Below are 111,418 nucleotides of genomic sequence, written 5' to 3' on the forward strand. Positions count from 1 at the left end.
CGCGTTTCCGTGGGCCGTGGCCACCAGCATCACGCCCCTTTCGGCGATGGTGCGCGCGGCCTGCGCCTCTAGCTCGGTGCCGATCTCATCGATCACAATCACCTCAGGCATGTGATTCTCGACGGCCTCGATCATCACTTGGTGCTGCAGCTCAGGCCGCGCAACCTGCATGCGCCGCGCACGACCGATCGCCGGGTGCGGAATGTCCCCATCGCCGGCGATTTCATTGCTGGTATCGATCACCACGACCCGCTTCTGCAGCTCATCAGCGAGAACCCTGGCGATCTCGCGAAGGGCTGTGGTCTTTCCCACACCCGGCCGCCCCATCAGCAATAGGGATTGATCACTGTCAAGCAGATCCCTCACCATGGCAACCGTGCCGAAGACGGCCCGCCCCACCCTGCAGGTGAGCCCCACAACATCACCCCGTCGATTGCGAATGGCACTGATGCGGTGAAGCGTGCGTTCGATGCCAGCCCGATTGTCCGCACCAAACTGTCCGAGACGATCGACCATCTCCTCCAGATCCTTTCGCTCAAGGAGTCGTTCCCCTAAGGCAAGTGAGCGACCTGGATAACGGGCTTCAGGGAGCCTGCCGAGATCCAACACCACTTCGAGCAACTGATCGCTGTGATCGTCCTGCTCCAGCACTCGACCCACCGATGCAGGAAGAAGCGACAGAAGTCGCTGCAGGTCGTCGGTAATGCGCTCGGTATTCATGTCCGTTTCAACCTGCCAACCGTCAGGCCCCGATCGCCTTCTAGCAGGGAGATGCCATGCAATGAGAGCAGCTCAGACCTTCTGCAACCAGGGTTCCACGAGAGAACGGGCCAGCGACACTGCTTCCTGCCAACCCGAGGGCCAATCCCGCAGCGATATCTGACGAGACTCCGCCTGCTGAAGCAAAGGCTGGAGGAGCGCCCGAGCCATCCCGCCAAACGCCACACCTGAGGGTCGTGCCTGTACCGATAGATCCAGCGTTTGCAGAAGGCTGATCGTCACATCGTTGGTGCCTCCGGCCAGCTGCAATGGTCCTGGAGGAGCGATCGTGCGCAGCTGCTGCCAGAGCCGCAGGGCGGCACGGGCCGTCCCAGCCCCCACATCCCCGCTCATCGGCCGGCCATCCAACTGCCAGAGGGGTCGCATGCCCTGTCGACGCAGAGCGCCATGACGATGCCAGAGCTCCCTTGCCAAAACAGCTGGGGTGACTCCGTGACCTTCCAGCCCACAGCTGACAGCCAGGCGACGAAGGGGAACTTGGGACGCAGCCACCGCAAGCAGCGTGCGTTCGAAAGCCGCGCTTCGCTCCGGTGCCGTGTGAATTTCCAGAGCATCCGGCTGCAGCTCCTGAAGCAATTGACTCAAACCCTCGAGTCCGACCTGGTGCTCCTCGGCGTGGATGAGCTGCTGGGGACAGGCAGGAAGACAGCGCCCACATCCATAACAAACGCTGGCCTCAACGCCTCTATCCGCAGTGATGGCGTCAGCGGGGCAGACCCGTTCACAAGGCCTCGGGCAGTCGGGGGGGCACAACGCTGGGTCAAAGACAGCCTTGCGAAAATGAACATCGGATCCGTCACTGACGCTGACCATCAACCAGGGAGAGGATCCAGTGCGCTCTCGGGCGCAGTTCAGTCCGAGGCGAGCCGCATGAACCACCGCCGAATCGGCCGCGACATCCACGCAATGCACACCCGCAGCCGCGTACACAGCACACAGGTCGCTGATTGAAGCCAGATCCTGATTGCTGGCACCACAGATCAACTTGACCCAGCACCCCTGACGCAGCGCTTCATCGCCGGTGAGACCGGCATCCCGTGGCAGAGAAACGATCAGGCCCCGAGCAGCTGGGTCATCGGCTGCCAGCGCAAACTCCTGGCTCCGCCCATTTCCACAACGACTTTGAGACGCGGCTCCCTTCGGCAGAGATCGCACAGCGTCAACAGTTCGGAGCGGGACAGAACCTGGCCTTCCAACAACCAGAGCACGACAGGCTTATCGCCAAGAAGAACCTCACCGAGCTGGGGCATCACTTCCTGAACCTCGCCAACGGCAGCACCACGACCAACGCTCTGGTGGCCCAGATGGGGCGGGCGCACCCCATGTTTCTGAAACAGAAACACCTCAGGATCTCCAAGCCCGCGGGCGGAACTTAAGTGGGTGCGATATCCAGCCGCGCGCAGGCGTCGGAGCAAACGTGTCTCCGCACCTCCCTCGAGGGGCGCATGAACAGCCATGCAACCCGCTGACTCCAGCTCACGGCGGAAACCCCGACCTGAAAGCAGAAGAGGCATGAATCCATCTCAGATGAGGAGGAGTCTGGCAGCTGATTAGGGATGAGTGGAAAGAGACACGCGCTGATGTAGTGTCTTTGTTTGCTCTGAAGATCTGTGCCCGTCCGCTAGCCGGGCCTCCAGTTCCAAGAGCAGATCCGGCGAGTGCGCCGGGTCCTAGGCCAGAGCAGCACAAGAATTCCGATTGTTGTGTTGCCGGGAAACTACCGATCCATCCGATCGGGCAAGTCCCAGCCAGCTGATTCGCTCGCTAGCCCCATTCCGAATCGATCCGGTGGTCATGCTGCCGGCCGTTTCGGCCATGACTGCGTCACTACGATCAGCGCCCACCAGGCCACCGTTCATGCGCCTTCGGCCATGCGAACGGGGTTGTCCACGCTGGCGTCATTACCTCCCATGTCCATCGGCATCCTTGGGAAGAAACTGGGTATGTCCCAGCTCTTCGACGAGCAAGGCAAAGCCGTCCCGGTCACTTTGATCGAGGCGGGGCCTTGCCGGATCACCCAACTCAAAACAACAGAAACTGACGGCTACAGCGCCGTCCAGATCGGCTTCGGGGAGACCCGCGACAAGCTGGTCAACAAACCAGCCAAGGGACACCTCGCCAAATCCGGTGAAGGTGTGCTCCGTCACCTCAGTGAGTACCGCGTCGACGATGTCGACGGCCTGGAACTCGGTGGCGCCGTCACCGTGGGTGACTTCGAAGCCGGCCAGAAGGTTGACGTCAGCGGCGACACGATGGGACGCGGCTTCGCGGGTTACCAGAAGCGCCATGGCTTCAGCCGCGGTCCGATGACGCACGGTTCCAAAAATCACCGTGAACCGGGCTCCACCGGCGCGGGCACAACGCCTGGTCGCATCTACCCCGGTAAGCGCATGGCCGGGCGTTACGGCGGCAAAAAAACCACCACGCGCGGTCTCACCATCCTCAGAGTGGACAGTGACCGCAATTTATTGGTGGTGAAGGGCTCCGTTCCTGGCAAGCCCGGTGCGCTGCTCAACATCCGACCCGCCAACCGCGTGGGTGCCAAGCCCGCCAAAGGAGGTAAGTGATGGCCAACTGTGTAGTCCGCGACTGGCAGGGCAAGGAAGCCGGAAAGGCCTCCCTGGACCTGAAGGTTGCCAAAGAGACCACAGCCCTTGATTTGATGCACCGTGCGGTCCTGCGCCAGCAGGCCCACAGCCGTCAAGGCACCGCAAGCACTCTCACCAGGTCAGAAGTCCGCGGTGGCGGTCGCAAGCCCTACAAGCAGAAGGGCACAGGTCGAGCACGTCAGGGTTCGATCCGTACGCCTCTCCGTCCCGGTGGCGGCATCGTCTTCGGACCGAAGCCACGCACCTACAACCTGGCGATGAACCGTAAGGAGCGTCGCCTGGCCCTGCGCACCGCATTGATGGCTCGCATCGACGACGTCACCGTGGTGAAGGACTTTGGAGCATCTCTTGAGGCTCCCAAGACCCGGGAAATCACCGATGCCCTCGGACGCCTGGGCATTGAAGCCGATTCCAAAGTTCTGATCGTGGTGGGGAACCCTTCGGAGGTGCTCCGTCGCTCCGTCCGCAACCTCGAGAAGGTGAAGCTGATCGCAGCGAACCAACTCAATGTCTTCGACCTGCTCCACGCCAATGCGCTGGTGCTGGGGGAAGAGGCTCTCGCAACCATCCAGGAGGTTTACGGCGATGACTGAGCGCTTCACCGGACGCCTGGCGGATGTGATCCGCCGGCCGCTGATCACTGAAAAAGCCACCCGTGCACTGGAACTCAACCAGTACACATTTGAGGTGGATCACCGAGCTGCCAAGCCAGACATCAAAGCAGCTGTCGAGCAACTCTTCGATGTCAAGGTCACTGGCGTCAGCACCATGAACCCCCCTCGCCGCAGCCGTCGGGTCGGCCGTTTCGCCGGCAAGCGTGCCCAGGTGAAAAAGGCCGTGGTGCGCCTCGCCGAGGGCAACTCCATCCAACTCTTCCCTGAGTCCTGAGGGGTCTGAAACGTCATGGCAATTCGCACTTTCCGCCCCTACACCCCCGGAACCCGCACCCGGGTGGTCACCGACTTCAGTGAAGTCACCGGCCGCAAGCCGGAACGCTCGCTTGTGGTGCCCAAACACCGCCGCAAGGGACGCAACAACCGCGGCGTGATCACCTGCCGCCATCGCGGCGGTGGCCACAAGCGGCAGTACCGCGTCGTTGATTTCCGACGCAACAAGCACGGTGTGCCCGCCAAGGTGGCGGCCATCCATTACGACCCGCACCGCAATGCACGGCTGGCGTTGCTTTTCTACACCGATGGAGAAAAGCGCTACATCCTTGCCCCTGCTGGGATCACGGTCGGACAGACAGTGATTTCAGGGCCTGATGCCCCGATCGAGGACGGCAACGCCATGCCGCTCTCCTCCGTGCCACTCGGTTCGAGTGTGCATTGCGTCGAGCTCTACGCCGGACGAGGAGGCCAGATGGTCCGCACAGCCGGTGCTAGTGCCCAGGTGATGGCGAAGGAAGGCGACTACGTCGCCCTCAAACTGCCCTCCACTGAGGTGCGTCTGGTCCGACGCGAGTGCTACGCCACGCTGGGCGAAGTCGGTAATTCCGAGATTCGCAATACCAGCCTGGGCAAAGCCGGTCGTCGTCGCTGGCTGGGACGTCGTCCCCAGGTGCGAGGCAGTGTGATGAACCCCTGCGACCACCCCCACGGTGGTGGCGAGGGTCGAGCACCCATCGGCCGCTCTGGTCCTGTGACCCCATGGGGCAAACCTGCCCTTGGTCTTAAGACTCGCAAGCGCAATAAGCCGAGTAACAAGTTCGTCCTCCGGAAGCGTCGCAAGACGTCCAAGCGGAGCCGTGGCGGACGCGACTCCTGATGTTCATCACCGTTTTGCTGTTCGCTTAATCCGCCATGGGACGTTCACTTAAAAAAGGCCCTTTCATCGCTGACAGCCTTCTTCGCAAGGTTGAAAAGCAGAATGCCGCCGATGACAAGTCGGTGATCAAGACGTGGTCCAGGGCCTCCACAATCCTGCCGATGATGATCGGTCACACCATTGCCGTACACAACGGCAAAACCCACGTGCCGGTCTTCGTGACCGAGCAGATGGTCGGTCACAAGCTGGGCGAATTCGCTCCGACCCGCACCTTCAAGGGCCACATCAAAGACAAGAAAGGAGGCCGCTGAGTCCATGACAACGTCATCCCCAACGGCAACCACCGCCCAAGCCCACGGCCGCTTCATCCGCGGCTCCGTGTCCAAGGTGCGGCGGGTGCTCGATCAGATCCGCGGACGCACCTATCGCGACGCGCTGATCATGCTCGAGTTCATGCCCTATCGCTCCACCGGCCCGATCACCAAGGTGCTGCGTTCTGCAGTGGCCAACGCCGAGCACAACCTCGGCCTTGACCCGTCCACCCTGGTGATCTCCCAGGCCAGCGCCGATATGGGCCCCTCCATGAAGCGCTATCGGCCCCGCGCCCAGGGACGCGCCTACGCGATCAAAAAGCAGACCTGTCACATCAGCATTGCTGTGGCATCCCAGACCGACTCCTGACCCCCGAGCACACCGACTGATGGGACACAAAATCCATCCAACCGGCTTACGCCTGGGGATCACCCAGGAACACCGGTCCCGCTGGTACGCCTCCAGCAAAAGTTATCCGACCCTCCTCCAAGAGGATGATCGGATCCGCAAGTTCATCCACAAGAAGTACGGCTCCGCCGGCATCAGTGATGTTCTGATCGCCCGCAAGGCCGATCAACTTGAAGTGGAACTCAAAACCGCACGTCCCGGCGTGTTGGTCGGCCGCCAGGGCAGCGGCATCGAGGATCTTCGCTCCGGCATCCAGAAAACTGTTGGTGATCCAAACCGTCAGGTCCGGATCAACGTGGTTGAAGTGGAACGGGTCGATGCCGACGCATTTCTGTTGGCCGAATACATCGCCCAACAACTGGAAAAGCGGGTGGCCTTCCGCCGCACAATCCGCATGGCCGTGCAGCGAGCCCAGCGGGCTGGCGTTCTCGGCCTCAAGATCCAGGTGTCCGGTCGCCTCAACGGAGCCGAGATTGCCCGGACCGAGTGGACCCGCGAAGGGCGTGTTCCCCTTCACACCCTGCGCGCTGACATCGACTACGCCACCAAGGTGGCCAGCACGACCTACGGCGTGCTGGGGATCAAGGTTTGGGTGTTCAAGGGCGAAGTGCTGGGGGATGAAGCCCAGCAGCAACTGCCTGTGGGGGCAACCCCGCGGCGTCGGGCCGGCCGCAGGCCCCAACAGTTCGAAGACCGCTCCAACGAGGGGTGAACAGGAGGCCTGAATCATGCTGAGTCCAAAACGCGTCAAATTCCGCAAGCAGCAGCGCGGCCGCATGCGTGGCGTCGCCACCCGTGGCAACACCATCGCTTTCGGTCAGTTCGCCCTGCAGGCACAAGAATGTGGCTGGATTACCTCGCGTCAAATCGAGGCCAGCCGTCGTGCCATGACCCGCTACGTCAAACGTGGCGGAAAGATCTGGATCCGAATTTTCCCGGACAAACCGGTCACCATGCGTGCCGCCGAAACCCGTATGGGTTCCGGTAAAGGCAACCCGGAATTCTGGGTGGCAGTGATCAAACCCGGTCGGATCCTGTTTGAAATGGGTGGTGATGAAATCACCCCCGAAATCGCAAAGGAAGCCATGCGCCTGGCGCAGTACAAGCTCCCTGTGAAGACCAAGTTCATCAGCCTCGATGAACAGGAGCAGTCCACGGGAGCCAATGCCCCGGCTGCTGCTGCCGCCACCGTGGAGTCCTGACCATGGCACGTCCCAATGCTTCCGAGCTGCGTCAGCTCTCCGACGCAGACATCACAGATCAAATCAACGGCCTGCGCCGTGAACTATTCGATCTGCGCTTCCAGCAAGCCACCCGGCAGCTGGGTAACACCCACCGTTTCAAGCAGAGCCGCATCAAGCTGGCTCAGCTGCTGACGGTGCAAAAGGAGCGTCAAAGCTCCACCGCCTCCTGATCCCCCGCTTCATTCCCATGGCACTCAAGGAAAGGGTCGGCACCGTCGTCAGCGACAAGATGGACAAAACGGTGGTGGTGGCGGTGGAAAACCGCTTCCCACATCCCATCTATCAAAAGACGGTGAGCCGCACCACCCGCTACAAAGCTCACGACGAGAACAACAGTGTTCGCGTCGGCGACCGGGTTCGCATCACCGAAACTCGTCCGCTCAGCCGTCACAAGCGCTGGGCCGTCGCCGAAGTGCTCAGCCACAGTCCCAAGGCTGAGGGAGCTCAAAAATGATCCAGCAGGAATCGTTCCTCACCGTCGCCGACAACAGCGGCGCCAAGCGCATCCAGTGCATCCGTGTGCTGGGCACCAACCGTCGCTACGCCCACGTCGGTGATGTGATTGTTGCCGCCGTCAAAGACGCCATGCCCAACATGGGCGTGAAAAAGTCCGATGTGGTCAAGGCTGTGGTGGTTCGCACCAAGGCGACCCTGCGTCGTGACACCGGCAATTCCATCCGGTTCGACGACAACGCCGCCGTGATCATCAACGACGACAAGAACCCCAAGGGCACCCGCGTCTTCGGCCCCGTGGCCCGTGAGCTGCGCGAGCGCAACTTCACCAAAATCGTGTCCCTCGCTCCGGAGGTGATCTGATCATGGCCACTGCAACCTCCCAATCCGCTCCAACCCAGCGCATCAAGATGCGTCTGCGCAAAGGCGACACCGTTCAGGTCATCGCCGGCAAGGACAAGGGCAAGACCGGAGAAGTGCTGCGCACGCTGCCCAACGAAAACCGCGTGATCGTGGAGGGCGTGAACATGCGCACCCGCCACGTGAAGCCAACCCAAGAGGGTGAGAGCGGACGGATCGTCACCGAAGAGGCATCGCTACATGCCTCCAACGTGATGCTCTACTCCACCACGAAAAAGGTGGCCAGCCGAGTCGAGCTGATCACCGAGAAAGATGGCAGCAAGAAGCGCCGTCTCAAGAAAACAGGCGAGGTGATCGACTGATCACCCCGATCCTCCTTCTGACCAAGCCCAGAAGTCCCATCCCCCAGCCATGTCACTGAAACAGCGCTATCGGGAGACCATTCAGCCCAAACTGCTGAAGGATCTGAGTCTCTCCAACATCCACGAAGTCCCCAAGGTGGTGAAAGTCACCGTCAACCGAGGACTTGGCGAAGCCGCCCAGAACGCGAAGTCCCTCGAGGCTTCGGTGAACGAGCTGGCTCAAATCACCGGCCAAAAAGTGGTGGTAACCCGCGCCAAGAAAGCCATTGCCGGTTTCAAAATCCGCCAAGGCATGCCGATCGGTTGTGCCGTCACCCTTCGTGGCGAACGCATGTATGCGTTCCTTGAGCGACTCATCAACCTGGCGCTCCCCCGAATCCGCGACTTCAGAGGAGTCAGCCCCAAAAGCTTCGACGGCCGCGGCAACTACACCCTGGGGGTGAGAGAACAAATCATCTTCCCTGAAATCTCCTTCGACAAAATCGATGCCATCAGGGGCATGGACATCACCATCGTGACCACTGCCCGCACGGATGAAGAGGGCCGGGCCCTCCTCCGCGAGATGGGAATGCCATTCCGCAGCAACTGAGCCCTCCTCGGAAACCACCATGGCCAACCACGACCCTATTTCCGACATGCTTACCCGCATTCGTAATGCGAGTGAGAAACGTCACCAGAACACCAAAGTCCCCGCATCCCGCATGTCCCGCAGCATCGCCAAGGTGCTGCAGCAGGAGGGTTTCATCGCTGAGATCAGCGAAGAAGGCGAAGGAGTTCACACCAATTTGGTGCTGGAACTGAAGTACAGCGGCAAGCACCGACTGCCCACCATCCGCTCCATGCAACGGGTGAGCAAGCCCGGTCTGCGCATCTACAAGAACACCCGAGGACTTCCCAAAGTCCTCGGTGGACTGGGGGTGGCCATCATCTCCACCTCCAAGGGTGTGATGAGCGATCGCGATGCCCGCAAGCAGGGCGTCGGCGGTGAAGTGCTCTGTTACGTCTATTGATCCGGAGCCAGAACCATGTCACGTATCGGTAAATCCCCCATTCCCATTCCCGACAAGGTGAGTGTGAGTCTTGACGGACTCGCTGTCACCGTGAAGGGACCAAAAGGCGAACTGAAGCGCACGCTCCCCGACGGTGTGAGCGTGAATCAAGTGGAGAACACCATTGTGGTGGCTCCCACCAGCGAGAAGCGCCTCTCTAGAGAGCGCCACGGACTGTGCCGCACCCTGGTCGCCAACATGATCGAAGGCGTCAGCAACGGGTATTCCAAGAAACTTGAAATCGTGGGCGTCGGCTCCAGGGCTCAAGTGAAAGGCAAGACCCTCGTGGTGAGTGCCGGCTACAGCCACCCGGTGGAGGTACAGGCCCCTGAAGGCATCACCTTCGCCGTTGAAAACAACACCAACGTCACTGTCTCCGGCACCGACAAGGAGCTGGTGGGCAATGAGGCGGCCAAGATCCGCGCCATCCGTCCGCCTGAGCCCTACAAGGGCAAAGGCATCAAGTACGCGGGCGAGCGCATCCTGCGCAAGGCAGGCAAGTCAGGCAAGAAGTAATTCCCCGCCAGACACTCCTCCGCATAACCCACCATGTCGACCCTCTCTCGCAAACAACAGACCCAGAAGCGCCACCGGCGCCTGCGTCGCCATCTCAGCGGCACAGCCGACCGTCCCCGGTTGGCTGTGTTTCGCTCCAACAGCCACATTTACGCCCAGGTCATCGACGATGCCGCACAGAGCACGCTCTGCTCGGCCTCGACGCTTGACAAGGACCTGCGCACGAGCATCAAGGACACAGGAAGCACCTGCAATGCTTCCGTTGCCGTCGGCGAACTCGTCGCCAAGCGTGCCCTGGCCAAGGGCATCCAACAGGTGGTCTTCGATCGTGGCGGCAACCTGTATCACGGCCGGGTGAAAGCCCTTGCCGACGCCGCCCGGGAAGCGGGCCTTCAGTTCTGATCCTGCTCTCAACATGACCGATTCCAACCCTCAAACCAATCCCAACGACATCCCATCGGCGGCTGATGTCCCGGCAGCGGCCGAAGGACAGCAGGAGCAACGCCGCGGTGGCGGCGGACGTGGTGACCGCGGCGACCGTCGCGGTGGCCGTCGCGGCGACCGTCGCAACCAGGAGCGCGACTCCGAATGGCAGGAGCGCGTGGTGCAGATCCGCCGGGTCTCCAAGACCGTCAAAGGTGGTAAGAAAATGAGTTTCCGAGCGATCGTCGTCGTCGGAAACGAGCGTGGACAGGTGGGTGTCGGCGTCGGCAAGGCCGGTGATGTGATCGGAGCCGTCCGCAAGGGCGTCGCCGATGGCAAAAAGCATCTCGTGAAGGTGCCGCTCACCCGTCACAATTCAATTCCCACCCTCTCCAACGGGCGTGATGGCGCAGCCAGTGTTCTGATCCGCCCCGCGGCTCCAGGCACGGGCGTGATCGCCGGTGGATCAATCCGCACCGTCCTCGAGCTCGCCGGCATCAAGAACGTGCTGGCCAAGCGCCTGGGCAGTAAGACTCCCCTCAACAACGCGCGAGCCGCCATGGTGGCTCTGGACAGTCTCCGCACCCACAAAGAGACCGCCAAGGAACGGGGGATCTCCCTCGAGCAGATCTACTCCTGACTCCCATGACTCTCCGACTCGAATCCCTTAAATCCAACAAAGGCGCCCGTCGCCGCAAACTGCGCAAAGGTCGTGGCATCGCCGCTGGCCAGGGTGCGAGCTGCGGCTTCGGGATGCGGGGTCAGAAGTCCCGCTCGGGCCGGCCAACGCGCCCCGGCTTCGAGGGTGGCCAAATGCCCTTGTACCGCAGGGTCCCGAAACTGAAGCATTTCCCTCTAGTGAACCCCAAGCAGTTCACTGTGGTGAATGTGTCGGCTTTGAACGACCTCAAGGACGGCAGCACGGTCAATCTCGACTCTCTTGTGAAGGGCGGCATCGTCACAAGCCCTAAACATCCCCTGAAAATTCTGGGGAATGGAGAACTAAAGACCAAACTCACAGTTCAAGCTGCCGCCTTCACTGCATCAGCTCGCACCAAAATCGAAGCCGCTGGTGGAACCTGCGAACTTCCGGAGTGAGACCTTTCAAGGCCGTAACGCCCAGCTCTAAGGTCTGAGCCGTCCGCAGGATTTCGATCCGCGGACGGCTTTCCTGCATCCAGCCCACACCCACGCTCTCTGTTTCATGCTCGTCAGTCGGGGACGCAACCCCAGTGCCGCTGAAGTCATCACCCAACTGGTACGGAATCCGGAGCTACGCAACCGGGTTCTGACCACTCTGGGTTTGCTGATGTTGGTGCGCCTTGGCATCTACATCCCCATGCCCGGCATCGACCGCGTTGCCTTCCAGCAGTTCATCCAGCAGGGAGGGCAGCTGATTGGATTCCTCGACATCTTCACCGGTGGAGGCATCTCCACCCTTGGAATCTTTGCCCTCGGGATCCTGCCCTTCATCAACGCTTCGATCATCCTGCAGCTGCTGACTGCGTCTCTGCCCCAGCTCGAAGATCTACAGAAAAACGAGGGAGAAGCCGGTCGACGCAAAATTGCCCAAATCACCCGCTACGTAGCGTTGGGTTGGGGACTGATTCAGAGCGTGATCTTTGCTGTAATTCTTCGGCCTTACGCACTTGAGGGTTTGTCAGACGGCGTATTCATTACGCAGACAGCTCTGGCTCTGGTCACCGGCTCGATGATCGTGATGTGGATCAGCGAAGTGATCACTGAGCGAGGAATTGGCCAGGGAGCCTCCCTGGTGATCTTCCTCAACATCGTGGCCACCCTGCCTCAGGCTCTCGGGTCCACCATTGAGAAAGCCCAGACGGGTGACCGAAGCGACGTGTTTGGGATCATCGTGCTGGTCTTGGTTTTCTTGGTCACCATCGTTGGAATCATTTTCGTGCAGGAGGGGGCTCGACGGCTGCCGATCGTGAGTGCCAAACGCCAGGTGGGTGGATCCGCTCTCCTCCCCAACCGTCAGAGTTATTTGCCTCTGAAGTTGAACGCTGGTGGCGTAATGCCGATCATTTTCGCTTCTGCGCTGATTTTCCTACCGATCACAATCGCCAATTTCAGTCAGAGCCCACTGTTGATTACCGCAGCGAGCGCGTTGAACCCAAGTGCATCAAACCCATGGCCGTACGCACTTCTGTTTTTCTCCTTGATCCTGGGCTTCTCCTACTTCTACGCCTCGCTCACTTTTAATCCAACAGAAGTCGCCACCAATCTCAAACGCGGTGGCGTGGCCATCCCAGGGGTCCGCCCTGGGAGCGCCACAGCCAACTATCTCGAAGGCGTCAAAAATCGACTCACTCTGCTCGGAGGCTTATTTCTGGGGGCTGTCGCCATCATCCCCTCCGCCGTCGAGCGCGCCACCAGCGTCACCACATTCCAAGGACTCGGCGCAACGTCCCTCCTGATTCTGGTCGGCGTCGCCATCGACACCGCCAAGCAGGTTCAAACGTACGTGATCTCACAGCGCTACGAGGGCATGGTGCGCCAATAGAGAGCACCAAAGCGTTACGCCTGAAGCACGAACTTGGTACGCCACCGTACCGCCCCATCGCTTTATCCCCTGACCCATCCCATCGACACCATGAAGCAACGTCTGCTGTTCATCGGCCCCCCAGGGGCAGGCAAGGGAACCCAGGCTTCACGCCTCTGCGACACCCACGGACTTCGCCATCTCTCCACCGGCGATCTGCTGCGCTCTGAGGTTTCAGCAGGCAGCGCCCTGGGCAAGGAAGCCGAAGCGGTCATGAACCGCGGCGAGCTCGTCAGCGATGACCTGGTTCTCGCCATCGTCCGTTCTCAGCTCACAGCGCTGAAGGGCCAGGGCTGGCTTCTCGATGGATTTCCTCGCAATGTTGCGCAAGCCGAAGCACTGGAGCCCCTGCTCGGAGAACTGCAACAAAGCATCGAGACGGTCGTTCTTCTGGAACTCGACGACGAGGTCCTTGTCGAGCGACTGCTTGCCAGGGGTCGAGCGGACGACAACGAATCGGTCATTCGCAATCGTCTCGAGGTGTATCGCAAGCAGACCGCCCCGCTGATCGACTACTACCGAGCCAAGGGACTGTTGATCTCCATCGACGCTCAGGGCAGCGTAGAAGACATCACCACAAGACTTGAAGCAAATCTGGCTTGACCCTCTGTGATAGGTTAGCTGTTTGGAATTTTGGAGAGCCACACCCAATGAAGGTGCGCGCCTCGGTCAAGAAAATGTGCGACAAGTGCCGGGTGATTCGTCGCCATGGTCGCGTCATGGTGATCTGCGAGAACCCGAAGCACAAGCAACGTCAGGGCTGAACGTCCTACGTCTGAAATTCTGATCGCTTATTCGCCGCCCAAGGCGGCAACTGTCCCCCTCGATTATTAGCTCAGTGGCACGGATTGCTGGTGTCGACATTCCCCGTGACAAGCGGATCGAAGTCGCCCTCACCTACATCTACGGAATCGGCCTCACCCGGGCCAAAACCATTCTCTCCAAGACAGGTGTCAACCCAGACATACGCGTCAAGGATCTAGAGGATGGTGATGTGCAGAAACTGCGTGGCGCCACCGAAGCCTTCACGATCGAGGGTGATCTGCGCCGGCAGGAGGGCATGGCCCTCAAGCGCCTGCAGGACATCGGCTGCTTGCGTGGCCGCCGCCATCGCATGAGCCTTCCTGTTCGCGGCCAGCGAACCCGCACCAACGCACGAACCCGTCGCGGCGCCCGCAAGACCGTGGCCGGCAAGAAAAAGTAAGCCTCTTGCAGTCGTTCGGATTGCTCCGTTCCTCCAGCCCCCATCACCCCCAGGCCCATGGCCAAGACCGTCAAGAAATCCGGCCCGAAGAAGGCCAAACGCAACGTCCCCAACGGCGTTGCGCATATTCAGAGCACGTTCAACAACACGATCGTCTCGATTACCGACACCACCGGAGAGGTCATCTCCTGGTCATCGGCCGGCGCCAGCGGCTTCAAAGGTGCTCGTAAGGGCACGCCCTTCGCAGCACAGACCGCAGCCGAGGCCGCTGCTCGTCGCGCACTTGATCAAGGGATGCGTCAAATCGAAGTGCTGGTTCGCGGCCCCGGTTCTGGACGAGAAACCGCCATCCGTGCTCTGCAGGTCGCCGGCTTGGAGATCACCCTGATCCGTGATGTCACGCCGTTGCCCCACAACGGCTGCCGCCGTCCCAAGCGTCGTCGCGTCTGATCCACGCGTTTCCGTTCAGGTCCCTCTCTCCCCCCGCCTCAGACAGTGTTGCAATACCAGATCGACCGTATCGAGCATCAGATCGCTGACGATCGCTCACAAACCGGTGTGTTTCTCATCGGCCCCTTAGAGCGTGGTCAGGCCACGACTCTCGGCAACTCGCTGCGTCGTGTGCTGATGGGCAATCTCGAGGGCACAGCGGTCACCGCCGTGAGGATTGCTGGTGTCAATCATGAATACGCCACCATCCCAGGTGTTCGCGAGGATGTTCTTGACATTCTCTTGAATTGCAAGCAAATCACCGTGAACAGCCGCACCAGCGAGCTGGAGATCGGACGTCTGGTGGTGGCCGGACCGGCAACCGTTAAGGCCCGTGACCTGCAGTTTTCATCTCAGGTGCAGGTGATTGACGGAGAGCGTGTGATCGCGACGGTGGGCGAGAGTTACAGCCTCGAGCTCGAGGTGCATGTGGAGCGAGGCATCGGCTATAGGCCGGTGGATCGCCACAACGAAGACACCAGCGCCATCGACCTGCTGCAGATCGATGCTGTGTTCATGCCGGTGCATCGGGTGAACTTCACCATCGACGAAACGGCCGTTGCCGAAGGTGGATCAGCCCGAGAGCGTCTGCGCATGGAGGTGGTGACCGATGGATCCATCACCCCAGACGATGCCATTGCCCAGGCTGCCAATCAGCTCATCGAGCTGTTTCAGCCTCTGGCCACGGTCACCATGGTCGAAGAGGTCAGCGCAGAACCCGAGCCCACTGCAGAGGCTCAGATTCCTCTCGAGGAACTCAACCTCTCGGTTCGTGCCTACAACTGCTTGAAGCGAGCTCAGGTGAACTCGGTTTCCGATCTCATGGGTTTCAGCTACGAGGATCTGCTGGAGATCAAGAACTTCGGATCCAAGTCGGCTGACGAAGTGATCGAGGCCCTCGAGCGCATCGGCATCCAGATTCCCCAAAGTCGCACCAGCGCCTGATCGTTCCTCACTCCATTCCAAGTCCTCACCCGAACCATGCGTCACCAATGTCGAGTTCCTCAGCTGGGCCGCCCAGCTGACCAGCGCAAAGCCATGCTTCGTGGCCTGACCACGCAGCTGATCCGCGAAGGCCGGGTCACGACAACCAAAGCCCGCGCCAAGGCCCTGAGGGATGAAGCCGAGCGCATGATCACGTTGGCCAAGGAAGGCAGCCTGGCGTCACGGCGACGGGTGCTCGGTTACGTGTACGACAAACAGCTTGTGCATGCTCTCTTCGAGAAAGCGCCCGACCGCTATAGCGATCGCAAAGGTGGTTACACCCGGATCACCCGCACAGTTCGCCGCCGTGGCGACAATGCCGAGATGGCCATCATTGAGTTGGTCTGAACCCTTCGGATCAGAGCACGATTCACGACCCCCGACCCGGACCTGAAACCAATCCCCCCCAGCGGATTGCTATCAGCCTCCAGTACGCGGGGTCGTTTTTTTGTGGCTGGCAGCGGCAACGACAGGGCACAAGCGTGCAAGGCGTACTTGAACAGGCCATCGCAGATCTCGACCCCCATCGTCCCGTCCATGCCGTGGCCGCTGGCCGCACTGACGCCGGTGTGCATGCAGCCGGACAAGTGGTGCATTTCGACAGCAGTGGTCCGATTCCCGCCAATCGCTGGGCTCCAGCACTGAATGGCCGGCTACCCGCCAGCATCAGGGTCCGTGAAGCCGTGGAACGGCCTCTTTCGTGGCATGCCTGCTACTCGGCCACCTACCGGCGCTATCGCTACACCCTTTACAACGGCCGGCGACCCAATCTCTTTCTCGCGCCCTGGAGCTGGCATCGCTATCAAGCGCGTCTTGATGAGCATGCGATGGCTGAAGCCTTGGGGGGAATGCTTGGCAGTCATGACTTCGCAGCTTTCCAGCGCGCTGGAAGTCGCAGAGCTCATTCGAGAACCACGATTCAGGACGTCTCCGTTCAACGGCGAGGCGATCTGATTGACCTGGAGATTCAGGCCACCGGCTTTCTCTATGGAATGGTGCGCCTATTGATGGGGCAACTGGTGGCCGTTGGTGAACATCGACTCACCCCAGAACAGTTCGAGCGCCGCTGGCGGGAACGACGGCGTGAGGAGGTCAAAGACGGTGCACCACCCCAGGGCTTGTGCTTGCTCAGAGCAGGCTACGAGGACACCATCTTCAGCAAGGGCGGCTGGTACGATTGTCAACCGACTTTTTCTCTAGCCACAGAAGATCCACCTCCGGATCCTCCAGGATGGTGATTCAGCACCTGAACCGCACCGACGCCAACCGAACTTTGAGGTTGGGGTCAGGCGACAAGGTAAAGTCGATCTTTGAGCTCTGGTTGGAACGCCACGGCGTAACCAATGCTCCCTGCCCAGCTTCGTCGCTCGCGACGGGGCATATCAGAACCGGCATGCCGGCGCGATGAACAAGACCTCTGTCCCCTCCATCGATTCGATCGACCGCCAGTGGTATCTGGTGGACGCTGAGAATCAAACCCTCGGCCGACTGGCAACCGAGGTGGCTTCCGTGCTGCGCGGCAAGAACAAAGCCAGTTTCACCCCTCACCTCGACACCGGCGATTTCGTTGTCGTTGTGAATGCCGACAAGATTCGGGTAAGCGGTAACAAGCCTCAGCAGAAGCTTTACCGCCGTCACTCCGGTCGCCCCGGAGGCATGAAGGTGGAAACCTTCGCTCACCTGCAGGAGCGCCTGCCAGAACGCATCGTGGAGAAGGCCATCAAAGGCATGCTTCCCCACAACGCCCTGGGTCGGCAGATGTTCCGCAAATTGAAGGTTTACAAGGGTGCCGAGCACCCTCACGCTGCCCAACAGCCCAAGCCCCTGCAGCTCGATCCCGCCGCCACCGCCCAATGAGCACCTCCAATTCTGTCGTCTACTGGGGTACCGGCCGCCGCAAAACCTCTGTGGCCCGTGTGCGCTTAGTGCCAGGAAACGGCACCATCACGATTAACGGTCGCCCCGGCGATAACTATCTCAATTACAACCCCGCCTACCTGTCTGCAGTACGTGCCCCACTGCAGACGTTGGGTCTCCTCACGGAGTACGACGTTCTCGTGAACGTCCGTGGTGGTGGACTGACCGGCCAAGCTGATGCCATCAAGCAGGGCGCCGCTCGCGCCTTGTGTGAGCTTTCAGCCGACAACCGCAAGCCCCTGAAGACCGAAGGCCATCTCAGCCGAGATCCACGGGCAAAGGAACGTCGCAAGTACGGCCTCAAGAAAGCCCGTAAAGCTCCCCAGTTCTCCAAGCGCTGATTTCTGTCATGCCCAAGCCCGAAATCCATCCCACCTGGTATCCCGATGCCAAGGTGATCTGCAACGGAGAAGTGGTGATGACCACTGGCTCCACGCAGCCCGAAATCCACGTTGATGTGTGGAGCGGCAACCATCCATTCTTCACAGGCACTCAGAAAATCCTCGACACGGAGGGGCGTGTGGATCGTTTCATGCGCAAATACGGCATGGGCGGAGCAGACAAGGCTGCAGATGACAAAAAAAGTGGCGAGAAAGCAGACGCCTGATTGGTGTTTTGCCATGAATGTTCCCCCGAAGGCAGTAACACCACTGCCATCGGGGGTTTTTGTTGACCCACCGTCCTTCGTTGCAGACCAGGCATCGGCACCATCTCTGAGGGAATGGATCCATCGACGTTGATCAGTCGCCTCGAAGCGGCACGCGACAGTTTCCACAACCTGGAGCGCCAATTGGCGGATCCAGATGTGGCCTCAGATCCCACGCGTCTGCAGTCAATCGCTCGAGAACGATCCAGACTCGAACCCCTGGTGAACGACTACACCAGCCTGCAATCGGTGCAAGCGGAGCGGGAACAGGCCAGAGAACTCCTGAGTGATAGCCGTGGTGATGAGGAGATGGCCAACCTTGCGCAACTTGAGTTGGAGGAGCTGGACAAGCGCCATGAAGTCCTGATTCAACGGCTCACACTGGCACTGCTGCCGAAGGATCCCCGGGATGAACGCAGTGTGATGCTTGAGATCCGTGCTGGTGCCGGCGGCGATGAAGCCTGCCTCTGGGCAGGCGATCTTGCACGGATGTATGAACGCTTCAGCAGCAGGCGCGGCTGGACGGTTCAACCGGTGAGTGCCAGTGAGGCCGACCTTGGGGGCTTCAAGGAGCTGATCCTCTCGGTGAAAGGAGATTCAGTGTTCAGTGAGCTGAAATTTGAAGCTGGAGTTCACCGCGTGCAACGTGTCCCAGCCACAGAATCGCAAGGACGCGTTCACACATCCACTGCCACCGTGGCCGTCATGCCAGAAGCAGACCCCGTCGAAGTGCTGATCGAACCCGCCGATTTGGAGATCAGTACAGCCCGATCCGGTGGAGCTGGAGGGCAGAACGTCAACAAAGTCGAAACCGCCGTGGATCTAATGCATCGCCCCAGCGGAATCCGTGTGTTTTGCACCCAGGAACGATCCCAGCTTCAGAACCGGGAGAGGGCCATGGAGATTCTGCGGGCCAAGCTCTACGAGCGCCAATTAGCGGAAGCCAACGCCCGGGAAAGCTCCGCGCGACGCGCCCAGGTGGGCACAGGCGATCGCAGTGAGAAGATTCGCACCTACAACGCCAAAGACAACAGGGTCACAGATCATCGGCTGGGCCGGAACTTCAGCCTTGATCCAGTACTCCAGGGACAAATGGAGGATGTGATCGGTGCTTGTATCGCTGAGGAACAGCGCAGCAAGCTGGCAGCGCTCAGTCAGCAATCGGACGACTGAATCACGCGCCGATCACATATTTGGCCCACTCACTGTGCCGACCAGAGTTGATCTGACGGACGGCATCGAAACTCAAACTGCTGAGCGGTCGTCTTGGCATTTTCCGGAGAGGCATGGCCGCTTCCTGGGGCGTGCGATTCCCCTTTCGGACGTTGCAGCGCATACAGGCTGTGGTCACGTTGTCCCAGCTGTCGCCACCGCCGCGACTGCGAGGCATCACGTGGTCGATCGAGAGATTCTCCTTGGCGCCACAGTACTGACAGGTGTGATTGTCTCTCTGAAACACGTTGCGACGGGTCAGTGGGACCTGCCTGAATGGAACACGAACAAACTGCCGCAACCTGATCACCGTTGGGACATGAACATCTCGGCGTACGAGCCGATGAGGATCATGTTCGAGGCTCTCAGCCTTGCCCTTGAGCATCATCACCAAAGCTCGACGCCAAGTGGTGATGTTCAGAGGTTCGTAGGACGCATTGAGAACGAGAACCTGGCCCATGCCAGCTCCCAGATTAAACGGCATGCTATCGGGGTCACAAATGACGCCTTGTGACCCCCACTACCAAGCCCCCATGTCCGACCTGTTCGTCGACAACCAACGATCTGCAGGACTCGTGCACCAGACCGGGGCCGACCCCCGTCAACGGGCCTGGATGGAAGTCTCCGCACAGGCTGTGGAAAAGAATGCACGAGCACTGAAAGGGATTCTGAAACCTGGCTGTGCCCTTATGGCCGTTGTCAAGGCCGACGGCTACGGGCATGGAGCTGAGACGGTCGCCAGAGCAGCCATTTGTGGAGGAGCCGCCAGCCTTGGCGTGGCCACCCTGCAGGAGGGGATTGAACTGCGACGGGCCGGGCTCGAACTCCCTGTTCTTGTGCTCGGCAACCTGATTCAGGCTGAAGACCTGCGGGCCTGCCTGCATTGGCAGCTGATGCCCACCTTGAGCAGCATGCGTGAAGCGCTGCTCTGCCAAAACCTTGCCAGCGGCAGCGGCCGTCGCTTCTCCGTTCAGCTCAAGCTGGACACAGGAATGACCCGACTCGGCTGCGACTGGCAGGACGGCAGTCGTCTCACGGCGGCCATCCAGCAACTCGACCATCTGATACTCCGTGGCGTGTACAGCCACCTCGCTATGGCCGATGGAGGTCCCGAGGGTGATGCTGAGCGCATCACTCGACTGCAGCAGGAGCGCTTTGACGCCGTGACGCGGTCCCTTCGCAGCGAAGCCCTCCAACTCCATCTCGCCAATTCAGCCGGCACGCTTCGCGACCCATCCCTTCACCATGACCAGGTGCGCGTCGGCTTGGCTCTCTATGGCCATTCACCCAGTCAGCATCTGAACCAAAGCGTGCATCTGGAACCAGCGATGGGAGTGAAGGCGCGGGTGAGCCTGATCCGCGTTGTGCCTGCAGGAGTGGGCGTGAGCTACGGACATCGTTTCATCACCAGCCGTCCCAGCCGACTGGCCGTGGTGGGCATCGGCTACGCCGATGGAGTGAGCCGTTCTCTATCCGGCCAGATCTCAGTGCTGCACGCTGGCCAACGCCTACCGCAGGTGGGTGCGATCACCATGGATCAGCTGTTGGTAGATGCCACACGACCACCCAGCTCTGGATGTGGGTGATGTGGTGACCCTTCTTGGATCTGATGGCGAGGAAGTGATTCATCCGCTGGAGTGGGCCGAACTGTCCCATACGATTCCTTGGGAAGTGCTGTGCAGCTTCAAACATCGCTTGCCCCGCTTGGTGGTCTGAAGGCACGACCTCTTGATAAGGTGGGCGAGCCGCTGGAGAGGTGGCTGAGTGTTGAAAGCGGCTCCCTGCTAAGGAGTTACAGGAGGCAACTTCTGTCGAGGGTTCGAATCCCTCCCTCTCCGTTGAATTAAACGTGATCAATCGCTGGGTGCGAAGAGCGCCAGATTGTGGGCGATAGCTGGGAGCAGAGCTTCGTCATTCGCCAGCTCTGCACCTTCGGTGAACACCACAAGCAGACTGGGAGGTTCATTGTTCAAACACCACCAGGCAGCATCGTGTCGCGCCTGGCTCATCCAACCGGCCTTGCTCCAAAGCGTGCTGACTGGGGACAGCCCTTCGCCGAGAAAGCCGTCAACCTGATTCTCTGGATCAGACGCTCTCGCCTCTGGATCCAGAGATCGCAGCAATCGATTCCGCAGGCGCTGGCAGGCCGGTGGAGAGAGGACTCCATCTGTCATCACAGCCTCCAACATGCGTGCCACTGCGGCCGTGGAGAGTGCATTTCGGTTGGAATTGCCCTCCCCGTAGAAAGCCTTTTCGCGGCCATAAGGTCCGTCACTCCAGGTTTTCTGGCAGCAGTTCACCTGGTCCAGTTCGGGCCATCCGAAATCCTTGAGCCACCGGTTCACAACCAGACGCTGTTGCTGCCACTGCTCCCAGGCCGGTGAGCGCAAGGCGGGACCACTTGGTGTCCGGTAAGAAAGTCCACAATCAAGCCGGTGGCATCGTTACTGGAGTCAGCCAGCATGTCGAGCAAAGCTCGGCGCAATTCCTCACTATCAGGAAGGACATCTCTCTCCAGCCAGTGCTCCGCTGCCACTGCATAAATCAGCTTGACAACGCTGGCTGGATACATGAGTTTCTGGTCCGCCCAAGAGGCCCCGCAACCACTGCCAGTCACTGGTATTGATTGGTCGTAGCGCACCCAGGTCACGGCGATCCGATCATGCAGACCGGGGCGGCCTTCGGCAGCGAGTCGATCGATCAGAGCAGCCAGATGCTCCTGCATCGTTGGCTCGGGGCGGTAGAACGCCATGGCACTGGCTTCAGTCAATGCCGACCCTAGGCACTCCATTGGCTCCAGATCTCATCACTCCAGGAAGCTGCTGGCAGCTCCTGAAGGACCTCAACGGTTATTCCCGTTCCCGTGGTGAAAGTCTTGCAACCCAGGCAGCTGCGGGCCGGAGTTTTCGCGTGATCACCCCTTTGGACACGCTCGGCGGCAACCGCATTCGGGTGAAACTGATTGAGGATGGCTATCCCTGCTGGCTGAATGTGGCCGATCTCGCCGGGCAGGCACGCACAACGGCTCTCCCCGGCCTCGACTGTTGACGAGTGACGCGATCGCGGCACGGATTCCTGCGGTCCTCGAATGGCTCAAGGTTGCCGCCGCTCGCCCGAATGAATACCTCTGGGGCGGAACGCTGGGCCCTGATCTCGACTGCTCAGGACTGGTGCAGTGTGTGCCTTCGCAAGTGCCGACATCTGGCTGCCCAGAGACGCTTATCAGCAGGAACGCTTTTGCGAACCCGTCGCGGTTCGGCCAGGCAATGACCAACTTCTGCGACCAGGTGATCTGATTTTTTTCGGGCGACCGCAACGCTGTACGCATGTAGCGATTCACCTCGAACGCGGCCGCTACATGCACAGCTCAGGACGGGAGCATGGACGCAATGGCATCGGCATCGACAGCCTCCATCCCAGCGACCGACACCCTGTGGCCAGTCACTACAGAGCCGAACTGCGTGGGGCTGGTCGGATCATGCGATGTCACGACGGCACCACCCTGGCTGATCTCAAAACGAATCCAAGCGCCGATTAAGTTGCTGCCATACGAGATTGATCCCCATGGCAGGGCTTGACCTTTCGGTCGTAGTGCCCCTCTACAACGAGGAAGAGAGTCTGCCAGAACTGGTCGAGCAGCTCCTCACAGCGCTGCGTCCGATCGGAGAATGCTTCGAGCTGGTGCTGGTCAACGATGGGTCGACCGATGCAACGGCTGCCGTGTTGGAGAGGATCAGCGCGGAGGTACCTGAGCTCGTAGGCGTGCTCCTGCGCAAGAACTACGGCCAGACAGCTGCAATGGCCGCAGGCTTCGATGTTGCGCAAGGCAAGGTCATCGTGAGCTTGGATGGCGACCTTCAGAACGATCCCGCCGATATCCCCCTACTGCTTGCAAAGCTTCGCGAGGGCTATGACTTGGTGAGTGGCTGGCGCCACGATCGTCAGGACGCAGAACTGCAACGCAAGCTTCCTTCCAGGATCGCCAATCGGATCATCGGGCGCGTCACGGGTGTGCGGTTGCATGACTACGGCTGTTCGCTGAAGGCCTACGACCGCGATGTGCTTGCCGACATGCGTCTCTACGGAGAGCTGCACAGGTTTCTGCCGGCGCTGGCCTTCATCGAGGGGGCAACGCATCACAGAAGTGAAGGTGAATCACCGAGCCCGCCAGTACGGCACAAGCAAGTACGGCATCGACCGCACCTTCCGGGTGCTCATGGATCTGCTCACGGTGTGGTTCATGAAGCGGTTTCTGACGCGCCCGATGTACGTGTTCGGCTTTGGAGGTCTGATTGCGATCCTGATGAGCCTGATTGCAAGCTCTTATCTGCTGGTGATCAAGCTGATGGCGACGACATCGGCACCCGACCGCTATTGATTCTGGCGGTGGTGCTTGGCCTGGCCGGCATTCAGCTGTTCTGCTTCGGGCTCCTAGGGGAACTGCTGATCCGCACGTATCACGAAAGCCAGGGACGTCCGATTTACCGCATCCGGGCCACGTTGCGAGGTGGACGAGCCTGCTGAGAGGGACTTGGACGGTTGCGCCGCGCTGCCGATCGATACCGGCGGCGGCGGCCAACACAACACGACGGTCCGAATCACGAAGGCCCCGGCGGAGCACAGGCAGCACCCGAGGGATGTCCCCAAAGCCCCGCCCGCTTGACGGCTACAAGACGCTGCTCGGGTCCGCCTTGATCCATGGCCTGGCGAAGCTCCTTCGTCAGAGCCAGCCGAGCCGCGGTTCCCAAAGGGGGCTCAAAGACCTGGTCTGCCGAAGACTCCGATACTTCGGCGGTGGCTGAGGGCTCGAGCGGCGCTGAGGCCTCACTCAGCACGGAGCCGCCGAGTTGTTGGCCCGATTGATCGCTGCAACCGAGCCCGCATCCGTACTGCGCAGCAGAGTCTTGCTTGGACGACGGCCAAGCAGCCAGAGCACAGCCACCAGCACGACTGCGGCACCACCGGCAAGAAGCTGATTCATGGAGCTTGAGCGACGGACGCGCAGGGATTGAACTTTTATGTCGCCGTTGCGGTCGGTGCGAGACCGACAGAAAGGCGCTCACTACAGTACTGGCGGACCTTTTGGCCGCTGCCATGACACGGAGAATTTGTTGCTGCCTGGATGCCCTCAGTATTCGTTCCCCTCGTAGGGATCATGGGCCCAGCTGTGGCCATGGCTTTGCTGTTCAACGTGATCGAAGCCACTGATTGATCGGCCGCGCGCCCTTCAGACCGCTTCAGAGCTCCGCACCTCAATTCATTTATCCCATGACCGTGACCCCCGTAGCCGACCCCACAGTTGGCAACCTGGCCACCCCGGTGAACAGCAGCTATTTCGCCAAGGCCTTTCTCAACGCACTTCCTGCATACAGACCTGCGCTTTCTCCCAACCGGTCGCGGTTTGGAAGTTGGCATGGCCACGGCTTTTCCTGTATGGCCCCTTCACAATCTGCGGCCCCCTGCGACTCACCGAGTACTACACCACAGCTGGATTGCTGGCCACCATTGGTTTGGTGTCTCCATCCTGACCGTGTGCCTCTCCATCTACGGAACCGCAGGCAACGGCCCCAATGTTCAGCCGGCTGACGCCACAATCGACAACCCTCCTGCCGACCTGTTCACCAAGGCCGGATGGGCCGAGTTCGCCAGTGGCTTCTGGCTCGGAGGTTGTGGTGGCGCAGCTTTTGCCTGGTTCCTCACCGGCACTGCGCTTGTCGCTCCTCTGGTGAACATCGCCGGCGGTGTCTGGAGCGTGAACTAAGCCGGTTAAGCCTGACCTCACTTCAAAATGCAATGCCCCGAATGCTCCTCAATGGCGCATTCGGGCATTCTGCTGTCAAGATCTTGACGCTTCTGAACCACTGCCGCCTTGCGGTCCATCTCCCAGCCGTTCCTGCGGCGGCCTGTGTTCACCGTCGTCTGCAGCTTGCTTGTGCTGCTGGCAGGCTCCGTTGCACTGGTGGGCCTCGGCCTTGAAGACCTTCCACAGCTGGCACCAACTCGAGTGAGTGTGAGCCCTCGTTCCCCGCGGCAAGTCCGGAAGTGGTGGAGCAGTGGTGAGCAGAGCACGGCCGTTCTCGAAAAACAGCTCAATGGTCTGGAAGGGCTTGAGAGCATGACGTCCAGCAGCCGTCAAGGCGGTGCCAGCCTCAGCCTGCGCTTCGAATCGGGCGATCCCGAGCTGAACGCGATCAAGGTTCAGAACGAAGTGAACCTGGCAAGCAGGCGACTTCTCAGGCTGTGACACGCCAAGGCCTGAACGTGAACCGTTCGACTGATGACCTCCTCCTGATTCTCGGATTCAGTGCTCCTCCAGGCCTCTACGAACCGATCTTCATCGGCGGCTGGCTCGATCAAAACCTGCAGGAGGCACTGAAAGCAACACCTGGTGTCGGCGACATCCGCGTGTTCGGCAGCAGCGAATTGCGCTTTCCGACTCTGGCTTGATCCAACCGTCTGGAGTTGTTCAACCTCTCCACCAACGACATCACCGCAGCACTGGCAGAGCAGAACGTGCTGGCCGCGATAGGGAGTCTGGGCGCGGCTCCAGCACCAGCCGGACAGCTGTTCAGCCTTCCCATCGACGCCGAAGGACGGCTCCGCAATCAAGCGGACTTTGAAGCCATGGTGGTCAAGCGCACTGAGGCGGGAGGCCTTGTGCGCCTGAAGGATGTCGGACGGGTCGAACTGGGCCAGCGCGCTTACGGCAGCAGCACCCTGAACCTTGAGGGGACAGCTCCTGTTGCGGTGGGCATTTTCCAGAGAGACGGTGCAAACGCCTTGGAGGTGAGCCGGGCTGTGATGGATGAGCTGACGCGCCTGGAGAGAAGTTTTCCTCCAGGCCTAACCATGCAGGTGATTGTGGATGTGGCCGAAACCGTACAAGCCAACCTGGATCGCACCACCGCCACACTTCGCGATGCGGTGGTGCTGGTGCTTGTGGTGCTTGTGCTGTTCCTTGGACGCTGGCGACTGGCGCTGATCCCTGGCATCGCGGTTCCCGTTGCCCTAATTGGCAGTCTGGTCGTGGTACGACTGAGCGGATCGAATCTCAACAGCCTGATCCTGTTCGGACTGGTGCTCGCCACAGGCATCGTGGTTGATGACGCCATCGTGGTCAGCGAGGACATCGCAGGGCGGATCGAAGAGGGGGCTGAACCGCAGGGTGCAGCAGAGGATGCCATGGCCGAACTGGCAGGGGCAGTGGTCGCCACATCCCTCGTCCTGGCCGCTGTGTTCCTCCCGGTGTTGCTCATACCAGGATCCATCGGTCGCCTCTATCAACCGATAGCTCTGGCCATCAGCGGGGCCATCTTGTTCTCCACATTCAACGCCCTCACATTCACCCCCATGGCCTGTGCGCGGGCGCTTGGTTCAGGGACCGGCCGCTTACCCGCGCCGATAAAACGCATCAGCCAGATGCTTCGCCATGGGATGCATCGCCTGCAGAGCTGGTATGGCAAAGCCCTGGCTCTCTGGCTCCCTCGAGGACGCATCGTTCTGGGCCTGATCCTTACGGGCTTGATGTTGACGGGTATCGGACTGGCAACGATTCCCACATCCTTCATCCCTAATGAAGATCAGGGTCAAGTGCGGGGTTATTTCACCCTGCCTGAAGGCGCCAGCCTTGAGCGCACTCAAGCGGTGATGGAACGCATCCGTCAGGTGATCGCAGAGGATCCATTGATCCGCAGCGGCAACTTCTATGCCGGCCGTTCGTTCGGCCAGAGCGGAGAAGACCGGGGTGCGTTTTATCTGCGCCTGGCCCCCTGAAGGAACGACCGGGACGCGAGAACAGCAGCGAAGCCGTGAAGAAACGCCTGAACAAGGCCCTCAGGCAACAAATCACGGATGCGAGGGTGATTGTCACCACACCCCCCACGGTGCGGGGATTCAGTAGCGAATCAGGTCTGCAGTTGGAACTTCTAGACCGCAGTGGTGGCCAGCTCAGTCTTCAGGACTTCGAAGCCCAGGCCCAACGGTTCATTCGATCAGCACGGGAGTCCGGCCGCTTCCAGAGGGTGAGCACCCGGTTTGATGCCAGTTCACCGCGATGGCGCCTCGAGATTGACAGAAGCCAGATGGCAGCTCTCGACCTGCCGGTGGGGCCGACCCTTCGCGACATCGGAACGGCCATCGGCGGCCGCTATATCGATGACACGTTCGAAGGCGGGCAGATCCGCAATATCTACGTTCAGCTGGAGGGATCCGACCGAAACACACCTGGTGACCTGACCAGCCTGATGGTGCGCAATCGCAGCGGCGAACTGGTGTCGGCGGCCAACTTTGTGACGTTGAAACGGGATTCCGGCGCCAACAGCATCACCCATTACAACCAGAACCGCTCGATCAGCATCACCGCCGTGCCGATCGATGCTGTGAGCAGTGGACAGGCGATCGACTTACTCCAAGCCCTGAGCGATCGCACAGGCGGAACCAATCTGGCCCTCACCTTCACGGGACTGGCCAAAGAAGAGACCCGGGCAGAAACCGTGACCTGGGTGCTGTTTGCCCTAGGCCTCACGGTGGTTTACCTCCTGTTGGCCGGGCTGTACGAAAGTTTCCTCGACCCTCTGATCATCCTGCTCACTGTGCCCATGGCCTTGCTCGGGGCCTTGATCGGCTTGAAGCTGCGGGGCCTCACTCTGGATGTCTATGCCCAGATGGGACTGCTCGTTCTGGTGAGCCTGGCGGCCAAGAACGGAATTCTGATCGTGGAGTTCGCCAATCAACGCCTCGAGCAAGGCATCGCCCTACTGGAGGCGATCGAAGAAGCCGCCATCAATCGGATGCGGCCAATTCTCCTCACCGCAGTCACCTCGCTGGCAGGCTTCCTGCCCCTGCTTCTGGCCAGCGGAAGCGGATCAGCCAGCCGGATCAGCATTGGAACAGTGGTCTTCAGTGGGCTACTGGTCTCCACGCTGCTGTCTCTGTTCGTGATTCCTGCGATCTATTTACAGCTCAAACGCTGGCGTGGCGTGGGGCCATCCATACCGGAACTGGATGGTTAGCAAGGTTCAAACTGATCATTCAGGGCCGGACCACCCGTCGGCGGGACGGCACAGGTCCCCCTCCCATTTGCAACGGCCACGTCCATCACGACAACTGGTGCTGGTTTCCTACTCATAGAGGCACGCAAGGCCGACGCAGAGTGAGTCGAGCGAGAAGCCTCCGAAGACTGAACGCGCTCCTGAATCTCCAGCTGCGCCAGATCAATGCGCTGGCTTGGCACGATCTGCATCATGACGTTGTAACCGGTCGCTGCAGCTGAGAGCAGAAGCACAAGTTCAAGACGGGGGGGAGTGTTGGCATGGTCTCGGCCCTGGAGAACGGAAGGGATGTATCAGTTCAGCGCCGGAAACCCGAATAAAGGTGACTAAGCCTCAACGAAAACATGACGCGGTGCATACCAAAGCCAGATCGACCGGTCCGTAATGTGGAATTTCTCTTAATACTTGAGTGATGAGCGCATGGTGAGCAGTGCGACCAAACGAGGCGCCTCATCGGAGCAAGCACAATTTTTCTCATACGGAGAAGCGGCCGATCCGATTCGCAGCGGCCTGACAGAGCTGGTGCCCTATCGGTGCTTCTCGCCTGACTTCTTCCAGGAGCCTGGCAGCTCGGTACTGCCACTGGATCTGAGTGACGTACTGGGCTGCTCGGGCCCAGCAACTGGCCCCACCCTCTGCGCCAATTTCATTCGCCTGGATCAAGGTGAATTACGAACCGCCGCAGTGGCCACCAGCCAGCTGTTCTTCGTGGCAGATGGCCGTGGTGAAACCACAGCATGCGGTCAACGCTTCGCTTGGAGCAAAGGCGACATGCTTGTGCTGCCAGCCGGTGGCGACGCCATTCACACCAGCTGTGATCGGGCTGCGATGTACTGGGTGCACGATGCCCCCCTGCTCAGACATCTGGGGGTCGCACCGAGCCAAGCTCGCTTCGAACCAACCTTCTACAGCCATCAGGACAGTCAGCAGAAGCTCGCTGAGATCGCTGGCAGCCCCAGTGGTGCGAGGGCCAACCGAGTGAGTGTGCTTCTCGGGAACAGCTCGTTTCCCCAGTCACGCACGGTGAGCCACACCCTCTGGGCCATGCTCGGCATTCTTCCGGCGAACCAGGAGCAGATGCCCCACCGGCATCAGTCCATCGCCTTGGACTTCGCAGTGGCTTGTGAACCCGGCTGCTACACCCTGATTGGGACAAAGCTCGATGAACAGGGGCGGATCATCAACCCGCATCGGGAGGACTGGGTCCCAGGTGCAGCCTTCGTCACTCCACCGGGCTACTGGCATTCCCATCACAACGAATCCGGTGCGGACGCATACGTGCTGCCGATCCAGGATGCTGGACTGCATACCTATCTGCGCACGCTCGACATCCGTTTCAGCGGCTGATTGCCATTAAAAAATCCCGTCCGGAGAACCGGACGGGAACGAACATGAGGAACGACTGCTGACTTAAGAAGCAGCTCTTTTGGATCAACCGAACTTGCCAGAGGTCGAGGCGATCAGGAATGCGGCATACGTGAGGATGTAGCCGATCGTGAAGTGGGCGAGACCCACAACACGGGCCTGAACGATGGAGAGCGCAACAGGCTTGTCACGCCAGCCAACAAGGTTGGCCAGAGGCGTGCGCTGGTGAGCCCAGACGATGGTCTCGATCAGCTCCTGCCAATAACCACGCCAAGAGATCAGGAACATGAAACCGGTGGCCCACACCAGGTGACCGAACAGGAACATCCAGGCCCAGACGGCAAGGTTGTTACTGCCGAACGGGTTGTAACCGTTGATCAGCTGGGAGGAATTGAGCCAGAGGTAATCGCGGAACCAGCCCATCAGGTAGGTGCTGGATTCGTTGAACTGAGCCACGTTGCCCTGCCAGATGGCGAGGTGCTTCCAGTGCCAGTAGAAGGTGACCCAACCCACGGTGTTCAATGCCCAGAAGACAGCCAGATAGAAGGCGTCCCAGGCTGAGATGTCGCAGGTGCCTCCACGACCGGGGCCGTCGCAGGGGAAGGAGTAGCCGAAGTCCTTCTTATCGGGCATCAGCTTGGACCCACGTGCATCCAGTGCACCCTTCACAAGGATCAGGGTGGTGGTGTGCAGTCCTAGAGCGATGGCGTGGTGAACAAGGAAGTCACCAGGGCCGATGGGCAGGAACAGATCATTGCTGCCGCGCACACCGTTAATGGCGTCCATCCAGCCACCCATGTAGGCAGCATTGGCATTGGCTGCAACACCACCGGAATTGGCAAGCAGAACGTCGAAGCCATAGATCGCCTTACCCGACGCGGCTTGAACGAACTGAGCGAAGACGGGCTCCACCAGGATCTGCTTCTCGGGGGTACCGAAAGCCACGACCACATCGTTGTGAACGTAAAGGCCGAGGGTGTGGAAACCGAGGAAGAGAGAAACCCAGCTGAGGTGGCTGATGATCGCTTCCTTGTGCTCGAGCATCCGAGCCAGGACGTTGTCCTTGTTGGCTTCGGGGTCGTAGTCACGGATGAAGAAGATCGCACCGTGAGCAAAGGCACCGCACATCAAGAAGATGGCGATGTACTGGTGATGGGTGTACAGCGCAGCTTGGGTTGTGTAGTCCTTCGCGATGAAGGCATACGACGGCATCGCATACATGTGCTGAGCCACCAGAGAGGTGACAACGCCAAGGGATGCGAGGGCCAGACCGAGCTGGAAGTGCAGGCTGTTGTTGATGGTGTCGTAAAGACCCTTGTGGCCTGCGCCCAGATCTCCAGGGGTTCCCTGAGGGGGGTTGTGGGCTTCGAGGATCTCGCGGATCGAGTGACCGATGCCGAAATTCGTCCGATACATGTGGCCAGCGATCACGAAGATCACGCCGATGGCCAGATGGTGATGGGCGATGTCGGTGAGCCAGAGAGCCTCGGTCTGAGGGTGGAAACCACCCAGGAAGGTGAGGATCGCGGTGCCGGATCCTTCTGAGGTTCCGAACACCTGGCCCATGGTGTCGGGATTCTGGGCATACACACCCCAGTTGCCGGTGAAGAAGGGTCCCAGACCGGCGGGGTGGGGCATCACGTTGAGGAAGTTGTCCCAACCAACGTGCTGACCGCGGGACTCAGGAATCGCCACGTGAACCAGGTGACCGGTCCAGGCGATGGAGCTGAAGCCGAAGAGAACAGCCAGGTGGTGGTTCAGGCGGGATTCCGCGTTTTTGAACCAAGCCAGAGAGGGGCGGAACTTGGGCTGGAGGTGAAGCCAACCGGCGAACAGGGCCCAAGCTGACAGGATCATCATGAAGATGGAGCCCTGATACAGCTCGGCATTGGTGGTCATGCCGATTGTGTAGAACCAGTGATACAAGCCCGAGTAGGCGATGTTCACCGGGGAGGAAGCACCCGCTTGGGTGAAGGCGTCAATGGCACCTTGACCGAAGTGGGGGTCCCAGATTGCGTGAGCGATGGGGCGCACGTGCAGAGGGTCGGCGACCCACTGCTCGAAGTTGCCCTGCCAGGCGATGTGGAACAGGTTGCCCGAAACCCACAGGCCGATGATCGCGAGATGGCCGAAATGGGTGGAGAAGAGCTTTTGGTAAAGCTTCTCCTCCGTCATTCCGTCATGGCTCTCGAAGTCGTGAGCCGTGGCGATCCCGTACCAGATGCGGCGGGTTGTCGGGTCCTGTGCCAGACCCTGGCTGAACGAAGGAAATTTCGTTGCCATTAGAGGGAAAGGTCAGGAGAGGTCAGCCGACCACAAGGATGTGGGCGTGGAAGAAGGCCCATGTGGTCGCAATGCCGCCCAAGAGGTAATGAGCGACACCCACGGCACGGCCCTGGGTGATGGACAGCGCACGGGGCTGGATGGCCGGGGCCACCTTCAGCTTGTTGTGAGCCCAGACGATGGACTCGATCAGCTCCTGCCAGTAGCCGCGGCCGCTGAACAGGAACATGAGGCTGAAGGCCCAGACGAAGTGAGCACCAAGGAACATCAGGCCATAGGCGCTGGTGTTGGAGCCGTAGCTGTTGATCACCTGAGCGGCCTGAGCCCACAGGAAGTCACGCAGCCAGCCATTGATGGTGATGGCGCTGTTGGCGAAATTGCCGTTAGTGATGTGCTGCACGGAACCGTCAGCATTCACCGTTCCCCAGACATCGCTCTGCATCTTCCAAGAGAAGTGGAAGATCACGATGGACAGGGAGTTGTACATCCAGAACAGACCCAGGAACACGTGGTCCCATGCGGACACCTGGCAGGTGCCACCACGGCCGGGGCCGTCACAGGGGAAACGGAAGCCGAGGTTGGCCTTGTCAGGGATGAGGCGGGAGTTACGGGCGTAGAGCACACCCTTGAGCAGGATCAACACCGTCACGTGAATCGTGAAGGCGTGGATGTGGTGCACCATGAAATCGGCGGTGCCCAGGGGGATCGGCGCTGCGGCGACCTTGCCGCCAACGGCAACGACAGATCCGTTGAACACCTCGCTCACACCTGCAAGGGCGTTGGGAGCGGTGGTGCCGGCAGCAGCGGCATGCAGACCCTGAATCCATTGAGCGAACACAGGCTTCAGCTGAATTGCTGAATCACTGAACATGTCCTGGGGACGCCCCAGAGCACGCATGGTGTCGTTGTGGATGTAGAGGCCGAAGCTATGGAAGCCAAGCCAGATGCACACCCAGTTGAGGTGGCTGATCAAGGCATCGCGAGCTTTCAAAACCCTGTCCAGCACGTTGTCGACATGCTTGGCAGGGTCGTAATCGCGGATCATCGCGATAGCGGCGTGAGCTGCAGCACCGACGATCAGGAAGCCACCAATCCACATGTGATGGGTGAACAAACCGATCTGAGTCGGATAGTCGATTGACATGTAGGCGTAGGGAGGCATCGCATACATGTGCTGAGCCACGATGATGCTCAGGGAGCCGAGCATGGCGAGGTTCACAGCCAGCTGGGCGTGCCAGCTCGTAGTCATGAACTCGAACAGACCGTCATGGCCCTTCGTGGCAGGGAACAGCAGGGGATCACCCTTCTGTCCTTCGAGAATCTCCTTGATGGAGTGACCGATGCCCCAGTTCGTGCGGTACATGTGACCGGCGACGATGAACAGCACCGCGATCGCAAGATGGTGATGAGCGATGTCGCTCATCCACATGCTGCCGGTGACTGGGTTCAGACCACCCTTGAAGGTGAGAAAATCGCTGTAGGCAGCCCAGTTACCCGAGAAGAAAGCACCGATACCGGCACCAAATCCGGGATACAGCTGCGCCAGCAGATCCTGATTGAAGAATTCATGCGGCAGGGGAATGTCCGCAACAGAAGCGATGGTCTTGCCATTAAGCACCAGCGGCTGGCCGGCGTCGATGGCATCCATCAGCTTGGTGGTGGGCAGGGACACATGGAGAAGGTGACCTGTCCAGGACAGTGACCCGAGGCCGAGCAGTCCAGCGAGGTGGTGGTTGAGCATCGACTCAACGTTCTGGAACCACTCCAGCTTTGGAGCTGCTTTGTGATAATGGAAAACGCCTGCATTCAGCATCAGGCCAGCCATCACCAGAGCGCCGATGGCAAGAGACATCAGCTGCGTTTCGTTGGTGATGCCCCAGGCACGCCAAACATGGAAGAGACCTGAGGTGATCTGGATGCCCTGGAAACCGGCACCCATATCGCCGTTGAGGATCTCCTGGCCGAACACCGGCCACACCACCTGAGCGCTGGGCTTCACGTGGGTGGGGTCGGCAAGCCAACCGGAGAAGTTGGAGAAGCGGGCGCCATGGAAGAAAGCGCCGCTCAGCCAGATGAAGATGACGGCCAGATGGCCGAAGTGAGCACTGAAGATCTTCCGAGAGACCTCCTCAAGGTCACTCGTGTGGCTGTCGAAATCGTGAGCATTGGCGTGGAGGTTCCAAACCCAGGTGGTGGTTTTGGGACCTTTCGCGAGAGCACGGTCGAAGTGTCCGGGCTTGCCGAACAGCTCAAAGGTTGCTGGATTGTCAACCTTTTCGACCTGAGTCTTCGCGGTGCTCCCACGCTCTGGTGGGCTGATGGTCATCGAGTCGTTCCTCGAGGGACGGGATCGAGGTGGTGGGCCACCCCTCCGATGAACAAATGTTCACCGGGGCCACGAACGCAGCTCCGCAGAGCGTCACCACGTCCGGGCGCCAATGGCGCCAGGGGCGCAAACCCCTGACGACCACTGGAGCGCTGGGCCCCAAAGAGGGGACCGCTGGCGGAAGCATAGGGGCGCAGATGCACAGAAGACCCCATTGAGTTACAAAGGTTCAATCCGGCTGCGCGCCTGTCTGGGCCTGACATCTTCACGCAGCTCGCTATCAACAGAAAGGTACAATTCACACCAAAAATTATTCACGCAAGGGCAAATAAATCCCACTAAATAACACAGACGACACCAAATCTCCCTGGTCCCGGCATGAGCATCCAGAATGATCTGAACTCGGATATGCCCCCATGACGGCTTCGGGCCGATTTCAATTCCGTCTCCGCTGGATCACTGCCCTCATTTGCATCCTGGTGCTGGTCACCAATGCAAAGCCGGCTTCGGCCTGGGGTTGGGGACGGATAGGGGCCATGGACGCAGGGTCCGCGAGGGATCCCGTGAATCCCACTGCCCCAGCCGGGCGCCTACAGGAAGTGGCTCCTCCAGGCGGGGTACAGCAGCTACAAGCAGCACTCTCTGACCGTCACCCTCAGTTGAAACTGATCAGCCCGGCCGATGGCACGGTGCTCCAGCCCGGCCAACAAACCCTGGAGCTGCAGGTGAGCGACTGGCCATTAGCGGAAGATCCTGAGCTCGGCCTGGGAGCCCATGTGGCGCTGCAGATCGATGATCAGCCCCCGCTTCGATTCAGCGAAGCTGGAAACGGACGCCTACACATTCAATTTCCAGCGCTCACACCGGGCAGCCATCGTTTCACGGCCTATGCAGCCACGCCCTGGGGGGAAGCAGTGAAAGCCCCGGGAGCCAGCCTGCAATGGCGGTTTGATCAGCTTCAAGGGCTTGCAGACACTCAGCCAGCTCCGGATTCCCCCTGGCTTGCCATGGTCAGCCCGGCAGACCTTGGCAGCGGGGAACCGCTTCTTCTGGACTGGCTGATTTGGAACGCGCCGCTGCAGAACCTGCGCGAAGGAGACGGTCGATGGAGGCTCCGGATCTCCGTCAATGGAGACAGTTTCCTGGTCGACCGACAGGATGCCCTCTGGATCAAGGGCAGCGGCAGCGGTCACGGACTCGTTCAGATGGAACTGCTGAATGGCCTGGGTGAGCCAATGAGCCCTGTGTTCAACAACCAACTCCGGGCGATTCCCCACAGCTCCGGATCCCGTCCCATCTGGATGCAATCCCGGCTCAGCGACGAGCAGGTCTCCCGCCTGCTGGGAGACATTGTCATGAAGGAAGAATCGCCCACCCCTGAGCAGGCAGCACAAGCGGTGCTCTCTGATGAGCCGGAGCCGGAACCCGCAACAGAACCGCAGGTTGCTCAGGAACCAGTCGAGCTCGAGCCAATGGTCGAGCGCATCAAGGAAGCGACCGTCCCGGAAGCCACCTCTGCAGAAAATCCAAGTTCAGAAGAGGCATACCCCGAAAAAGCCGCCCCCGAGGACGTACCCCCCATCGCCCAAAGCGCCCCTGAACCACCGCCGCAACAGGAAACACCGCAGGCAGCACCATCCAGCAGCCTGGGAGGATCAGCAAGGGAGCTGTTGAACGCTGATGGCACCCAGCGCTGACCATCCGAGGCTGCAATTCTGAACGACACGTCTTTTCGATCAAGCTCTGGTGCTGCATCGCTGGCCATCGGACTCTCACGGAGCGCATGGCCGCTGCTTCAGCGCCTTTCACACCAGGGCCTGAGCGATAGCGTCGCGCTGTCCCCCGGTGCCGCAGCATCACTCCCACACTGCCCAGATTCAGTTCTGGTGGCGACAGCCAGTGACCTTTTGCAGACCAACTGGATCGAGGGCAGACGGCTGATTGTGGTCGGAGCTCTGGGAGCCGTCACCCGACTGATAGCCCCTCTTCTCAAAGACAAGGAGAGTGATCCGGCCGTTCTGGTACTCGATGCCCAGGGTCTGCAGGTGGTCCCTCTGTTGGGAGGACATCGAGCCGGAGGGGAACAACTGGCCAGGGATCTCGCAGCAGCGCTTGGAGGCACCGCTGTGATCACCGGTGATGCAGCCACTCAAGGGCGGCTTGCGCTGGACTCCTTCGGAGAGATCTGGGGGTTTCGGCGCAGTGGCGATGCCGATGCCTGGCGCCGGTTGATGATCCACCAGGCCAAGGGACGTCCGATTGCGGTGAGGCAGCAAAGCGGCAGTGAACACTGGCGTGCTTGTGCCTCAGCCAGCACCTTGGCGTTCACCTCAGGGGCTGATGGCACGTCCGAGCTGGCGATTGGTCCTTGGATTGAAGCCGCACCCTGTCGCTGGCATCCGGCCACCTTGTGGCTGGGCCTCGGCTGCGAACGCAACACGAGCCATTGCCTGATCGAACGAGCCGTTCATCAAGCACTGGAGAACGCAGGGCTAGCCGCCGAAGCTGTTGCTGGCTTCGGCAGCATTGACGCCAAAAGCGATGAGCCGGCGTTACTCACCCTGGCGCAGGAATTCGACTGGAGATTTCGGCTGTTCAGCGCATCAACCCTCGCGGAAGTGCCGGTGCCTACACCTTCGGCCGTGGTTGAAGCCGAGATGGGCACAGCATCCGTAGCGGAAGCCGCGGCTCTGCTGGCCGCTGGCGAGGATGCCCAGCTCTTGCAGACCAAACGCATCCTCCATGCAGGGCCTGAGGAACAGGGCGCTGTCACCGTGGCGATCGCCGAAGCAGCGCAGCCCTTTGCACCGCAACGGGGAGAACTGCATCTCATCGGCAGCGGCCCTGGGGATCTCAGCCTGCTCACCCCCGATGCCCGCCGCACGCTGAGCCGCTGCGCGGTCTGGGTGGGCTACGGACTTTACCTAGATCTTCTCGAACCGCTTCGCCGCCAGGATCAGGTCCGCCTAGATGGTCAACTCACCCGCGAACGGGACCGTTGCCAGCAAGCTCTGTCCCTTGCTCAGCAGGGAGCCAAAGTGGCGCTGGTGTCATCTGGCGACAGTGGCATTTATGGCATGGCCGGGCTGGCCCTCGAGCTCTGGATGGAGCTGGCTGATTGCTCTCGTCCCTTATTCGAGGTCCATCCCGGGCTCTCCGCCCTTCAACTCGCGGCGGCCCGGGCGGGGGCTCCGCTGATGCATGACTTCTGCACCATCAGCCTCAGCGATCGCCTCACACCGTGGCCTGTGATTGAACAACGGTTGCACGCCGCCGCCACCGGCGACTTCGTGGTGGCTCTGTATAACCCTCGATCGAAAGGCCGCGACTGGCAGCTGCAACGGGCCCAGGAGATTCTTCTGGGCCATCGTCCCGATCACACCCCGGTGGTGATGGCGCGTCAACTGGGCCGCGCGGAAGAACAGGTGACCCTCCATTGCCTCAACGCTCTGCCCGTCAACAGCGTGGACATGCTCACGGTGCTGGTGATCGGCAACAGCAGCAGCACCATGGAAGGCGGGCGCATGGTGACACCAAGGGGGTACCCGGGAGCCGAACTCAGATGATGGGATCGCGTGCAGTCGGGATGACAGGATTCGAACCTGCGGCCCCTTCGTCCCGAACGAAGTGCGCTACCAAGCTGCGCTACATCCCGATGAATCGACTGTAGAAGATGACATCCGCCTTGAAACCCGAGTGGTTGCGCGTGAAAGCGCCGCAGCGGGAGCGCATCGGTGCTGTTGCCGATCTTCTGCTCGACCTGAAGCTGAACACGGTCTGCCAGGAGGCCAGCTGCCCCAACATCGGCGAGTGCTTCGCCGGCGGCACCGCCACCTTTCTGATCATGGGGCCAGGCTGCACCCGCGCCTGCCCTTACTGCGACATCGACTTCGACAAGAGCGTCCGTGCGCTCGACCCCACCGAGCCGGAGCGGCTCGGGGTAGCGGTGGCGCGTTTGGGTCTGAAGCATGTGGTGATCACCTCGGTGAACCGCGACGACCTGCCGGATGGGGGAGCCTCCCAGTTCGTGGCCTGCATCGAACAGGTGAAGCAACGCTCTCCGCTCACCACGATCGAGCTCCTGATTCCCGACTTCTGCGGCAACTGGGAGGCCCTGGCCACAGTGATGGCGGGAGCACCACATGTGCTCAACCACAACATCGAAACCGTGCCACGGATGTACCGCCTGGCTCGCCCCCAGGGCATCTACGAGCGCTCCCTGGAGCTACTGAAGCGGGTCCGCAACGACTGGCCCAGGGCTTACAGCAAATCAGGACTGATGGTGGGCCTGGGGGAGAGCGACGAGGAAGTGATCAGCACCCTGCGGGATCTGCGCGACCATCGGGTGGACATCGTCACCATCGGCCAATACCTCTCCCCAGGCCCCAAGCACCTGGCTGTAGATCGTTTCGTGACCCCTGAGCAGTTCGACACCTACCGCCGCATCGGCGAAGAGGAACTGGGCTTTCTGCAGGTGGTGAGCACCCCCCTGACCCGCAGCAGCTATCACGCCGGCGAGGTGCAGCGGCTCATGCAACAACACGCACGCTGAGAATCTCTGATTTACAAAAAACGAAGATGATCAAACAATAAGCTCATGAGATAATTTGCATACCAATGCAGCAACAAGAGAAATGCGTTCTTTCAGCAGCCTGGAAGAAAATACTCTTTACGTTTTCAAGCCTGAAGACAGCAAATCCCCCGAACTCATTGGTGTCACCAAAGGGGAAAACAACTCATCATTGTTTCAGCCTTTAACCGGCACAGAAGAAGACAAAAGAAAACTTCTCACAAAACTCTCAACAGCAAACAAAGACCTCACAGATGACTATGACTTAGTCCAATCACTGACATCCACACCCGAAGACGATTGCAGAATTTCAGTCAATGAATTAAAGGACTGGTCGATCGCAGGAACAGCAACCGCCGCCCTACAAATAAGTAACATTAAAAAACCCAGAATAATCCATATAATCAAATCTTTTTCAATCGAAGTCAACGTCCCTAAAACGCTCATCTTGGAAGGCTATCTTGCCTGTCACCGCGGTCAAGGATCGCTGACAATCGCATACGAACAGGGAGAAAGAACAAAAGAAGAGCTTATTAACTTCGACGCCAGGAAAAAGGGCGGCCAAGAGGTCAGGGGTTATTCACATTTTTCAATTCCGATCAAGGCCTATCAAGGCAAGATAACGATCAATGGCTACCTCACACATAAGCGCGAGACCGAGAAGAACACCAAGGACTGCTTTTATTTTATAGGTGGACTATCAATAAGACCCCAGGAACAGGATCAACAGACCTGCAAACCAAGGACCAATGGCCACCCTCCCGACAGCACAAATGCTCATTTATACAAAATAAAAGTCCCTAAATTCACGCATCAATCAGACGACTCTTTATATCTTGAATGGTCAGACGGAGAAAGAGAGAAGATTTTTTCCCCTGTCAAGGAATCAGCGACTTTTCAGGCTAATTTCAATCATACCGTCACAATCACCGCTGCGAAGGAAGACTCTTTAATGTGCTTATACGTCAACGAGAAGCTTGCCAAAATATTCAAGTTTTCAGGCCCGGAAATGCGACTTTCTCTTCCGCCAAAGTTTTTGAAAGGCGAGCCAGCCATTGCAAGCTTAACAGATGCGTGTGGAGCTCAAATTTACGATCAAATTGCAATCAGCCCGCCACGCTTGATGGTGGAAGAAGATTTTTTAATTGAAGAAGGCAGAAAAATCTTTCCCATGGATTTCAGCCTAAGGAATTCTCATCGACAAGAATCGATCAAAAACAACTTAATTCACGGCTCAAAAAAAGATTCAAATTCGCTGGCAACAGCAATTAAAACTCTTGACCTCAATCACAAGACACTAACACTTGAATCAATCACTTTTCCAGAGCGCACAGATAAGCCTAAAGCATCGATCATCATCCCCGCGCACAACAAAGTAGAAGTCACTTACTACTGCCTCTGCTCTCTCTTGTTATCCGTCAACAAACACGACTTTGAGATCATTGTTATTGACGATGGCTCCAGCGACGAGACGTGTGAACTGGAAAAAATCATCAAAGGAATCACTGTTCTTCACAACAAAAAACCTCTACGATTTATAGAGTGCTGCAATGAAGGTGTTTCAATTGCCAAGTCTGATTATGTTGTGCTTCTGAATAATGACACAGAAGTGACATCTGGCTGGCTTGACGCTCTCATCGATGGGTTCGAGCGCTTCGATCAGGTTGGCTTAGTGGGGTCAAGACTTCTCTATCCGGATGGAACCCTCCAAGATGCTGGAGGAATCGTCTGGAAGTCGGGTGATCCCTGGAATTATGGACATGGACAGAATCCTTGGGATCCAAGATTTAGTTACGCACGCCAAGTTGATTACCTATCTGGCGCAGCAATGATGACCACTAAAAAAATCTGGGATGAAGTTGGAGGGTTCTCTGATTACCTGAAACCAATGTACTTTGAAGACACAGATTTTTCCTTCAAGGTTCGAGAAGCAGGCTATAAAACATATTATATTCCTGAATCAACGATCTATCACTTCGAGGGCCTAACGAGCGGAACAGACACAAGTCAAGGTTACAAGCGTTATCAAGAAGTCAATCGCCCGAAATTCAAAAAACGCTGGTCGCAAACCTTTTCAACCCATAGCCCTATCGGCAATCAACCAGATCTTGAGAAAGACAGAAATATCGTAGGCCGAGTACTGTTCATCGATCATCAAATGCCACGGGGAGATCGCGATGCAGGGTCCTATGCGGCACTTCAAGAGATTAAACTCTTTCAATCGCTTGGCTTCAAAGCAACGTTCATCCCTGAAAGCCTTCAAGATCTTGGTGGATACAAAAGTGCGCTTCAAAATGATGGCGTCGAGGTTATCACAGCACCGTTTTATTTATCGACTGATTCATTCCTCGAAGCAAGAGGCTCAGAATTTGACGTCATATACGTAACAAGATATACAATTTTGTCCTCTTGCGTCGAATCAATTAAGCGTCATTGTGGCAGCGCAAAAATCATACTATGCAATGCAGATTTGCATTTTTTACGCGAACTCAGGGCTGCAGCAAGAACAAGAAACATAGAGCTCATCAATCAAGCAAAGGAAACACAGGTCAATGAAATGTTGATGATGATGCAGGCTGACATTGTTATAAGCTATAACGAAATAGAGCATAGCGTTATTTTCAGCCATTCCGAGGGAAATATTCAACCATTAGCATGCCCTTGGGTGGTAGAAGCACCAAAGCGAATCATTGATCCAAGCATCAAAAGGCAAGGACTTTCTTTCCTTGGAAGCTTCAACCATCCACCCAACAAGGAGGGAATTGAGTGGTTTATCAACACCGTATTTTGTCACCTTAGTACAAATATCAATCTTCACGTTTATGGAAGCGGCATGTCAGCAACAGACAAGGAAGATTTAACCGCTGACCATGTTTATCCAGTCGGCTTTGTTGAAGATATCCATAATGCTTTTGATCACCACAAAATTTTCATTGCACCATTGCTCAGTGGAGCTGGGATTAAAGGCAAAGTCTTGAGCGCAGCAGCACATGGCATCCCAACGATTCTTTCACCAGTTGCGGCCGAAGGCACTGGTCTGCGCAATGGCGAAGAGTGCCTTGTTGCTGAGACAGTAGATGAATGGGAAGAGGCGATTCATCATTTATTAAACGATGAAGAACTATGGCTTAAAATAACAGAAAAAGCACAAAAATTTGTCATTGACAATTACTCATTCAAAACAGGCAGGGAAAAGATGAGGAGAATACTGGAATCAATTGACATCTACTCTTCTTTGCCTTAGCACAATGCGTTCAATCATTTTACACTACCATTTGTTCAAAAACGCGGGAACCTCCATTGATGAGATTTTAAAAAGCAATTTTCAACAGCAATGGATCACAAAAGAATTTAAGTCTGCCAAAGACAACTCGGAAGATGTTAAAGCTTGGATTCTGGACAATCCTGAAGCCATAGCATTCTCATCACACACGATGACTGGACCAATACCAAAAATCTTAAACACCAACATTATTTCGATTATTATGCTCAGGAATCCGATCCGAAGAATTATTTCTGCATATAAATTTGAACGTAATCAAAAGGTCGATAATTGGGGCGCCAACCTAGCAAAGAAGGTCAATTTTGAAGATTACGTTGTCACACGTCTTTTAAAAGATGGAGATACGCAATGCCGCAACTTTCAGAGTGAGCGCTTAGCAACAATGACGCTCGCTCGAGCTCATCAAAAAGAGCGTGCTATCGCAGCACTTGATAGTTTCTCAATGGTTGGAATTGTCGAAGAATTCGAAAAATCCTTAACACTAATGGAATCGATGTTGCAAGATCAGTTCTCAGACTTCAAGGTTCACTTGACCCACACAAATAGATCAAATGATTTCGAAATAGATTTCAGCCCTGCTTTAAATCAACTGCTTCACGAATGCAATAAAAATGATAAGCAGGTATGGAAAGTCGGCCGAGAAAGACTGGCGGAATCTATGCGTCACTTCCTTAATACAAACGCGGCAACATCACATACCGAAGCCTAAGCAAAGGCCAACTAAAGCTTCAACCGCATTTATAAGAACAATCATTTGATTCACAACCAACAATCGATCGAGCACTGTAAAAAGCTCCGATCTTCACTGCAGTTGCGTCGATTTTTCTAACATTTATGCAAGCCTATAATCCGTTTTAAACCAATAGCGCAGAAGAGCCAATCAAAGCCAGATGAAATTAAGTTTATGTTTCACCGAGCCTCTTCGAGCATGGTAACATATGCTCAAATATGGCATCAAAAGTGAATCTAAAGCGTGTTATTCTACATATTGGTCGACATAAATCAGGAACAAGTTCTATACAACATTGCCTGAACAGAAACGTCGATTTACTCTCAGCGGCAGGAATTTTATATCCAAAGCATGGTCGCGGCGGTAGGGTAGCTCATCATGATATTGCAAAAGCACTCAACCCCAAATTACAACAAATACAAATAAACCCAACACAAATTGCCGAAAAAATTCTAGTCGAAAGACAGAAAGAAGAACACACGATAATCATTTCAAGCGAAGCATTTCAAAACATTTGCGATCTCGTAAATGTCAAGGAATTTCTAAAGGCACTCGGCCCTGAAAATATTACAATCATCTGCTATTTTCGCGAGCACCTTGATTACGCTATTGCAGCGTACAGACAGTTTATTCACGCTCAGACGATATATCAACCATTCGGAGCTTACCTTTCTGGCAAATTTGAAAGCCAAAAAAATCTGATTGAAAACTGGAAAAATTATGGAGACATGAAACTAAAATGGTTTGACCATCAATCGCTTGAGAACAACGATGTTGTGGTTGATTTTTTAAAAACTGCTAATTTAAACATCAAATTACCTTCTCTTCGAGTCAATCCCTCCATTGGAGGAGACCTTTTATTTTTAAAATTACTGCATAATTATCAAGGCAACGAATTACTTGATTACAATCAGCTCTCATCAATATCAACCATTGCCCCTGAATGGAGTAGACCTTTTCAAGTGGACGATTGTACAGCGTCTAAAATCAGAAGTCGTTCTGAGTACAATTCAAGCGTTGCAGATGCAATTGGTAGAGAGCCATACTTGAAAAGCTTTGCTGAATACGAACTGCCTCCCTCTCGGGATATAGATCATCAATTGTTGAGTTATTTAGAAGCCAATCATAACTTTTCATTGGACAAACAATTAAAGCAGCAAATTTTATTGGGAGCATTCAATAACCTCATGGATTGCCAAGCGCTCTCAATTACTTAAAGGGGGAAATTATTTTTAAGTTCATAATTTTTCATTATATAATTTTTCTTCAAGGCATGCATTAAAGGTTCATGCTAATTTTCCCTTTCTTATGCTAACTACTAACAAGCAAGCTATAATAGCAAACACTTAATAAGCTACACGAGCAATTTTGACGTTATCATGGCAAAAACCCGAGAATATCGACAATCTATAAATTCATGCCATCAATGGTGATTTATTGCACAAAATAGATCATATTAAGCACTACATGCGTTCCCAGACAGGGATTTTAAATCTTTTAGATTCCTCTCCTGAATAGCCTAATCTTGAAAAATAGCCTTGATCATATAAAGTTGAAAGCGCTTTCCTTTCATGCAAAAAGTCATGATTAGCGATTCCAATATTTAGTATATAATGATCAGTCAAATCAAATCCAGCAAGATGTAAATGAATCTCAGGATAGTCTTGTTGCAAAAGCATAAATAACATTGAACTTTGCCAGCCTTGTGATGGATATTTCAAGACCTCTTTGTTGTCCTTATTAAAGTAAGTACTTCGAGAATAATTTAATTTAGTGGCACGAGATATAACCTTAGGGAACCAATAAACATTATTTTTTTCGCAAAATTTGTATGACAACTTAGAGACTTTCGAACGTTCACTACCCCCTGAAAGGAGTAGCCATTGAAGACCCAAAGAAGAAATAGGAGAATAATAATACTCACCTGTTTTAGGGGCAACCAAAAATTGTTGACGACATATTAATGCTTCACAAAAGTTTCGGGACCAGAATTTTTGCAGTGTGCTCTTGATCCAAGGATTACCCTTATTCATGAAGACAAATAAGGGATTGGCAAAATGCTGGATCTTAGTTATATCAGCTAAGCTTAAGCGCAAAGATGGATTGTTGGCTATCAAAACAATATCCGTGTATTGTTGACACTTACTGAAAAATTGCTTCATTAACTTATCAGGTTTCAAAAACTTAGGCAATAAAGAGTCCGCATTTTCAATTGCCGGAGGAGATTCCGACATTGCAAAAGAATATTCCCTAAGCAAATGGACGTCATTCAGAACTTTGATATTTCGGCAATTCGAAGGTAAATTAATTTGGCTGATTGTTTGATTGGCAGACTCCATGTCACCCAATAAAACATAGTTTTTGGCTATTTTATGTAAGATTAGTTGTTTCTTGAGACCGTCTAAGTTATTATTTGAGAGGTGATTGCGATATATCCTATTAGCACTTCTCTCATCGCCTAGCATTTCGTGTAGCTCTGCAGAAGCAGGTGTACTTGCTATAGCGTCTGGTATTTGATTCAGTACGTCTAGAGCTTCATCAAACATATTTAACACAAGCATTTCCCTAATTGCATTTTCATAGCCAAATATATCTAATGGATTACATGCAATATACTGTTCACAGTAATACAATGATGTACGACGCTGTCCTCTTAAACGTGTAAGACGCAGAATTTCTTTAAATAGTGGCAAAGAAAAATTTTTTTGTTGTAATTCACCTTTTATCAAGTCGGCTAGATTTTTGGAATTCACCCCGTGAGTTAAATGAAACAATAATCTTAGCAAGCGATCACTCAGTTAGCGCCCAAGGAAGCAAATAGCCGATCTGATTCGGCCCAAAACACTGAGTTATTCATTTAAAGCGCTTCCTATAAAATTTTAACTTTACCGGTAGCCAATCTAAGATAGAGTATAATGATCCAAATCATAAATGCTAAAGAGCCTTTTCAACAAAAGTATTGCAACACAGATTTATTTATTATGAGAAAAATTTTTCTATTTGGTAACCACTCTAATTGCCACTGCGGATCTAAAGCTGTATGGCAAACTTTGAAGGATTATTTAGTAAAAAATAAATATTTTATCGTAGAAAACTTAGATAAAGCCGACATGGTCATAATTAATGGCGAAGGCTCGATGCATCATAACAGCAGAGATTGCAGAATCAAACTAAATATGATTGAGACTGTGGCATCACTGGGAAAAAATATATCTTTAATTAATACCGTTTGGCAGGACAATTCTGCTTCCAATGTTGGCGATAGACTGAAATATATTTCGAAGATCGTTACAAGAGAGGTAATGTCTTGCAAAGACTTAGAGCAAAATCACAATATATATTCAACAGTAGCCCCAGACATTGCATGCTTTGCTCTCAATGATTTTGAGAAAAAAGAAATCTCTATCGCTAAGAAATCAAGTTTACATAAAAATGTCGCTATTACTGACCTCTATAGTCATGAATTCAAATGTTGGGTGCAACTGCAAGGACGATTCAAGCAACGATATAAGATGCACATGTTGAATAATTATCAATGGTTCGAATTGATTAAATCCTTTGCTGCCTCAAAAGCAGTCATTACCGGTAGGCATCATGCTATCTGCGCTTGTCTACTGGCAAAAACCCCTTTTGTTCCAATCAAAAGTAATAGTCATAAAATAGAAGGACTTCTCTTGTCGGCCAATGCTAATATTCCGATTGCAAGTACTGCCAATCAAATTGAAAACATACTTTCTGAAGTCCTAGAGGGAAAATACAATTACGAATACGAAAAATGCTATCAATGGCTAGATAGTTTTACAATTAATGATGCTATTCCATTGCCATAAGTCTGTGCACTATATTGACCCGCTCACAAGTCAAAATTTCGCGAGGACACGAAAAAGAGCCACTTAATTCTATTTCGTTAATCAAAAGCCCTTTTCAGCAAGACGTGTTATAGTGATTAAACCAAATTATGCACCAAGGCATACTGCTGAATGGCGAGAATAAAACGTGTTCTCCATATAATTAAGATCATTTAGTCTCACCCGAAGCTCTCAAACCGACGCAATCGGCAACCTTAAGGCGGCGGTGGTTAAGTAAATTCCTTTATTGAACGCTGGGTAAATAACAGAACCACTAAAATCGGAATAATTAAATCTAATACTGGTCAATTTTAAGCCGCTTGTGGAAGCCTATCGGCACGAATTCAGCAATTGGGTTTCAGCCGGGCCGGGCCGAAGCTGCAGACAGGATCGCCATCAACGGTGACCCTGCAACAGGTATCCACTGCTGAAGGGTCCAATCCACAAGGCCACGGGCAATCATCGGATCACCCCGCAACAACGCAAGAGCCTGCGCATAACTTTCGGCCTCGACCATTAACAGACCACCCCCACCAGGTAGGCCCTTCCCGTCCACCAGAAACCCCGTGGTGATGACAGTCCCAGACTCCAGCTGCTCCTCAACCCAGGCCCGGTGAGCCTCCAGGTGAGACCGCCTCTGCTCAACAGACAGGGCGGCCGTTTCAGGCGTGAAGGTTTCGTGTTTGACGAACCAGGGCATGGAAAACGACCCGTTCAGGCGGCCACTGCTTGCTGATCGACAAGCCCCATCACCGCCCGTTCACTCGGCGGGATCAACACCTTGAAGCGTGTTTTCGCAGCAGCCCAGTCGGCCAACAATGCCGAAGCCTTGGTGCTGCCGGTAGCAGCCACGTGGGCTTCCAGCAGCTCTTTGAGCGTGGATTCCTGCTGCGCCGTGGTGAGACTGCACACCTCAACAATCTCAGGATTGACCCGAGGAAGGACGCGGTCTCCCTCATCCAGCAGGAAGGTGACACCACCGGTCATACCAGCCCCAACGTTGCGGCCGGTGCTGCCCAGCACCACCACCACACCACCGGTCATGTACTCGCAGCAATGGTCGCCAGCTCCCTCAACCACGGTGCGTGCCCCGCTGTTACGCACCCCAAAGCGCTCACCAGCGCGACCAAGAGCAAACAGCTCACCGCCTGTGGCGCCATAGAGGCAGGTGTTGCCGAGAATCACCTGATCGCCAGGATTGGAGCAGCCGTCGGACGGCACCAGGCTGATGCGACCGCTGTTCATACCCTTGCCCACGTAGTCGTTGGCTTCCCCTTCCAGTCGCACGTTCATGCCTTTCACCAGGAAGGCACCGAAGCTCTGGCCGGCAGCGCCTTGGAAGGTGAGGTTGAGCTGGCCATTGAAGCCACGGTTGCCATGGCGCTGGGCGATCTCACCGGCCAGACGTGCCCCGACACTGCGGTCGGTGTTGATGATCGTAATCGTGCGGCTCAGAGACTCGTGGCGCTCCACCGCCTCCATTAGCTCGGCATCAGCCAGCAGCTCATCTTCAAGGATCGGCCCATTGCCATGGGCTTCAGCGCTGTGGCGGAGCCAAGAGCGGTCTTCTGAACCCTGGATCGGTGCCAACAGGCTGGAGAGATCCACACCCCGAGTTTTGGCCAGATCCACCGCACGGGGTTGAAGCAGATCGCTGCGGCCGATCAAATCTTCGATTTTGGCCACACCGAGGATGCTCAGCAGCTGACGCACTTCTTCCGCCACATACCAGAAGAAATTCACCACGTGCTCGGGCACACCGCTGAAACGCTTGCGCAGGGCCTCTTTCTGAGTGGCCACACCCACCGGGCAATTGTTGGTGTGGCAGACGCGGGCCATAATGCAGCCCTCGGCGATCATCGCCACTGAGCCGAACCCGTACTCTTCAGCGCCAAGCAGGGCTGCGATCACCACATCCCAGCCGGTCTTGAGGCCGCCATCCGCACGCAGCAGCACCCGATCCCGCAGGCCGTTCTCGAGCAGGCTTCGGTGCACCTCGGTGAGGCCCAGTTCCCATGGGCTGCCGGCATGCTTGATCGAACTCAGCGGCGAGGCCCCGGTACCACCGTCGTGGCCGGAAATCTGAATCACATCGGCATTGGCCTTGGCCACCCCGGCGGCGATCGTGCCGATGCCGATCTCGGCCACCAGCTTCACGCTCACAGGCGCCTTCGGGTGCACCTGGTGCAGATCGTGGATCAACTGCGCGAGATCCTCGATCGAATAGATGTCGTGGTGCGGCGGCGGTGAAATCAACGCCACACCGGGTTTGCTGTTGCGCAGCCAGGCGATGTACTGATCCACCTTCGGGCCGGGCAGCTGACCGCCTTCACCGGGCTTGGCCCCCTGGGCCACTTTGATCTCCAGTTGCTTGCCGCTGCGCAGATACTCGGCCGTCACACCGAACCGTCCGGAGGCGATCTGCTTGATCGCCGAACAGGCGGTGTCGCCGTTCCGGAGGCCGCCGATGCTCGGAAATGCTTGCGAACGTCCATCGGCGTCCACATCGTGAAGAATCTGGAAACGGGCCGGGTCCTCACCACCCTCGCCGCTGTTGCTCTTGCCGCCGATGCGGTTCATCGCCACCGCCAGCACCTCGTGGGCTTCCCGCGACAACGCTCCGAGGCTCATGCCACCGGTGCAAAAACGCTTGCAGAGGCTTTCTGCGCTTTCCACCTGATCCAGGGGGAGCGGCGCTGGAGCCAACTTGAATTCCAGAAGATCCCGAAGCGCCGTGACCGGCCGGTTCTCAAGAAGGGTTTTGTAGGTGGAAAAATGGTCGTATCCAGGCCCGGTCTTGACCGCCGCATGCAGGGCCTTGGCCATGTCGGGACTGTTGAGGTGGTATTCACCGCCGGTGCGGTACTGCACAAAGCCCATGAACTCGAGCTTGCTGCGGTTGAGCTCCGGGAAGGCCTTGGCATGGAGTGACAGCGTTTCATTGGCCAGCTCTGCCAGAGTCATTCCCGCCACACGGCTGGTCGTGCCGGTGAACGCAGTGCCGATCACATCGGCCCCGAGGCCGATCGCTTCAAAAATCTGGGCGCCGTGATAACTGGCCAGGAGCGAAATGCCGATCTTGGAGAGGATCTTGCGCAGGCCGTTTTCCAACGACAGCCGCACATTCTCCTGCACCTTGTTGGCATCGAGGGCGGGCAGCTTTCCCTGCTCGATCCGCTTCTGCGTTTTGGGGTGGGCAAGCCAATGGCGGGTGGTCTCCCAGGTGAGCCAAGGGCAGACCGCACTGGCGCCGTAACCGATCAGGCAGGCCATGTGGTGGGTGCTCCAGCACTGGGCGGTATCGATCACCAAGGAGCAGCGCAGACGCAGCTTCTGCCGCAGCAGGTGGTGATGCACCGCCCCCACGGCCAGGAGGGCCGGCATCGCCACGCTGGTGGCGGTCAGCTGGGCAGCTGCACCGGAGCCATCAACACGATCGGAGAGCACCAACACCTGGGCACCGCCGCGCACAGCCTCCTCAGCCGCCTGGCACAGCCCTTGAAGGGCCGATGACAAACCACCAGCGCAGGCCTCGACGGCTACCTGGGTCGAAAGGGTTGCAACAGGCAGTCCCTGCTCGCCGATCGCCGCAAGCTCGGCTTCATTGAGAACCGGAGTGTCCAGGTGGATCACGGAGGCGGCTTCTGCCTGGGGCTTCAGCGCCGGCCGCCGCTCACCCAGATGCATTTCCAAGCTCATCACCAGCTTTTCCCGCAGGGGATCAATCGGCGGGTTGGTGACCTGGGCGAAGCGCTGTTTGAAGTAGTCGTAGAGGAGGTGGGGTTTGTCCGACAACACCGCCAGGGGAATGTCGTCTCCCATGCAATAAGTGGGCTCCTTTCCAAGTCCCGCCATGTCCTCGATTACCAAATCGAAGTCTTCGGCGGTGAAGCCCATGGCGGTCTGAAGCCGCAGCAGATCAAGCTCGCCGATCTGACGCTCCTGGGTCCAGGGTTGGGCCGCCACACTGCGTCGATGCTGCTGCAGCCAGTCGCCATAGGGGAAGCGTCCAGCCGCGTCTTCCTTCACGGTCCAGTTGTCGAGCAGCTGGCCGTTCTCCAGATCCACAGCCACCATCTGGCCGGGGCCGAGACGGCCTTTCTGAACAACCGTCTTACCTCTGAGATCCACCACACCGGTCTCCGATCCCATGATCACGAAACCGTCGGCGGTGGTGCACCAGCGCGCGGGTCGCAACCCGTTGCGATCAAGCGTGGCTCCCACCCGTTTACCATCCGCGAACACCAATAGGGCTGGACCGTCCCAGGGCTCCTGGATGCCGGCATTGAATTCATACATAGCCGTCACCTCAGGACGATCCTCCAGATCCGGCTGGTTGCGGAAAGCCTCGGGCACCAGGGTGATCAAGCTGTCGGTGATCGAGCGACCACTGCGCACCATGAGTTCCAGGGTGGCGTCGAGGTTGGCCGAATCACTGAACGCAGGGTTAACCACGGGATTCAGATCATCCGCGGCTTCACCCCATACGTCTGCAAGGCTGGCTTCTGAGGCCTTCGCCCAGTTGAGATTCCCCAACAGCGTATTGATTTCACCGTTGTGGCCCAGCAGCCTCATCGGCTGAGCCAGGGGCCAGCGGGGCAGGGTGTTGGTGCTGAAGCGGCGGTGATACACCGCAAAGCTCACTTCAAAACGGGGATCGCGCAGATCGGCGTAGTACTGCGCCAGCACTTCGGAACGCACCATCCCCTTGTACACAACGGTGCGGCTGCTCAGGGACGCCACATACAAGTCACGGGATCCCTCAAACCCCCAGGCCTTGCGGGAGCGGGCGCCGATCCGACGACGCAGTCGCAATAACAACGCCTCAAAAGCATCACCCTCGGGACCGCCCGCGAGGCTCCACTGCTCGATCACCGGGGCGGTGTCCCTTGCCATGGGGCCCAGCACGGATGGATCTACCGGTACAGCCCGCCAGCCGGCGGATATCAGTCCGAGAGCCTCGGCTTCCTCATTGCAGAACCGGCGAGCCAGTTCCCGCCTCTCGGGGTCCCGGGGCATGAACATCATTCCGAGCCCACGGGCCGACGTCGCCTCGGGCCAAACCGCTTTCAGATACGTCCAGGGGATCTGGCAGAGCACGCCGGCACCATCGCCTGAATCACCGTCTCCCCCACAGCCACCACGGTGCTCCATACAACCGAGACCGCGCAGGGCCTGCTGTAGTACCCAGTGGCTGGTCTCACCTGACAGCTGCGCCAGGAAACCAACGCCGCAGGCATCCTTCTCACCGGCCACCGACTCAGGCGCAGCACTGTCGCTGTAGGGCCAGAGGGATCCGGTGGGATAAGACATGACCTTCTTGAATTCGGACAATCACCCCCGTGGAATCGGCATCCAAGGCGGGATAATCTCAGATCCTAAGGATTGATCACCCCGGCTAGCGTCCGGTTCATGCCCATACCGCTTCCTCCGCCACCTCCTGTCGCCGAAGTGCGACAAGTGGATCAGAGCATCGGCAACAGAATCAAGATTGGAGAGATCTCCCAGAAAAGCGCCTGGTTGTGGATTGGAGGCGACGGAATGTCTCCCAAACAACTCTGGCTGCCCTTAGACGTCCTGACCGGCCGCCTTGGATTCCGCAGAACAACAACGGCTTCAGGCGAGCAACTCGAATGGTTCGGACGTGATCAACTCCTGAATGATCTCGAGACCCGCACCCTCGAGGACGAGGTGGCGGTGGATGCTTGGCCCTGGTTCCGCGCCATCGGCGTCTCAGTGCAACGACGGGACACCACCCTCGACCTCTCTCTGGAATCACCGAGGATCGTGGCGATCCGTCAAGGCCGTGGAAGTACAGCTGGCCGCGTGGTACTTGACCTTTCAGCTCCGGCACTGATCCAGCGCGATGAGCAGGGACTGGTTGTGAGTGTGCAGAGCAACCGATCCCAAACCAATCTTTTACGCCAGCTGGGCCTGTCCCCGCAGAGGTTTCAAGAGGCCCTACGACTGAAGCACCGGGATGGAGATCTCGACTTTTTCACCCTCAAAGCCCCCTGGCGCATCGTCATGGACGGGACCCAGCGCCGATCGGTCTCCAAGGGGGGAACGCGCGCCTCGCCTTTTGTGGCAGCGCGTTTCACCCCCGAGATCCAGACCGCAATCCGCAAGGGTCTGATCCTGGACATGCGGGTCGTGCAGGTCGGGGTCAAGCCCCTGCGGATCTATCGCGCAGGATTGCCTCTGGGCAACGAAAGCCTCCTGCTGCGACCACTGGCCCCACTCAGGGCTCAGACCGGGCTTCGATTCCTCAACCAACTCGCCCAGCCAGTGAACTCCCTCGCCGCCATCAACGGCGGCTTCTTCAACAGAGTGCGTCAACTGCCTTTAGGAGCTGTACGCCTCGATGGGGTCTGGCTTTCAGGTCCGATTCTCAACCGTGGAGCCGTGGGCTGGGATGGACCAGGCCCGCTTCTGTTTGACCGGCTTCGCCTCGATCAAGAGATGCGCGTGAACGGTGGACGTCGCTGGGGACTTGGATTTCTGAACAGCGGCTACGTGCAGCGGGGCTTGAGCCGGTACACCCGGGCTTGGGGCCCTATCTATCGGTCTTTGAGTGGAGAGGAACTAGCGATCCTGATCCGCGACGGGCGGGTCACTGATCAGTTTTCCAAGACTGAACTCGCTCGCGGAGTCCCACTGCCAGAGGGTGCATCCCTCGTCGTGGCCCGTGCCAGAGCGCCCCTGCCGGCCAAGCCCGGAGACGAGGTTGCAATTCGTTTGAAGGTGTCGAGCCCGGTGGGAGAACGCCGTCAGGTCATGGCTGGCGGCCCTCTGCTGCTGAAGGAAGGACAGGTGGTGTTAAGAGGTCGACAGGAAGGATTCAGCTCCGGGTTTCTCGGGCAAGCCGCGCCTCGGACCGTGGTGGGGCAAGACCCCAAGCATCGCTGGATGCTGACTCTCGAAGGACTAAGCGGCAGCGATCCAACCTTGCTCGAAACCACGCTGGCCCTGCAGCAACTTGGCCTGAGCGACGCTCTCAATCTCGATGGTGGAAGCTCCACCACCATGCTGATCGCCAACAGAACCGTGATGACAGGACGAGGAGTACCGCCGAGGATTCAGAACGGTTTGGGGTGGATCAAACCCTGACTTGAGAAGCTGCGACACTGAATTCACTTTTAAACACACGACGGTGGGCGCAATCCTTCAGATCACCGCAGCTGCCGCTGCCGAACTCGGGCGCCAGGCTGCGGTGGCGGGGACGCCAGGACTGATGCACCTCGATCTTCAGAGTGGACATTGCGAACGGCACGTCATCCGTTTGCGACCGGGGCACCTCTCAGGAAGCCCGATCGCAAGGGCTGACGGAGTCACCGTCCATGCGCCTGAACCCCAGATCGAGCTGCTTGAAGGACTGACCCTCGATTACCGAAGTGACATCAGCGGCGGTGGATTCCTGATTCTCAGCACTGATCAGGTGCGGTGTTGCGCCTGTGGAAGCGCTTTCAGTCGCAGTTGACTGAATCGGGGAGGTCGACCCGGTAATGTGGTGGATTGTCGAACCAGGTCGGGTCCCCGGCCGCATACCGACCGTCGATGCCAACCATCCAGCAACTGATCCGCACCGAGCGCCAAAGCTCTAAAGCGAAGACCAAATCACCCGCGCTCAAATCCTGCCCTGAGCGTCGCGGAGTCTGCACCCGTGTGTATACCTCCACCCCAAAGAAGCCGAATTCGGCACTTCGCAAAGTGGCGCGTGTTCGCCTCACATCTGGCTTTGAAGTAACGGCCTACATCGGCGGCATCGGTCACAACCTTCAGGAGCACTCGGTTGTGTTGATCCGCGGAGGCCGCGTCAAAGACCTGCCAGGAGTTCGCTACCACATCATCCGTGGAACGCTCGACACTTCCGGCGTGAAGGATCGCCGTCAGTCCAGGTCCAAATACGGCGCCAAGACGCCTAAGGAGTGATGCCAAGCGATCCACTCATCGGATCGCCAGCACACGTCCTCCATCCCACCACCCTTCATCGTTCCCTCCCACTGACAGTCCATGTCACGCCGTAATGCCGCCGTCAAGCGTCCGGTTCTGCCGGATCCCCAGTTCAACAACCGCCTGGCAACAATGCTCGTGGCCAGGCTCATGAAGCACGGCAAGAAGTCCACGGCGCAACGCATTCTTTCCGATGCCTTCGGCCTGATCGGAGAGCGCACTGGTGGTGATCCCATTGAACTGTTCGAAACAGCCGTCAAAAATGCCACCCCCCTTGTGGAGGTGAGAGCACGACGCGTGGGCGGTGCCACTTACCAGGTACCGATGGAGGTGCGTCAAGAAAGGGGGACAGCCATGGCCCTTCGCTGGCTGGTGAGTTTTTCCCGTGCGCGCAACGGTCGCAGCATGGCCCAGAAGCTGGCTGGTGAATTGATGGATGCGGCCAATGAGGCGGGCAGCGCCGTGCGCAAGCGCGAAGAGACTCACAAAATGGCCGAAGCCAACAAGGCCTTCGCCCACTACCGCTACTGATCAGCAGTCGCCCTAACGGCCTCATTGGCCGGGGGCTGACCTGTAGAGTCTCACCCGCCTTTTAACGCCCCACCCCGGAGTTTCCTGTGGCTCGCGCCTTTCCCCTGGAACGCGTCAGAAATATCGGTATTGCCGCTCACATTGATGCTGGCAAAACCACTACCACCGAACGGATCCTGTTTTATTCAGGTGTGGTCCACAAGATCGGTGAGGTGCACGACGGCGCCGCAGTAACCGACTGGATGGCCCAAGAACGGGAACGTGGTATCACGATCACTGCAGCTGCCATTTCCACGAGCTGGAACGATCACCGCATCAACATCATCGACACCCCTGGGCACGTCGACTTCACCATTGAAGTGGAGCGCTCCATGCGCGTGCTGGATGGTGTGATTGCAGTGTTCTGTGCTGTAGGAGGCGTCCAGCCCCAATCGGAAACCGTATGGCGCCAAGCCGATCGCTATTCCGTTCCCAGGATGGTGTTCGTGAACAAGATGGACCGCACTGGTGCGGACTTCCTCAAGGTTCATGCTCAGATCAAGGATCGACTTAAAGCCAATGCAGCCCCAATCCAACTCCCTATTGGTGCTGAAGGTGATCTAAGCGGAATTATCGACCTGGTCGAGAACAAGGCCCACATTTACAAGGACGATCTGGGTCAGAACATCGAGATCACGGATGTTCCCGACGACATGAAGGATCTGGTCGCCGAGTGGCGCAACTATCTGATGGAGGCCGTCGCCGAGACCGACGAAGCGCTGATCGAGAAGTTCCTCGAAACAGGCGAACTCAGCGTCGAGGAACTCAAAGCTGGCATCCGTAAGGGCGTGCTCAAGCATGGCTTGGTGCCGGTTCTGTGTGGCTCAGCCTTCAAGAACAAGGGTGTGCAGTTGGTGCTCGATGCTGTTATCGACTACCTTCCGGCTCCGATTGATGTACCGCCGATTCAGGGTGTGCTTCCCAACGGAGAAGAAGCGGTTCGTCCTTCCGATGACAAGGCACCCTTTAGTGCACTTGCCTTCAAGGTGATGGCTGACCCGTACGGCAAGCTCACCTTCGTTCGGATGTATTCCGGTGTGCTGCAAAAGGGCAGCTACGTCATGAACTCCACGAAAGATTCCAAGGAGCGCATTTCCCGTCTGGTGGTGCTGAAAGCAGACGACCGTGAAGAGGTCGACGAGCTGCGCGCCGGCGACCTTGGTGCTGTGCTTGGCCTCAAGGCCACCACCACTGGAGACACCCTTTGCTCTGCTGAAGATCCGATTGTCCTTGAGACCCTGTTCGTTCCTGAACCGGTGATTTCCGTGGCCGTGGAGCCCAAGACCAAGGGCGACATGGAAAAACTCTCCAAGGCACTGGTTGCTCTAGCCGAGGAAGACCCCACCTTCCGCGTAAACACTGACCAAGAAACCGGTCAGACCGTGATTGCCGGCATGGGAGAGCTTCACCTAGAGATCTTGGTAGACCGGATGCTCCGTGAATTCAAGGTCGAAGCGAACATCGGTGCACCTCAAGTGTCCTACCGGGAAACCATCCGCGCGTCCTCACGAGGCGAAGGCAAGTTCTCCAGGCAGACTGGAGGTAAAGGTCAGTACGGTCATGTGGTGATCGAGATGGAACCCGGTGAGCCGGAATCCGGATTCGAATTCGTCAACAAGATCGTCGGTGGTGTTGTTCCCAAGGAATACATCAAGCCCTCCGAAATGGGCATGAAAGAGACCTGCGAATCAGGCGTGATTGCCGGGTATCCGCTGATCGACGTAAAAGTCACGATGGTCGATGGTTCATATCACGATGTGGACTCGTCCGAAATGGCCTTCAAGATCGCAGGATCCATGGCCTTCAAAGATGCAGTCAAGAAGTGCAACCCTGTACTTCTTGAACCGATGATGAAGGTCGAGGTCGAGGTTCCCGAGGATTTCCTTGGCTCGATCATCGGCGACCTGTCCTCCCGTCGAGGACAGGTTGAAGGTCAGGCAATTGACGATGGAACGTCGAAAGTCTCGGCCAAGGTGCCCCTGGCCGAGATGTTCGGCTACGCCACCGAGCTCCGATCCATGACCCAGGGTCGGGGTATTTTCTCGATGGAATTCAGCCACTATGAGGATGTTCCTCGCAACGTGGCAGAGGCCATCATCTCCAAGAATCAGGGCAATTCCTGATCTCTAAACTCCCCTAATCCACTCCCTCGATTCTTTACAAAAATGGCACGCGAGAAGTTTGAAAGGAACAAGCCTCACGTCAACATCGGCACCATCGGCCACGTTGACCACGGCAAAACCACACTCACCGCCGCGATCACCAACGTGCTGGCCAAGAAAGGCCAGGCCAAGATTCAGAATTACGCTGACATTGATGGCGCCCCTGAGGAAAGGGAGCGTGGCATCACGATCAATACTGCACACGTCGAATACGAAACTGACACCCGTCACTACGCCCACGTCGACTGCCCCGGTCACGCGGACTATGTGAAGAACATGATCACCGGTGCCGCCCAGATGGACGGTGCGATCCTGGTGTGTGCCGCCACCGACGGCCCCATGGCCCAGACCAAGGAGCACATCCTCCTGGCCAAGCAGGTGGGCGTTCCCGCTCTGGTGGTTGCTCTGAACAAGTGCGACATGGTCGATGACGAAGAGATCATCGAACTGGTGGAGATGGAGATCCGCGAACTGCTCTCCAGCTATGACTTCCCCGGCGACGACATCCCCGTGGTTCAGGTCTCTGGCCTGAAGGCCATCGAAGGCGAAGCCGAGTGGGAAGCCAAGATCGACGAGCTGATGGCAGCTGTCGATGCCAATATCCCCGAGCCAGAGCGGGAAGTTGACAAGCCCTTCCTGATGGCGATTGAGGATGTCTTCTCGATCACGGGTCGAGGCACTGTGGCCACCGGCCGTATCGAGCGTGGCATCGTCAAAGTCGGCGAAGAAATCGAGATCGTCGGCATTAAAGACACACGCAAAACCACCGTTACCGGTGTTGAGATGTTCCGCAAGCTGCTCGATGAGGGCATGGCCGGAGACAACGTCGGCCTGCTGCTGCGCGGCATCCAGAAGGAAGACATCGAGCGCGGCATGGTGCTTGTGAAGCCAGGCTCCATCACCCCCCACACCAAGTTTGAGGGTGAGGTGTACGTGCTGAAGAAAGAAGAGGGCGGTCGCCACACTCCTTTCTTCGCTGGCTATCGCCCGCAGTTCTACATCCGCACGACGGATGTGACCGGCCAGATCACCGCCTTCACTGCCGATGACGGTAGCGATGTGGAAATGGTGATGCCTGGTGACCGCATCAAGATGACCGGCGAGCTGATCTGCCCGGTGGCCATCGAGCAGGGAATGCGTTTCGCCATCCGTGAAGGCGGCCGCACCATTGGTGCAGGCGTGGTCTCCAAGATCATCGAGTGATCTAATCCCCTCCTCGTTAGGGGATGAACCGGCTGAGGTCGGATCATCCCCTAATCTTTTTAAAGGAGTCAGCTGTATTCCTAATCAGCTGAACCGCACCTCGACAATCCACCTTTCGTGATCTCCTTAGGAGATTCCAAATTGCTTCATGTCAACTGCCATTGCTCAGCAGAAGATCCGCATCCGTCTCAAGGCGTTTGACCGCCGCATGTTGGATCTCTCTTGCGACAAAATTATTGAAACGGCCGACAACACGGCAGCGACTGCCATCGGCCCAATCCCCTTGCCTACCAAACGCAAGATTTACTGCGTGCTGCGTTCCCCTCACGTGGACAAGGATTCCCGTGAACACTTCGAGACCCGCACGCATCGGCGCATCATCGATATTTATAGCCCTTCGGCGAAGACCATTGACGCGTTGATGAAGCTGGATCTTCCCAGTGGCGTTGATATTGAAGTGAAGCTCTGAAGACAGCTCGTTGAACCGGTCAGCTTCCTAGGATCAAAAACCCGATTGATGCATGCGTGGCTGACCTGTCCGTCAGAGAACTTCCTCTTTTCCCTCTGCCGGACATCGTGCTCTTCCCGAGCGATGTTCTCCCCTTACACATCTTCGAGTCCCGCTATCGGATGATGCTGCAGAGCGTCTTAGAGACCGACAGGCGTTTCGGTGTCGTCCGGTGGGACCCACACACCCAGAGCATGGCCTCTATTGGCTGCTGTGCCGAAGTGATCCAGCATCAAACCGGTGAAGATGGTCGAAGCAATATCGTCACGCTTGGGCAGCAACGCTTCCGGGTTCTGAATGTGACCCGTGAGACGCCCTTCCGCACGGCCATGGTCAGTTGGATCGAAGACGATCCAGTTGAGGACATGAATTCGCTCCACTCCCTGACCGAGTCTGTTGCATCGGCTTTAAAAGACGTTGTCGAACTCACCGGCAAACTCACCGACTCACCGACTGCGCTCCCCGAAGATTTGCCTGATCTCCCCAGAGAACTCTCCTTCTGGATCGGTGCTCACCTGGGAGGCCCCGTTGCCGATCAGCAACAGGAACTTCTTGAGCTCACTAGCACCCGCAGCAGACTGGAACAAGAGTTCAGCATGCTCGACGAGACCCGCCGTCAACTGGCAGCTCGCACCGTGCTGCGTGACACCCTGTCGTCCTCCAATACGGACAACGGCTGATGCCACTGCCTGCTTTTCTCGGACCAGCGGCGATCGGTGTGGCGGCTGCCGCGGGCGCCTATGTGCTTTGGTCTCGGCGCAATCGCGCTTACCTCTCCAGCGAGAGTGTTGCTTCGGCATACGACGCCTGGACGGAGGACAGGCTTCTTGAAACTCTTTGGGGCGATCATGTTCATCTCGGTCACTACGGAGCTCCCCCCCGCAACAAGGATTTCCGTCGTGCCAAAGCCGATTTCGTCCATGAATTGGTTCGCTGGAGTGGCCTAGACCAGCTGCCACCTGGAGCGAAAGTGCTGGATGTGGGTTGCGGCATCGGCGGCAGCGCCAGGATTCTGGCCAGGGATTATGGGTTTGACGTTCTTGGAGTCAGCATCAGCCCAGCCCAGATCCGCCGGGCCACCGAGCTCACCCCGGAGGGGGTGACCTGCAGGTTCGCCGTTATGGATGCCCTCGATCTAGAGCTGAACGATGAGGAGTTTGATGCGGTTTGGAGTGTGGAAGCCGGTCCGCACATGCCGGACAAGCAGCGTTATGCCGATGAATTGCTGCGCATGATCCGTCCCGGTGGAATGCTGGCCATCGCGGATTGGAATCGTCGCGACCCGCTGGATGGACCTTTGAATCGCCAAGAGCGCTGGGTCATGCATCAGCTGCTCACCCAGTGGGCGCACCCTGAATTCGCCAGCATCCGTGGGCTGCAGCACAACCTGGAAACCAGCGTTTATTCGAAAGGTCCGATCGCAGTGGCCAATTGGAATCAGCAGACATTGCCCTCCTGGAACGATTCGATCCTTGAAGGATTAAGACGGCCCTCAGCCGTTCTGCGACTTGGCCCCTCAGCCATCGTTCAGGGTTTGCGCGAAACACCGACACTGCTGTTGATGCGCTGGGCCTTCGCCCGGGGAATGATGCAGTTTGGTGTGTTTCGCCTGAATGGAGATCAGGAGAGATCTGAACTCGGATAAGCCCCGAACTGAGCCAGATGTTCACAGAGGGGGTGAAGCTGGTCCTCCAATGCATCGAGAACGCCTTCAACGTTCGCGCTCGGGAGCTCCACATCCACAAAGAACACGTATTCGCCGAGCTCCCGTTTGGAGGGACGGGATTCGATCCGACTCATGTTCAGTCCCAGCCCAGCGATGGCCTGGAGCGCCTCGATCAGCGCCCCAGGTGCATTGCGATTCAAGGAAAAAGCCAGGCTGGCAACATCTCCCTCCCGCAGCCGTTCACCCCGTTTCAAGAGAAGAAAACGGGTGCAGTTCCCTGCAACGTCATTCACAGGAAAGGCAAGCTGTTGCAACTCCAGGCGTTCCCCAACGGAACGATCAGCAATCGCCGCACGGAAGCGACTGCCTCGCACCATGCGAGCGGCTTCTGCCGTCGAGCTGGTGGGAAGCTGCAAGGCCCCGGGAAGATTGGTGGAGAGCCATCCGCTGCATTGCGCCAAGGCCTGGGGATGCGACAGAACCTCCGTGATGTCTGCCATTGATCCGCTGCTGAGCAGGGCATGGCGAATCGGGAGCACCACGGCTCTCCGAACGCAGAGATCCCGATGAGACCAGAGGGCATCCAGGCTTGCGGTAACCCCGCCCTCCACAGAATTCTCCACGGGAACCACGGCACCATCGCAGCGGCCATCCGCCACATGGTCCACAACCGCGCGCAATCCGGAGCACGCCACCAACTCTCCGTCGGGGATGCCTTCAAGCGTGAGCATCTCCCTCGCTGCCCGTTCTCCGTAGGTTCCCTTGGGCCCTAGAAAGGCCAACCGCATCGGCATGAATGACCGTCCCTTGCATCGATAGGATCATGCCGCGTCAGCAGAAGGTCCATGGCTCTGGCCTTCCACGCCAGTCAAAAGCTCGATCTGCCGGTCGTGGCCCAAAGCACGCTCCTAGAGGCTTACCTGCAGGAAAAGGATCGCGTCATCAAAGCCCTACTCGATCCCCGTCAGCTCTCCAAAACAGGCGAAGGAACTTACACCTACACAGTCACCACACTCCAGGTGTTTCAACTGCAGGTGCGACCCGTCGTTTCCCTGGCCGTCAGCCTCAGTGAAGGTGTCCTCTGCATCCAGGCGACGGAGGCGACCCTCGACGGACTGGGCCTCGTTGATGATTTCCAACTCAGCCTCGAGGCCCTGTTGGAAGCCACGGATCGTGGCCTGCAAGGTGAAGCAAACCTCGCTGTCAACGTCAGCCAACCCCCGCTGCTTCGATTGATTCCGAAGCGTGTTCTGGAAAGCACCGGAGAATCCATCCTCAACGGCATCCTGATCACGATCAAAGGCAGGGTCGGCCGCCAGCTGGTCAACGATTTTCAAGACTGGTGCGTGCGTTCCAGTGATGGAGCCCAAACCACTCCGTCAGCTTTGGGCTCCATCACTGGGAAACAACCGGGTTAAAAATGAACGCCGATGCATGGACGTTGGACCTGCAGCGAGCAAGGACTGCCGGTGCAGAACCGTGCCATAGCCGGCATGGCGTTCCAGGCCATAACCAGGGAAACGTTCTGCAAGCCGTTGCATCAACCCATCACGGGTCACTTTCGCCAGAACACTGGCTGCAGCAATCGAGGCCTCTTTGCTGTCTCCACGCACTATTGAGCGCTGATCACCGGCCCAGAGGCGCAAGGGAAGCACGCCATCGACAAGCACAAGCTCAGGGTGTTTCGGAAGCTTCTGCAGGGCCCTGAGCATGGCCAATTCCGTGGCCAACCTGATGCCATGCGCATCGATTTCCCTTGCTGATCCCTGGCCAAGAGCCCAGGCCGAAGCCTTGGCTTGGATGTGGGGAACCAGGTCTACCCGCCGTCTGGCGGACAGAGCCTTGCTATCAGTAAGCCCCAGCGCCGTGAGCTCCGCAGCGGCCGATTCAGTAAGACTCACCGCAGCAGCAAAAACAGGCCCGAACAGACAACCGCGGCCGACCTCATCGACACCGACGATCACCCGTCGGTTGCGGAGGAGCGTCGACGACGGCGACCAAGCCGGGTCTCCTCCCCATTGCTGTTGGTGTCCTGTGGTGCTTCATCTTCCGAGGTCTCAACATTGGGAAGGGAGATGGAAACAGCCGATTCTGGCACTGGAGCCATCTCAAGGGGAGTGATCTCCACCAAGAGCGGAGGTTCAGGTTCCGCCGTCAACGAGTCCTGACCCTGCTGCTCAGACGTCTGAGGAGCCATGGTGGATCCACCCGTGCTCCTGCCACCGCCTCTCCCCCCACGGACACCACGGCGACGACGACGACCAGAAGAAGCGGCCAGCTGCTCGCGGGCTTCGTCCAAAACAGCTTCAGCGTCCTGCCCCGGACGAACCACACGCACGAGGAGATTGTCCTGGTCGGGCGGAGGATCAAGAAGCAACACAGGATTCAGCCCAAGCCAGCCATAGACCCTTTCCTGTTCTTCATCCATGGGAACAGCCACCAATTCAGGATCTTGACGCCGTGTCGCCGGTGCGGGCTCTGTGGCTTCACTCGAAGACTCACCTGATGCAGCGGGCGCCAAACTGTCATCCAGGACTGAAGGATCCGCCGTGGCCTGAGAGCGCCCACGACCACTGCGTCGCCGCCTGCCGTTGGTGGACTCTGCGGACAAAGACACCTCCGCTCGAGCCGATGAGGCCGAACGGACGAGCCCCGTGGCAGTGGCTAACGGCTGGAGAAGATCTTTACCGGGGAGAACAGCAACATGGCCGAGACCGCCACAGCTGGCACAAGCTCGGCCAAACAATTCATAAATGTTCTGACCTTGACGCTTACGAGTCAGCTCCACCAGGCCTAGCTCGGTGAGCTGAGCAATCTGAGGACGAGCTGAATCGTCACGAATCGCCGTCGTGAAATGCTCCAGAAGCTGAAGCTGATCGCGACGCGAATCCATGTCGATGAAATCGATGATGATCACGCCGCCGATGTTGCGCAGTTTCAGTTGCCTTGCGATCTCAACTGCCGCCTCACAGTTAGTCCAGAGCACCGTTTCCCTGGCATTCGCGGAGCGGGTGAAGGACCCCGAGTTCACATCGATGACCGTGAGCGCCTCGGTGGGTTCGATGATCACGTACCCGCCAGAAGGTAGATCCACTCTGGGCTTCAGGGCATCGCGGATCGCCGCATTGACCTTGAAATGCTCCAGAAGCTCGTCAGGCTCGCCGTGAGCTTCCACACTGAAATGGGTCGCCTCTTCACCGAGAAATCCGGTCACTCTCTCAACAGCTGCCGGATCATCGACAACCACACGACTGAGCTCTGGAGCGATGTGATCTCGGAGGATGCGGTGAATGAAATCCTCATCACGGTTGAGAAGCACCGGCGGTGACGCGGTCTCAGCAGCCTTCTGGATCGCTTCCCACTGCCGCATCAGTGACTCCAGATCATCGATCAGGAGTTCTTCGCTCACCTCGTCTGCTTCGGTACGAATCAGCAAACCCGCGCCCGGTGGTTTCACAAGAACCCCCAGGGCCCGGAGGCGGTTGCGCTCACCTTCGGAGCTGATTCTCTTGGAAATATTCACCCCCTGGCCACTGGGTTGAAGCACGAGGTAGCGCCCTGGGAGAGCCAGATTTCCTGTGAGCCTTGGCCCTTTGGTGCCGGTTGGCTCTTTCATGACCTGCACCAGCACCTTCTGGCGAGGTTCAAGCAATTCGGTGATCCCTGCGGAACCTTTCTTGAGGCGCAGGGGACCGAGATCAGTTACGTGGATAAACCCGTTCTTCTCGCTTTCGCCGATATTGACGAATGCTGCATCAATTCCCGGAAGCACATTTTCAACTGTGCCGAGATAAACATCACCAATCTGATAGCGGCCTTGGGCCACAATCAGCTCATCCACACGGTCATCAGTCAGAACCGCTGCGATGCGCAGCTGTTCAGCGATGACAATTTGCTGGGGCATAAACAGAACTGACGACGCCCGTCAGGACAGAAGCCGGTTGATGGGCTTAACAGCTCATCGAACGGAAGGAAATTGATCGAGATGCCCGAAGGCAGAAATGATTTGGAGTGAATTACTCCTTTCAAAACAATCAACGTAAAAACGAAGATCGATGAAGACGCGATGGGCCTTTCTTTCCAACCAATCTGGACAAGAAGACCGGGACAGATCTGTGGCGTAAGCCCTTGATGTGATGTCCTGAACGAAACCTAGCACTGCAGGAGTCCCAACTCCATGCGCCGTACCTGGGAGAGCGTTAGCTCATCATCCAGTCGCTCAGACAGCCAGTGGCAGAGCTGGGCAGGTTTGAGACTGCGCCCCTGTTCATCCACAGCTGCTATCAACTCCAATTGAGCTGATGACGATGAATCAGCAGCATCAATAGAGACCAAGCGCAGCGTCTTCAGCAGGACCCTGACATCACGCCGACGAGGCCGCCCCTTCTTGTCGGTGTCCTCCCAGATCAGTTCATCTTCGCGGAGCATCTCCGCAATCGCGCCCTCCCAATCAGCTTTGGAAGAATGCTCTTTGGCGGAGTGAGCACTCAGGGTGAAACGCCAGCGACTAAACACAATCCTTTGGGAGAGGCTCGGAGAGGACACAGGAACCTCTTCTGCGGACAGAAGGCTCAACCCAGGAGGCAAGCGGGCCTGCCAGGACTCTTGAGCGACTTGTGGATCAACAGGTTCAATGAATTCCAGATCCATCCACTCGCCCTCGGCCTCGACACCAAGAGGAAGCGCCAGTGCCAGCTGCAGGCGGGGAAGAGGATGGAATCCTCCTGTGAAGCTCACCGGCAGGCCCGATCGCCGCAGTGCTCTCTCAAACAGACGCACAAGGTCGAGATGACTCAGCAGTGCCATGGCTCCGGTTTTACTGAAGCGGAAGCGGAGCCTGCAGACACGCTCACTGGCCGGAGACCGTTGAGGCCGGGTCTCTGGGACCGCTGGAGGCGGCACCACAACGTTGTGACCCAGGTCAGGGCCACAGACACCGCAGCTGCTGCAACCATCAAAGGAGCAGTCAGGAACGACTGTGGCGGCAAGCGCATGCTGGAGATCATCAGCAAGCCACTGCTTCTCGATGCCGCTGTCGATGTGATCCCAGGGGAGTGGCTGACGGCAGAACGCCTGCAGATCGCGCCGCTCAAGCGCAGCCACAGCACTCCAGCTCCCGAGTTCCATGGCTCGATAGCGCCCCTCCAGGCCGGCTGCAGCGATGGCCCCGGTCCAGGCCTCATAGGTGCGATCAAGAGCCTCGAACCAGGCATCCATCCCTGCCCCTGCACGCCAGGCCGATTCGATCACCGGTGCCAAGCGACGGTCTCCACGGCCAACGAAATCCTCCATGGCCGAAAGGCGGACATCCGTGAAATTGAAACGCACCCCGCGCAGCCTTCTCCCTGCCTCCCGAAGCAACTGCTGACGACGCAGGAACTCCTCCGTGGAGACGCTGTGCCACTGGAACGGCGTGTGCGGTTTGGGCGTGAAGTTGCTGATCGTGATGTTGAGACTGAGGCGTCCAAGATCTCGGCAACGCTCCTGAAGCATCCGACAGGTTTCGGCGACACCGAGCACATCCGCATCGGTCTCGCCTGGCAGCCCGATCATGAAATAGAGCTTCACTTTGCGATAACCGTTCTGCATAGCCGTGCGGATGCCCTGCAGCAGGTCTTCATCCGTGAGCCCCTTGTTCACGATGTCCCGCAGCCGCTGGGTCCCGGCCTCAGGAGCGAAGGTGAGACCGGCCTGCCTTGCACCGCCGAGGATGTGAGCGATGTCTTCGTCGAAGCGGTCCACCCGCTGGCTGGGTAGCTGGAGTGTGACGTTGCGGTCGGCCAAGCGGTTGCGCAGCTCCACCCCCACCGCCGGTAGAGCGAGGTAATCGCTGCAGCTGAGAGACAGCAGCGAAAAATCGCTGTATCCGGTGCGTTCCATGCCGGTTTCAACGGCCTCAATCACAGCCTCCGGCTCAACATCCCGGGCAGGGCGCGTGAGCATCCCCGGTTGACAGAAACGGCAGCCGCGGGTGCAGCCGCGCCGAATTTCCACAGTGAGGCGGTCATGGACCGTCTCCACGTGGGGAACCAGCCCCATGGCGTAATGGGGCATCGGTGTGGCCACCCGACGCAGGACACGTGGGGGCAGCTCAGGATCAACCGGCTGCAGGGTGACGCCGTCCTCTCCCACCTCGTACAGGGACGGCACATAGATCCCAGGCACCTGAGCCAGATCCCGAAGCAGCTGTGAGCGGGTCAGGCCATGGGCCTTCGCCTCAGCCACCACCAGTCCGATCTCGGGGAGCAACTCCTCACCATCACCAAGGGCGATGAAATCAAAGAAAGGGGCATAGGGCTCAGGATTGCTGGTGGCTGTTGGGCCTCCCGCGAAAATCAGCGGCGGAGCTCCTGGGGCATCCAGGGGAAGATCCCCGCGGTCGCCCGCACGGATCGGCACGCGACACAAGGCCAGCATCTCCAGGATGTTGGTGGCACCGAGCTCGTAGCTGAGGCTGAATCCCAGGATGTCGAAGGCATTCAGAGGCCAGCGGCTCTCCACCCCGAACAACGCCTGCTCCTTCTCTCTTAAACGTTGCGCCAGATCGGATGCCGGCAAATAGGCCCGGTCACAGACCTGGCCTGGAACGGCATTGAGAATCGAATAGAGAATGATGTGGCCGAGATTGCTGGCTCCGACCTCGTAGACCTCGGGGTAGGTGAGTGCCCAGCGGACCCGCGCTCCAGCCCAGTCTCGGGGGACAACACCCAGTTCATGGCCGATGTAGCGGGCGGGCCGGTTGATGCCCGCATCCACGAGCTCATCGAACGGGACAGTCTGGAGCGTTGTATTCAGGGAGACGGTCAAGACGTCCCGACCCGGCTCACTGCATCGTATGTAGCAGGATGCCTCCAGAAATCGGTTTCCCTGTGGTTCAGGTCAACGGCAATTACCTCAAACTCAAAGCTGGATATCTTTTCCCAGAAATTGGCCGCCGTGTAAAGGCCTTCAGTGCCGCCCATCCCGATGCCGCCCTGATCCGCCTCGGTATTGGTGATGTGACAGAACCCCTGCCCCAGGCCTGCCGAGAAGCGATGAAAACCGCCATCGATGCGATGGGAACGACCGAAGGCTTCCATGGCTATGGACCTGAACAAGGCTACGGCTGGCTGCGTGAGGCGATCGCGACCCACGATTTCAAAGCCCGCGGCTGCGACATCAGCGCTGAAGAGATCTTCATTTCTGACGGTTCCAAATGCGACAGCAGCAACATCCTCGACATCCTGGGCGAAGGCAACCGTGTAGCTGTCACGGATCCCGTGTATCCGGTGTACGTCGACAGCAACGTCATGGCCGGCCGCACCGGTGAAGCCGGCGATGAAGGCCGCTACGCCGGACTGACCTATCTACCAATCAGCGCCGACAACGGTTTCGCTGCCCAGATCCCCACGAATCCAGTGGATCTGATCTATTTATGCTTTCCCAACAATCCCACCGGGGCCGTTGCCACCAAAGAACAATTGAAGGCCTGGGTGGATTACGCCCGCGCCAACGAGGCTCTGATCCTGTTCGATGCGGCCTATGAAGCCTTCATTCAGGATCCAAGCCTGCCCCATTCGATCTTTGAAATCGAGGGGGCCCGTGATTGCGCGATCGAATTCCGCTCCTTTTCCAAGAATGCCGGATTCACCGGCACCCGCTGCGCCTTCACCGTCGTGCCAAAGGGGCTAAGGGGCAAGGCAGCCAACGGTGATGCCGTGGAGCTCTGGAACCTGTGGAACCGCCGTCAAAGCACCAAGTTCAACGGCGTGAGTTACATCATTCAACGCGGTGCCGAAGCGGTGTATTCCCAAGCCGGCCAGGCCGAGGTGAAGGCTCTCGTGAGCTTCTACATGGAGAACGCCGCCATCATCCGCCGCGAGCTCAGTGCGGCGGGCCTCACGATTTATGGGGGTGAGCACGCGCCCTACGTGTGGATCAAGACTCCAGATGACATGGACTCATGGGGCTTCTTCGACCACTTGCTCCACAAAGCCAATGTGGTGGGCACACCCGGCAGTGGCTTCGGTGCCGCGGGCGAGGGCTACTTCCGACTCTCTGCGTTCAACAGCCGGGACAACGTCGACACTGCTATGGCCAGAATCCAGGCACTCTGACCAGGCATGTTCGGATTCGCTTTAGATTTGAATCAGCAGAGCTCGAAGGTCATGGCCGTGGAGACCCCCAGCCTCACCCCCGGAGGAGCAGCAGTCCTAGACAAAGCCCCTGAGCGCGTGCGCAAGCAGTCGCCTCGCTACAAAGTGCTGCTCCACAATGATCCTGTGAACTCCATGGAATACGTGGTGTCCACGCTCAGGCAGGTGGTACCGCAGCTCAGTGAGCAGGACGCGATGGCGGTGATGCTCGAAGCGCACAACACCGGCGTGGGTCTTGTGATCGTGTGTGATCTCGAGCCGGCAGAGTTCTATTGCGAAACCCTGAAAGGCAAGGGGCTCACCAGTACCCTTGAACCAGACACCTGATCTTCAAATCCATCGTCGCGCTATGGAACGCCCTGCTTAGGGCACGACCACGTTGGGTTGCCACGATGGTTTTAATCCCAGCTCTCTATGGGCTTGGATGGGTTGCTGTGCAGCCTTTGGGTCTTCTGCTCGCTGATGACCCCACATCGTTGCGACTGTCCCTGATTGGCACTTTCGCAAGTCTGTTGCTGTTTGTGCTGGTGCTGCCGAGCTGGGTGAGGAATCGCTGGAACCAGCCTCATCCCTGGCTAACCCTTGGTCTTCGCAGTCACAGGCATGCCCCCTCGTCCGGTCGATGCCTGATCGCAGGCCTGCTGCAGTCGCTATCACTTCTCACCTTGATCAGCCTGTCGCTGGTGCTCGGATCCTGGGGACGCTGGCTGGGCGAACTCAACGCTGCAGATGCACTCAATGCCCTGGCACTGTGTTTCGGCGTCGGACTCGCAGAAGAACTGCTATTTCGCGGATGGCTTTTGGGTGAACTCTCTCAATTCACAGGGCCTCGCACCGCCGTCGTGTCACAGGCACTGATCTTCAGCTTGGTGCACACCCGGTTCAATCTGGGTGTTCTTCCCATGCTCGGTTTGCTGATTGGACTGACGTTGCTCGGCCTGGTCCTAGCCATTCAGAGACGACTGAATGAAGGCTCTCTCTGGGGATGCATCGGCTTACACGGCGGACTAGTTGGCGGATGGTTCGCTCTGCAGGGAGGCTTGCTGCAGATCTCACCAAGCGCACCGCAGTGGCTCATCGGACCTGGAGGCGCCCATCCCAATCCCATTGGAGGGCTGGTGGGAATCGCAGCTCTCACCGTGCTGCTCAGTCGTCAGCTGACGGCCTTAGCAAGAGCGCCGCGCCCCTGAACCGGAGCCCGCAGGGCTTCATTCAGGCTTGAAGTGCCGTAATCGCGCTCAAGAAGATCCATCACGGTTCGTCCGAAATCCGATGGATTTAAGTCGAAGGCTTCCAAACACACGCGTCCAAAAGTGCTGCCCATGGGCTCTGGGTTCCAGAGAAGCTTTCTGGCCGTCCAGGGCATCATGCTCATCGGGTTGTAACCAGGCTTGATCAGTCCTTGATCAAATCCGTACTGCTCGAGGTGGGTGTGGGGTTGCAAGCCGATGAAAAAGATCGCAGGCTCGACTCGATCAGGGCCGAAGATGGCCTCGAGCTCACGGTGGTAAGCCACGGTCTGACGGATCGTCTCGGGACGCTCATCGATCACGTTGAACGAGTAGTTCACGGACACGTGATCCTTGAATCCCGCTTTCGCGAGCATCCTGCAACTATCGAGAACAGTGCGGAGGTTGTAGCCCATGCGCATTTTGCGCACGAGCTCCTGGGAGCCTGATGTGATGCCGATTTCGAAATAGCTCATGCCCGTGTCCACCATCAGCTGAGCCAACTCGGGGTCAAGGTTGTCGGCACGGATGTAAGCAGCCCAGCGAATGCCAGTGAGACCTTCGGCCTCGATCGCCCGCAGCAGTTCCTTGGCATCTTCGATGTAACGCCGTGCCGGAATGAATTGAGCGTCGGTAAACCAGAAACCTCGCACTCCGCGGTCGTAAAGCTGGCGCATTTCCTTCACCACTTCGTCCACCGGATTGAGGCGCACCTGCTTGCCCTCCACCACGGTGTAAATGCAGTAGCAGCAGTTGTGGGGGCAGCCGCGCTTGGTTTGAACCCCGACGTAGAAGTCACCGCCTTCGAGGTACCAGTCGAGCTGTGGCCAGATAGAGGCAATGTAGTCGTAATCGCAGGCTGTTTTCGGGCGGCTTTCCGGTTGTTCGTGAATCAGACCGGCACGCGGCGAAGCTCCCACAACGAAGCAGCGTTCGCCTTCGAGACTCTGGCCGTTCAGAAGTTTCTCAAGCAGGGGTTCACCCTCTCCAATGGAAACGATGGTTCCCTTTGGCAGGGAGCGACCAAGTTGCTCATAAAACACACTCACGGCTCCACCGCCAAGGACGGCTCTGGCTTGAGGCTGATAACGACGCGCACGATGCAGCCCCTGTTTCACAAGCAACTGATTGCGACGCAGCTCTCCGTAGTGACTGGTCATCAATCGCAGACCACCAAGAGCACCATGGAGGCGTTTCACGGGATTCCGCGAATAAAACACCTCGAATGAGTTCTGAAGAGGATTTCCTCCTCGGCCATCCACCGGCGCGTAGATCTGAATGTCTCGCCAGGAGAACACCAGAAGAGTGGGCTGAAACTGATCAATCGTGATCCGAAGAACACGATGAACGTCCAAAACAGGCAAGGCGGCCAGGTCGAGAATGCGTTGAGGCAATCCTGGAAAACATTTATGGAGATGGTCTGCCAGGTAGATCGGACCGATCGGGAAGATCGGGTTGCAAGGAAGTCGCACCAACAACACCCGCTCTCCCGCGGCGAGGCCCGAGGCTGAGAGCGGTGACGGCTGCGAGAAATCGTCCATGAATCGGACGCTAACAAGCACTCCCCAGATGGCGGGACGGGCTGGAGCTCAACGCTTCTTCACAACGACTTCATAAAGCACTGGATATCTTTCGCAATGTTGCTTTACACTGCGGGCTGGCAGGGCATTCCTGCCCTTCCGTAACCGCTCTTCGGAGCCTTCTTTTCCGTACTCATGACCACCACCATTCAGCAGCGCTCCGGCGCCAATGGCTGGCAGTCCTTCTGCGAGTGGGTCACCTCCACCAACAACCGCCTGTATGTGGGCTGGTTCGGTGTGCTGATGATCCCCACCCTGCTGGCTGCCACCACCTGTTTCATCGTTGCCTTCATCGCAGCACCCCCCGTCGACATCGACGGCATCCGTGAGCCCGTCGCCGGCTCCCTGATCTACGGAAACAACATCATCTCTGGTGCTGTTGTTCCTTCCTCGAACGCCATCGGCCTGCACTTCTATCCCATCTGGGAAGCTGCTTCTCTCGATGAGTGGCTGTACAACGGCGGTCCTTACCAGCTGGTTGTCTTCCACTTCCTGATCGGCATCTTCTGCTACATGGGTCGCGAGTGGGAACTTTCCTACCGCCTCGGCATGCGCCCCTGGATCTGCGTTGCTTACAGCGCACCTGTGGCTGCTGCCTCCGCCGTGTTCCTGGTGTACCCCTTCGGTCAGGGTTCCTTCTCTGACGGCATGCCCCTCGGCATCTCTGGCACCTTCAACTTCATGCTGGTGTTCCAGGCAGAGCACAACATCCTGATGCACCCCTTCCACATGATGGGCGTCGCAGGTGTGTTCGGTGGCTCCCTGTTCTCCGCCATGCACGGTTCACTGGTGACCTCCTCCCTGGTGCGTGAAACCACCGAGAGCGAGTCCCAGAACTACGGCTACAAGTTCGGCCAAGAGGAAGAGACCTACAACATCGTGGCTGCCCACGGTTACTTCGGTCGCCTGATCTTCCAATACGCCTCCTTCAACAACAGCCGCAGCCTTCACTTCTTCCTGGCTGCCTGGCCTGTGGTCGGCATCTGGTTCACTGCCCTGGGCGTCAGCACCATGGCTTTCAACCTGAACGGTTTCAACTTCAACCAGTCCATCCTTGATGGTCAGGGCCGCGTCCTGAACACCTGGGCTGATGTGCTGAACCGCGCCAACCTCGGCATGGAAGTGATGCACGAGCGCAATGCTCACAACTTCCCCCTCGACCTGGCTGCTGCTGAGTCCACTCCTGTGGCTCTGCAAGCACCTGCCATCGGCTGAGGCTGAAGTCTCTTACCCAAAGATTCAGCGTCAGTTGAATCGGAAAGCCCTCACCTCACGGTGGGGGCTTTTTGTTTTGGGCTGAAATCCATTCACTTAACCTGCTTCACCTTTCACACTTCGCGTCCATCGACCTTGATCGAACTCATTCTTTCGGTCGGCCTGGCTTTCATCATGCTGAGCCTCGGTCTATCCCTTCAACCGGCTGATTTCAGCAGGGCTCTTGGCCAGCCGCGCGCCCTAATGGGAGGAGCTTTAGCTCAGCTCATTCTTCTGCCTCTTGTGGCCTTCGGTCTTCTGAGCTTGTCAGGACTGGATGGCGACCTTGCCCTGGGGATCATGATCCTGAGCTGCTGTCCGGGAGGAATCACCTCCAATGTGATGACGAGGCTCTCCCGCGGAGATGTGGCACTGTCCATCTCTTACACAGCCCTGGCCAGTCTGGTGACAGCGTTCACTTTGCCGGTGGTTCTCAGTCTCACAGCACCGTTGTTGCTTCCGAGCCAAACCCTCGAGCTGTCTATCCTTCCCCTCAGTCTCAAGGTGTTTTCCATCTCCACCGTGCCGGTGGTGATCGGGGTATGGACCGCTCAGCAGGCACCTGGCTTCTGCAAACGCAATAGACAAAAGGCGGAACGGCTCGCCAATCTGTTGTTCGTTCTGATCGTGGCGGGCACGCTGATCAGCCAATGGTCTGTTTTTACGAGCAACCTGAAGTCGATTGGCCCAACTCTTTTGGCCCTGAATTTGTTGATGCTGGCCATCGGACTGAGCCTCGGCAAACTGCTGCAGATGTCGACTGAACAGACCACAAGCTTGTCCATTGAAGCGGGATTTCAAAACGGCACCGTGGGCATCGTCGTGGGATCGTTGCTCGGGCCAGACCTGATGCAAAGCCAGCTCAACAGCTTCAGCCTTCCGTCTGCTGTTTACGGCGTTCTGATGACAGTCACCATTCTTCCCTTCATCGCGTGGAGACGAAGCATCAAGCCCATGACAACACAACCCTGAGGCTGGATATCACCCAGCGGCGATCTGCCCTGTGGTCCAGTAGCGAACGCGTGCGGGATGGGTGTCGAGGTATTCGTCGACAGCGATCTCAGCTGACCGGTCATTGGCCTTGAGCAGCAGGTCTGACATCTCCTGATCCGGGAGATGGAAACGGGTCAAGAAGTCAGCGAGATCGGGAGCATCCAAATCAAGACTGGGCCGACCCAGCGCATGAATCCACTCAATGCCACCAAAAACACGCTTCGGGTCTTCGAGAAAGCGCAACTTGTAGCGGGCGAACATCCAATGCGGCATCCAGCTGGTGACAATCACCCATTGCTCTCGGCGAATGGCCTGGTCAAGCACCGCCGTCATCGCCGCACTGCTCGACGCCACCAAGTCCAGGTCATTGAGTTGGTAGCTCTTGAGCGCCTCTGCAGACGCCTGATTCAACCCTGAACCGGGATCGATCCCTTGCACGCGGTTCTGAAAACGAGAGGCCAGAGCAGGGTCCCGCAACTGCTGGATCGACGAGAGCTCAGCCTTCGGGATGTAGTTGGGAACCACCCAACCCAGACGGCCGGAATACATCGACCCGAAATCGAGCACGCGGTCGCGCACCCGTTGCCAGTAGTCACGATGGGTCAGTGGCAACCAGGCCATCAGCATCATGTCGAGATCGCCGCGAGCAACTGAGGCGTATTGAATGCCGATGTCAGCGAGAACTCTCTCCACCTCGATGTTGTAGGCCTGCTGAATCACCTTCTGAGCGATCAGGCTGATGACCTCGGCATCAGCCCAGGGAGACCAACCCAGTCGTAGAGGAGATCCAGTTAATGCTGAGGTGGGTTGCGGTGTACGTCCAGTCTCCGGACCTGCCACCTGGGACGTCCGAGCAGAAGGTTGACTGAGATTGACCAAGCTGGCCATCGAAGCCCCCGCAAGCCCCAGGCCTCCAAGCAACACCGCGCGTCGACGGATGCGGTTGTAATCACTCATGACGACCTCCAGGGAGACATCCACGCGCGCCAGCGCTGACGAAGGGGTTGCACTTCGCGGGCTGTGAAGCTCTGACTGAGACGGTCGAGGATCACGGCAAGGATCACTACAGCAATTCCACCCTCGAAACCCAGACCCACGTCGAGCTGCTGAATGCCACGCAACACCACATCGCCTAAACCGCCTCCGCCAATCATGGAAGCGATCACCACCATGGACAGAGCCAGCATGATCGTCTGATTGACGCCCGTCATCACCGTGGGTAGTGCACTCGGCATCTGAACTTTCCAGAGAAGCTGGCGTTCACTGCATCCGAAGGAGCGTCCTGCTTCGATCAGATCAGCAGGGACCTGTGACAATCCGAGCTGCGTCAATCGGACGACAGGAGGCATGGAAAAGATCAGGGTGGCCAGGATCGAAGGCACCTCACCGGTGCTGAACAGCATCACAGCAGGAATCAGATAAACAAAGGCCGGCATGGTCTGCATCAAGTCGAGGCAGGGCCTCACCAGACGCCAAACCGAGCGGTATCGGGCCGAGAGGATTCCCAAGGGCAAGCCGATCACGAGGGCCAATAGCGAGGCCGTGATCACCAAAGCCAGAGTGGCGATCATCTCGTTCCAGAGCTGGAGGGAAAGCACAAGGTTGAGGCCGAGAAGCACGAAGAGCGCGAAGCCTCCACTCACTCTCCAGAGACCGATCGCAGCCACGCTCCAGGCGAGCAACCAAGCCGGAGGACTGTCTAGAAGCATCTCGGTGAAGGAAACCACGGCGAGAACCGAGACCTTGATCACATCAAAAGCACCCTGAGCATTGGCGAGCAGCCAGGCAACGATGACGTCGACACCTTGACCCAGCCATCCAGCCTGATGTGCCGCTGCGAGGAGAGTCATGAACCCAATCCCTCCATCGATCTGAGCAGTTGATGGGCGCTGATCACACCAATGAATTGCTGCCCAGAATCCAGCACAGGCACTGGATCAGAGCACAGAGCCACCGATTGGATTGCATCCTTGACGCGAGTTCTCGACCGCAAGACGGTGGTTTCTGAAGCGTCAAGCCAACCCCGTTGCGCGGTGACCATCCCCAAGAACCGGCGCTGTGAGTCCATGACATAAAGCGTGTCCTGAGATCGCTCAGGACGGGGGTCGCCGTCCTGAAGCACAAGCTCACGGTTGGTAGGCATCGCCACACGGTCGACGGTCAGCACCGATGTCACATCCACATCCCTGAAGAAACGCCGGACCTCCTCGCTAGCGGGTTGATGCAGGAGGGTTTGGGCCGTATCGCACTGGAGCAGTCGCCCTCCCTGCATCAGAGCGATCCGGTCACCGATCCGAATGGCTTCATCAAGGTCATGGGTGATGAAAACAACCGTGCGGCGCTGCTCCGCCTGGAGATCGAGAAGCAGATCCTGCATGTCGACACGAATCAGAGGATCGAGGGCTGAAAAGGCCTCATCCATGAGCAGGATCGGGGGATCGAGCGCCAGCGCTCGCGCCAGGCCCACGCGCTGTTGCATCCCTCCTGAGAGTTGCGCGGGTCGCTTGCGCAACTCCTGTCCCAGTCCCACCCGCTCCAACGCCTCGATGGCTCGGGATTGCCGAACTCTGCGTGGAACGCCAGCAACCTCAAGGCCGAAGGCCGCGTTGTCCAGAACGCTCCGATGGGGGAACAGCGCAAACGATTGAAAAACCATCGCCATCTGATGCCGGCGCAAGTCAGCCAGCTCGGAGGGCGTCAACGCAGCGAGCGAACGCCCCTGCACCAAGACATCACCAGCAGAGGGTCGAATCAGTCCGTTGAGCAGTCGCAGCAATGTGGACTTACCCGAGCCGGACAGGCCCATCACAACAAAGATCTCGCCAGCGCAGATATCGAGGCAGACATCTTGCACAGCAGCGCGAGCACCCAGTTGCTGATGGAGCTGATCGGGGTCTGCGCCGTTGCGCAATTGATGAACTACCTCAGAGGAAGAACCACCGAATACTTTCCACGCCGACCTTATGGAGATCTCTGACCGCACTTCAGAGCCCTCCGAGAACCTTTAAGGCTTATAGCAAAAACAAGAAGAGGCATGAGGAATATCAATCCAAAGACCTTGAATGAGCACAGATTTAAATTCATGAGACCAACTGCAGCACAGGGCTTCTCGCGAATATGCGTATAAATCTAAAGCGATTAATTTCACCGGAAAGCTGACAGCTATCCAGTTCATGGTTAGCTTGCAAAGGGAGCGTGAATCTTGTTCATCGTTCACATCAATGGTGTTGCGTGCACTGCAGTCAAAGGGTCTGCGGCATCGCTGCCATTTCCAGTGCAGTCAAGAGCGAATTCGGCATGACCTCAACCAAGAGCCACCCTTCAGCGGAGTCCGGTGATGCTCAGCGGTTCGGCGAGACCCCCGAAAGCGTGAGGGAAACGGACCACTACCAGCAGGAGTACATCGAGCAATTCGCTGACCGGTGGGATCGTCTCATCGATTGGCAAGCACGGGAAGAAGCGGAGGGGGATTTCTTCGTGAAGCTGCTTCGAGAGCACGGAGCCAAGTCCATTCTGGATGTGGCCACGGGGACCGGATTTCATTCCGTGCGGCTACTTCGCGAAGGCTTCGAAGTGGTGAGCGTGGATGGGAGCCCGAACATGCTGGCCCGGGCTTTCAAGAATGCTCGCAGTCGTGACCTGCTGATGCGGACGGTTCACGCCGACTGGCGTTTTCTGAACCGCGACATCCATGGCGAATACGACGCCGTGATCTGCCTGGGCAACTCCTTCACCCATTTGTTCCGGGAACGGGATCGGCGCAAAGCCCTAGCGGAGTACTACGCCGTTCTTAAGCACAACGGCATCCTCATTCTCGACCATCGCAACTACGACAGACTCCTCGAAGGAACCTCAACCAGCGGCAAAAGCAACGTGTATTGCGGCAAGGATGTGGAGGTTGGTCCTGAGCATGTGGACGACGGACTCGCGCGGTTCCGCTACGCCTTCAGCGATGGGAGCACTTACCACCTCAACATGTTCCCCTTGCGTCATGGCTACGTGAGGAGGTTGATGCGCGAGGTGGGCTTCCAGCGCATCACCACCTACGGCGACTACCAACGCGGCCACGACGACCCTGATTTCTACGTGCACGTTGCCGAAAAGGAATACCTCTTCGACACCGATGTGACCGCGATCTAAACCCCATGACGCAAAGCACCTACTCCGATGCCGCGGCCACGGCTGCCAGCTACTACGACAGCACCGATGCCGACCACTTCTATGCCGACATCTGGGGAGGCGAGGACATTCACATCGGCTTGTATGCCGAACCCGATGAAGCCATCGCCGCGGCCAGCCGGCGCACAGTCGACACCCTGATCGACTTGATTGGCAGTGAGGGGCTAGGCGATGGACAAGCTGAGCGCCTTGTGGTGGATTTTGGCTCTGGCTACGGGGGTGCTGCTCGCCGTCTCTGCCAACGGCCCAACATGCGGGTCGAAGCCATCAATATTTCCGCCGTTGAGAATGATCGTCATCGGCTTCTCAACCGCGAAGCCGGTGTCGACCAGACCATCACCGTTCACAACGCCTCCTTTGAATCGGTTCCTCTGGACGATGGCTGTGCTGATGTGATCTGGAGCCAAGACGCAATCTTGCACTCAGGTGACCGTCAGAAAGTGATGCATGAGGCGTCGCGCCTACTGAAGCCTGGCGGTGTGATGGTGATGACCGACCCCATGGCCGCCGATGGCGTTCCAGCCGAGTCGCTCTCAGCGATCCTGCAGCGGATCCACCTCCAAGACCTCGGCTCCCCGGAGCGCTACAGAACCTGGGCTGACGTGGCTGGGCTTGAACGAACACATTGGGACGATCGAACTCCCATGCTGATCAAGCACTACAGCCGCGTGCGTGAAGAGCTCAAGCAGCGCCGTGAGCTGCTGACCCGCACCATCAGTACCGACTACCTCGAGCGCATGGATGCTGGCCTCGGCCACTGGGTGGAAGGAGGTGAAGCCGGCCGACTGTGTTGGGGCCTGATGCGCTTCCGCAAACCACTGCACTGATGGAAACACCTGACAACCAAGCGCAATCTTCCGACCACACCCCCCGCGAAGTGGTTGAGCAGCTCATCCAAGACTGGAATCTGCATCCCCATCCCGAGGGTGGCTGGTACAGGGAAATGCACCGCAGCCCGGAACAGATCACCCGCAGCGACGGTGCGCAGCGCAGCAGCATCACCGCCATCCTCTTTCTCCTGGATGCCGAATCCAAAAGTTGCTGGCATGCCGTGCACGGTGCCGACGAAATCTGGATCCATCTGCAGGGCTCACCCCTGAGCCTCTGGACGCTGGAGCCGAATGGCAGCGAAGCTCTCCAACACGTTCTGTCACTTCACCAGCCTCTGCACGCCGTTCGGGCAGGTCACTGGCAGGCAGCCCGCACGGAAGGGCAGTACAGCCTGGTGAGCTGCTGCGTCGGCCCAGGGTTTCAGTTCGAGGATTTCGAGATGCTGAGATCTCGACCCGCTGAGCAGCATCCACCGGGGGCGCTGCCTGACCTGCTCTGACATCTACGCTTTGGCGATCGATGGCATTCCATGGGCAGCAGTTTCGGCACCCTGTTCCGCATCAGCACCTTCGGCGAGTCCCATGGCGGCGGCGTGGGGGTGATCCTGGAAGGATGCCCGCCAAGACTGGAACTGGACCTGGTGGCCATTCAGGCTGAACTCGATCGGAGACGCCCTGGGCAAAGCAAGATCACCACACCCCGAAAGGAAGCCGACCAGGTGGAGATCCTCAGCGGTGTGATGGATGGGATCACCCTTGGCACACCGATCGCCATGGTGGTGCGCAACAAAGATCAACGTCCGCAGGATTACAAGGAAGTGGAGGTCGCCTTCCGCCCTTCCCATGCCGACGCCACTTATCAGGCGAAGTATGGGATTCAGGCCCGCAGCGGTGGAGGGAGAGCCTCGGCCCGGGAAACCATCGGACGAGTGGCGGCTGGAGCCATTGCCCGGCAGATACTGCAGCGATCCCATGGCACAGAGGTTGTGGCCTGGGTGAAACGCATCCACGATCTGGAGGCCCAGGTGGACGCCAGTGCCGTGACGCGTGAAGCCGTGGAGGCCAACATCGTGCGTTGCCCGGACGCGACGATGGCTGAACGCATGATCGAACGGGTCGAAGAGATCGGACAGGAAGGTGACTCCTGCGGTGGCTTGATCGAATGTGTCGTGAGAAGGCCGCCCGTTGGCCTCGGGATGCCAGTGTTCGACAAGCTGGAAGCGGATCTGGCCAAAGCCGTGATGTCCCTGCCCGCCACCAAAGGCTTCGAAATCGGCTCAGGCTTCGCCGGCACCCTGCTTAAAGGAAGCCAGCACAATGACGCTTTTCTTCCCAGTGACGACGGAAGGCTGCGCACGGCCTCCAACAATTCCGGGGGAATCCAAGGAGGAATCAGCAACGGTGAGCCGATCGTGATCCGCGTGGCCTTCAAACCAACTGCAACGATTCGCAAGGAACAGCAGACCATCAACGACCGTGGCGAAGCCACCACCCTTGCCGCCAAAGGGAGACACGACCCTTGCGTCCTGCCGAGGGCCGTTCCGATGGTGGAAGCGATGGTGAATCTCGTTCTGGCCGATCATCTACTGAGACAGCATGGCCAATGCAGTTTGTGGTGAAGGAGTCCAGCCGCGATTAGCTGCGGGCAGGCGAATCGATTCCATTGACGCTGACCAGCGGCGCTGCTGCTTTCGCCATCCGCCCAGCCACAGTGCCGGAAGCGGCCGACGATTGAGTGCGCTTGCGAGCCCTCTTGGCAGGTCGGGGGTTGGCAGCGGTCCCTGTAGACGCTTTGGCAGCAGGCTTCGGAACAGCCTGCTTTTTGACAGCTGATGGCTTGGCTGACGAGGGTTTGGCCATTGATTTCGACGCTGCTTTAACAGGCCTAGCGGACGTGGCTTTCTTGGATGCAGTCGCAGGTTTCTTGCGGGCTGGTCTTGTCGACGCAGCTCGGTTGCGATGGCTCAGCACCATCACCCACTCCTCGTCCGTCAAAGATGCAGGCTTGCTGCCATGGGCGTTGGCAAGCTTGGCCGCTTTTTCGATGTCCTTAATCAGATTCACCCAAGAGGTCGCGAATCGCTTGTCGGACTGCGAACGGGCACCGCTTTCAACCAGCGTTTCCACAACCCCTGCGGCCGTGACCTTCTTACGGCGACGGTTGAAGATCTCTTTCTGAAGCTGAGCGACGAGAGCATCGGCTTTGTCGCTCAGCTTGATGGATAACTGAGACATCGGCACAGAAACATCTCTCTCATCTGTAGCAGATGAGTCTCAACTCATCCACCGAGCCATGGCTTCATCCCAGGATCCAGGGCATCGTCGACGAACACGGTCCGGCCCAGAGCGACGGCGTTGTAGCCGGCCGCTAACCAAGGGATCAGATCGGTGCATCGCAGTCCACCGGCAGCAATCATGAACGGGAGATCACCCATGGGAGCCGAGATCTGACGCCGATAGTCGACGCCGAGTACCGAAGCCGGGAAGAGCTTCACCAAGCTGCAGCCAAGCGCTTGGGCTGATCGAATCTCAGAGGGCGTCATGACTCCAGGAACCAGAACACAGCACAAATCTCTCGCCTTGGACTGCAACTCGGGATCCAGAAGTGGAGACATGGCATAACCGAGACCCAGGTTGGCGACCTGTTGCAGAGCCGGCAGTGTGGACACGGATGCCGCACCCAGCCTGACTTCTGGGTAACGCTCCCTGATCGCGTCAACGAGCATGGGCCAACGGGGATGAAACGCCCAGGCCAGCTCAACATGCAAAACACCCGCCCCTACCAGCTGATCCAGCTGATGGCAGAGGCGGGTGCTCTCAAAGGTGTTTTGGTAGTCGTTGGATCCTGGTCGCAGAACGACAAGAAGAGGCTGATCGGTTAATGAGCTGATCAGACACTCCGAAGGATCAGACGTATTCGGCAACCCGGACGTCACTGCGGATCAGAAGCTCTTGCAATTCTTCTGCATCAACAGTTTCCTGCTCCACAAGCATCTCTGCGATCTCGTCGAGAACACTCCGATTGCTGACGAGCACCTTGGTCGCGCGCTTGTAAGCGACATCGACCAGATCAGACACCTCTTCATCGATCGTGGCAGCAGTGTCCTCAGAAAAATCACGCTCAGCGGCGATATCCCGACCTAGGAACATCCCACCCTGGGATCGGCCCAGAGCGACCGGCCCGAGTTTGTCACTCATGCCGAAACGGGTCACCATTTGGCGGGCAACCTGAGCCACCTGCTGGAGGTCGTTGGAGGCTCCAGTTGTGACCTCGTCCTCCCCGTAGACGATTTCCTCGGCCACCCGACCACCGAGTGCCACGGCCATCTGATTTTGGAGGTAGGTGCGTGAATACAGACCCGACTCCATCCGTTCCTCGCTAGGGGTGAAGAACGTCAGTCCACCAGCATTGCCTCGGGGAATGATCGAAATCTTCTGAACAGGGTCGTAATCGGGCATCAGCGCTCCAACCAGGGCGTGACCAGCTTCGTGGTAAGCCACCAGACGCTTGCGACGTTCGCTCATTACACGGTCTTTTTTCTCAGGACCGGCCATCACCCGTTCGATGGCATCGCTGATTTCATCGTTACTCACCTCACTGAGATCGCGGCGGGCCGCAAGAATTGCAGCCTCATTCAGAAGATTGGAAAGATCAGCACCGGTGTAGCCAGGGGTGCGGCGCGCCACTTTGTCGAGATCGACGTCCTTCGAGAGGGTCTTACCTCGGGCATGCACGTTGAGAATCTGCAGACGACCGGCGTAGTCAGGACGGTCCACGACAACCTGCCGGTCGAAACGGCCTGGACGCATCAGTGCTGCGTCCAGCACATCGGGACGGTTCGTGGCAGCGACGATGATGATCCCCGTATTGCCCTCGAAACCATCCATTTCGGTGAGCAGCTGATTCAGCGTCTGTTCGCGCTCATCGTTACCTCCACCGAGACCAGCGCCACGCTGGCGGCCAACCGCATCGATTTCATCAATGAAGACGATGCAAGGAGCATTTTTCTTGGCCTGCTCGAACAGATCACGAACGCGGCTGGCACCGACACCCACAAACATTTCCACAAATTCCGAACCGGAGATGGAGAAGAACGGAACACCAGCTTCACCAGCCACAGCCTTGGCGAGCAGAGTTTTGCCAGTTCCGGGAGGGCCAACGAGAAGGACTCCCTTCGGAATCTTGGCGCCAACCGCCGTAAAGCGATCAGGGTTCTTGAGGAAATCCACCACCTCAGTCAATTCAAGCTTGGCTCCCTCGATTCCAGCCACATCTCCAAACGTGATCTGAGTGGAGGGCTCCATTTGAACTCGGGCCTTGCTTTTGCCGAAATTCATGGCCGGGTTCCCACCGCCACCGCCGGATTGAGCGCGGCGGAAGAGAAAGAAAAGACCTCCAAGCAGAAGAACCGGAAAGATCAAGCTCGAAGCAGCCTGTTGCCAGGCTCCCGGTTGCCTGGACGGCTGAACAGCGATGTCCACGTTGTGATCCGTGAGCATCTTGAGCAAATCCTTGTCTGGAGCCAGATTCACTTCAGATCGACGGCCATCAGTTGCCACAACCTGTGCTGTTCCGCGATCGGGAGAGAGCAGAACTCGACTGACCTGATCCTCCTGAACCTGCTCAACGAAATCGCTGTAACGGAGGTTCTGAGCCGTCGCCGCGGGATCTGGACGGTCAAGGAAAGCCGTTCCGACCACGATCACCACGACTACTAACAGGACATAAAGCCCTACGTTGCGCCATCGCTTGTTCAAGGTTTTCTCGCCTTAGATGAAGGAATGTTAATGGGATCCTGAGGGGTCAGGAGGCTCGCAGAACCTCGACCACGCTACGGAACGCGAACCATTCCGGAATCTCCTCACCACTGCGAAGCATCTTGCGGAACTGCGTGCCGCTGAGTTTCCTCACGTGCAGGCCACGGGCTTCGGCGTGTTCGGCCGTCACGTAACCCTCTTCCTCTGTGTAGACCAGGTTGAGGGATGGAACCGTCTCCATCGTGAGTTCCGGCGCACATTCCTTAGCGAAGTTCTGTGCGTCATACGCGCCATAGAAGTCATCTCCGGTCAGTGATGACTTGCAACCAGCCATATCGCGCCCAATGATGAAGTGAGTGCAGCCGTAGTTGCGGCGGATAATCATGTGCTGCAGGGCTTCACGAGGTCCTGCCATGTGCATGGCATAGGGGAGATAGGCCCAACGAATGCGCGGATTGTCCACCTCATCAGCAAGACGTTCATAGGTCTGGAACCGCACCGCACCGGGGATGTCGTCCTGCTGGGTGGGACCGCATGTGGGATGAACCAGCACCACGGCCTTCTCACTCACATTGCTGGCATCCAAAGCTCGCGTGAACAGTTCGTAATGAGCACGGTGGATGGGATTGCGGCACTGGAAGGCGACCACGTCTTCACCAGCAGGCAACCCGGCACGCACTTCCGCAGGGGTCTTGCAGGGAAACACCCGCTTCGGGAGCTCAAGCCCCTGGATCACCCCTCCGAGATAGAAGCGACGGCGTTCCGTAGCAATCATCCGAACTGCGGGATGCTCGAGGGATGTGGTGCCATAGCAGCCTTTGGCCTCCACAACCTTGTCGGGCTCCCACTTGTCCTCAACCGTGAGAACGGCAAGATCCTGACCCTTGTAGGTGAGCAGCACCTTGTCTCCGACCGTCACATCGTCTCGATCGGTGTCCATGACGATTGGCAGGCCGAACAGATGACCTGAGGTCGTGCGATGACCTTCCACAACAGCGGCATAGTCCGCCTGATGCATGAATCCGCGCTCAGGAGAGAAGCCACCGACGATGAGGAGCTCCACGTCGCAGGCGTTGCGGTCGGAGCATTCGATACTTGTGGTTGCTGAAGCTTTCACAGAAGCCCGATCGGACTCAGGCACCATCAGATCAACCAGGGTCCCTCCATAGGGGGCAATCACGCCTGAGGACTGTGTTGAGGTGGTGCTGGCAGTCATGACAGGCCTTCATCGAAACGGGAAGCTCGAGAATTGTCCCAGATTGCACAAAAAAAGGGGAGCGCATGCTCCCCCTTCGGTCGGGTTGGCGAGGAAGAAGCGACGAAGCTCAGGCTTCCTCGAGTCGACCGTAGAGCTCACCATTGATCTTCACATCAACGATTTCACGGCCACCCATATCGGAGTCTGAAGGCTGAATGGCTGAGAAGACTCCGGCGAATTCTCCGGTTTCAGGATCAACTTTGGTGATGGACATACTCATGACACCTTGACCATCGATGTATCGCTTGACGTTCTCGGTCTCCAGCTCCTTGTAGTCGCCACCCAGGCCAATCAGTCCTTGTGGGTAGTCCACACCAGTTGTGAGAGCGCGGCCCTTGGGATCAATGAAGTTGCTCGTGCGGTAGCTGGGGGTCCGATATGTTCCGTCGAAATCAGTGCTGGTTGTAATCGCGGCACCGTTGGCCGAGGCACTCAGACTCTTACTGGAGAACGTAAAGGGAAACTCCTCTCCTCCGGGAATCAGCACAGTGATCGGCTGAAAATCAATGCCACCTTCTTCCTTGAAGGTCAGGCTGTCTTCTCCGACTTCAAGTGTGCCGTAAACCTCATCGAGACTGGAGGTGTAGCGCGTGAGGATTTTGCCTTCGACAAATTGTGCTTCTTGTCGTTTGTTGGCAGGCTCACCCTTAACGAAGACTTGCGTGGGGTGCATGCAGATCCCTCTGAGCTCGTAATCAGCACCAGGGGTCAGCGCAATGGAACCGCGAGCCGAGTCTGAAAGGGTTGGGCAGTCGTTGGCCTTACCCGTATTGCGGATGTCGTCGTAAGTGACATTGGAACGTTCAACGGCCTGTGCACCGCCGCTGCAGGCGGTGACAACCGTGAGACAGAAGGCCAGCACCAGGGCCAGCAGAGGACGGAAGCGCATGGGAGAGTTGCCGAATGGCCGGGTGGTGACAATGTCCACCGATGAGGCGGATCCTACAGAAGCTGATCGGCCACTCCCGCTAGGTTCGCAACCTCTCAACAACGTGAAGCGATCGGCGTGCAGCGCAACGATGAATCCATGATCCAGGCTCAGCTTCAGCCAATGCTTGAGCAGCTTCGGGCGCTTGCCGACGACCAACGCGATAAGCCTGAGGCACTTCTCCTCTTCCTCAGAGAGCTTGAAGCCCTTCACCGCGACGTTCAAGAGGGAGCGTTTCGCAACAGCCTTCCGGAAGATCGCCAGCAGCTCTTTAGCTTTCTTCAGACCCTTGAGCGCAGCGGTGGCTGGCCCTATATCCCTCGGCTGCAACTCAAAACCTTCATCGCACTGCTCGATCAGGGACCTGCTGATATGGCGGCCTAATCGCCAAGCTGGCTGAGCCGATCCAGCAGATCGTGTGCCAGAGAGAACTTGTGCATGGCAGGCATTTCCTCCTGGCGTTCACCGGGGCCGATGAGCCAGCCACCGTTCAGGTCGCAGTCAAGACCCTGATTCGGGCGATCGATCGGATTGACCATCAACAGGTCACACCCTTTGGCCTGATACTTCTGATAACCGCGCTGGAGCAAGGTTTTATCGTCTCCACCTAATGCAGCAAAACCCAGCAGGCGTTGCCGGGAAGGACGTCTTGACCGCAGCAACTGAAGCAGGTCCGGCACCTGCTCCCAGCCCTCAGCAATCGTCTTCATGAGCTCGCCTTTGGGAAGTTTGGAGGAATCCTCCAAGCGCTTGCGCCGCAAATCCGCAACGGCTGCGCACATCAACACGGCATCGGCGCGTGGTTGATGCTCCAAAAGGCAGAGCTCCATTGCTGCGCTGCTGAAAGCCGGCAGACAGTTCAGACCCTCCAGCCAGGCCTCTGGAACCTTCAGCGGACCATGCACCAAATCAACGTAAGCACCACGGAAGCGTGCCGCTTGCGCGAGCAGAACGCCCATGCGGCCGCTGCTGCGGTTACTGATCAGGCGCACAGAATCCAGCAGTTCCTGCGTGGGCCCAGCACTGATCAGCACACGCTTGCCGCGCCAATCGCAACGCAGCCTCCCCTGCTTGTCAGCCTGCAAAAACATGCTGGCGGCAGCCAGCACGAGGCACTCCGGAGCAGCCATCCGTCCGGTCCCGACGCGGTCACACGCCAGCAATCCGGCCTCCGGAGCCAAGGGCAGCACCCGAGGATCTCCATGGAGCGTGAGCCAGTTGCGCTGAACCGCCGGGTGTTGCCACATGGCGGTGTTCATGGCTCCTGCAGCCAGAACCGGGCACTCACAGGCCAACAGAAGACTGGCAAGCAGTCCTTCGCCCTCACCGTGCACCCATCGAGAGAGGCTACTGGCGCTCAGCGGTGCCACGATCACCAAATCGGCCCATTCCGCGAGCTCGATGTGCAGAGGTCGCGAGCGGGACGGATCCCATTGATCAGCGTCCTGAAGACAGGAATGACGACTGAGACAAGCCAGAGCGACAGGACTGACAAGCTGGGCAGCACTGCTGGTCACTAAGCAACGGACCTGCGCACCCTCCTTAACAAGAGCACTCACCAGCAGTGGTGTCTTCACAGCGGCGATGCTTCCGCAGGCCGCAACAACCACTCGCCGTCCCTGCAGCAGCCCGTCCATCGGTCAGTCCTCGTCGAAGGGTTCCTGATCGATCAGGTGCACATAGGGACGCGTGAGCTCAGGGCGATGAATCGCCAGAGCACGAAGCAGGTGCCAGTCGCTAAGGCCCTCAAACGGGGTTGGGTAGTCGTCGTCTTCAAGACGACGGGCCAGGGAGGCCACCGAGGCTTCATCAAAGGAAGCCAGACGCTCCGGCGTGATCGTCATGCAGAGCGTGGACGCTTCCTTCATTGTGCCTGGAGTCTTCAACGAAAGACAGACGCTAGGTTTCGGTTAAGGGGGGTTAGCTCAGTTGGTAGAGCGCTGCGATCGCACCGCAGAGGTCAGGGGTTCGAATCCCCTATCCTCCATAAGTCATTTAAGAATGGACGTTATGAATTGGACGTCCGACGCCGAACAAGCGCTTCGCGAAGTTCCCTTCTTTGTTCGTCCAGCGGTCCGTCGCAGGATCGAATCATTAGCAATTGAGCAGAAGCGTGATCTAATCGACAGCACATTCTACGAAAAGGCGAGATCCCAGTTCGCCCGCGGTTCGTGATGAATTTTCGGATGGTCACACGCCGAACCTTTCGACCGCTTCTCATGACCGTGCTGGGGTGTGCCGTGTTCGCTTCAATTCCGGTGCGCCCGTCCGCACTGCTGACTTACCTGCTGATTCTCATGGCCGGCGGCCTGGCCCGCCGCTGAAGACACCCCAAGAATGCAGTGCTGCGGGGTCATGCGGTAAAAGAGACGTTGAGAAGATCTCGGTAAATGTCTCAGTCAAAACGCGAACAGGTGGTGAGTCATCTGCGTTATATCCGTCAGGAATTGCGCGAAATGCACCAAGGCGTCATGGAAGACGGCCTCTTACCAGAAGCCGGCGAAGTGCGTGGTGTGATGGCGCAGATGGAAGCCCTGCTTGAACTGCTCGAAGGCAAGAGCTCTCGCAAGGCCAAAGCTGAATCCGACTGATTTCGACGGCCCTCTTGCCAAATCGCTAGGAACAAGCTTTCCTTCGCCAGTCCCCATCATCCGACCCAGGCCATGCCTGGGTTTTTTATTTTCAGTCCAAGATGTAGGGCTTGATAAAGGCAAAAGCACTAGGAATGGTGTAAACATCGTTCGGCAGGGTCTGGGTCGGGTGATGGGGATCACCAGTGCACCTCCCTGCCTCTTCTCTGAGCGGCTTCCCTCATGACCGCCCGTCTTCAGTCAACCCAGCTTCAGCAGAGTCTTGGAGAAGCCTCGACTCGGCTCGACCGTTGGGCGAAGAATCCCTGGCGTCGTGCCTCCCTCCTCCTGATCGCCCTGACGGGAAGCTTCATGCTCGGAAACGGTATTCCTGCCATTTCCGGTTCCCTCAATCTGATGGATCCGCTGGCATCCATGTTGAGCGTTGGGGTTCTAGAGGTGATGGTGCGCGTGAGGCGTCACTGGGCCAGGGATCACAACAATCATCTGGGCCGTCAGCTTCTGGACATGATCCGTATCGGTCTGTTGTATGGGCTCCTGCTGGAGGGTTTCAAGCTTCTCTGACGCTCCTGACTGCACTGCAGAGCACGGACAAAACTTCTGTCGATTCATACCCTACGGACAGACCTGCTGAAGTTCTGGCCATGGCTGGTGAGCGTTTCTACCTCGAGCTTGAGCCCCCAGAGGAACGCCTTCGTCATGCCCCCCACGTGGTGATCGTTGGCGGTGGATTCGCTGGTGTCAGAGCCTGCAAAGCCTTGGCCAATGCCGACGTTCGCATCAGCCTGATCGACAAACGAAATTTCAACTTGTTTCAGCCACTCCTGTACCAGGTGGCCACTGGTCTGGTCTCCCGCGGCGATGTTGCAACGCCTCTGCGACAAATGGTTGGACGCCAGCGAAATGTGCAGGTGCTGCTGGGTGAAGTAACCCAGATCAACCCTGAAGGCCAGCAGATCGTTTTCAACGGCAAGGCTTATGGCTACGACTATCTCGTTCTTGCCACCGGTTCAGGCAGCACATTCTTCGGGCATGAAAACTGGCGCACCTTTGCGCCACCGATGAAGATCCTCGAACACGCTGAAGAGATCCGCCGCCGCCTGCTGATGGCGATGGAGCAAGCAGAGCAGACCCCTGACCCAGAAGCGCGTCGATTCCTTCAAACGGTCGTGATTGTGGGCGGCGGACCCACAGGCTGCGAAATGGCGGGCGCCACTTCTGAATTGATGCGCAATGCCATGCGCCGTGAGTTCCGCCAGCTCAACCCATCAGATACCCGCATCGTTCTGGTGGATCCGGGCGATCGTGTGTTGAGGGCCATGCCGGAGTCGCTATCTCAAGCTGCCCAGGAAACCCTTGAGGCCCTTGGCGTGGAAATGCTCTTCAAGGGGCGGGTGCAGACAATGCAGCCCGGCGAGGTGACCGTGGGCACTCCCGATGGAGACCGACGCCTTCAGGCCGCCACTGTGATCTGGACAGCCGGTGTCCGCCCTTCCCATCTCGGGAAGAAACTGGCCGACGCCATCGGCTGCGAAACCGACAGGAGCGGACGCGTGATCGTGGCACCGGACTTCTCGGTGCCAGGCCACCCGGAAATCCGCGTGGTCGGGGACCTCTGCTCCTACAAGCACACCCGGGACGGCAATCCCCTGCCTGGAATGGCGGGACCCGCCACCCAGGCCGGCGGCTTCGTGGGCAAAGACATTGCTGCCGTGGTGAGTGGACGATCACGTCCAACGTTCAGCTGGTTTGACTTCGGCAGCATGGCCGTGCTCGACCGGGTGGACGCTGTCGCCGATCTGCGCGGTTTCAAGTTCAAAGGGGGCATCGGTTGGCTGCTCTGGGCTGCCGCCCACCTCGCCTTCATGCCCGATCGGGAAAACCGCTACACCTTGCTGATCAAATGGATCTTTGCAGTGGTTTCGCAGTCGAGAGCATCGATGCTGCTCACGGGGATGCCCAGTCAGCACATGGGACTGGATGCCCCAGATGCTGCATTTCCAATGCAGTCTGGCTCCGGCCCCTCGATCGCCGAACCCGGTGCTGCACTAAGGGCCGCAATGGATTACTACTCCAATCAGGTGTCTGGGCTGCCCACTCAGAGCGGAAGCGGAGACTCAGCAGCCGCCATCAAATAAAGCAGCGCCATGCGGATCGGGATGCCGTTGCGCACCTGATCCTCCACGAGATTGGCGCTCAGATCATCGAGAAGGGCACCGCTCATCTCCACACCCCGGTTCACCGGGCCAGGGTGAAGCACGGGAATCGCAACCTGGCAGGCCTCTAGCCGCTCATGGCTGAGCCCGAAGTCGCGGTGATAGCGATCCAGACTGGTGAGCATGTGCTGACGCATGCGCTCCTTCTGCAAACGCAAGGTCATCACCGCATCGGCTCCGGCCAGCGCATCATCAAGGTTGCGCACCACGGTCAACGAGCCCCGATCGGCAACGGGGTCTGTGGCTTGTCCCGGCGGCGGCTGGGCCACGAACTGCGCAAAGGCCTCAGGCACCAGGCTTGGCGGACCGCAGAGAATCACATCCGCGCCACAGGCGGTGAGGGCCCAGAGATTGGAGCGCGCCACCCGGGAGTGGAGAACATCGCCCACGATCACAATGCGGCGTCCGCGCAGAGCCTCCGGCAACGGGTGACTGGGGTTGAAATGCTGCGCCAGGGTGTAGAGATCGAGCAGCCCCTGGCTTGGATGGCTGTGCAGGCCATCGCCGCCATTGAGCACCACGGTGCGCTCACCCGTGCGTTCGAGGGCTTCGGCCAACTGCCTGGGCACCCCTGTGCAGCGGTGTCGCACCACCAGCACATCCGCACCCATGGCCACATACGTGCGTGCTGTGTCGAGCAGGGACTCTCCCTTGCTGAGCGAGCTGCTGGAAGGCGAGAAGCTGGAGACGTCGGCAGACAACCGCTTAGCCGCCAGCTCAAAGCTGCTGCGGGTGCGGGTGCTTGGTTCGAAGAAGAGTGTGGCCACCAGCCGCCCCTGAAGCGCCGGCAGCCTCCGCGCGCCAGTGACCGGCATTGCGCTGAACCGATGAGCCAGCTCCAGAACAGCCGCGTAATCCTCCCTGGAGAAGGTGGAGAGATCGAGGATGTGGCGGTGGATCCACGCGCTCAACTGGGCGTCCGCTCACTCTCTTCAATTTTAAAGGGAGGTGATCCATTCGCACAGGATGCACTGGGTTTGTAGGCATCCTCCAGCTGCGGCTTTCGGTCTCCCTTGGCCCTTTTGCTCACGCTGCGACTCGCCTGGAGATACCAGCGCCACGGCAGCTCCTGGCCTCTGGCAATTCCAATGCGGGTGGTCGTGAACAGCGCTGGCTCCCGCAGATTTGAAGGACGCGGGGCGATCCAGAGATCCTTCCCAGTGCAGGCTGCACAACCATCCATCTGCCGATCAATCCCGAAGCGACGGGCCAGCAGCCCGGGTCCCGCTGCCACACGCTCTGGCTCACCAGGCAGCGCCACGGCCCTGAGCAACACACCATTGGCCCAGTCCGCCCGATCGGTGACCACATTCACGCAGTGGTGGATGCCATAGCTCACATAGACGTAAAACCGCCCTGGCTCACCAAAGAGCGTCTCGTTGCTGGGGGAGCGGCGGCGATAGCCGTGGCAAGCGGGGTCGTCTTGGGAATACGCCTCCGTTTCCACCACCACACCCCAGAGCAGGCTGCCGTCTGTTGGGCCTTTCACCAACCGGCAGCCAATCAGTTCAGGGGCAACGACCTGCGCTGGACGGCAGAAGAAGGCGTGGGGCAGGGCTGGGAGGGTCTTGGAGGCTATGGGAGTGGCTTTGGGATGAACAAAAGGCTACGGAGCTTGTGTTAAAGATTCAGCACAACCCAAAGCAGAAACGTGCATCAGTCATCTCTACTGCGAATGCAATGGTTTCGCAATACATTTGCGCCCCACAACCAAAAACTCAAAGTCATTGACGTCGGAAGCTACGACGTCAATGGCTCCTACAAGCAATTCTTTCCATTACCCGATTTTGAATACACAGGACTGGACATGTCTCCAGGGCCCAACGTTGACATTGTCCCAAAAAATACTTACAACTGGAGAGAAATAGAGACCGAAGCCTTTGATATTGTTATTTCAGGTCAAGCATTTGAGCACATAGAGTTTTTCTGGGTAACGATGTCCGAAATGGTAAGAATCCTCAAGCCAGGCGGACTGATTTGCATCATCGCACCCAATGGGTTTGGAGAGCATAGATACCCTGTAGATTGCTGGCGTTTTTTCACAGATGGTCTTGTAGCCCTAGCGAGATACACCAGCCTAGAAGTTATACATTCACACACGAATTGCACCCCAGCAGCAAACCCAATCAACACGGATTGGCTAAGTAACGGCTATGCCGATTCAATGCTTGTAGCCAAGAAGCCATATGCGGGAATCACAAGAATACTTGGCCTTGATTCATACATATGCACTCCAGCCAATCATAAAGAGCTCATGCAGGGAATGTTAACCTACAAAGAGGCAGCAAAAAAGCCGCAGCCAACAAATCATTCTGACGGCACTTCAAGGTGCTAGCAATCGCCTTGTCGGAGCGAAACAAAACATGCTCCCTAAGATTGCTCTATCAAAACCCACTCACTATCGCCCAGACTTGAAATATTCCTGCCTTTTTTTGCTGGCATAACATTTGCTGAAAGCCCCTAAACTGCTTATTTCTCTTCTAAATCTCCACCAGCATTGCCGCTTCCACATCAGGCAGGCGAATAGCAATGGTTTTCATTTGTTTTTCTCCAGTCGCTCCAACTTCTCAGCAATCGCCTCTCTACAGAATGCTGAGATATTGAGATGGCGACTTCTCTTCAGGAGCAGCAGCGCCTGATGGAGTTGCTGGGCGCCACCTTCTGGGTAGGTGATGGTGAGTTGGTTTCTTCTCATTTCTTTTTTGGTGATAGGTCGCTATTGAATGGGTCAAGGGCAATCAGCTCCAAGCTGGTCTGTTTTCCCAAATAATTGCTGATGCGTCTGTAGTCATCATCCTGTGGGTTGATGCGTTGAATATCTATGGATTTCCATTTAGACAATGCCTTGACCTTATTGGGAAGTCGCTTGCGAAACAGGGCTTCCATCTCATATTGGGTATTTAGGCTCTCTGGCATCTTTTCTGTGATGAGGTGCGTGTGAAACTGACCTGTGCCTTAGTGGCTGGTTTCGTGGAAAAACAGCATCCGTGGATAGGGATATTCACCAGCACCCTTGATGGTCTTATCACGGCTCTTGTAGATGATGCGGTGGAGTTTCCGCATCAGGTCAGCCACATCCAGGAGCAACTCATCTTCCTTCGTGTGGTGGTCTCGGTAGTGAAAGCTGATGAGCCACCAGGGGTTGATGCTGTGGAGCTCACCTTTGATGAGGTGTTTGATATTCCGTTTCAAGCGTTGGGCTTGCCTGCGCTCTTCTTGTTGTATTGATGTCATTTGAGTTTCTCCTGTTTCTTCTCACGCAGAGATACTGACACCAATTCCTTGGCATCCAGCACATCTCTTCTGTTGTATGGCTCGCAGCTGGCGCTTCTCATTCCACCGAGTAAGCACTGCAAGCGTTAGTTATTTATGCAAGTTGCACCTTTTACAGGGTCGCCACATGAGGATTGACTGACACTCCAATATCTGCAGGCAAAGCCAACAAGAGCGATGCATCACGCAGGCTTGTTTTTATTGCTATTTCCGCCGTATATCAAGCCCTGACGCACCCACTTTTATAGCTTGGCTCATAACATCTTTTTTTGGTTTTTGTTTCAAGCTGTCTGCCAAGTCGGCATCTTCAATCTGCCTGTTGGCTTGGCATAGGTATCAAGCAGCATCTTGGTGGAGTGCCCTGCTGCCGCTGCCAAGTCAGCTGGGGAGTTTCCCATCGCTAAAGCGTGAGACAGGAAGCTATGGCGTTGGGCATAGAGACGGCGGGGCTTCAATCCACAACGCTGCAGGCTGCGATGCCATACCCGACCCACCAGATGGTCGTAGATATTCGTGTGGCTGGTGGGGGCGACAAACACCAGCCCATAAGGGTCGTAAATCTCCAGCAGCTCCATCGCAGCCTTGTGCTGTCTCAACACCTCCAGCACCTGTGCGGTCAGTGGCACAACCCGCTCTCTCCCTGTCTTCGTCGTTGCCCAGCTGTGATGACCTGAGGAATAGCCATCACGCCTCAAGCTCTTGCAGACCAGCACCTCGCCTTCTTCCCAGCGGATGCAGTCCCAGGTCAATCCCCTGATTTCGGCATTTCGCATCCCTGTGCTGAGCCACAGCAGAAACAGCGGGTAATACCAGGGCTCGTTGGTCTCCAGGTCGCTCAGCACGGCTTGGATTTCTTCCACGCTCAGCACATCGCTCTGCACTGACCGCCGCTGCTACTTGAGTTTGTGAGAAAACAAATGGCGGTTGCCACCGCTGCATTGGCGGTAGTGGGTCATCAACCCAGCAATGGTGCAGTCGCTCAAGCCACGCTCCTCTCTCAACCAACGCAAAAACTCCTCTGCATCGCTTCTGGTGCGGATGGGTTGTCCATAGCGCTCCAGCAGCTTGTGGGCGTGGATGGCGGCTGCCTGGCGTTTGCTCTCTGCCCGCACCCGTAGCGCCTCCAGCAATCCCACCTGCTTGCCGTTGATGAGAGGTTGATACGCCATCAGGGAGCGGTCAAAGCACCCCTGCTGGTAGTCGCTCCAGATTTGGGCGGCAATGGCGTGGGCTTTAGCCACTGCCACAGGGTCATCCCAACGACCCAGGCGGTTGATAAACGCATCCCTGCCGTCAATTCTCACCCTCACCTGGAGAGTGCCGTTGTTGTTGCGTAGAGAAGGTGGTTTCCTCAAGCTGTGCCGCCGCTGCTGAGACCACGGCTACGGCTGCACCACTGATTTATCCAACACAGCCCATCAAGGTCGTAGCCCTCCGTAGCCATTGGAGGTCTGCAAGCAAGACAAATCGCTCAAATCAGCTGCAGTGGCTTGAGTGTTGGCTGGCTGACCCAGGGCAACCACTCAACAATCAAGCCCAGCCTGGGGTCCTTGAAGTCAGGGCTCGCTTCACGCAGTGGTGAATGCCGTAGCTCACATACACATAGAAGCGACCTGGCTCACCAAAGAGCGTTTCGTTTTGAGGGCTCCTGCGCCGATAGCCATGACAGGCAGGCTCCTCCTGGGAATACGCCTCCGTTTCCACAATCTCGCCCCAAAGCAGGCTGCCGTCCTCTTGGCGTTTCACCAACCTGCAGCCAATCAGGTGGGGGCCCACCTCCTCGGCAGAGCGGGAGAAAAAGGATGGGGGCAGAGGAGAGAAGTCAAACGAGGCGATGACCATCCCTCCATCGGATCGTTTCCAGTCTTCTGGAGTGGTGACAGGAGAGCAAACTGCCGCCAGGCTGCAATCAATCCCAATGCTCGCAGCGATGGACGCCTCAATCCAGGCACGCCGCGACTTTGTCTTTCTGGTTCTGGCGGGGCTGTTTCTCGGCACCTTGGGGATGCTCAACATCCTCGGGCTCACTCGCTTCCTCGAACTGGGACACATCGGGTCGTGGCCGATCGTGGTGGCCGTTGGCGCCTTGCCCTATCCGATCACATTTCTGTGCACGGATCTGATCAGTGAGTTGTGGGGTGAGAAGAGAGCCAGCCAGGTGGTGTGGGTTGGTCTGCTTCTCAACGGCTGGGTCGTGCTGATCCTCTGGCTGGGTGGCTTGCTCCCCGGTGTTGAAGGAGCCCCGGATTCCACATTCTTCGAAATCCAGAGGCTGGCCTTCGGCTCGGTGTTGGCCTCCATGGCGGCATATCTCACTGCACAGTTCGTGGACGTGCGCCTCTTCCACTTCTGGAAACAGTTCAGCGGTGGACGGGCGCTCTGGCTGCGCAACAACGGCTCAACACTGGTGAGTCAGCTGGTGGATACCAGCGCTGTGGTGCTGATCAGCCACTACGCCTCCGGCGTTCTGCCCGTTCGCCCCGGTGAACCCGTGGCTCCGCAGCTGGTGTCGTTCATCGCCAGTGGCTATCTCTTTAAGGCCATGGCCGCACTGATCGACACCATGCCTTTCATCTGGCTCACCGGCTGGCTGCGCCAGTGGTTGGCCGTGCCTCGCACGGGCAGTGAGATCGGCGGAGATCACGATCCCACCATGCAGGGCATGACACCTCGCTCATCCCTGCCAGGCTTAGAGAAATAGATGTGATCAGATGGACGCCGCCCTCTCCGGATTCAACCTGGGCACGGTTCTGCTCTTTGGCAGTGGTTTGTTCGTGCTGGCCACGCTCTTCTTCGGAACGAGAGGTGGCTACTACAACACCGATCAATACGACGGCAACGGCACCGCCCACTGAGCGCCAAGATCAACCTCAGTCGTTAGGAAGGCATGAACTTATCGCTCCCCGGCCCGGCGGACAGTACCGATGCCATTCGCCTGGCTCTGCAGAGCTGGCCGGACGTGGACCGCTACCTACAGACCTGCAAGGGCGTGATCATCCCCCTGGGTTCCACAGAGCAGCATGGGCCCACCGGCGCCATCGGCACCGATGCTCTCACCGCTGAAGCAGTGGCTCTCGAACTGGGACGACGCAGCGGTGTGTTGGTCACGCCGGTTCAAGCTTTCGGCATGGCTGAGCACCACCTCGGCTTTGCCGGCACAATGAGCCTTCAACCCGCCACGCTCCTGGCGGTGCTCCACGATCTGGTGCTCTCTCTGGCCACCCATGGATTCGAGCGGATCCTGGTGGTGAATGGGCACGGAGGCAACATCGCCACCACAAGGGCCGCCTTTGCCCAGGCCTACGGCACGGCTGCCAGCCGTGGCCTCGAGGTGGCCCCCAGGCTCCGCTGCAAGCTTTCCAACTGGTTCATGGCCGGACCTGTGATGCGCCGCGCCAGGGAGCTCTACGGAGAGCGTGAAGGGCAACACGCCACCCCCAGCGAAATCGCCGTCACCTTGCATCTGCACCGCTGCCTGCAGGAGAAGCAACGCCCCCTGCCCGAAGCCGCAGCCTGCGGGGCCATTCATGGTCCGCAGGACTTCCGCCGCCGCCACCCCGATGGCCGCATGGGATCCGACCCCTTTCTGGCCAAGCCTGAGCATGGCCAGGAGCTGCTGAATACAGCCGCGGAGACGTTGCGCGAGGATCTCAGTACTTTCCTCACTGCCGAATGAGCAACATCACGGCCGACGACGTGCGCAAGGTGGCCCATCTGGCCCGGCTCGATCTCCCTGAGGAGACCATCGCCACCTACACCGGTCAGCTGGAGAGGATCCTTGATTACGTCGACCAGCTGCAGGCCGTTGATACGGAAGGAGTGCCGGCAACCACCCGCGCCGTGGAAGTGGTCAACGTCACTCGTGAAGACACCGTCGAAGCGACCGAAGTGAGAGAAGCACTGCTGGATCAAGCTCCACTTCGGGAAGGGGACTTCTTCCGAGTCCCGAAGATCCTGGCCGATTAGTCAGTGTGAGTGCGGCCGGCGTGGCTGGGTTTTGATGGCGATGCGGTCCACAAAACCCAGCCAGCTGCGCTGCAAAGCGCGGCCAGGAATAAAGCGGGCAGCTCTGCGCATCTTGCCTCTGCGGTGATTGTGACTGCGCACGCCCACAAGAATGTCGTAGAGGAAATTGGCACCATCAGCACGGGTTTCAAAAATCCCGAGCCGTTGCGGTGAACCTTTGGCGTCCAGAAGGGGTTTGGTGGCCTCATAAGCAGGCTTGTACTCAAACCAAGGCACCGATGGCCAGAGATGGTGCACAAGGTGATAGTTCTGTCCCATGATCAGCCAGTTCATCAGCCTGCCTGGGTAGATCCGAGCATTCGTCCAGCGATTCCTGGACGTGAATGGACGATGGGGCAGGTAGTCAAAGAAGAGCCCGAGGGTGACGCCCACCATCAGTGCCGGTGCAAACCAGCAGTTGAAGATGAACGGCAGAAAATCAAAGGTGACCGCAGCGGCAACGATCGTGAAGAACACGGCACGCTCGAATCCCCACTGCATCAGCTCCCAGCGCTTCCAGAGTTTGCGCTGAAAGAAAAAGACCTCGTGATAAAAAAATCGTGGAGCGATCAGCCAGAGCGGGCCGAAGGTGCTCACAATATGGTCCGGATCGTTCTTCGGATCGTTGACGTGGGCGTGGTGTTCGAGGTGCACCCGCGTGAAAACCGGAAAACTGAAACCCAGCAAGAGAGCCGACCCATGGCCCATCAATTGGTTCACCCACGGCACGGGATGAGCCGATTTGTGGCAAGCGTCATGTACGACGGTTCCCTCAAGGTGCAGCGCCAGAAACCCCGTGATCAACATCACAGGCAACGGCCAACCGGCTGAAAACCAGCCCCAGATCGTGAGAGCAGCCAGGGCATAACCGCCCAAAAACAAGCCCACCGTGGGATTCCAGGCTGCGGGTGGATCAACGAACTGTTTTGGAACAGAACGCAAACGAACCTCCGCGGCCGGCATTTCAGGTTGGACGAAAGCCTGGGTCATTCAGCGAAGGTGCGACAGCCGACTGCTACGAGCCACCAAATTAGGGAAAGGGATGCCCACCGGGGGACTTGAACCCCCACGACCGAAGCCACTGGTACCTAAAACCAGCGCGTCTACCAATTCCGCCAGATGGGCAATGTTGCAATTTTAGGCAGCCACCCAGAATGGGTTCATCTGTGGATCCCGCGATGCTGGCCACCCTTGCAGGAGATCTCTGTCTGGTGGTGGGGCTGGCGGTTCTGCTGCTTCCGCTTCTGGTGACGGAACTGAGCCGTCCTCGCGATGGACTCTGGGGTGCCGTGGTTCTGCTGCTCGGACTGGTGCTGGTGACCAGCAGCGACCGCCTCCGGGGAGCACCGATGCTGGCGGTGGCTTGCGCAGGGCTGCTGATCAGTCGCCTTGGAAGCGAAGTGGCTCAGTCCCGCTGGAATCAGCTGAACCCTGAGGAGCAGCAGCGATTGAAATCCAGTGAGCGCTGGTCCACCAGCCTGAAGCAGTTCAGTACAACATTCAGCACATTGCTGAGCAACGCCGGCCAGGCCCTGGGCAGCCTCAAGCCCAAAGCCCCTGCCGCTGAACGCCCTGAAGGCAGCAGCCGCACCGGCAAGCGCTGGGTCAGACCCGAACCGGAGACTGAAGCCGACAAAGCCAAAGCACCTGAACCGACAGAGCCTGATCCAAAAGCCACACCCCCAACCAGCGAAGACGGATAATTCCGGTTGCAGCTGCCCCAACGTGAGCAAGGAGACCCGCGACGCCGCCGAGGGACGTCCCTCCTACAAGGACACGCTCAACCTGCTGCAAACAGGCTTTGGCATGCGCGCCAATGCCGTGAAGCGGGAACCGGAACTGCAGGCCTTCTGGAATGAGAACGGCATCGATGGACAGCTGGGTCTCAAAAACAGCGGCCCTCCATTCACCCTCCACGACGGGCCGCCCTATGCCAACGGTGCCCTGCACATGGGCCATGCCCTGAACAAGGTGCTCAAGGATGTGATCAACAAATACCAAGTACTGCAAGGCCGCAGGGTGCGCTATGTGCCGGGATGGGACTGCCACGGCCTGCCGATCGAACTCAAGGTGCTGCAGTCGATGGACCCGGAACAGCGCCAGGCGCTAACGCCGATCAAGCTCCGCAAGAAAGCCGCTGCCTACGCCCGCAAGCAGGTGGATAGCCAGATGAAGGGCTTCCAACGCTGGGGCATTTGGGCCGACTGGGAACAGCCTTATCTCACGCTGCAAAAGGAGTACGAAGCCGCCCAGATCAAGGTCTTCGGCGAGATGGTGCTCAAGGGGCACATCTACAGGGGCTTGAAGCCGGTGCACTGGAGCCCCAGTTCCCGCACTGCCCTGGCCGAAGCCGAACTGGAATATCCCGACGGCCACACCAGCCCCAGCGTGTATGTGGCTTTTCCAGCGGAGGAGCTCCCCAAAGCCCTGCGGGACACCCTCAAGGGCGATGGGATTGACCTTCCCACTGAGGCTGCTCCCCTAGGCGACGCCTTGCAGGTGGCGATCTGGACCACTACTCCTTGGACGCTTCCGGCCAACCTGGCGGTATCGGTGAATGAACGTCTCGACTACGCCCTGGTCGACGATGGCGAGGGCCGGATGCTTGTGGTGGCAGCCGATCTGATCGAGTCGCTCTCCAAAACCCTGGAGCGCCCCCTCAAGCGTCGCGCCACGGTGAAAGGGGCTCAGCTTGCCGGACTCACCTACCGGCATCCGCTGCTGGATCGCACCAGCGCAGTGGTAATCGGCGGCGAGTACATCACCACCGAATCCGGCACAGGCCTTGTGCACACCGCCCCAGGCCACGGCGTCGACGACTTCCACACCGGCCAGAAGTACGGCCTGCCCGTGCTCTGTCCGGTGGATGAAGCCGGCACCCTCACCGCAGAGGCAGGCCCCTTCAAGGGTCTGAACGTCCTCAAGGACGCCAACCCAGTGATCATCGAAGCCCTCGAGCAAGCCGGAGCACTGCTCAAGCAGGAGGCCTACGGCCACCGCTACCCCTACGACTGGCGCACCAAGAAACCCACGATCTTCCGCGCCACTGAACAATGGTTCGCCTCGGTGGAGGGCTTTCGCCAGCAGGCTTTGGAAGCCATCGATCATGTGCAATGGACCCCCGCCTCGGGCCGCAACCGGATCGAAGCGATGGTGAAAGAGCGGGGGGACTGGTGCATCTCCCGCCAGCGCACCTGGGGAGTGCCGATCCCCGTTTTTTACCACCGCAGCAACGGCGAGGTGTTGCTCAATGCCGACACCCTGGCCCACATCGAAACGCTGATCGCCGCCCACGGCGGCGATGTTTGGTGGGAAAAGGCCGAGGTTGATCTGCTGCCACCGGCCTATGCCGACCAGGCCGATCAATGGCGCAAAGGCACCGACACGATGGACGTGTGGTTCGACTCCGGGTCCAGTTGGGCGGCGGTTTCAAGCCAGCGTGAGGCACTCAGCTATCCAGCAGACCTCTACCTCGAGGGATCCGACCAGCATCGGGGCTGGTTCCAGAGTTCTCTGCTCACCTCCGTCGCCGTGAACGGCAAGGCGCCTTACAAGCGGGTGCTCACCCATGGGTTCGCGCTCGATGAGAAAGGCCGCAAAATGAGCAAATCCCTCGGCAATGTGGTCGACCCGATGGTGATCATCGAAGGGGGCAAGAACCAGAAGCAGGAGCCTCCCTTCGGCGCTGATGTGCTGCGGCTTTGGGTGAGCTCAGTGGACTATTCAGCCGATGTACCCATCGGCGCTGGAATCCTGCGTCAAATCGCGGACGTGTACCGAAAGGTGCGCAACACCAGCCGATACCTGCTCGGCAACCTGCACGACTTCTCCCCGGAAAAAGACGCCATTGCCGTGGCGGACCTGCCGCTGCTGGACCGCTGGATGCTGCAGCGCACAGCTGAAGTAATGGATGAAATCACAGAGTCCTTCGAAAACTACGAATTTTTCCGTTTCTTCCAACTACTGCAGAACTTCTGCGTCACCGACCTCTCGAACTTCTACCTCGACATTGCCAAAGACCGTCTTTACGTGAGCGCCCCATCCGACCAGCGCCGGCGTAGCTGTCAGACCGTAATGGCCTTGATCATCGAACGCTTGGCCGGCTTGATTGCGCCTGTGCTCTGCCACATGGCCGAAGACATCTGGCAAAACCTTCCCTACCCAGTGGAGGAAACCTCGGTCTTCCAACGCGGTTGGCCAACCGCTCCGGACAGTTGGCGCGACGCTTCCGTGCAGGAACCGATGCAGCAACTGCGCGAGCTGCGGGCATCCGTGAACAAAGTGCTGGAGGACTGCCGCAGCCGTCAGGAGCTGGGCGCCTCTCTAGAGGCATCGGTTCGCCTTGAGGCCCACAGTCCCAGCTTGCAATCTGCTCTGCACTGGCTCAACGAGAACGGCCAGCCCGAGGTGGATGGCCTACGCGATTGGCTTCTGGTGTCGCAATTGCAAATTGGCGGTGAACCCTGGGCGGAACTGCTCGCCAACCATGACGACAGCGTCGCGCTTATCGAGGTTGCCCGTGCCCGCGGCACCAAATGCGAGCGCTGCTGGCATTACGAAAGTGATGTGGGCCAACATGCCGACCATCCTCATCTCTGCGGGCGTTGCGTCAGCGTGCTGGAGAGGCTTTGACCCAGTGCGCTTCATTCAGAAGAGCAACGGGCTCCATTGGCCCTGCCAGCACGATCTCCTCTGCTGGCGATAAGGGGCCTTTCAACAGGTCAACCTGACTCAACAGCGTGCCTTTAGGCAGAACGGAGGCATCCGGATCAAACGACGTGGGATGGGTGGTGCTGCTGCTGAAGCCACGAAAAATCAGCAATTCGAAGGGCTCTTCATCGACCCGTCCCCGCAATCGCACAACACGGTCGGGGTGTTGGCGGGTGCGTTCCTCAAACGCTTGCACCAAATCAGCATCCACCGGCATCAAAATTCACCAGCCACCCGACCCTGGCGCGGGAAGCGCACCAAGAGCCACTGCAACAGGCCCACGGCATAAGCCACAAGCGCCACGTAGCCGATGAAGGAGGCAACAGCTTCCGTCCACTGGCCGCCGAACACGAAATCAAATAAGCGTTCCGCAACCCGGTGCAGTCCCTGGGGAGCTTCCAGCCAGACCTTGCACTCGGCTGCCTCAAGAGCGCGTGCACAGCCCAGTGCCGACCCCGACATCCCGACGGCGAAAACCGCAAACACCGTCAGAGACCAACGCCAGATGCGAACGGTCATCGGCAGAGCCCGGCCCGGGGGACTGTCGGCCAGTTCCTCATTGAGATCCACCCAGAACCACACCGATCCAGCCATGAGCAGGGGAGCCAGAAGGGCCGTGACGTAGCCGATCGGCCGTTGATCGGTGAGTAGCAACACGCTGATGGCAAGCAGGCTGGCAACCTTCCAGTAAATGCTCAGCAGGCGCACGAGGGCAGGATCACGGCGAACTCCAGCCCAGATCAACAGGATCAATGGCAGACCGAGAGCAATCGTGGCGCCGAGGCGGTAGGTCAGCCACACCAGGGTTCGGGTCGTGAGATCAGGCACCAGCCAGGCACATCAGCGCTTCATTATCAGTGCCATCCATCAAGACCACAGGATTGGTAAGGTCCAATTCATGGTTCCGTTTAATCCTCTCGACTGGTTCCGGAGTTCGGGTTCCCAAGCGCGTTGCCGCCATGCCCTCTCCCATCAGCCATCCATGGAGGAGGCCGTTCGGGATGTGTCCACCACCCTTGGGGCCAACGGCGCTGACATCGCCCTGGTGTTCGTGTCCAGTCACTTCGCCAGTGATCTCCCTCGCTTGCTGCCCCTGCTTCAGCAGCGTCTGCACTCCAGCCACTGGTTAGGATGTCTCGGGGGAGGTGTCGTGGGCACGACGGCGGCCGGTGATGCCCACGAAGTGGAGCAGAGCCCGGCATTGAGCGTCATGTTGCTCAACCTCCCCGGAGTCGAACTGCAGAGCGTACAACTCAACGGCAACGACCTTCCAGACCTTGACGGTGCTGCGCAGCACTGGCACGAGTGGGTGGGCCTGAAGCCGGGATCCAGTCGATCTCTGCTGCTTTTGATCGATCCCACGTGTAGCGGAATCAATGATCTGATCAGCGGTCTGGATTACGCCTACCCCTCGGTGGACAAGATCGGTGGAATCGCCATCCCCCACAACGCCGCCCATGGCTCCCTGCTCTGCGGCGATGGCGTCGTAGCCGGAGCCGTAGGGCTCAGTATTGGTGGAGATTGGACTCTCGATCCTGTAGTGGCGCAGGGGTGCAGGCCGATCGGTCCGGTGTTCGCGATCGAGCAGGCCCAGCGCAACGTGCTATTGGAACTCAGTGATGGAGACCGGCGCGACAGCCCCGTGGCTTGCCTGCAGCGGGTGCTTGCAGGACTGAGCGCTGAAGATCGTGAATTGGTGCAGCACTCGCTGTTTCTGGGTGTTGAGCGACAGGAACTGTCTGCAGGAGCTGCAATGGCCAAGCTGCAACGCTTCGCATCAGACAGCGGACAGTCCGATCCACAACCCAACAACGAGAAGGAGCGCACTTTTCTAGTTCGCAACCTGATCGGGGTGGATCCCCGCAACGGAGCCGTCGCCGTCGCTGAGAGGGTTCGTGCGGGGCAGAACGTTCAATTTCAGCTGCGAGAAGCTCAGGCCTCCCGCCAGGAAGCACGCCAACTGCTGCAAGCCAGCCGCACAACCTCAGCCGCAAAGGATCCGCTCTGTGGACTGCTGTTCGCCTGCCTGGGCCGAGGCAGCGGCCTGTTCGGAACAGCTAATGGCGACGTGACCATCGCCCGTGAGGTAATGCCGAGTCTCCCCATTGCCGGAAGCTTCTGCAACGGCGAGATCGGCCCCCTTGGCGGCGCGACGCACCTTCATGGTTACACCGCTTGCTGGGGCCTTCTCCGCCATGCACCGCTCGATTCCTCGCCGTCCTGATGCGTCAGCACGTCAATCCCCTCAGCCGGTTCTTTCAACTGCCCCTGGAGCTGCCTGCGCCGGATTGCTTGTTTGATGACCCCAGCCGTCCCATTCATCTGGACATCGGCTGCGCCCGGGGCCTGTGCCTACTGGAGCTGGCCGCTCTGAGGCCGGATCGCAATCACCTGGGTGTGGAAATCAGACGGCCCCTGGTGCGTTCCGCCCAACGGGACCGGGACCGCCTTGAACGCCTCAACCTGCACTATCTGTTCTGCAACGCCAATGTGAGCTTGGAGGGATGGATGGCCGCCCTTCCACACGATCACCTGCAGCTGGTGAGCATTCAGTTTCCGGATCCGTGGTTTAAGCGGCGTCACCGTAAGAGGCGCGTGCTGCAACCGTCCCTGTTGCTGGCCATTGCAGCAACATTGCAACCGGGTCGGGAGCTGTTTGTTCAGAGTGACGTACTGGCCGTGATCGAACCGATGGTGGCGCTGGTTGAGCTGAGCGGATGCTTCGATCGCCCCGCCGAGGACGACCGCCCCTGGAGAGCCGACAACCCTCTGCAGGTGCCAACGGAACGTGAACGCTATGTGCGGGACCTGGGTCTCCCGGCCTATCGGGTTCTCTACCGGCGCAATCGGCAGCCATTGCCAGATCGTCAAGATCTAGAGATTGCTTGGCAACGGGTCGATAATCCCGCCAACGATGCATTTTCCCCGGATGGCTGAGGCTTCAGAACCGTCGCCGTGGTTGCTCCGCTGGCAGGGATGTCTCCCCGGTTCGGCAGCGCAGCAGAAGCGCCTCGGTGATCTGGCCGGCATCATTCTGATCCTGCTGCTCGCAGGACTTCCCCTGGTCACGCGCACGGGGCTGGGATTGATCGTGCTGGCCTGTGGTGCTCTCTGGCTGCTGTGGTCGCTCACCAAGCCTCCCGAGCGACTGGGTGGAATCAGCGGCTGGTTGCTGCTGTTTCTAGGTGTCGCCGTGCTGGCCACAGGCTTCTCGCCAGTCCCCGCCGCGGCCCTCAAGGGGCTGGTGAAACTGCTGAGCTACCTGGGGGTCTACGCCTTGATGCGCCAGCTTCTCGCCGTCCGACCTGAATGGTGGGATCGTCTGATGGCGGCTCTCCTCGGAGGATCGCTTCTGACCGATGTGCTGGCCCTGCGCCAGCTCTATGCCCCCACCGAAGAGCTGGCCCGCTGGGCCGATCCGAATTCAGTCGCCGAAGGAACGATCCGGATCTATGGGCCGCTGGGCAACCCCAATCTGCTGGCGGGCTACCTAGTGCCGATCCTGCCGCTAGCACTGGTGGCCTGCGTCCGCTGGCGCGGATGGGGGAGCCGTATGTTTGCCGCAAGTGCCTTCATCCTCGGAAGTGCGTCGGTGCTCTTCAGCTACAGCCGGGGGGGGTGGCTTGCTCTTGTGGCAGCCCTCGGCAGCTTGGTGCTGCTTCTGGTGCTTCGCGCCATTCGCCACTGGCCCCCACTCTGGAAGCGATTGGTGCCCCTGGCCCTGCTGGGAGCCGGGGGGGTGCTGCTGGCGCTAGCCGTCACCCAGGTGGACCCGATCCGCACGCGGGTGATGAGTCTGCTTGCCGGGCGCGGCGACAGCTCCAACAACTTCAGGATCAATGTGTGGCTGGCTGCGATCGACATGATCCAAGACCGCCCCTGGTTAGGAATCGGCCCAGGGAACGCTGCGTTCAACAGCGTCTATCCCTTGTATCAGCAACCGAAATTCAATGCCCTGAGCGCCTACTCCGTACCTCTGGAACTGCTTGTGGAGACAGGCCTTCCGGGCCTGATCGCCTGCATAGGGCTTGCGTTTGCCAGCGTGCGCAGAGGCTTGAAAGCGCTGGAGTCCGATGCTGATCTCGCCCTTCCCTGCATCGGCTGCCTGGCAGCGATCACCGGGCTGCTCGTGCATGGAGCCGCCGACACGATCTTCTTCCGCCCTGAAGTGCAGATCAGTGGATGGTTCTGCCTGGCCACTCTGAGCCAATGCCGTCCAAGGGCATGACTGAAACCTACGCGGATACATCACAAGTCCTGGCCGGATTCGATGCTGGTCAGACCCATTGCCGCTGCCGGCTCAGTCGCTGGACGCAGGAGGGCTGGCATGTTTTGGGAGAGGGCACGGGCACCGGTGTCAGCCACCTGGATGCCTCAGGCGGAGAGGAGCGCTTCCGTGAAGCCATCCGCTCTAGCTTGCAGGCTGCTTGGCCCAATGGCTGCCAGGCTCCCCTCGGAGCGGCGGCCGTGGGAGCTAGTGGCGTTGAAGCCGGAACAAGCCTGCAGCCCCGTGCGACCTCATTGCTGCATGAGGTGTTGAACCTCCCCTTGGAACGCTGCTACGCGACTGGCGATGAACGCACCGCCCTTCGAGGCGCCTTCGGCGATCAACCCGGCATCGTGCTGATCAGTGGAACGGGCATGATCGTGGTGGGGCGCAACACCAAGGGTGAGGAACATCGCTGCGGTGGCTGGGGTTGGCGACTCGATGGCGCAGGCTCGGCGTTCGATCTCGGACACCAGGCCCTACAGGTCAGCCTGCGCATGGCCGATGGGCGACTCGCGGATGGGCCACTGCGCCAAATGCTTTGGCAGAGCCTTGGCTGCGATACCGCCTACGACCTCAAAACCCTGGTGGTGCAGCCTGATCATCAGCCCGCAGATCTGGCACGTCTGGCACCCCTGGTGGATGAAGCCGCCGCCCAGGGAGATCGCCAAGCCCTGAAAATCCTTGATCAATCAGCATTCGCTCTCGCCGAAGCCGCCAGCGCAGTAGCCAAGCAGCTGCGCCTGCATCAACCGAACCTCTGCGCCCACGGAGGCGCAATCCAGAATCTGACGAAATTCAACAGCGCCGTGAATCAGGCGATCCAGCAACACTTACCAGGTGCTCGCTGGATCATTCCCCAAGGGGATGCCTGTGATGGCGCCCTGGCCTTGGCCCGCGATTGCTGGCAGCTCAAGCGGCATTGAGGTACAGGTCAGCCGCCTCAGCCAGGCGCTGGGTCCAATGCTCCACGGCACTGGAATCAGCCGCTTCCACCATCACCCGCAGAAGGGGCTCGGTGCCACTGGCCCGCACCAGCACCCGCCCGTCGTCCGCCATGCTGCGCTCGGCTTGTTGCACTAAGTCAGAGAGATGTTGGCAATCCGCCCAACCTTTGCGGCGAGCCCGATCAGGCACCCGCACATTCACCAATTTCTGGGGATAGGCCTTAAAACTGTGATCAAGCCAATCGGCCAGCGTCATCCCCTGGGCATGGCAGAGAGTGGCCAGTTGCAAAGCCGTGAGCACCCCATCACCGGAGAGGCCGTGAGCTGAAGAAAGGATGTGACCGGATTGCTCACCACCGAGAGCCGCACCACTGCGGACCATGGCGGCATGCACATGCTGATCACCAACGGGGGTGCGATCAAGCAGTCCACCTCGGGCCTGCCAGGCTCGCTCAAATCCCAGGTTGGACATGACTGTGGCCACAAGTCTCTGATCAGGAAGCGCACCGCTGTCCTGCAACGCTGAGCCCCAGAGGAAGAGCACATGGTCGCCATCGACGACGCGACCCTGGCCATCGACAGCCAACATCCTGTCGGCATCGCCGTCAAAAGCGAAGCCCATGGCAGCTCCACGATCCAACACGGCACGTCGCAGGGGCTCGAGATGGGTGGAGCCGCACCCCACATTGATCCGCTCCCCATCGGCTTCGCCATGGAGCACCGTGACATCGGCACCGAGCTCGGAGAACACCACGGCCCCGCAGGCTGTGGCCGAGCCCCAGCAGAGATCCAGAACAATCGGCACACCATCCAGCCGCTGATGGTGCACGCTGCTGAGAAGATCCTGTTTGTAGAGATCGAGAAGTTCAGAACGCTGGCGTGACACCCCGAACGCAGGCGCTTGCGGTGACGTCGGCTCCTCACCGCGCAAACCGGCTTCAATTCGCGACTGAAGCGCAGAGCCGAGCTTGCTGCCATCGGCACCGAATACCTTGATGCCGTTGTCCTCCGGTGGGTTATGGCTGGCGGACACCATCAAGCCACCGGCCGCCCCAAACCGGCGGATCAGGCCCGGGACTGCCGGGGTGGGGCACAGCCCAAGGGTCCAAACCTCTCGCCCCGCTGCGGTCAGGCCGGCCGCAAGCCCGGACACGAGCATGGATCCGCTCGTGCGGGAATCCATCCCGATCAGCACAGGCCCATCAGAGGGGAGCACCCGTCCACACCAGAACCCCACCTGCAGAGCAAGGGTGGAGGTGATCGCCGTACCGACATGACCACGCAGGCCATCGGTGCCGAAACTCACCTGGGCAGGATCAGGACAATCCAGGGGATGGAATGCAGGTGAGGCCATGGAGTCTCATTGATGGAATGAACCTTAAAAGGCCCGACAGCATCAGAACTTCAGCGCAAGGACAGGCCAATAGCTGCACGCCAAGCGTTCAACGCCAGCGCTGCGGGATCAAGAGGATGGCCGCCAGTTCAAGCAACGCCCAGGCGCCAACCAGAAGCACCATCCATCCAGGCAGCCACTGCAACGGCCAGAGCCAGCGCATCCCCCACAACACAAGGGCCACCCCGCAGACAATCGCGCAACGCAGTCGCTGCCGCCGCCCTGGGCGGGGCTTGCGCTGATCCGCACCCATCCATCGCCTGCTACTGGGAACAGAATGGCAGCAGTTCAGAGACCGTGTGTGAGCGCTGGACCGACCCGCGGACTTCTGCTCCTCGGAGGCACGTCGATTCTCACGGTGATGGCGATCGTGGGAGGCCAGCGGCTGCTACGTCAGCGTCAAGTCCCTGTGACCGCTCGGATGGAGAGCCCGCAGGTGTGGGCGCGGTATCGCTGGTCGATTGACCCGCTGCAGCGCAGGGAAGCGGCCCTGCTCCTGGCCAGTCGCAGTCGGGACTCACCAGAGCGCCAGCGACGTTTGCTCGCTGGCCAGGGATGGGGACCGGCGCCCTTGGCAGCCGTGGCGCTCAAGCAGCAGGCCCTGGCAGCTCAGCGGGTCGGCCGGCCCCTCGAAGCAGAGCAGCGCTGGCAAAGCCTGCTCGGGCGCTTCCCAACCAGCGCCGCCAGCGCCGATGCCCGCTACTACCTCAAGGGCAACAACGCGCAACTGAAACAACAGTTGCTGTCTCAACAGCCTGGCCATCCCGCCACTCTCGCGGCGGCGGCAGAACTCCCCGATGATGCCAACCAGGACACCCTTCAGGCCAGCGCCGTGCACCTGGCACGCTGGGGCCCCCTCTGGCCTGGAGCCGCCAAGCTCATTCGCCGCACCTGTGGGGATATCACCGGCACGGGACTGTCTCAAGAGCAACGGCTCAACCTGGCCTCTGCCCTGGCAGAGCTCGGGGATGGCACAGCCTCGGAGCTCTGCCTTCAGGGCACCCCGCTTCAACCGCCCCAGGCGCTGATCATCGGCCGCACCCTTCTGCGCGGAACCCCAGCCCAGAAACGTCGCGGGGAAGCGATGCTTTTGCAGCTGGCCAACGCCCATCCTCAATCCGAGGAAGCCTTGAAGGCAGCGGCTCTACTGAGTGAGCCGCTGAAGCCGAAGCAGGCGCTGTTGGATGCCTTGCCGCTACCGCTGCAAGAGCGTTCAGCGGATGTGGCCGCAGCCCGCGTACGCCTGAACGGAGACCAAAACGGACTGGAAGTCTTGAAACGATGGCCGGATCACCCCGCGATCTGGCAGCTGCAATGGGATCTGGCCCGTGACGCGTTCCTGGGGGGCCAGTGGGACCAGGCCCTCAGCATTCTGAAGACCATCCCCGGGAACAAACTGCCGGATCCCCTGGCCACAAGGCAGCAGTTCTGGATCGGCTTCAGTTTGGCCAAGCTCGGGAAGCAAGAGCAGGCACAGCGCGTCTGGGAAGCCCTGATCAAGGCCTATCCGCCGGGGTATTACACCTGGCGTGCCGAAGCCCGGCTTGGAGGCGGCGAACTGCCCGCACTGAAGGGGGATGCGGCCGCCACGGCAACCCAGACCATCAATGCCAACAACGACGCCTGGGAGCGCCAGGGCTGGAGCCCTCTGAACAGCGGTGATCGCCTGGTGGATCAACTCTGGCGGCTGGGATTGCGTCAGGAAGCCTGGGACACCTGGCGCACCAGCCACGCCACGGCCAAGCCATCCCCGCAGAGCCAACTCATCGAAGGTCGGCTGCTCCTGGGGGTGCAGGATTACTGGACGGGCCTGAATCGGTTGTGGAGGGCCAACCTTCGGCTTGTCTCTCCCGATCAGGACACACGGCTGCAGCTGCATCAGAGCCAGCATCCCCGCCCGCTTCTGCCTGAGTTCAGCGCAGCAGCGCAGCAGGAAGCGGTACGCCTGGAACTGCTCCTGGCGATCGCCCGTCAGGAATCTCGCTTTTCCCCAGGCGTGCAATCGCCAGTGGGAGCCGTGGGCCTGTTGCAGCTGATGCCGGCCACCGCAGCGGAGA

114 protein-coding genes, 4 tRNA genes and 10 pseudogenes (2 of these 128 running past the window's edge) are annotated in these 111,418 nt (G+C 58.3%); 88 read left to right on the top strand and 40 right to left on the bottom strand.

All coding sequences use genetic code 11. The features are described from left to right. The 3 genes from ACLM45_RS06885 to ACLM45_RS06895 all read right to left on the bottom strand — a co-directional run. Positions 1–720 carry the beginning of an AAA family ATPase gene (locus tag ACLM45_RS06885; RefSeq protein ID WP_415411244.1) on the bottom strand. Its footprint begins 921 nt before the window's first position, so 720 of the gene's 1,641 nt are visible here — the first part of the coding sequence; it begins with the start codon at positions 718–720; the stop codon falls past the left edge of the window. A 72-nt stretch (positions 721–792) separates the two neighbouring features. Beyond that, the gene (locus ACLM45_RS06890) at positions 793–1,788 is read right to left on the bottom strand and encodes an LdpA C-terminal domain-containing domain (protein WP_415411375.1); all 996 of its coding nucleotides are present in this window, start codon (positions 1,786–1,788) and stop codon (positions 793–795) included. A 44-nt stretch (positions 1,789–1,832) separates the two neighbouring features. Then, the gene (locus ACLM45_RS06895) at positions 1,833–2,294 is read right to left on the bottom strand and encodes an NAD(P)H-quinone oxidoreductase subunit N (protein ID WP_006042202.1); all 462 of its coding nucleotides are present in this window, start codon (positions 2,292–2,294) and stop codon (positions 1,833–1,835) included. A 396-nt stretch (positions 2,295–2,690) separates the two neighbouring features. Between ACLM45_RS06895 and rplC the strand changes: the two genes are divergently transcribed. The 30 genes from rplC to prfA all read left to right on the top strand — a co-directional run bounded on the left by rplC (position 2,691) and on the right by prfA (position 19,259). Beyond that, positions 2,691–3,347, top strand: coding sequence for a 50S ribosomal protein L3 (gene rplC, locus ACLM45_RS06900; RefSeq protein WP_006042204.1), 657 nt, complete (start codon positions 2,691–2,693; stop codon positions 3,345–3,347). After that, positions 3,347–3,982, top strand: a complete 636-nt coding sequence (gene rplD, locus ACLM45_RS06905) for a 50S ribosomal protein L4 (protein ID WP_006042205.1) — start codon at positions 3,347–3,349, stop codon at positions 3,980–3,982. The genes rplC and rplD overlap by 1 nt, the downstream gene beginning before the upstream one ends. Then, entirely contained in the window at positions 3,975–4,277 is a 303-nt protein-coding gene (locus ACLM45_RS06910; protein WP_006042206.1) for a 50S ribosomal protein L23, read from the top strand. Before rplD ends, ACLM45_RS06910 begins: the two co-directional genes overlap by 8 nt. A gap of 15 nt (positions 4,278–4,292) precedes the next feature. Further along, positions 4,293–5,156, top strand: a complete 864-nt coding sequence (rplB, locus tag ACLM45_RS06915; RefSeq protein WP_006042207.1) for a 50S ribosomal protein L2 — start codon at positions 4,293–4,295, stop codon at positions 5,154–5,156. Positions 5,157–5,191: 35 nt separating this feature from the next. Beyond that, a complete protein-coding gene (gene rpsS / locus ACLM45_RS06920) occupies positions 5,192–5,467 on the top strand; it encodes a 30S ribosomal protein S19 (protein ID WP_006042208.1) in 276 nt (91 codons plus the stop codon). Between the two features lie 4 nt (positions 5,468–5,471). Beyond that, positions 5,472–5,837 (top strand): 50S ribosomal protein L22, encoded by a 366-nt coding sequence (gene rplV / locus ACLM45_RS06925; RefSeq protein ID WP_006042209.1) that lies wholly within the window; start codon positions 5,472–5,474, stop codon positions 5,835–5,837. A gap of 19 nt (positions 5,838–5,856) precedes the next feature. After that, positions 5,857–6,588 carry a 30S ribosomal protein S3 gene (gene rpsC / locus ACLM45_RS06930; RefSeq protein WP_006042210.1) on the top strand — a complete coding sequence of 244 codons (732 nt, stop codon included), beginning with the start codon at positions 5,857–5,859 and terminating at the stop codon, positions 6,586–6,588. A 16-nt stretch (positions 6,589–6,604) separates the two neighbouring features. Beyond that, positions 6,605–7,078, top strand: coding sequence for a 50S ribosomal protein L16 (gene rplP, locus ACLM45_RS06935; protein ID WP_006042211.1), 474 nt, complete (start codon positions 6,605–6,607; stop codon positions 7,076–7,078). A 2-nt stretch (positions 7,079–7,080) separates the two neighbouring features. Beyond that, a complete protein-coding gene (gene rpmC / locus ACLM45_RS06940; RefSeq protein ID WP_006042212.1) occupies positions 7,081–7,290 on the top strand; it encodes a 50S ribosomal protein L29 in 210 nt (69 codons plus the stop codon). A gap of 17 nt (positions 7,291–7,307) precedes the next feature. Then, positions 7,308–7,574, top strand: a complete 267-nt coding sequence (gene rpsQ / locus ACLM45_RS06945) for a 30S ribosomal protein S17 (protein WP_006042213.1) — start codon at positions 7,308–7,310, stop codon at positions 7,572–7,574. Further along, positions 7,571–7,936, top strand: a complete 366-nt coding sequence (gene rplN / locus ACLM45_RS06950) for a 50S ribosomal protein L14 (protein ID WP_006042214.1) — start codon at positions 7,571–7,573, stop codon at positions 7,934–7,936. The genes rpsQ and rplN overlap by 4 nt, the downstream gene beginning before the upstream one ends. 2 nt (positions 7,937–7,938) lie before the next feature. Continuing rightward, positions 7,939–8,295, top strand: a complete 357-nt coding sequence (rplX, locus tag ACLM45_RS06955) for a 50S ribosomal protein L24 (protein ID WP_415411245.1) — start codon at positions 7,939–7,941, stop codon at positions 8,293–8,295. 49 nt (positions 8,296–8,344) lie between these two features. Next, positions 8,345–8,884, top strand: coding sequence for a 50S ribosomal protein L5 (gene rplE, locus ACLM45_RS06960; protein WP_006042216.1), 540 nt, complete (start codon positions 8,345–8,347; stop codon positions 8,882–8,884). A 19-nt stretch (positions 8,885–8,903) separates the two neighbouring features. After that, positions 8,904–9,305 (top strand): 30S ribosomal protein S8, encoded by a 402-nt coding sequence (gene rpsH, locus ACLM45_RS06965; RefSeq protein WP_006042217.1) that lies wholly within the window; start codon positions 8,904–8,906, stop codon positions 9,303–9,305. A gap of 15 nt (positions 9,306–9,320) precedes the next feature. Then, the gene (gene rplF, locus ACLM45_RS06970; protein WP_006042218.1) at positions 9,321–9,860 is read left to right on the top strand and encodes a 50S ribosomal protein L6; all 540 of its coding nucleotides are present in this window, start codon (positions 9,321–9,323) and stop codon (positions 9,858–9,860) included. Positions 9,861–9,893: 33 nt separating this feature from the next. Beyond that, positions 9,894–10,262 carry a 50S ribosomal protein L18 gene (rplR, locus tag ACLM45_RS06975; protein ID WP_415411246.1) on the top strand — a complete coding sequence of 123 codons (369 nt, stop codon included), beginning with the start codon at positions 9,894–9,896 and terminating at the stop codon, positions 10,260–10,262. 13 nt (positions 10,263–10,275) lie between these two features. After that, on the top strand, positions 10,276–10,923 hold the full coding sequence (gene rpsE / locus ACLM45_RS06980; protein WP_006042220.1) for a 30S ribosomal protein S5: 648 nt from the start codon (positions 10,276–10,278) through the stop codon (positions 10,921–10,923). A gap of 5 nt (positions 10,924–10,928) precedes the next feature. After that, the gene (rplO, locus tag ACLM45_RS06985; protein WP_006042221.1) at positions 10,929–11,381 is read left to right on the top strand and encodes a 50S ribosomal protein L15; all 453 of its coding nucleotides are present in this window, start codon (positions 10,929–10,931) and stop codon (positions 11,379–11,381) included. Positions 11,382–11,487: 106 nt separating this feature from the next. After that, on the top strand, positions 11,488–12,807 hold the full coding sequence (gene secY, locus ACLM45_RS06990; RefSeq protein ID WP_415411247.1) for a preprotein translocase subunit SecY: 1,320 nt from the start codon (positions 11,488–11,490) through the stop codon (positions 12,805–12,807). A gap of 90 nt (positions 12,808–12,897) precedes the next feature. Beyond that, entirely contained in the window at positions 12,898–13,449 is a 552-nt protein-coding gene (locus ACLM45_RS06995; RefSeq protein ID WP_006042224.1) for an adenylate kinase, read from the top strand. 47 nt (positions 13,450–13,496) lie between these two features. Beyond that, positions 13,497–13,610 (top strand): 50S ribosomal protein L36, encoded by a 114-nt coding sequence (rpmJ, locus tag ACLM45_RS07000; RefSeq protein WP_006042225.1) that lies wholly within the window; start codon positions 13,497–13,499, stop codon positions 13,608–13,610. A gap of 74 nt (positions 13,611–13,684) precedes the next feature. Further along, a complete protein-coding gene (rpsM, locus tag ACLM45_RS07005) occupies positions 13,685–14,050 on the top strand; it encodes a 30S ribosomal protein S13 (protein WP_006042226.1) in 366 nt (121 codons plus the stop codon). A gap of 57 nt (positions 14,051–14,107) precedes the next feature. Beyond that, positions 14,108–14,500 (top strand): 30S ribosomal protein S11, encoded by a 393-nt coding sequence (gene rpsK / locus ACLM45_RS07010; RefSeq protein ID WP_006042227.1) that lies wholly within the window; start codon positions 14,108–14,110, stop codon positions 14,498–14,500. A gap of 45 nt (positions 14,501–14,545) precedes the next feature. Next, a complete protein-coding gene (locus tag ACLM45_RS07015; RefSeq protein ID WP_006042228.1) occupies positions 14,546–15,484 on the top strand; it encodes a DNA-directed RNA polymerase subunit alpha in 939 nt (312 codons plus the stop codon). A 36-nt stretch (positions 15,485–15,520) separates the two neighbouring features. After that, positions 15,521–15,871, top strand: coding sequence for a 50S ribosomal protein L17 (gene rplQ, locus ACLM45_RS07020; protein ID WP_006042229.1), 351 nt, complete (start codon positions 15,521–15,523; stop codon positions 15,869–15,871). A 20-nt stretch (positions 15,872–15,891) separates the two neighbouring features. Next, complete coding sequence (gene truA, locus ACLM45_RS07025; RefSeq protein WP_415411376.1) at positions 15,892–16,761, top strand: tRNA pseudouridine(38-40) synthase TruA; 870 nt, start codon at positions 15,892–15,894, stop codon at positions 16,759–16,761. Positions 16,762–16,927: 166 nt separating this feature from the next. Then, positions 16,928–17,380, top strand: coding sequence for a 50S ribosomal protein L13 (rplM, locus tag ACLM45_RS07030; RefSeq protein WP_006042231.1), 453 nt, complete (start codon positions 16,928–16,930; stop codon positions 17,378–17,380). Then, the gene (gene rpsI / locus ACLM45_RS07035; protein WP_006042232.1) at positions 17,377–17,781 is read left to right on the top strand and encodes a 30S ribosomal protein S9; all 405 of its coding nucleotides are present in this window, start codon (positions 17,377–17,379) and stop codon (positions 17,779–17,781) included. Before rplM ends, rpsI begins: the two co-directional genes overlap by 4 nt. 8 nt (positions 17,782–17,789) lie before the next feature. Then, on the top strand, positions 17,790–18,047 hold the full coding sequence (gene rpmE / locus ACLM45_RS07040) for a 50S ribosomal protein L31 (RefSeq protein WP_006042233.1): 258 nt from the start codon (positions 17,790–17,792) through the stop codon (positions 18,045–18,047). A 114-nt stretch (positions 18,048–18,161) separates the two neighbouring features. Beyond that, entirely contained in the window at positions 18,162–19,259 is a 1,098-nt protein-coding gene (gene prfA / locus ACLM45_RS07045; protein ID WP_415411248.1) for a peptide chain release factor 1, read from the top strand. Between the two features lies 1 nt (position 19,260). Here the strand turns inward: prfA and ACLM45_RS07050 are convergent, their stop codons facing one another. Continuing rightward, positions 19,261–19,758 (bottom strand): HNH endonuclease, encoded by a 498-nt coding sequence (locus ACLM45_RS07050; protein ID WP_415411377.1) that lies wholly within the window; start codon positions 19,756–19,758, stop codon positions 19,261–19,263. A gap of 73 nt (positions 19,759–19,831) precedes the next feature. Between ACLM45_RS07050 and alr the strand changes: the two are divergent. Continuing rightward, positions 19,832–21,014, top strand: a pseudogene (gene alr, locus ACLM45_RS07055) (alanine racemase). A 34-nt stretch (positions 21,015–21,048) separates the two neighbouring features. After that, a tRNA-Ser gene (locus tag ACLM45_RS07060) sits at positions 21,049–21,136 on the top strand. A 15-nt stretch (positions 21,137–21,151) separates the two neighbouring features. Here ACLM45_RS07060 and ACLM45_RS07065 read toward each other — a convergent pair. Further along, positions 21,152–22,050: pseudogene (locus tag ACLM45_RS07065) on the bottom strand (serine hydrolase). 17 nt (positions 22,051–22,067) lie between these two features. Between ACLM45_RS07065 and ACLM45_RS07070 the strand changes: the two are divergent. Next, positions 22,068–22,836 (top strand): annotated as a pseudogene (locus ACLM45_RS07070) (NlpC/P60 family protein). A 26-nt stretch (positions 22,837–22,862) separates the two neighbouring features. After that, positions 22,863–23,822, top strand: a pseudogene (locus ACLM45_RS07075) (glycosyltransferase family 2 protein). Positions 23,823–23,896: 74 nt separating this feature from the next. Here ACLM45_RS07075 and ACLM45_RS07080 read toward each other — a convergent pair. Together ACLM45_RS07080 and ACLM45_RS07085 are read right to left on the bottom strand one after the other, a co-directional pair. Continuing rightward, positions 23,897–24,133: a hypothetical protein gene (locus ACLM45_RS07080; protein ID WP_415411249.1), complete on the bottom strand. Its 237-nt coding sequence runs from the start codon at positions 24,131–24,133 to the stop codon at positions 23,897–23,899. After that, positions 24,127–24,279 carry a hypothetical protein gene (locus ACLM45_RS07085; protein ID WP_415411250.1) on the bottom strand — a complete coding sequence of 51 codons (153 nt, stop codon included), beginning with the start codon at positions 24,277–24,279 and terminating at the stop codon, positions 24,127–24,129. Before ACLM45_RS07085 ends, ACLM45_RS07080 begins: the two co-directional genes overlap by 7 nt. Before the next feature lie 141 nt (positions 24,280–24,420). Between ACLM45_RS07085 and psaI the strand changes: the two genes are divergently transcribed. From psaI to ACLM45_RS07125, 8 genes and pseudogenes are all read left to right on the top strand, one after another. After that, positions 24,421–24,510 (top strand): photosystem I reaction center subunit VIII, encoded by a 90-nt coding sequence (gene psaI, locus ACLM45_RS07090; protein WP_415411251.1) that lies wholly within the window; start codon positions 24,421–24,423, stop codon positions 24,508–24,510. Between the two features lie 56 nt (positions 24,511–24,566). Then, positions 24,567–24,635: pseudogene (locus ACLM45_RS07095) on the top strand (photosystem I reaction center protein subunit XI); the annotation flags it as partial. Positions 24,636–24,706: 71 nt separating this feature from the next. After that, positions 24,707–24,772, top strand: a pseudogene (locus ACLM45_RS07100) (hypothetical protein); the annotation flags it as partial. Continuing rightward, positions 24,745–25,059, top strand: a pseudogene (locus ACLM45_RS07105) (photosystem I reaction center subunit XI); the annotation flags it as partial. The pseudogenes ACLM45_RS07100 and ACLM45_RS07105, both read left to right, overlap by 28 nt. Positions 25,060–25,167: 108 nt before the next feature. Continuing rightward, positions 25,168–25,542, top strand: a complete 375-nt coding sequence (locus ACLM45_RS07110; protein WP_415411252.1) for an efflux RND transporter permease subunit — start codon at positions 25,168–25,170, stop codon at positions 25,540–25,542. Between the two features lie 17 nt (positions 25,543–25,559). Then, positions 25,560–25,745, top strand: a complete 186-nt coding sequence (locus ACLM45_RS07115) for a hypothetical protein (protein ID WP_415411253.1) — start codon at positions 25,560–25,562, stop codon at positions 25,743–25,745. Positions 25,746–25,760: 15 nt separating this feature from the next. Then, a pseudogene (locus ACLM45_RS07120) lies at positions 25,761–28,309 on the top strand (efflux RND transporter permease subunit). 459 nt (positions 28,310–28,768) lie between these two features. After that, a complete protein-coding gene (locus ACLM45_RS07125; protein WP_415411254.1) occupies positions 28,769–29,695 on the top strand; it encodes a cupin in 927 nt (308 codons plus the stop codon). 84 nt (positions 29,696–29,779) lie between these two features. Here the strand turns inward: ACLM45_RS07125 and psaB are convergent, their stop codons facing one another. From psaB to ACLM45_RS07140, 3 genes are read right to left on the bottom strand one after another with little or no spacing between them, the layout of a single operon-like run. Further along, entirely contained in the window at positions 29,780–31,996 is a 2,217-nt protein-coding gene (gene psaB, locus ACLM45_RS07130; RefSeq protein ID WP_006042246.1) for a photosystem I core protein PsaB, read from the bottom strand. 22 nt (positions 31,997–32,018) lie between these two features. Continuing rightward, complete coding sequence (psaA, locus tag ACLM45_RS07135) at positions 32,019–34,322, bottom strand: photosystem I core protein PsaA (RefSeq protein WP_006042247.1); 2,304 nt, start codon at positions 34,320–34,322, stop codon at positions 32,019–32,021. After that, the gene (locus ACLM45_RS07140; protein WP_415411255.1) at positions 34,319–34,537 is read right to left on the bottom strand and encodes a hypothetical protein; all 219 of its coding nucleotides are present in this window, start codon (positions 34,535–34,537) and stop codon (positions 34,319–34,321) included. The genes psaA and ACLM45_RS07140 overlap by 4 nt, the downstream gene beginning before the upstream one ends. A 201-nt stretch (positions 34,538–34,738) precedes the next feature. On the opposite strand from ACLM45_RS07140, the gene ACLM45_RS07145 reads away from it, so the two are divergent. Next, positions 34,739–36,019 (top strand): hypothetical protein, encoded by a 1,281-nt coding sequence (locus ACLM45_RS07145; RefSeq protein WP_415411256.1) that lies wholly within the window; start codon positions 34,739–34,741, stop codon positions 36,017–36,019. Positions 36,020–36,208: 189 nt separating this feature from the next. Further along, the gene (gene cobJ, locus ACLM45_RS07150; RefSeq protein WP_415411257.1) at positions 36,209–37,888 is read left to right on the top strand and encodes a precorrin-3B C(17)-methyltransferase; all 1,680 of its coding nucleotides are present in this window, start codon (positions 36,209–36,211) and stop codon (positions 37,886–37,888) included. A gap of 15 nt (positions 37,889–37,903) precedes the next feature. On the opposite strand, the gene ACLM45_RS07155 is transcribed toward cobJ, so the two are convergent. Then, positions 37,904–37,977 (bottom strand) — tRNA-Pro (locus tag ACLM45_RS07155). Between the two features lie 18 nt (positions 37,978–37,995). Between ACLM45_RS07155 and lipA the strand changes: the two genes are divergently transcribed. From lipA to ACLM45_RS07175, 4 genes are all read left to right on the top strand, one after another. Continuing rightward, on the top strand, positions 37,996–38,874 hold the full coding sequence (gene lipA, locus ACLM45_RS07160) for a lipoyl synthase (RefSeq protein ID WP_415411258.1): 879 nt from the start codon (positions 37,996–37,998) through the stop codon (positions 38,872–38,874). A gap of 82 nt (positions 38,875–38,956) precedes the next feature. Continuing rightward, positions 38,957–42,136 (top strand): glycosyltransferase, encoded by a 3,180-nt coding sequence (locus ACLM45_RS07165; protein WP_415411259.1) that lies wholly within the window; start codon positions 38,957–38,959, stop codon positions 42,134–42,136. A 4-nt stretch (positions 42,137–42,140) separates the two neighbouring features. Further along, positions 42,141–42,884 carry a sulfotransferase family 2 domain-containing protein gene (locus tag ACLM45_RS07170; RefSeq protein ID WP_415411260.1) on the top strand — a complete coding sequence of 248 codons (744 nt, stop codon included), beginning with the start codon at positions 42,141–42,143 and terminating at the stop codon, positions 42,882–42,884. A gap of 239 nt (positions 42,885–43,123) precedes the next feature. After that, positions 43,124–44,122 (top strand): hypothetical protein, encoded by a 999-nt coding sequence (locus ACLM45_RS07175; RefSeq protein ID WP_415411261.1) that lies wholly within the window; start codon positions 43,124–43,126, stop codon positions 44,120–44,122. A gap of 246 nt (positions 44,123–44,368) precedes the next feature. Here ACLM45_RS07175 and ACLM45_RS07180 read toward each other — a convergent pair whose 3' ends face one another. Continuing rightward, complete coding sequence (locus ACLM45_RS07180) at positions 44,369–45,658, bottom strand: hypothetical protein (protein ID WP_415411262.1); 1,290 nt, start codon at positions 45,656–45,658, stop codon at positions 44,369–44,371. 162 nt (positions 45,659–45,820) lie between these two features. Between ACLM45_RS07180 and ACLM45_RS07185 the strand changes: the two genes are divergently transcribed. Further along, positions 45,821–46,735 (top strand): polysaccharide pyruvyl transferase family protein, encoded by a 915-nt coding sequence (locus ACLM45_RS07185; protein ID WP_415411263.1) that lies wholly within the window; start codon positions 45,821–45,823, stop codon positions 46,733–46,735. Between the two features lie 376 nt (positions 46,736–47,111). Here the strand turns inward: ACLM45_RS07185 and ACLM45_RS07190 are convergent, their stop codons facing one another. Further along, on the bottom strand, positions 47,112–47,453 hold the full coding sequence (locus ACLM45_RS07190) for a YciI family protein (RefSeq protein ID WP_415411264.1): 342 nt from the start codon (positions 47,451–47,453) through the stop codon (positions 47,112–47,114). A gap of 14 nt (positions 47,454–47,467) precedes the next feature. Then, a complete protein-coding gene (gltB, locus tag ACLM45_RS07195; protein ID WP_415411265.1) occupies positions 47,468–52,066 on the bottom strand; it encodes a glutamate synthase large subunit in 4,599 nt (1,532 codons plus the stop codon). Between the two features lie 99 nt (positions 52,067–52,165). Between gltB and ACLM45_RS07200 the strand changes: the two genes are divergently transcribed. The 9 genes from ACLM45_RS07200 (at position 52,166) to ACLM45_RS07240 (ending at position 60,794) form a co-directional block, all read left to right on the top strand. After that, positions 52,166–53,863 carry a phosphodiester glycosidase family protein gene (locus ACLM45_RS07200; protein ID WP_415411266.1) on the top strand — a complete coding sequence of 566 codons (1,698 nt, stop codon included), beginning with the start codon at positions 52,166–52,168 and terminating at the stop codon, positions 53,861–53,863. Positions 53,864–53,906: 43 nt separating this feature from the next. Continuing rightward, positions 53,907–54,233, top strand: coding sequence for an AIR synthase (locus ACLM45_RS07205; protein ID WP_415411267.1), 327 nt, complete (start codon positions 53,907–53,909; stop codon positions 54,231–54,233). A 77-nt stretch (positions 54,234–54,310) separates the two neighbouring features. Then, positions 54,311–54,685, top strand: a complete 375-nt coding sequence (rpsL, locus tag ACLM45_RS07210) for a 30S ribosomal protein S12 (protein ID WP_415411268.1) — start codon at positions 54,311–54,313, stop codon at positions 54,683–54,685. Positions 54,686–54,766: 81 nt separating this feature from the next. Then, positions 54,767–55,237, top strand: a complete 471-nt coding sequence (rpsG, locus tag ACLM45_RS07215; protein ID WP_006042262.1) for a 30S ribosomal protein S7 — start codon at positions 54,767–54,769, stop codon at positions 55,235–55,237. A gap of 86 nt (positions 55,238–55,323) precedes the next feature. Further along, positions 55,324–57,399, top strand: coding sequence for an elongation factor G (gene fusA, locus ACLM45_RS07220; protein WP_415411269.1), 2,076 nt, complete (start codon positions 55,324–55,326; stop codon positions 57,397–57,399). Between the two features lie 42 nt (positions 57,400–57,441). Further along, positions 57,442–58,641 (top strand): elongation factor Tu, encoded by a 1,200-nt coding sequence (gene tuf, locus ACLM45_RS07225; protein ID WP_415411270.1) that lies wholly within the window; start codon positions 57,442–57,444, stop codon positions 58,639–58,641. Between the two features lie 148 nt (positions 58,642–58,789). After that, on the top strand, positions 58,790–59,110 hold the full coding sequence (gene rpsJ, locus ACLM45_RS07230) for a 30S ribosomal protein S10 (protein WP_006042265.1): 321 nt from the start codon (positions 58,790–58,792) through the stop codon (positions 59,108–59,110). Between the two features lie 56 nt (positions 59,111–59,166). Then, positions 59,167–59,829, top strand: a complete 663-nt coding sequence (locus tag ACLM45_RS07235; RefSeq protein ID WP_006042266.1) for an LON peptidase substrate-binding domain-containing protein — start codon at positions 59,167–59,169, stop codon at positions 59,827–59,829. Further along, positions 59,829–60,794 (top strand): methyltransferase domain-containing protein, encoded by a 966-nt coding sequence (locus tag ACLM45_RS07240; RefSeq protein ID WP_415411271.1) that lies wholly within the window; start codon positions 59,829–59,831, stop codon positions 60,792–60,794. Before ACLM45_RS07235 ends, ACLM45_RS07240 begins: the two co-directional genes overlap by 1 nt. Here the strand turns inward: ACLM45_RS07240 and pheA are convergent. Beyond that, positions 60,770–61,609 (bottom strand): prephenate dehydratase, encoded by an 840-nt coding sequence (pheA, locus tag ACLM45_RS07245; protein WP_415411272.1) that lies wholly within the window; start codon positions 61,607–61,609, stop codon positions 60,770–60,772. The two genes, ACLM45_RS07240 and pheA, sit on opposite strands and share 25 nt — an antisense overlap. A 51-nt stretch (positions 61,610–61,660) precedes the next feature. Here pheA and ACLM45_RS07250 point away from each other — a divergent pair, with 51 nt between their 5' ends. Further along, the gene (locus tag ACLM45_RS07250; RefSeq protein WP_415411273.1) at positions 61,661–62,233 is read left to right on the top strand and encodes a DUF1997 domain-containing protein; all 573 of its coding nucleotides are present in this window, start codon (positions 61,661–61,663) and stop codon (positions 62,231–62,233) included. Here ACLM45_RS07250 and ACLM45_RS07255 read toward each other — a convergent pair. The 3 genes from ACLM45_RS07255 to ACLM45_RS07265 all read right to left on the bottom strand — a co-directional run bounded on the left by ACLM45_RS07255 (position 62,195) and on the right by ACLM45_RS07265 (position 67,622). Continuing rightward, positions 62,195–62,779 carry a ribonuclease HII gene (locus ACLM45_RS07255; protein ID WP_415411274.1) on the bottom strand — a complete coding sequence of 195 codons (585 nt, stop codon included), beginning with the start codon at positions 62,777–62,779 and terminating at the stop codon, positions 62,195–62,197. The two genes, ACLM45_RS07250 and ACLM45_RS07255, sit on opposite strands and share 39 nt — an antisense overlap. Further along, positions 62,776–64,719, bottom strand: a complete 1,944-nt coding sequence (locus tag ACLM45_RS07260) for an Rne/Rng family ribonuclease (RefSeq protein ID WP_415411275.1) — start codon at positions 64,717–64,719, stop codon at positions 62,776–62,778. Before ACLM45_RS07260 ends, ACLM45_RS07255 begins: the two co-directional genes overlap by 4 nt. Before the next feature lie 248 nt (positions 64,720–64,967). Next, on the bottom strand, positions 64,968–67,622 hold the full coding sequence (locus tag ACLM45_RS07265) for a TIGR03960 family B12-binding radical SAM protein (protein ID WP_415411276.1): 2,655 nt from the start codon (positions 67,620–67,622) through the stop codon (positions 64,968–64,970). Positions 67,623–67,684: 62 nt separating this feature from the next. On the opposite strand from ACLM45_RS07265, the gene ACLM45_RS07270 reads away from it, so the two are divergent. The 3 genes from ACLM45_RS07270 (at position 67,685) to ACLM45_RS07280 (ending at position 70,140) form a co-directional block, all read left to right on the top strand. Continuing rightward, complete coding sequence (locus tag ACLM45_RS07270) at positions 67,685–68,911, top strand: LL-diaminopimelate aminotransferase (protein ID WP_415411378.1); 1,227 nt, start codon at positions 67,685–67,687, stop codon at positions 68,909–68,911. 51 nt (positions 68,912–68,962) lie between these two features. Then, the gene (gene clpS / locus ACLM45_RS07275) at positions 68,963–69,277 is read left to right on the top strand and encodes an ATP-dependent Clp protease adapter ClpS (protein ID WP_006042274.1); all 315 of its coding nucleotides are present in this window, start codon (positions 68,963–68,965) and stop codon (positions 69,275–69,277) included. A 65-nt stretch (positions 69,278–69,342) separates the two neighbouring features. After that, complete coding sequence (locus ACLM45_RS07280) at positions 69,343–70,140, top strand: lysostaphin resistance A-like protein (protein WP_415411277.1); 798 nt, start codon at positions 69,343–69,345, stop codon at positions 70,138–70,140. On the opposite strand, the gene ACLM45_RS07285 is transcribed toward ACLM45_RS07280, so the two are convergent. Next, positions 70,104–71,720 carry a photosystem II high light acclimation radical SAM protein gene (locus ACLM45_RS07285; protein WP_415411278.1) on the bottom strand — a complete coding sequence of 539 codons (1,617 nt, stop codon included), beginning with the start codon at positions 71,718–71,720 and terminating at the stop codon, positions 70,104–70,106. The two genes, ACLM45_RS07280 and ACLM45_RS07285, sit on opposite strands and share 37 nt — an antisense overlap. A gap of 174 nt (positions 71,721–71,894) precedes the next feature. Between ACLM45_RS07285 and psbA the strand changes: the two genes are divergently transcribed. Together psbA and ACLM45_RS07295 are read left to right on the top strand one after the other, a co-directional pair. Continuing rightward, positions 71,895–72,974 (top strand): photosystem II q(b) protein, encoded by a 1,080-nt coding sequence (psbA, locus tag ACLM45_RS07290; protein WP_006040880.1) that lies wholly within the window; start codon positions 71,895–71,897, stop codon positions 72,972–72,974. A gap of 135 nt (positions 72,975–73,109) precedes the next feature. Continuing rightward, a complete protein-coding gene (locus ACLM45_RS07295; RefSeq protein WP_415411279.1) occupies positions 73,110–73,985 on the top strand; it encodes a bile acid:sodium symporter family protein in 876 nt (291 codons plus the stop codon). A gap of 9 nt (positions 73,986–73,994) precedes the next feature. Here ACLM45_RS07295 and ACLM45_RS07300 read toward each other — a convergent pair whose 3' ends face one another. Genes ACLM45_RS07300 through ACLM45_RS07310 form a run of 3 tightly spaced genes read right to left on the bottom strand, consistent with a single transcriptional unit; the run spans position 73,995 to position 76,989 of the window. After that, positions 73,995–74,963, bottom strand: a complete 969-nt coding sequence (locus ACLM45_RS07300; protein ID WP_415411379.1) for a glycine betaine ABC transporter substrate-binding protein — start codon at positions 74,961–74,963, stop codon at positions 73,995–73,997. Further along, positions 74,960–75,856, bottom strand: coding sequence for an ABC transporter permease (locus ACLM45_RS07305; protein ID WP_415411280.1), 897 nt, complete (start codon positions 75,854–75,856; stop codon positions 74,960–74,962). The genes ACLM45_RS07300 and ACLM45_RS07305 overlap by 4 nt, the downstream gene beginning before the upstream one ends. After that, a complete protein-coding gene (locus ACLM45_RS07310; RefSeq protein WP_415411281.1) occupies positions 75,853–76,989 on the bottom strand; it encodes a quaternary amine ABC transporter ATP-binding protein in 1,137 nt (378 codons plus the stop codon). The genes ACLM45_RS07305 and ACLM45_RS07310 overlap by 4 nt, the downstream gene beginning before the upstream one ends. Before the next feature lie 314 nt (positions 76,990–77,303). Here ACLM45_RS07310 and ACLM45_RS07315 point away from each other — a divergent pair, with 314 nt between their 5' ends. Genes ACLM45_RS07315 through aroC form a run of 4 tightly spaced genes read left to right on the top strand, consistent with a single transcriptional unit; the run spans position 77,304 to position 80,634 of the window. Continuing rightward, on the top strand, positions 77,304–78,146 hold the full coding sequence (locus ACLM45_RS07315; RefSeq protein ID WP_038005172.1) for a class I SAM-dependent methyltransferase: 843 nt from the start codon (positions 77,304–77,306) through the stop codon (positions 78,144–78,146). A 5-nt stretch (positions 78,147–78,151) separates the two neighbouring features. After that, on the top strand, positions 78,152–79,012 hold the full coding sequence (locus ACLM45_RS07320) for an SAM-dependent methyltransferase (RefSeq protein ID WP_415411282.1): 861 nt from the start codon (positions 78,152–78,154) through the stop codon (positions 79,010–79,012). Next, positions 79,012–79,515, top strand: a complete 504-nt coding sequence (locus tag ACLM45_RS07325) for a cupin domain-containing protein (protein WP_415411283.1) — start codon at positions 79,012–79,014, stop codon at positions 79,513–79,515. The genes ACLM45_RS07320 and ACLM45_RS07325 overlap by 1 nt, the downstream gene beginning before the upstream one ends. 30 nt (positions 79,516–79,545) lie before the next feature. Then, positions 79,546–80,634, top strand: coding sequence for a chorismate synthase (aroC, locus tag ACLM45_RS07330; protein ID WP_415411284.1), 1,089 nt, complete (start codon positions 79,546–79,548; stop codon positions 80,632–80,634). Between the two features lie 16 nt (positions 80,635–80,650). Here the strand turns inward: aroC and ACLM45_RS07335 are convergent, their stop codons facing one another. The 5 genes from ACLM45_RS07335 to psbO all read right to left on the bottom strand — a co-directional run bounded on the left by ACLM45_RS07335 (position 80,651) and on the right by psbO (position 85,920). Then, on the bottom strand, positions 80,651–81,250 hold the full coding sequence (locus tag ACLM45_RS07335; RefSeq protein ID WP_415411285.1) for a hypothetical protein: 600 nt from the start codon (positions 81,248–81,250) through the stop codon (positions 80,651–80,653). Between the two features lie 44 nt (positions 81,251–81,294). Continuing rightward, positions 81,295–81,939 (bottom strand): bifunctional 4-hydroxy-2-oxoglutarate aldolase/2-dehydro-3-deoxy-phosphogluconate aldolase, encoded by a 645-nt coding sequence (locus tag ACLM45_RS07340; RefSeq protein ID WP_415411286.1) that lies wholly within the window; start codon positions 81,937–81,939, stop codon positions 81,295–81,297. Next, positions 81,923–83,773: an ATP-dependent zinc metalloprotease FtsH3 gene (gene ftsH3, locus ACLM45_RS07345; protein ID WP_006042287.1), complete on the bottom strand. Its 1,851-nt coding sequence runs from the start codon at positions 83,771–83,773 to the stop codon at positions 81,923–81,925. The genes ACLM45_RS07340 and ftsH3 overlap by 17 nt, the downstream gene beginning before the upstream one ends. A 46-nt stretch (positions 83,774–83,819) precedes the next feature. Then, a complete protein-coding gene (gene sat, locus ACLM45_RS07350) occupies positions 83,820–84,989 on the bottom strand; it encodes a sulfate adenylyltransferase (protein WP_415411287.1) in 1,170 nt (389 codons plus the stop codon). Between the two features lie 109 nt (positions 84,990–85,098). Further along, complete coding sequence (gene psbO, locus ACLM45_RS07355; protein WP_415411288.1) at positions 85,099–85,920, bottom strand: photosystem II manganese-stabilizing polypeptide; 822 nt, start codon at positions 85,918–85,920, stop codon at positions 85,099–85,101. 138 nt (positions 85,921–86,058) lie between these two features. On the opposite strand from psbO, the gene ACLM45_RS07360 reads away from it, so the two are divergent. After that, positions 86,059–86,343, top strand: coding sequence for a hypothetical protein (locus ACLM45_RS07360; RefSeq protein ID WP_050752019.1), 285 nt, complete (start codon positions 86,059–86,061; stop codon positions 86,341–86,343). Here the strand turns inward: ACLM45_RS07360 and coaBC are convergent. Together coaBC and ACLM45_RS07370 are read right to left on the bottom strand one after the other, a co-directional pair. Next, positions 86,340–87,596 (bottom strand): bifunctional phosphopantothenoylcysteine decarboxylase/phosphopantothenate--cysteine ligase CoaBC, encoded by a 1,257-nt coding sequence (gene coaBC / locus ACLM45_RS07365; protein ID WP_415411289.1) that lies wholly within the window; start codon positions 87,594–87,596, stop codon positions 86,340–86,342. The genes ACLM45_RS07360 and coaBC overlap by 4 nt on opposite strands. A gap of 3 nt (positions 87,597–87,599) precedes the next feature. Next, complete coding sequence (locus ACLM45_RS07370) at positions 87,600–87,803, bottom strand: DUF2555 domain-containing protein (RefSeq protein ID WP_198005737.1); 204 nt, start codon at positions 87,801–87,803, stop codon at positions 87,600–87,602. 70 nt (positions 87,804–87,873) lie between these two features. On the opposite strand from ACLM45_RS07370, the gene ACLM45_RS07375 reads away from it, so the two are divergent. The 6 genes from ACLM45_RS07375 to ACLM45_RS07400 all read left to right on the top strand — a co-directional run bounded on the left by ACLM45_RS07375 (position 87,874) and on the right by ACLM45_RS07400 (position 90,688). Further along, positions 87,874–87,946 (top strand) — tRNA-Ala (locus ACLM45_RS07375). 23 nt (positions 87,947–87,969) lie between these two features. Beyond that, positions 87,970–88,134: a PCP reductase family protein gene (locus ACLM45_RS07380; protein WP_415411290.1), complete on the top strand. Its 165-nt coding sequence runs from the start codon at positions 87,970–87,972 to the stop codon at positions 88,132–88,134. 11 nt (positions 88,135–88,145) lie between these two features. After that, positions 88,146–88,283 (top strand): hypothetical protein, encoded by a 138-nt coding sequence (locus ACLM45_RS07385; RefSeq protein ID WP_415411291.1) that lies wholly within the window; start codon positions 88,146–88,148, stop codon positions 88,281–88,283. Between the two features lie 66 nt (positions 88,284–88,349). Next, entirely contained in the window at positions 88,350–88,550 is a 201-nt protein-coding gene (locus tag ACLM45_RS07390; RefSeq protein WP_006042295.1) for a hypothetical protein, read from the top strand. Between the two features lie 222 nt (positions 88,551–88,772). After that, positions 88,773–89,114 carry a DUF565 domain-containing protein gene (locus ACLM45_RS07395; protein WP_006042296.1) on the top strand — a complete coding sequence of 114 codons (342 nt, stop codon included), beginning with the start codon at positions 88,773–88,775 and terminating at the stop codon, positions 89,112–89,114. An 80-nt stretch (positions 89,115–89,194) separates the two neighbouring features. Continuing rightward, positions 89,195–90,688: an NAD(P)/FAD-dependent oxidoreductase gene (locus tag ACLM45_RS07400; protein ID WP_006042297.1), complete on the top strand. Its 1,494-nt coding sequence runs from the start codon at positions 89,195–89,197 to the stop codon at positions 90,686–90,688. Here ACLM45_RS07400 and ACLM45_RS07405 read toward each other — a convergent pair. Together ACLM45_RS07405 and ACLM45_RS07410 are read right to left on the bottom strand one after the other, a co-directional pair. Beyond that, positions 90,649–91,677 (bottom strand): aspartate carbamoyltransferase catalytic subunit, encoded by a 1,029-nt coding sequence (locus ACLM45_RS07405; RefSeq protein ID WP_415411292.1) that lies wholly within the window; start codon positions 91,675–91,677, stop codon positions 90,649–90,651. The two genes, ACLM45_RS07400 and ACLM45_RS07405, sit on opposite strands and share 40 nt — an antisense overlap. Beyond that, on the bottom strand, positions 91,674–92,345 hold the full coding sequence (locus ACLM45_RS07410) for a DNA-3-methyladenine glycosylase (RefSeq protein WP_415411380.1): 672 nt from the start codon (positions 92,343–92,345) through the stop codon (positions 91,674–91,676). The genes ACLM45_RS07405 and ACLM45_RS07410 overlap by 4 nt, the downstream gene beginning before the upstream one ends. A gap of 96 nt (positions 92,346–92,441) precedes the next feature. On the opposite strand from ACLM45_RS07410, the gene ACLM45_RS07415 reads away from it, so the two are divergent. Beyond that, the gene (locus ACLM45_RS07415; RefSeq protein ID WP_415411293.1) at positions 92,442–93,101 is read left to right on the top strand and encodes a methyltransferase domain-containing protein; all 660 of its coding nucleotides are present in this window, start codon (positions 92,442–92,444) and stop codon (positions 93,099–93,101) included. A 356-nt stretch (positions 93,102–93,457) separates the two neighbouring features. Here the strand turns inward: ACLM45_RS07415 and ACLM45_RS07420 are convergent, their stop codons facing one another. Continuing rightward, positions 93,458–93,682, bottom strand: coding sequence for a hypothetical protein (locus tag ACLM45_RS07420; RefSeq protein ID WP_415411294.1), 225 nt, complete (start codon positions 93,680–93,682; stop codon positions 93,458–93,460). A gap of 15 nt (positions 93,683–93,697) precedes the next feature. On the opposite strand from ACLM45_RS07420, the gene ACLM45_RS07425 reads away from it, so the two are divergent. After that, positions 93,698–93,994 carry a hypothetical protein gene (locus ACLM45_RS07425; RefSeq protein ID WP_415411295.1) on the top strand — a complete coding sequence of 99 codons (297 nt, stop codon included), beginning with the start codon at positions 93,698–93,700 and terminating at the stop codon, positions 93,992–93,994. Between the two features lie 326 nt (positions 93,995–94,320). On the opposite strand, the pseudogene ACLM45_RS07430 reads toward ACLM45_RS07425, so the two are convergent. Together ACLM45_RS07430 and ACLM45_RS07435 are read right to left on the bottom strand one after the other, a co-directional pair. Then, positions 94,321–95,343, bottom strand: a pseudogene (locus ACLM45_RS07430) (site-specific integrase). Between the two features lie 229 nt (positions 95,344–95,572). After that, positions 95,573–95,881, bottom strand: a pseudogene (locus tag ACLM45_RS07435) (DNA-3-methyladenine glycosylase); the annotation flags it as partial. Between the two features lie 76 nt (positions 95,882–95,957). On the opposite strand from ACLM45_RS07435, the gene ACLM45_RS07440 reads away from it, so the two are divergent. From ACLM45_RS07440 to gatC, 4 genes are read left to right on the top strand one after another with little or no spacing between them, the layout of a single operon-like run. Further along, a complete protein-coding gene (locus ACLM45_RS07440) occupies positions 95,958–96,740 on the top strand; it encodes a queuosine precursor transporter (RefSeq protein WP_415411381.1) in 783 nt (260 codons plus the stop codon). A 10-nt stretch (positions 96,741–96,750) separates the two neighbouring features. After that, positions 96,751–96,894: a hypothetical protein gene (locus ACLM45_RS07445; protein WP_006042301.1), complete on the top strand. Its 144-nt coding sequence runs from the start codon at positions 96,751–96,753 to the stop codon at positions 96,892–96,894. A gap of 32 nt (positions 96,895–96,926) precedes the next feature. Further along, positions 96,927–97,715 (top strand): creatininase family protein, encoded by a 789-nt coding sequence (locus ACLM45_RS07450; RefSeq protein WP_415411296.1) that lies wholly within the window; start codon positions 96,927–96,929, stop codon positions 97,713–97,715. Next, positions 97,712–98,005, top strand: a complete 294-nt coding sequence (gene gatC, locus ACLM45_RS07455) for an Asp-tRNA(Asn)/Glu-tRNA(Gln) amidotransferase subunit GatC (RefSeq protein WP_415411297.1) — start codon at positions 97,712–97,714, stop codon at positions 98,003–98,005. The genes ACLM45_RS07450 and gatC overlap by 4 nt, the downstream gene beginning before the upstream one ends. On the opposite strand, the gene crtR is transcribed toward gatC, so the two are convergent. Further along, positions 98,006–99,034, bottom strand: a complete 1,029-nt coding sequence (gene crtR, locus ACLM45_RS07460) for a beta-carotene hydroxylase (RefSeq protein WP_006042304.1) — start codon at positions 99,032–99,034, stop codon at positions 98,006–98,008. 53 nt (positions 99,035–99,087) lie between these two features. Further along, a tRNA-Leu gene (locus ACLM45_RS07465) sits at positions 99,088–99,169 on the bottom strand. A 53-nt stretch (positions 99,170–99,222) separates the two neighbouring features. Here ACLM45_RS07465 and ACLM45_RS07470 point away from each other — a divergent pair. Both ACLM45_RS07470 and ileS read left to right on the top strand, forming a co-directional pair. Continuing rightward, entirely contained in the window at positions 99,223–99,747 is a 525-nt protein-coding gene (locus ACLM45_RS07470) for a Ycf66 family protein (protein ID WP_415411298.1), read from the top strand. Positions 99,748–99,769: 22 nt separating this feature from the next. Further along, a complete protein-coding gene (gene ileS, locus ACLM45_RS07475; RefSeq protein WP_415411299.1) occupies positions 99,770–102,676 on the top strand; it encodes an isoleucine--tRNA ligase in 2,907 nt (968 codons plus the stop codon). Here the strand turns inward: ileS and ACLM45_RS07480 are convergent. After that, positions 102,654–102,971 (bottom strand): hypothetical protein, encoded by a 318-nt coding sequence (locus tag ACLM45_RS07480; RefSeq protein WP_415411300.1) that lies wholly within the window; start codon positions 102,969–102,971, stop codon positions 102,654–102,656. The two genes, ileS and ACLM45_RS07480, sit on opposite strands and share 23 nt — an antisense overlap. Next, the gene (locus tag ACLM45_RS07485; RefSeq protein WP_415411301.1) at positions 102,971–103,582 is read right to left on the bottom strand and encodes a DUF3177 family protein; all 612 of its coding nucleotides are present in this window, start codon (positions 103,580–103,582) and stop codon (positions 102,971–102,973) included. The genes ACLM45_RS07480 and ACLM45_RS07485 overlap by 1 nt, the downstream gene beginning before the upstream one ends. Positions 103,583–103,652: 70 nt before the next feature. Here ACLM45_RS07485 and ACLM45_RS07490 point away from each other — a divergent pair, with 70 nt between their 5' ends. The 4 genes from ACLM45_RS07490 to ACLM45_RS07505 are packed head-to-tail and all read left to right on the top strand — an operon-like array spanning position 103,653 to position 107,947. After that, the gene (locus ACLM45_RS07490; RefSeq protein ID WP_415411302.1) at positions 103,653–104,978 is read left to right on the top strand and encodes an FIST N-terminal domain-containing protein; all 1,326 of its coding nucleotides are present in this window, start codon (positions 103,653–103,655) and stop codon (positions 104,976–104,978) included. Continuing rightward, positions 104,978–105,691: a tRNA (guanosine(46)-N7)-methyltransferase TrmB gene (gene trmB, locus ACLM45_RS07495; RefSeq protein WP_415411303.1), complete on the top strand. Its 714-nt coding sequence runs from the start codon at positions 104,978–104,980 to the stop codon at positions 105,689–105,691. Before ACLM45_RS07490 ends, trmB begins: the two co-directional genes overlap by 1 nt. Then, positions 105,684–106,982 carry an IctB family putative bicarbonate transporter gene (locus ACLM45_RS07500; RefSeq protein WP_415411304.1) on the top strand — a complete coding sequence of 433 codons (1,299 nt, stop codon included), beginning with the start codon at positions 105,684–105,686 and terminating at the stop codon, positions 106,980–106,982. Before trmB ends, ACLM45_RS07500 begins: the two co-directional genes overlap by 8 nt. Further along, on the top strand, positions 106,979–107,947 hold the full coding sequence (locus ACLM45_RS07505; protein ID WP_415411305.1) for a BadF/BadG/BcrA/BcrD ATPase family protein: 969 nt from the start codon (positions 106,979–106,981) through the stop codon (positions 107,945–107,947). The genes ACLM45_RS07500 and ACLM45_RS07505 overlap by 4 nt, the downstream gene beginning before the upstream one ends. On the opposite strand, the gene glmM is transcribed toward ACLM45_RS07505, so the two are convergent. Together glmM and ACLM45_RS07515 are read right to left on the bottom strand one after the other, a co-directional pair. Beyond that, complete coding sequence (gene glmM, locus ACLM45_RS07510) at positions 107,934–109,322, bottom strand: phosphoglucosamine mutase (RefSeq protein WP_415411306.1); 1,389 nt, start codon at positions 109,320–109,322, stop codon at positions 107,934–107,936. The genes ACLM45_RS07505 and glmM overlap by 14 nt on opposite strands. 88 nt (positions 109,323–109,410) lie before the next feature. Beyond that, positions 109,411–109,614 (bottom strand): hypothetical protein, encoded by a 204-nt coding sequence (locus ACLM45_RS07515; RefSeq protein WP_006042315.1) that lies wholly within the window; start codon positions 109,612–109,614, stop codon positions 109,411–109,413. A 24-nt stretch (positions 109,615–109,638) separates the two neighbouring features. Between ACLM45_RS07515 and ACLM45_RS07520 the strand changes: the two genes are divergently transcribed. Next, on the top strand, positions 109,639–111,418 hold the 5' portion of the coding sequence (locus tag ACLM45_RS07520) for a transglycosylase SLT domain-containing protein (RefSeq protein ID WP_415411307.1). 308 nt of this gene lie beyond the right edge of the window; 1,780 of the gene's 2,088 nt are visible here — the first part of the coding sequence; it begins with the start codon at positions 109,639–109,641; its stop codon lies beyond the right edge, outside the window.

Source organism: Synechococcus sp. A10-1-5-9 (assembly GCF_047716785.1).
In the GTDB taxonomy this organism is placed as follows: domain Bacteria; phylum Cyanobacteriota; class Cyanobacteriia; order PCC-6307; family Cyanobiaceae; genus Synechococcus_C.

Coding starts and splice junctions, on each gene's coding strand:
- ACLM45_RS07260 (WP_415411275.1), bottom strand. CDS start 64,719: ATGCCCCAGCAAATTGTCATCGCTGAACAGCTGCGCATCGCAGCGGTT.
- ACLM45_RS07380 (WP_415411290.1), top strand. CDS start 87,970: ATGAATTGGACGTCCGACGCCGAACAAGCGCTTCGCGAAGTTCCCTTC.
- ACLM45_RS07305 (WP_415411280.1), bottom strand. CDS start 75,856: ATGACTCTCCTCGCAGCGGCACATCAGGCTGGATGGCTGGGTCAAGGT.
- ACLM45_RS07445 (WP_006042301.1), top strand. CDS start 96,751: ATGGACGCCGCCCTCTCCGGATTCAACCTGGGCACGGTTCTGCTCTTT.
- coaBC (WP_415411289.1), bottom strand. CDS start 87,596: ATGGACGGGCTGCTGCAGGGACGGCGAGTGGTTGTTGCGGCCTGCGGA.
- ACLM45_RS07500 (WP_415411304.1), top strand. CDS start 105,684: ATGGCTGAGGCTTCAGAACCGTCGCCGTGGTTGCTCCGCTGGCAGGGA.
- ACLM45_RS06910 (WP_006042206.1), top strand. CDS start 3,975: ATGACTGAGCGCTTCACCGGACGCCTGGCGGATGTGATCCGCCGGCCG.
- ACLM45_RS07515 (WP_006042315.1), bottom strand. CDS start 109,614: ATGGGTGCGGATCAGCGCAAGCCCCGCCCAGGGCGGCGGCAGCGACTG.
- rpsG (WP_006042262.1), top strand. CDS start 54,767: ATGTCACGCCGTAATGCCGCCGTCAAGCGTCCGGTTCTGCCGGATCCC.
- rplV (WP_006042209.1), top strand. CDS start 5,472: ATGACAACGTCATCCCCAACGGCAACCACCGCCCAAGCCCACGGCCGC.
- ACLM45_RS07140 (WP_415411255.1), bottom strand. CDS start 34,537: ATGGGGTCTTCTGTGCATCTGCGCCCCTATGCTTCCGCCAGCGGTCCC.
- lipA (WP_415411258.1), top strand. CDS start 37,996: ATGACATCCGCCTTGAAACCCGAGTGGTTGCGCGTGAAAGCGCCGCAG.
- rpsC (WP_006042210.1), top strand. CDS start 5,857: ATGGGACACAAAATCCATCCAACCGGCTTACGCCTGGGGATCACCCAG.
- rpsJ (WP_006042265.1), top strand. CDS start 58,790: ATGTCAACTGCCATTGCTCAGCAGAAGATCCGCATCCGTCTCAAGGCG.
- aroC (WP_415411284.1), top strand. CDS start 79,546: ATGGGCAGCAGTTTCGGCACCCTGTTCCGCATCAGCACCTTCGGCGAG.
- rplP (WP_006042211.1), top strand. CDS start 6,605: ATGCTGAGTCCAAAACGCGTCAAATTCCGCAAGCAGCAGCGCGGCCGC.
- psbA (WP_006040880.1), top strand. CDS start 71,895: ATGACCACCACCATTCAGCAGCGCTCCGGCGCCAATGGCTGGCAGTCC.
- ACLM45_RS07125 (WP_415411254.1), top strand. CDS start 28,769: ATGGTGAGCAGTGCGACCAAACGAGGCGCCTCATCGGAGCAAGCACAA.
- ACLM45_RS07395 (WP_006042296.1), top strand. CDS start 88,773: ATGACCGCCCGTCTTCAGTCAACCCAGCTTCAGCAGAGTCTTGGAGAA.
- ACLM45_RS07285 (WP_415411278.1), bottom strand. CDS start 71,720: ATGGACGATTTCTCGCAGCCGTCACCGCTCTCAGCCTCGGGCCTCGCC.
- rpmC (WP_006042212.1), top strand. CDS start 7,081: ATGGCACGTCCCAATGCTTCCGAGCTGCGTCAGCTCTCCGACGCAGAC.
- psaA (WP_006042247.1), bottom strand. CDS start 34,322: ATGACCATCAGCCCACCAGAGCGTGGGAGCACCGCGAAGACTCAGGTC.
- prfA (WP_415411248.1), top strand. CDS start 18,162: ATGGATCCATCGACGTTGATCAGTCGCCTCGAAGCGGCACGCGACAGT.
- psbO (WP_415411288.1), bottom strand. CDS start 85,920: ATGCGCTTCCGTCCTCTGCTGGCCCTGGTGCTGGCCTTCTGTCTCACG.
- ACLM45_RS07190 (WP_415411264.1), bottom strand. CDS start 47,453: ATGCCCTGGTTCGTCAAACACGAAACCTTCACGCCTGAAACGGCCGCC.
- gatC (WP_415411297.1), top strand. CDS start 97,712: ATGAGCAACATCACGGCCGACGACGTGCGCAAGGTGGCCCATCTGGCC.
- ACLM45_RS07440 (WP_415411381.1), top strand. CDS start 95,958: ATGCTCGCAGCGATGGACGCCTCAATCCAGGCACGCCGCGACTTTGTC.
- ACLM45_RS07490 (WP_415411302.1), top strand. CDS start 103,653: ATGGTTCCGTTTAATCCTCTCGACTGGTTCCGGAGTTCGGGTTCCCAA.
- ACLM45_RS07170 (WP_415411260.1), top strand. CDS start 42,141: ATGCGTTCAATCATTTTACACTACCATTTGTTCAAAAACGCGGGAACC.
- ACLM45_RS07360 (WP_050752019.1), top strand. CDS start 86,059: ATGATCCAGGCTCAGCTTCAGCCAATGCTTGAGCAGCTTCGGGCGCTT.
- ACLM45_RS07200 (WP_415411266.1), top strand. CDS start 52,166: ATGCCCATACCGCTTCCTCCGCCACCTCCTGTCGCCGAAGTGCGACAA.
- ACLM45_RS07470 (WP_415411298.1), top strand. CDS start 99,223: ATGCTGGCCACCCTTGCAGGAGATCTCTGTCTGGTGGTGGGGCTGGCG.
- rplO (WP_006042221.1), top strand. CDS start 10,929: ATGACTCTCCGACTCGAATCCCTTAAATCCAACAAAGGCGCCCGTCGC.
- ACLM45_RS07165 (WP_415411259.1), top strand. CDS start 38,957: ATGCGTTCTTTCAGCAGCCTGGAAGAAAATACTCTTTACGTTTTCAAG.
- rpsS (WP_006042208.1), top strand. CDS start 5,192: ATGGGACGTTCACTTAAAAAAGGCCCTTTCATCGCTGACAGCCTTCTT.
- ACLM45_RS07325 (WP_415411283.1), top strand. CDS start 79,012: ATGGAAACACCTGACAACCAAGCGCAATCTTCCGACCACACCCCCCGC.
- ACLM45_RS07450 (WP_415411296.1), top strand. CDS start 96,927: ATGAACTTATCGCTCCCCGGCCCGGCGGACAGTACCGATGCCATTCGC.
- rplB (WP_006042207.1), top strand. CDS start 4,293: ATGGCAATTCGCACTTTCCGCCCCTACACCCCCGGAACCCGCACCCGG.
- rplE (WP_006042216.1), top strand. CDS start 8,345: ATGTCACTGAAACAGCGCTATCGGGAGACCATTCAGCCCAAACTGCTG.
- ACLM45_RS07320 (WP_415411282.1), top strand. CDS start 78,152: ATGACGCAAAGCACCTACTCCGATGCCGCGGCCACGGCTGCCAGCTAC.
- ACLM45_RS06995 (WP_006042224.1), top strand. CDS start 12,898: ATGAAGCAACGTCTGCTGTTCATCGGCCCCCCAGGGGCAGGCAAGGGA.
- ACLM45_RS07480 (WP_415411300.1), bottom strand. CDS start 102,971: ATGCCGGTGGATGCTGATTTGGTGCAAGCGTTTGAGGAACGCACCCGC.
- rpsH (WP_006042217.1), top strand. CDS start 8,904: ATGGCCAACCACGACCCTATTTCCGACATGCTTACCCGCATTCGTAAT.
- psaB (WP_006042246.1), bottom strand. CDS start 31,996: ATGGCAACGAAATTTCCTTCGTTCAGCCAGGGTCTGGCACAGGACCCG.
- ACLM45_RS07390 (WP_006042295.1), top strand. CDS start 88,350: ATGTCTCAGTCAAAACGCGAACAGGTGGTGAGTCATCTGCGTTATATC.
- ACLM45_RS07415 (WP_415411293.1), top strand. CDS start 92,442: ATGCAATGGTTTCGCAATACATTTGCGCCCCACAACCAAAAACTCAAA.
- rpsE (WP_006042220.1), top strand. CDS start 10,276: ATGACCGATTCCAACCCTCAAACCAATCCCAACGACATCCCATCGGCG.
- rpsQ (WP_006042213.1), top strand. CDS start 7,308: ATGGCACTCAAGGAAAGGGTCGGCACCGTCGTCAGCGACAAGATGGAC.
- trmB (WP_415411303.1), top strand. CDS start 104,978: ATGCGTCAGCACGTCAATCCCCTCAGCCGGTTCTTTCAACTGCCCCTG.
- rplN (WP_006042214.1), top strand. CDS start 7,571: ATGATCCAGCAGGAATCGTTCCTCACCGTCGCCGACAACAGCGGCGCC.
- tuf (WP_415411270.1), top strand. CDS start 57,442: ATGGCACGCGAGAAGTTTGAAAGGAACAAGCCTCACGTCAACATCGGC.
- clpS (WP_006042274.1), top strand. CDS start 68,963: ATGGCCGTGGAGACCCCCAGCCTCACCCCCGGAGGAGCAGCAGTCCTA.
- pheA (WP_415411272.1), bottom strand. CDS start 61,609: ATGCCGATGCGGTTGGCCTTTCTAGGGCCCAAGGGAACCTACGGAGAA.
- ACLM45_RS07145 (WP_415411256.1), top strand. CDS start 34,739: ATGACGGCTTCGGGCCGATTTCAATTCCGTCTCCGCTGGATCACTGCC.
- sat (WP_415411287.1), bottom strand. CDS start 84,989: ATGACTGCCAGCACCACCTCAACACAGTCCTCAGGCGTGATTGCCCCC.
- ACLM45_RS06895 (WP_006042202.1), bottom strand. CDS start 2,294: ATGCCTCTTCTGCTTTCAGGTCGGGGTTTCCGCCGTGAGCTGGAGTCA.
- psaI (WP_415411251.1), top strand. CDS start 24,421: ATGCCCTCAGTATTCGTTCCCCTCGTAGGGATCATGGGCCCAGCTGTG.
- ACLM45_RS07420 (WP_415411294.1), bottom strand. CDS start 93,682: ATGCCAGAGAGCCTAAATACCCAATATGAGATGGAAGCCCTGTTTCGC.
- secY (WP_415411247.1), top strand. CDS start 11,488: ATGCTCGTCAGTCGGGGACGCAACCCCAGTGCCGCTGAAGTCATCACC.
- ACLM45_RS07315 (WP_038005172.1), top strand. CDS start 77,304: ATGACCTCAACCAAGAGCCACCCTTCAGCGGAGTCCGGTGATGCTCAG.
- ACLM45_RS07505 (WP_415411305.1), top strand. CDS start 106,979: ATGACTGAAACCTACGCGGATACATCACAAGTCCTGGCCGGATTCGAT.
- rplQ (WP_006042229.1), top strand. CDS start 15,521: ATGCGTCACCAATGTCGAGTTCCTCAGCTGGGCCGCCCAGCTGACCAG.
- ACLM45_RS07185 (WP_415411263.1), top strand. CDS start 45,821: ATGATCCAAATCATAAATGCTAAAGAGCCTTTTCAACAAAAGTATTGC.
- gltB (WP_415411265.1), bottom strand. CDS start 52,066: ATGTCTTATCCCACCGGATCCCTCTGGCCCTACAGCGACAGTGCTGCG.
- rplC (WP_006042204.1), top strand. CDS start 2,691: ATGTCCATCGGCATCCTTGGGAAGAAACTGGGTATGTCCCAGCTCTTC.
- ACLM45_RS07400 (WP_006042297.1), top strand. CDS start 89,195: ATGGCTGGTGAGCGTTTCTACCTCGAGCTTGAGCCCCCAGAGGAACGC.
- rpsL (WP_415411268.1), top strand. CDS start 54,311: ATGCCAACCATCCAGCAACTGATCCGCACCGAGCGCCAAAGCTCTAAA.
- ACLM45_RS07335 (WP_415411285.1), bottom strand. CDS start 81,250: ATGTCTCAGTTATCCATCAAGCTGAGCGACAAAGCCGATGCTCTCGTC.
- rplX (WP_415411245.1), top strand. CDS start 7,939: ATGGCCACTGCAACCTCCCAATCCGCTCCAACCCAGCGCATCAAGATG.
- crtR (WP_006042304.1), bottom strand. CDS start 99,034: ATGACCCAGGCTTTCGTCCAACCTGAAATGCCGGCCGCGGAGGTTCGT.
- ACLM45_RS07300 (WP_415411379.1), bottom strand. CDS start 74,963: ATGAGTGATTACAACCGCATCCGTCGACGCGCGGTGTTGCTTGGAGGC.
- rplD (WP_006042205.1), top strand. CDS start 3,347: ATGGCCAACTGTGTAGTCCGCGACTGGCAGGGCAAGGAAGCCGGAAAG.
- rpmJ (WP_006042225.1), top strand. CDS start 13,497: ATGAAGGTGCGCGCCTCGGTCAAGAAAATGTGCGACAAGTGCCGGGTG.
- glmM (WP_415411306.1), bottom strand. CDS start 109,322: ATGGCCTCACCTGCATTCCATCCCCTGGATTGTCCTGATCCTGCCCAG.
- rplF (WP_006042218.1), top strand. CDS start 9,321: ATGTCACGTATCGGTAAATCCCCCATTCCCATTCCCGACAAGGTGAGT.
- ACLM45_RS07050 (WP_415411377.1), bottom strand. CDS start 19,758: ATGGGCCAGGTTCTCGTTCTCAATGCGTCCTACGAACCTCTGAACATC.
- rplR (WP_415411246.1), top strand. CDS start 9,894: ATGTCGACCCTCTCTCGCAAACAACAGACCCAGAAGCGCCACCGGCGC.
- rplM (WP_006042231.1), top strand. CDS start 16,928: ATGAACAAGACCTCTGTCCCCTCCATCGATTCGATCGACCGCCAGTGG.
- ACLM45_RS07250 (WP_415411273.1), top strand. CDS start 61,661: ATGGCTCTGGCCTTCCACGCCAGTCAAAAGCTCGATCTGCCGGTCGTG.
- ACLM45_RS07370 (WP_198005737.1), bottom strand. CDS start 87,803: ATGACGATCACGCCGGAGCGTCTGGCTTCCTTTGATGAAGCCTCGGTG.
- rpmE (WP_006042233.1), top strand. CDS start 17,790: ATGCCCAAGCCCGAAATCCATCCCACCTGGTATCCCGATGCCAAGGTG.
- ACLM45_RS07385 (WP_415411291.1), top strand. CDS start 88,146: ATGGTCACACGCCGAACCTTTCGACCGCTTCTCATGACCGTGCTGGGG.
- rpsK (WP_006042227.1), top strand. CDS start 14,108: ATGGCCAAGACCGTCAAGAAATCCGGCCCGAAGAAGGCCAAACGCAAC.
- ACLM45_RS07085 (WP_415411250.1), bottom strand. CDS start 24,279: ATGAATCAGCTTCTTGCCGGTGGTGCCGCAGTCGTGCTGGTGGCTGTG.
- ACLM45_RS07175 (WP_415411261.1), top strand. CDS start 43,124: ATGGCATCAAAAGTGAATCTAAAGCGTGTTATTCTACATATTGGTCGA.
- ACLM45_RS07280 (WP_415411277.1), top strand. CDS start 69,343: ATGGTTTTAATCCCAGCTCTCTATGGGCTTGGATGGGTTGCTGTGCAG.
- ACLM45_RS07240 (WP_415411271.1), top strand. CDS start 59,829: ATGCCACTGCCTGCTTTTCTCGGACCAGCGGCGATCGGTGTGGCGGCT.
- rpsI (WP_006042232.1), top strand. CDS start 17,377: ATGAGCACCTCCAATTCTGTCGTCTACTGGGGTACCGGCCGCCGCAAA.